Raw genomic sequence first — 115,343 nt, 5'->3', positions numbered from 1 at the left:
AAACCCCCTAAAACACCCTCAGCCCAGATCGCCGGCAGCGGTCAGCTCGGCCAGCCGCACCAACGTACGAACCGCGGTCCCGGTCCCACCCTTGGGGGTGTATCCGAAGGGTCCCCCCTCGTTGAACGCGGGCCCCGCGATGTCCAGGTGCGCCCAGGTGATCCCCTCACCCACGAACTCCCGCAGGAACAGCCCCGCGACCAGCCCGCCGCCGGCCCGCTCACCCATGTTCGCGATGTCGGCCGTGGGCGAGTCCATGCCCTTCTTCAGGTGGTCCGGCAGCGGCATCGGCCACGCCGGCTCCCCGACCTCCTCGGCGGCCTCGTGCACCGCGGAGCGGAACGCGTCGTCGTTCGCCATGATCCCGTACGTCCGGCTGCCCAGCGCCAGCACCATCGCGCCGGTCAGCGTCGCCACGTCGACGATCGCGTCCGGCTTCTCCGCCGAGGCGGCCCACAGGGCGTCCGCGAGGACGAGACGGCCCTCGGCGTCGGTGTTGAGGACCTCGACGGTCTTGCCGCTGTACATGCGCAGCACGTCACCGGGACGGGTGGCGGAGCCTGACGGCATGTTCTCGGCGAGCGCCAGCCAGCCGGTGACGTTGACCTGGAGGCCGAGCCGCGCGGCGGCGACGACCGCGGCGAAGACCGCCGCCGCACCGCTCATGTCGCACTTCATCGTCTCGTTGTGCCCGGCGGGCTTGAGCGAGATGCCGCCCGAGTCGTAGGTGATGCCCTTGCCGACGAAGGCGAGGTGCTTGCTCGCCGCCTCGTGCGTGTACGTCAGCTTCACCAGCCGGGGCCCGGCGGCGGAGCCGATGCCGACGCCGAGGATGCCGCCGTAGCCGCCCTCCTCCAGCGCCTCCTCGTCGAGCACCAGCACCTCGATGCCGTGCTCCTCGGCCGCGGCCTGCGCGACGGCGGCGAAAGCCTCCGGGTTGAGGTCGTTCGGCGGGGTGTTGATCAGGTCGCGGGCCCGGTTGAGCTCCTCGGTCACGGCGGTGGCACGGGCGACGGCCGCCTTGAACGCGGCGTCGCGCGGCTTGCCGCCGAGCAGGGTGACCTCTCCGAGCGGCCCCTTGCCGGTCTTCGCGTCCTTGCCGTCCTTGCCGATCTCCTTGTACGCGTCGAAGGAGTACGCCCCGAGCAGGGCGCCCTCGCCGATCGCGCCGGCGTCGGCCGCGTCCTCGATGGGCAGGGCGAAGGCGGCCTTCTTGGCACCGGCGAGGGTGCGGGCGGCCACACCGGCGGCCCGTCGCAGGGCCTCGGCGCCGAAGGTCTCGTCCTTCTCGGGCAGCTTGCCCAGGCCGACGGCCACGACGATGGGTGCCTTGAAGCCTGCCGGAGCGGGCAGCTTGGTCACCTCGCCCTCGGCGCCGGAGGCACCGAGGGTCCCCAGGACGTCGGCGAGCTTGCCGTCGTACGCCTTGTCCACGGCCTCGGCGCCCGGTGCGACGACCGGGCCCTTGCCGCTCTTGGCGACACCGACGACGATCGCGTCGGCCCGAAGGCCGGGCGCCGCAGCGGTGCTGAGAGTGAGAGCAGTCACGGTGGTGATTTCTCGCTTCCGTCTGAAAAGTCCGTCTGAAGAGACTCTGTGGCCGAGTGGAATGGGTCGACCAGGCCCGACGAGCGACCCTAAATCCGGCCTTGGAGGGCGGTCGGCACCGGGGGTGGTACACCCGGCACGAGCCTACGCTCGGCAGCCGGTTTCGCTCATTCCCGCGAACGTGAGCAGCCTCAGCGCAACGCCAGCACGATCAGTGCGGCCGTCGCGGCCGTCTCCGCGAGGGCGCCGAAGACATCGCCGGTGACCCCACCGAAACGGCGTGTGCAGCGCTGCAGCAGGCGTTCGGCGGCGGCGCAGCCCGCGATGACCGCGAAGGCGGTACGGACGATGTCGAACGCCCCGAAGAACGCGCCGAAGCCGGCCGCCGCGATCGTCACCAGGACCGCCACCAGCAGCGCGGAGCGCACGGGCACCGTTCCCGCCACCGCCGCCCCCAGCCCCTCGGGCCGGGCGGGCGGCACACCGGTACGGGCGGCCAGGGTGAGGGCCAGCCGGGCGGCGGTCGCCGAGACGACGGCCGCGAGGGCGCCCCGGGCCCCGGAGTCGCCGTACGCCTCCGCGAGCGCCGCCACCTGGGCCAGCAGCACGAACACGAGGGCCAGCACACCGAACGGGCCGATGTCCGACTGCTTCATGACGCGCAGCGCGTCCTCGGCGGGCTTGCCGCTGCCGAGACCATCGGCGGTGTCCGCGAGACCGTCGAGATGCAGACCCCGGGTGAGGACGGCGGGCACGGCGGCCGTGGCGACGGCGGCGAGCAGGGCGCCGGCGCCCAGGAACAGCATGACCAGCCCGACCCCGGCGGCACACGCGCCGACGGTCAGGCCCACCACCGGCGCCCACAGCATGCCGCCGCGCGCCGCGTCCCGGTCCCAGCGGATCACCCTCACCGGCAGCACGGTCAGCGTCCCGAAGGCGAACCGGAGCCCGGTGAGAGGGGTGAGCGGGCCGGACGGCGTGGTCTGGGGCGGAGGCGTGGACACCGGCGCAGAGTACCCGGCGGGTTGGGAACTGCCCAGGTCGGCGGCGTACAACCAGTACTTGTCGGGTGATACCTGGATAAAGTGCGCTCATGGGTCATTGGCTGGATCGGAACATCGTCGAACCGGGCAAGCTGCCGCTGCTCCTGGCGCTCGCCGCCTTCGTACTGACGTTCCTCATCACCCGGGTCGTCACCCGGATGATCCGCGCGGGCAAGGGACCGTTCGGGAACGTCAAGGCGGGCGGGATGCACATCCATCACGTCGTGCCCGGGGTCGTGCTGACGGTCGTGGGCGGGTTCGGGGCCGTTACCAGCGGGCAGCACGGGTTCGGCGCGGGTCTGTGCGCGGTGTTGTTCGGGATGGGCGCGGGCCTGGTGCTCGACGAGTTCGCGCTGATCCTGCACCTGGACGACGTCTACTGGAGCGAGGCCGGCCGGCAGAGCGTCGAGGTCGTGGTGCTGACGGCGGCACTGGTCGGGCTGGTCCTCCTGGGCTTCCTGCCGTTCGGGGTGAACGACCTCAGTGACGAGGACGTCCAGAACCGGGGCGAGGCCATGGCCAGCGTCGGCGTCAACTTCCTCTTCTCGCTGATCGCCCTGAGCAAGGGCAAGGCCCGCACGGCGATCTTCGGCGTGATCGTCCCCTTCGTCGCGATCCTCTGCGCGCTCCGCCTGGCCCGCCCGGGCTCCCCCTGGGCCAAGCGCTTCTACGGCCGCCGCCCCCGCGCCCGCTCACGCTCGACCCTGCGCGCCTACCGCCACGACCGCCGCTGGATCGGCCCCCGGCGCCGTGTCCAGGACCTGATCGGCGGCAAACCCGACCCCGAACCGGCCCGCGCTCCCGCCGTGCGCCGGTGACGCAGCGCCGAGACCCCGCACAGGACGAGTACGGCCACGATGGCCGCCAGATGTTCCTTGCCCGCCAGGTTGTCCTTCAGGACCACCTCCACCACCATCGCGACGATCACCGCACCCGCGGTCACATACGCCCGGTAGCGCCACCCCAGGAACACGGCGAGGCCCACCACGGCCGCCGACGGACCCGTGTCCACGACGTGCGCGTCAGTGCCGGGCAGCCCCAGGAAGCCCGCCGGGCCCACGGCGACGCCCACGCGCGCGTAGAGCGTGCCGGCGAGGGTGGCGACGTACGCGATGGTGAGGGTGCGCCACCAGCCGAGGCAGATCTCGGCGAGACCGAAGACGATCAGGATCTGCGCGAGGGCGCCCCAGACCGGCAGGTCGGGGGCGGGCACGAAGAGGGAGAGCGGGGTGCGCAGCAGGGCGAGCCCGAGAGGGTCCTCGGCACGGACGGCACCGACGTCCTGGACGAATCCGTAACCCCAGGACCGGTTCTGCGTGAACTGGACGAGCGCGGTCAGACACACGACACCGAGCGTCATGGGCAGCGCCCGCCACCGCCGCCGGAGCAGGGGCCCACGGACGGTGACGTACAGCCGCCCCCATTCGGCCCGGGCCAGGCGGACGACCGTGCTCATGCCCCGGTCCTCATCCGTGCGTGTTCGTCCACGTGCTCATCTCTTCGACTCCAGGTGCCTGCGGTGCACCCACTTCGGCAGTCCCGGCGCCTCCAGGAAGCCCTCCGCGCGCGCCGCGGCGATGCCGATGCGCGGCAGGTCCGCGCTCTTCTCGAAGAGCAGGAACCGGGGCTCCCAGATGGGCCGGTACTTCGCGTTGGCGCGGTACAGCGACTCGATCTGCCACCAGCGGGAGAAGAAGCTGAGCAGCGAGCGCCACAGCCTCAGCACCGGCCCCGCGCCGATGCGCCCGCCACGTTCGAAGACGGAACGGAACATCGCGAAGTTGAGTGAGACCTGAGTGATCCCGATCTCCTGCGCACGCTGGAGAAGTTCGATCACCATGAACTCCATCAGCCCGTTGTCGGAGTCGCGGTCGCGCCGCATGAGGTCGAGCGACAGCCCACGCGGCCCCCAGGGCACGAAGGAGAGCAGCGCCCTCAACTCACCCGCCTCGCCCGCGCGGCTGTCGATGCATTCGAGCATCACGCACTGCCCGTCGGCCGGATCGCCGAGCCGCCCCAGCGCCATGCTGAACCCGCGTTCGGTGGCGCCGTCCCGCCAGTCGTCGGCGCGCCGGAGGAGGTAGGTCATCTCGGCGGCCGGGATGTCGGCGTGGCGCCGGATGCGCACCGTGTAACCAGCCCGTTTGACCCGGTTGTAGGCCTGCCGGACGGTGCGCATGGCCCGTCCGTCCAAGGTGAACTCGGCGGTCTCCACGAGGGCCTCGTCGCCGAGTTCGAGGGCGTCCAGGCCGTGCCGCGCGTACACCGTGCCGGCCTCCTCGCCGGCCCCCATCACGGCCGGGATCCAGCCGTGTGCGCGGGCCTCGGCGAGCCACGGTTCGATGGCGCCGGGCCAGGCCTCGGGGTCGCCGATCGGATCACCGGCGGCCAGGGAGACCCCGCCCAGGGCGCGGTACGTGACGGCGGCCTTGCCGGTGGGGGACCAGATGACGCTCTTCTCGCGGCGCAGGGCGAAGTAGCCGAGGGAGTCGCGGTCGCCCTGCCGGTCGAGGAGGGCGCGCAGCCGGGCCTCGTCGTCCTCGGTGAGAGGGTCGACGGCACGGCGGGAGCGGAAGGCGGCGTAGAAGACGGCGAGGATCAGCACCGTACTGATGACGTTGATGACGACGTCGACCCAGTTGGGCGTGGAGATCCCGGCGAAGCCCGAGTCGTCGGCGGCGACGGAGATCAGCCGCATCGTGCCGTAGCCCCAGCGCTCCAGGAACGTCGAACGGTGGGTGTCGTGCGCCTCGTTGGCGACCGTGACCAGGAGCGCCGCGAGGAGGGAGCAGACGAGCAGGCCGCCGACCGCGACGGCGGCGGCGAGCCGCGGGTTGGAGCGGTCGCCCTTGGCGTAGAACTCCCTCCGCCCCACGACGAGCGCGGCGACGAAGGCGGCGGTCAGGACGAGCGAGATCCAGTTCTGCGCGTGCTCCCGGATCTCCGCGAAGAACATGGCGAAGCCGAACAGCAGCAGGAACAGCGAGCTGATCACGATGTTCAGGATCCAGGCGGCCCGCTTGCGGCGCCGCATGGTGATCGCGAGGAACATCGTGAACACACCGGAGGCGAAGCCGGCGGTCAGCAGGTACGGCGTGAAGAAGTTCTCCTCGTTGTGCCGCCGTACGTCGTTCCCGAAGGAGACCCACACCGCGCTGAGCAGGTTGACGAAGGTGACGACCCGCAGATACCAGACGGCGAACGCGGCGGCCCGCCGCGAGGCGGTGGTACTGGCACTTCGCTGAACGTTGGGCGTGAGCCGGGTATCTCCCATGGGGAGTGATCATATGGGGCATGTCGCATGACATGCCCCATATGCCCGTCGGTGGCCGGGTGGCCGGGTGGCCGTCCGGTCAGACGGCTTCGGGCTCCTGCGGCTTCTCCGCGTCCTCGGCGTCCTCGGTCTTGGAGGCCTCCGGGCTCTTCGGGGTCTCCAGGGCCTCAGGCTTCTCCGGCAGCTCCGCGGCCAGTGCCGCCGCTGCCTGGACCAGCGGGAGGGCCAGCAGTGCCCCGGCTCCCTCACCCACGGTCACCCCGTGGTCGAGCAGCGGCTCCAGCGCCATCCGGTCCAGGGCCTTCGCCTGGGCCGGCTCACCGCTGCTGTGGCCGGCGAGCCACCAGTCCGGCGCCCGGAAGGCGACCCGCTGCCCGACCAGCGCGCACGCGGCCGACACCACGCCGTCCAGGATCACCGGCATCTTGCGCACCGCGCTCTGCAGCAGGAACCCGGTCATCGCGGCGAGGTCGGCTCCGCCCACCGTCGCCAGCAGCTGCAACTGGTCCCCGAGCACCGGCCGGGCGCGCCGCAGCGCGTCGCGGATCGCGGCGCACTTGCGCATCCACGCCAGGTCGTCGATCGGCAGCCCGCCCCGCCCCGTGACGACGGACGCGTCCGTCCCGCACAGCGCGGCCACCAGCACCGACGCGGCCGTGGTCCCGCCCACGCTCACATCGCCCAGGACCACCAGATCCGTACCGGAGTCGGCTTCCTCGTCGGCCACGGCGACCCCCGCCAGGAAGGCGGCCTCCGCCTCCTCGGGGGTCAACGCGTCCTCGACGTCGATCCGCCCGCTGCCACGCCGTGTCCGGTGCCCCGCGACCTCGGCGGGCAGCGCCTCCGGCTCGCAGTCCAGAGCCATGTCGACGACCCGTACGGGAACCCCGAGCCGCCGCGCGAGCACGGCGACGGGGCTGGAGCCGTCGAGAACCGCCCGCACGGACCGCTCGGCACTGCCGGCGGGGCGCGCCGACACGCCCTGCCCGGCGATCCCGTGATCCCCCGCGAACAGCACCACACGCGGTCGTTCGACGGGCCGCACCGGCACCGAGGACTGTGCCGCCGCCAGCCACTCACCCAGGTCGTCGAGGCGCCCGAGCGACCCGGGCGGCACGATCTGGCGCTCCCGTCGCGCCTCCGCGTCGCGGCGCACACCGCCGTCGGGGCGCTCGATCAGATCGGTGAAGTCGTCGAGATTAAGCGAGCTCATTCGCCGAACAGTACCGGCAGCGATCGAACAGGGCGCCGTCACGTTGGAGCCATGTCATTGCACCCGGGACGGCTATCCCCTACGTAACGTTTTGATGCGTAATGTCGCACGGCGCTTCAGCGCACCGCAGCAGTGCACCGCTTCAGCAGGAGCCGCCCATGTCCCCCGCCTCGAAAGCGACCGTCCCACCGGAGACCGACGGGTTCCACGAGCCGCGCCGCGAGGACTGCCCCTGGTGCGGTTCCAAACGGCTGCGCACCCGCCTGCGCACGCCCGACCCGCGGCAGCGCGGACTGGGAGGCCCGGGCACGTTCGTCGTCGACGAGTGCCGCGACTGCGCCCATGCCTTCCAGAACCCGCGCCTCACGGCGGAGGGCCTCGCCCTTCACCATCAGGACCTGCCCGCGGCCTGCCACCCCGTCGCGCCCGGCAGACACCGCGCGGCGGCCCGGGCGATGCTCGCCTTCCGCGAACCGGAGAGCTGGCTCGACGTCGGGACGGGCGACGGGGCCTTCCCGGCGGCGGCGAAGCGCCATTTCCCGTACACGGCCTTCGACGGCGTGGACACCACGCGCCTCGTCCAGAAGGCCCGTACCGCCGGCCACATCGAGGAGGCCTACCGGGGCCACCTCACCGACCCGGCCATCGTCAACCGACTGAGGGCCCGCTACGACGTCGTCAGCATGTTCCATCACCTGGAACACACCCCGGACCCCCGCGAGGAACTCCGCGCGGCCCTCACGGCCCTGCGCCCCGGCGGCCACCTACTGATCGAGGTCCCGGACCCGCACTGCGCGTTCGGCACCCTGCTGGGCAGGTGGTGGCCCTGGTACGCCCAGCCCGGCCACCTCCACCTCATGCCGCTGGCCAACCTGGTGGCGGAACTGGAGTCCCAGCACTGCGCGATCGTCGCGACGGACCGCCGACAACCCCACATCCCGTACGACCTGACGGGCGCCCTCACCGTGGCCCTCACCCGAGCACTCCCGGCCCGCCGCACACCCCTGCTCCGGGCGGCGACCCCATTCTTGGCCCTGACCACGGCTCTGGACCACGCCCTGGCCCCCTTCCTGCGCCGCACCCGCTTCGCGAACACCTACCGAATCATCGCGAGGAGGGGCGCGACAGCCCCTTAAGGGGCGCGGGGAACTGCGCGATCAGCCCCCACCGGGCCTGCAGCCGAACAGCAGGCTGCTGACGTGCACCTCTCAACCCCGCAGCACAACCGCCTGCCCGGCCACCACCAACAGCACGTGCTCACACTCCGCCCCGAACGCCGAGTTCAGCCGCCCGAGCTCGTCCCGGTACCGCCGCCCGGACGCCGTGGCCGGCACGATCCCCGACCCCACCTCGTTCGACACGGCGACAACGCTTCGCCGCGTGGAACGCACCGCCGCCGTCAACTCCCGCACCCGCCGCCGCAACTCCCGCTCACCGCCCCCGGCCCACTCCGCGTCGTCCCACGCCCCGACCTCGTCCATCGCGTCCGTCAGCCACAGCGACAGACAGTCGATGAGCAGCGGCGCGCCGTCGTCCTTCAGCAGCGGTACGAGGTCACAGGTCTCGGTGGTACGCCACGACCCCGGCCGCCGCTCCCGATGCGCGTGCACCCGCGCCGCCCACTCCCCGTCCCCGTTGCGTGTCCCGCCCGTGGCCACGTACAGCACGTCGGGGAACGCCTCCAGCCGCCGCTCTGCCTCCACCGACTTGCCCGACCGCGCCCCGCCCAGCACCAGCGTCCGCCGGGGCACGTCCGGTACGTCCTCGTAGACGCCGACCGTCAACGTCGTACCGTCCGGCACCGCCCGCGCGCCCGCCGCCGCGAGCCTGCGCCGCAGCTCGGCGCCCGGGGGAACGTCATGGTCCAGGTGGACGGCGACGACATCCGTGGCCGGGCCGAGCGCGCCCGCCGCCCGCAGCCGGGCCAGGGCGTCGGGCCGCCCGACGACGTCCGCGAGGACCATGTCGTACGAGGGACCGTTCGCGTCGAGCCCGGCCGGTGCCGCGCCCGGCGGCAGATACAGCAGCCGCTGTCCGTCCGGGCCGGTCACCGCGTATCCCGTGCCGTGGGAGTCCATCGGGACCGCGCGCACCCGGTGCCCGGTCAGCAGCGCCAACTCCCGCCCGTCCGGCACCCGTCCGGGCTGTGGCAGGCCCGCCGGCACCTCCACGGCGGGCCCGTCGTGCGGATGCGACAGCAGCACCTGCCGTACCCCGCCCAGCGAGTGCCCGGCGCGCGCCGCCGCCAGTACGGCGCCGGGGGTGAGGTCGAGCAGCAGCGTGCCGTCGACGAGCAGCGCGGTGGCCGCCCGCGCGTTCCCGCCGAGCGCGCCGGCGCAGGCCGCGCACGCACAGTCGGGGCGCGGGAGACCCGCGGGGGCACCGGTGCCGAGCAGAGTGAGTTCCACAAACCTGATTTTCGCGTGTCCCCGCTGGTCTTGCGCGTCCGGCCGAGCCTGTCCGGCGGATCAGGCCGGAAGACGCTCGCGGTGCCAAGCCCCGCGTCCCCGGCATGATCCGCCGGACAGGCTCTAGGCTCTAGGCTCTCGGACACAGGAGCCGGATCAAGATCCGGCTCCTGGTCTGCAGCGGTTCATATCTTGGAGGCGTACATGGCGGCATGGACGTGGCGGTTCGAGAACACCGACGGGGCGGAGGTCCAGCCCGCGGTGGAGCCCGAGGAGTTCACGACGCAGGGGGACGCCGAGTCCTGGATCGGTGAGTACTGGAAGGACCTTCTCGCAGGCGGCGCGGAACAGGTGCACCTGTTCGAGGACACCACAAAGATCTACGGCCCGATGAGCCTGCGCGAGGCCCAGGAGGCGTAGCGGCACTTGGTAGGGGCGTCCCGAAGGGCGCCCCTACAGGGGCGCGGGGAACTGCGCGACCAGCCCCCACCGGCCGGCGGCCGACGAACAACCGCTCAACCCCGAACCCCGCACAGGTGCAGCAACGCGGCCACCTGCCGATAGGGATCCGTCCGCCCCGCCCGCTCCTCCACGGCCAGCAGCGCATCGACGTCAGAAGCAGAGGGCATCTCCGCATCGTCGGACGCCGTGTCCGTGAACACCCGCACCCCGTACCACGCGTGCAACGGCGCCCCGATCCCGGCGAGCGTGCCGGTGAGGGTGGACAGCCGGTCGGCGCGCACCTCAAGCCCGAGCCGGTTGACGTACGAGTCCGTGTCGAAGGCACCGAGCGCACCCGCCCAGTCCCCGGCGAGCCCCGACCGCATCGCCAGCGCGTCGCCGTTGCGCACCAGCAGCGACAGCAGCCCGCCCGGCGCCAGCATCCGCGCCAGCCCCGCCAGCAGCGCGTCCGGCAGTTCGACGTACATCAGTACGCCATGACAGAGCACGACGTCGAAGCTGCCCGGCAGGAAGTGCACCCCCGTGTCGCGGCCGTCGCTCTCCAGGAGCCGGACGCGCTCACGGATGCCCTCGGGCTCGGCGGTGAGCGCCTCACGCGCCGCGTCGAGCATCCTCGGGTCCTTCTCGACACCGGTGACGTGATGGCCGGCCCGGGCCAGCCGCAGCGCCTGCGTGCCCTGACCCATACCGACGTCGAGCACCCGCAGCCGCTGCCCGACCGGGAACCGCCCGGCTATCTGCTCGTCGAGCTGCCGGGCCACCAGTTCCTGCCGTACGACATTCCGCAGCCCGCCCAGCCTGTGCAGCCAGGCATCCGCCGCGCCCCCGGAGAACGACGTAGTGCTCAGGGCCGCTCTCCGCGCTTGACCTGAGGCTTGGGCAGCCGGAGGCGACGCATCTGGAGAGAGCGCATCAGCGCGTAGGCGACCGCGCCCTTCGTCCGCTCGTTCGGGTAGCGGGCGGCCAGCTGCTTCTTCATCCGGAACGCGATGAAGACCGAGTCGACGATGATCAGCACGATCACGAAGAGCCACAGCAGCAGCGCGATGCTCTGCAGCGCACCGACCCGCACCATGCTCAGCACGAGGATGATCACGGCCATCGGCAGGAAGAACTCGGCGACACAGAAGCGCGAGTCCACGAAATCGCGCGCGAAACGGCGCACCGGTCCCTTGTCGCGGGCGGGGAGATATCGCTCGTCCCCGCTGGCGAGCGCCTGGCGCTGCCGATCCATCGCGGCACGGCGCTCGTCGCGCTGCCGCTTGGCCCCCTCCTTACGCGTCGTCGGAGTACTGGCCACGCTGCGGCGCTGGGACTGGGCCTGACTCCGCTTGGGAGTGGGCCTGCCCTTCGGGGCCTGCGGGTCACGGGTCTGCTTGGAGTCGGTCACCAGCGCCTTGTCGGCGGGGGCCTTCTCTTCCTTGGCACGGCTACGGAACACAAAACCCAAGGGTACGGGGTATCGGGGCATGGACCCCAGCCGAGTGGGGAACGATCCGGCAACACCGGGCGTCTGTAGAGACAAGCGGTAGGGGGTCACCTACTCCCTACGCCGGAGTGGGACAGATCGCGGTCGTCCTTGGGGATGAGCGCATCGGGCCCGGAACAGTGCGGTAATGGAGGCAGGGCCCGTACTGTTGGTCCTGTTGCAGGTGCTGGAGCTGGAGTCCGTCAGAAGGGGGCGCGCGAAGCCCATGAGCGGTGTCATGAAGCGTATGGGGATGATCTTCCGCGCGAAGGCGAACAAGGCCCTTGACCGGGCCGAGGACCCGCGCGAAACCCTCGATTACTCGTACCAGAAACAGCTGGAGCTGCTCCAGAAGGTGCGCCGCGGAGTCGCCGACGTGGCGACCAGCCGCAAGCGGCTGGAACTGCAGCTCGCCCAGCTGAACAAGCAGTCCTCCACGCTGGAGGACCAGGGCCGCAAGGCGCTCGCGCTGGGCCGTGAGGACCTGGCCCGCGAGGCGCTCTCGCGCCGCGCCGCCCTCCAGCAGCAGGTCACGGACCTGGAGACACAGCACCAGACCCTCCAGGGCGAGGAGGAGAAGCTCACCCTCGCCTCGCAGCGCCTCCAGGCCAAGGTCGACGCCTTCCGCACCAAGAAGGAGACGATCAAGGCGACGTACACCGCCGCCCAGGCCCAGACCCGGATCGGCGAGGCCTTCACCGGCATCTCCGAGGAGATGGGCGACGTGGGCCTGGCGATCCAGCGTGCCGAGGACAAGACGGCACAGCTCCAGGCGCGGGCCGGCGCGATCGACGAGCTGCTCGCCTCGGGCGCCCTCGACGACCCCACGGGCATGGCGAAGGACGACATCCAGGCCGAGCTGGACCGACTGTCCGGTGGCACGGACGTTGAGCTGGAGCTGCAGCGCATGAAGGCGGAGCTGGCCGGAGGTTCGTCGTCGGGGCAGCAGGCCATCGAGGGCGGCGCGGGTCAGCAGCAGTCGCAGCAGCCGAAGGACACCCCGCGTTTCGACAAGCAGTAACCCGCAGCGCGGTGACCCACAGCGGTGACCCGCGTCTGTAGGCCACGCCTGAGGAGGGCGACATGATCGTACGGATCATGGGGGAGGGCCAGGTGAGGCTGGCGGACAGCCACCTCACCGAACTGAACAAGCTGGACGACGTGCTCCTGGCGGAGATGGAGATCGGCGACGGCCCCGGCTTCCGCCGCACCCTCCAGGCGCTTCTGTCCAAGGTCCGCGAACTGGGCGAGCCCTTGCCCGACGACTCGCTGGAACCCTCGGAACTGATCCTCCCGTCGCCGGACGCGACGCTGGAGGAGGTCCGGGAACTGCTGAGCGACGACGGACTGATCCCGGGGTGAACCGCGCAGGTGGGCGCAGCCCCGGCCGTGTTTCCCACCCACTCACCCGTACGCCGTACCGTTGGCGACCGTGAGCACACTCCAGCGCGCCCGATGCCACCTGAAAGCACACCCTCTCGCGCTGGACGTGGCCCTCGCGGCAGCCGTCCTTCTGTGCATGCTGGGCGCCTCGTTCGTCGACCCCCACGGCCCACACCGCGGCGCCTGGACCGCCCGCACCCCCGACGCCCTCAGCCTGATCCTCATGGTGCTCGGCGCCGCGGCACTCGTCCTCCGCCGCCGCGCCCCCATGAAGGTGCTCGCGTTCACCGGTACCGCCTCCCTCGTCGAGTCGGTCACCGCCGATCCCCGCGCCCCCGTCGCGATGTCCGCGGTGATCGCCCTCTACACCGTCGCCTCGACCACCGACCGCACCACCAGCTGGCGCGTCGGCCTCCTCACGATGACCGTCCTCACCGGTTCCGCGATGCTGGCCGGCCCCCTGCCCTGGTACGCGCAGGAAAACCTCGGCATCTTCGCCTGGACCGGCATGGCCGCGACCGCGGGGGACGCCGTACGCAGCCGCCGCGCCTTCATCGTCGCCATCAGGGAGCGCGCCGAGCGTGCCGAACGCACCCGCGAGGAGGAGGCCCGCCGCCGCGTGGCCGAGGAGCGGCTGCGTATCGCCCGTGACCTGCACGACGTGGTCGCCCACCACATCGCCCTCGTCAACGTCCAGGCCGGAGTCGCCGCGCACGTCATGGACAAGCGCCCCGACCAGGCCAAGGAAGCCCTCGCCCACGTACGGGAGGCCAGCCGCTCGGCGTTGAACGAGCTGCGCGCGACCGTCGGCCTGCTGCGCCAGTCCGGTGACCCGGCGGCGCCCACCGAACCCGCTCCCGGTCTGCACCGGCTCGACGAGCTGGTCGGCACCTTCCACAACGCCGGACTCCAGGTCGAGGTGGCCCGCGCCGACCAGGACACCACCCTCCCCGCGGCCATCGACCTGGCCGCCTACCGGGTGATCCAGGAAGCCCTGACGAACGTACAGAAACATGCGGGACCGGAGGCGAAGGCCGAGGTCAGCGTCGTACGGGTGGGGCCGAAGATCGAGATCACCGTGCTGGACAACGGGCCGGGGCGGGGAGCGGGCCAGGAGAGGCAGGAAGGTCCGGAGGGCCCGGAGGAGGGCGGCGGGCACGGGTTGCTCGGGATGCGGGAGCGGGTCACCGCGGTCGGCGGCAACTGTACGACCGGTCCCCGCTACGGAGGCGGCTTCCGCGTACATGCGATCCTGCCGGTGAAGAGCAGCCCGCGTCCCGCGGACGGCGCGGGCAGCCCCGTACAGCGAACCGCCTGACCGCACACCCATACGTAAGGACCGTGTATGACGATCCGTGTCCTGCTCGCCGACGACCAGGCACTGCTGCGCAGCGCCTTCCGCGTGCTCGTGGACTCGGAGGCCGACATGGAGGTGGTCGGGGAGGCGTCCGACGGGGCGGAGGCGGTGCGCCTCGCGCGGGAACAGCGTGCCGACGTCGTACTGATGGACATCCGGATGCCGGGCACCGACGGACTGGCCGCGACCCGGCTGATCAGCGCGGATCCTGGGCTCGCGCATGTACGGGTGGTGATGCTGACGACGTTCGAGGTCGACGAGTACGTGGTGCAGTCCCTGCGCGCGGGCGCGTCCGGGTTCCTCGGCAAGGGCGCCGAACCCGAGGAACTGCTCAGCGCGATCCGGGTCGCCGCCGGGGGCGAGGCGCTGCTGTCGCCGGCTGCCACCAAGGGGCTGATCGCCCAGTTCCTCGCCCAGGGCGAAGTGCTGGACGACGGCAGGGATCCCGCCCGCGCCGACCGGCTGGACGCGCTGACCGGGCGGGAGCGCGAGGTGCTGGTGCAGGTGGCCGGCGGACACTCCAACGACGAGATCGCGGAGCGCCTCGAGGTCAGCCCGCTGACGGTGAAGACGCACGTCAACCGGGCCATGGCCAAGCTGGGCGCCCGGGACCGGGCCCAACTCGTCGTCATCGCCTACGAGTCGGGCCTGGTACGTCCAAGGGTGGAGTGAGTTCCGCGGGGCGTACTGCGGTCGGAGTAGGGACCGGGTAAGGAAACGGGACCTGGGAGCTAGGGACCGGGGGTGTTCCATGGCCCAGGGTGTAGGGGCGGGCGCTCATATGGGTGACACACCCACGCAGACGTGTAGGTGTGTCCCGTGCGTCCTTCCTCCGCTCGGGCCACAGAAGAGAGACGCTCACCCATGTCCTGGCTGTCCAGGTTCAGCCTCGCGCAACGGGCCCTGATAGGCCTGATGTCGATCGTCGCGATCGTCTTCGGAGCGATAGCGATACCGCAGCTCAAGCAACAGCTGCTGCCCACCATCGAACTCCCGGTGGTGTCCGTCCTGGCGCCGTACCAGGGTGCGTCCCCCGATGTGGTCGAGAAGCAGGTCGTCGAGCCGATCGAGGACAACCTCGAAGGCGTCGACGGCATCACCGGAGTCACCTCCACCGCCAGCGAGGGCAACGCCCTCATCACCGCGTCCTTCGACTACGGCAACGACACCAAGCAGCTCGTCGCCGATGTCCAGCAGGCCGTCAACCGGGCCCGTGTGCTCCTCCCGGACGGTGTGGACCCGCAGGTGGTCGCCGGTTCGACGGACGACATCCCGACCGTCGTCCTCGCCGTCACCTCCGACCAGGACCAGCAGGCCCTCGCCGACCGGCTCGACCGCACGGTGGTCCCCGACCTGCGGGCCATCGACGGCGTCGGCCAGGTCACGGTCGACGGCGTACGGGACGTTCAGGTCACGGTCACCCCGGACGAGCGGAAACTGACGGCGGCGGGCCTCAACTCCGCCGCCCTCGCCCAGGCACTCCAGGCGGGCGGCGCGACCGTACCGGCGGGCTCCTTCGACGAGGCCGGCACCAACCGCACGGTCCAGGTCGGCGGCGGCCTCACCTCGGTGAAGCAGATCGCGGACCTGATGGTCGCGGGCGCGCCCGGTTCCAGGACCAAGCCGGTTCGCCTCGCCGACGTGGCGACCGTCAAGCAGGAGTCCGCCAAGGCCGACTCGATCACGCGTACGGACGGCAAGCCCAGCCTCGCCGTCACCGTCACGATGGACAACGACGGCAGCGCGGTGGCGATCTCCGACGCGGTCGGGGACAAGCTCGCCGACATGCGCAAGGACGTGGGCACCGGCGCGACCATCACGGTGGTCAGCGACCAGGGTCCGGCGGTGGCGAAGTCCATCAAGGGCCTGACGACGGAGGGCGGCCTCGGTCTGCTCTTCGCGGTGATCGTCATCCTGGTATTCCTGGCGTCGGTCCGCTCGACCCTGGTCACGGCGGTCTCGATCCCGCTCTCGGTGGTCCTGGCCCTGATAGTCCTCTGGACGCGCGACCTGTCCCTGAACATGCTGACGCTGGGCGCGCTGACGATCGCGATCGGCCGGGTCGTCGACGACTCGATCGTGGTCCTGGAGAACATCAAGCGCCATCTCGGCTACGGCGAGGAGCGCCAGGAGGCCATCCTCAAGGCGGTCCGTGAGGTGGCCGGCGCGGTCACCTCGTCCACGCTCACCACGGTTGCCGTCTTCCTGCCGATCGGCCTGGTCGGCGGCATGGTGGGCCAGCTGTTCGGCGCGTTCAGCCTGACGGTGACGGCGGCTCTGCTGGCGTCGCTCCTGGTCTCCCTCACGGTCGTCCCGGTCCTGTCCTACTGGTTCCTGCGAGCCCCGAAGGACACCCCGGACGACGCGGACGAGGCCCGCAGGCTGGCGGAGGAGAAGGAGGCGAAGAGCAGGCTCCAGCGCGTGTACGTCCCTGTCCTGCGCTTCGCGACCCGTCGCCGTCTGACGAGCGTGGCGATCGCGGCGGTGGTCCTCATCGGCACATTCGGCATGGCCCCGCTCCTGAAGACCAACTTCTTCGACCAGGGCGAGCAGGAAGTCCTCACCGTCAAGCAGCAGTTGAAGCCGGGGACGAGCCTGGCGGCGACGGACGTCCAGGCGAAGAAGGTCGAGCGACTGCTCGCGGACGTGAAGGGCGTCAAGGACTACCAGGTGACGATCGGTTCGTCCGGCTTCCTGGCGGCCTTCGGCGGCGGCACGGACACCAACCAGGCCTCCTACCAGGTCATGCTGGAGGACTCGGCGTCGGCGGACGACGTCCAGGACAGCATCGAGGAAGGGCTGGCGAAACTCTCCGGCATCGGTACGACCACCATCGCGGCCGGTGACGGCTTCGGCAGCCAGGACCTGAAGGTGGTCGTGAAGGCGGCCGACGCGGACACCCTGCGCAAGGCGGCGGACGAGGTACGCGACACGGTGGCGGGCCTGGACGACGTCACCGACGTCACCAGCAACCTGGCGCAGAGCGTGCCGCGCATCTCGGTGCGGGCCAACTCCAGGGCGGCTGCGGCCGGTTACAACCAGCAGACGCTGGGCGCGGCGGTGGCCGAGGCGGTCAAGGGCACGACGGCCGCCAAGGCGACTCTGGACGACACCGAGCGCGACGTCGTCATCAGGTCGGCGAAGCCGGCCGGGACACTGGCCGAGCTGAAGGCGCTGCGCTTGGGCGCGGTGAAGCTGGGTGACATCGCGGACGTACAGCTGGTCGACGGCCCGGTGTCGATGACCCGGATCGACGGCCAGCGGGCCGCGACGATCACGGCCCGCCCGACCGGCGACAACACGGGCGCGGTCAGCGCCGACCTCACCTCGAAGCTGGACGCGTTGAAGCTCCCCGCAGGTGCGACGGCGGAGATCGGCGGCGTGTCGTCGGACCAGGACGACGCGTTCAAGAACCTGGCGCTGGCGATGCTGGCGGCGATCGCGATCGTCTTCATGCTCCTGGTGGCCACGTTCCGCTCATTGATCCAGCCGATGATCCTCCTGGTGTCGATCCCGTTCGCGGCAACGGGCGCGATCGGCCTGCTGGTCGCCACGGGCACCCCGATGGGCGTCCCGGCGATGATCGGCATGCTGATGCTGATCGGCATCGTGGTGACGAACGCGATCGTGCTGATCGACCTGATCAACCAGTACCGCGCCCAGGGCTACGGAGTGGTCGAAGCGGTGGTGGAGGGCGGCCGTCACCGCCTCCGCCCGATCCTGATGACGGCCCTGGCGACGATCTTCGCCCTCCTCCCGATGGCGCTGGGAGTAACAGGCGAGGGAGGCTTCATCGCCCAGCCGCTGGCAGTGGTCGTCATCGGCGGCCTGATCACGTCAACGGCCTTGACCCTGCTGCTCGTTCCGACCCTGTACACACTGGTGGAACTGCGCAAGGAACGCCGGGCGAAGAAGAAGGCGGCGAAGCGGGAGCCGAAGGCGGAGGTACGGGAGCCCGCGGGAGTCTGAACCGCCGGTGAGCCGCCGAGCTGATGGACGAGAGGGCGGCAGGGTGTGCACACACCCTGCCGCCCTCTGTCTGCCTTGTTCTTAGGGATACGTATCTAATAAGTACATCCCCAAGAACGTGAGCGCACCCGAAACGGACACGAGTGGCGCCGCTCACCCGCCCACGCCGCCTACGGCAGCGCCAGCATCCGCTCCAGCGCCAGCTTCGCGAACTTCTCCGTCTCGCGGTCCACCGTGATCCGGTTCACCAGCTTGCCCTCGGCCAGGGACTCCAGGGTCCAGACCAGGTGAGGGAGGTCGATGCGGTTCATCGTCGAGCAGAAGCAGACCGTCTTGTCGAGGAAGACGACCTCCTTGCCCTCGGGAGCGAAACGGTTCGCCAGGCGGCGTACCAGGTTCAGCTCCGTGCCGATGGCCCACTTCGAGCCGGCCGGAGCCGCCTCCAGCGCCTTGATGATGTACTCGGTCGAACCGACGTAGTCCGCAGCTTCGACCACCTCGTGCTTGCACTCGGGGTGTACCAGGACGTTCACACCGGGGATCCGGGCGCGGACGTCGTTCACCGAGTCCACGCTGAACCGGCCGTGCACCGAGCAGTGGCCGCGCCACAGGATCATCTTCGCGGCGCGCAGCTGCTCCGTCGTCAGGCCGCCGTTCGGCTTGTGCGGGTTGTAGAGGACGCAGTCGTCCAGCGACATCCCCATGTCCCGTACCGCCGTGTTGCGGCCGAGGTGCTGGTCCGGCAGGAACAGGACCTTCGTCGAGTCGGGCTCGCCCTGCTCGAACGCCCACTGGAGGGCGCGCTCGGCATTGGACGACGTACAGATCGTGCCGCCGTGCCTGCCCGTGAACGCCTTGATGTCCGCCGAGGAGTTCATGTAGGACACGGGCACGACCTGGTCGGCCACCCCGGCCTCCGTCAGGACGTCCCAGCACTCGGCGACCTGCTCGGCCGTCGCCATGTCCGCCATCGAGCAGCCGGCGGCCAGGTCGGGCAGGACCACCTTCTGGTCGTCGCCGGTCAGGATGTCCGCGGACTCCGCCATGAAGTGGACACCGCAGAACACGATGTACTCCGCCTCCGGACGCGCCGCCGCGTCCCGGGCCAGCTTGAAGGAGTCGCCCGTGACGTCCGCGAACTGGATGACCTCGTCGCGCTGGTAGTGGTGGCCGAGGACGAAGACCTTGTCGCCGAGCTTCTCCTTGGCGGCACGCGCGCGTGCCACCAGGTCCGGGTCGGAGGGGGAGGGCAGGTCCCCGGGGCAGTCCACGCCGCGCTCGCTCCTCGTGTCGGCCTCACGGCCGAGGAGCAGCAGGGCGAGGGGCGTCGGCTGTACGTCGAGGTCCTGCGTCTGGGCGGTGGTCACGACACGCACCCTTTCTGTTCTTCCGGTCACGCCTTTTCGTCGAATTGACGTTATCTATCGTAACCCCTTCACGTCACTTTGACGAGGTTCATAGCGTCGATGTGACATGAATCCCGGAGTACGGATGCGGGCCGTCCACAGGCCGCTGTTCGCGTTTCCGCGCGTGTGCGAGCATGGAGGGGAGAAGAACGGAAAGAACAGACTCTCGGCCCGGAATGAATCCGCGGCCCCGCCGGTTGCACTCGTCGGCAGAAGTCTCCGTACAACCCGGGAGAGATGTAGATGTCCGTATCGGACGAGACCAGCACCGTCACCGACGGCATCATCCTGTCCGACGCCGCCGCGGCGAAGGTCAAGGCCCTGCTCGACCAGGAAGGCCGCGAGGACCTCGCCCTGCGTGTCGCGGTCCAGCCCGGCGGTTGCTCGGGTCTGCGCTACCAGCTGTTCTTCGACGAGCGTTCCCTCGACGGTGACGTTCTCAAGGACTTCGACGGCGTCAAGGTCGTCACCGACCGTATGAGCGCCCCCTACCTCGGCGGCGCCTCCATCGACTTCGTCGACACCATCGAGAAGCAGGGCTTCACGATCGACAACCCGAACGCGACGGGCTCCTGCGCCTGCGGTGACTCCTTCAGCTAAACCCGGACTCATACGCACGTCGTGCGCGTGAAGGCGGCGCCCCCTCCGACGGGGGCGCCGCCTTCACGCGTAAGCGGATGATCGCGAGCCGAACAGGCCTGCGGGTTACCGGGTTACCGGGCCACCGGCCACCGGGCTACCTCTTGGCGAAGTCGCCCTCGGGGATCGTCTGTCCCTCCGGACCCACTACCTTCCGGTCACCCAGCGGCTCGTCCAACCGCACCGTCTCGTACGTCGCCTTGGCGAGCATGATGCAGATCGTGCCCTTCTTCGTCGTCGAGGTCACGGTCACCTTCACCTCGCCGTTCTCCTTCGCCGACGCCGCGTACTTGCTGCACACCCCGCCCCAGAAGCCCACGGTCAGCTCCTTGCCGTCGCCGGAGACCGTGTAGCCCTCGATCTTCATGTCATGTGTCGTCGTCCCGGACGTCGGCTCGTCGCCCGGCGCGGTCGGCGAGGCCGTCGGGGACGGCTCCGCGCTCGACCCGGAACCGGAACCGGCCAGGTAGCGGGGGTCGATCGCCGGGTACGTCACCGTGTAACCCTTCGCGGCACCCTGCGCCCGTACCTCGAACAGCCATGACGGCACGAGCGCCGGCCGCCCCGACACGGTGTGCGAGGCCAGCCCGAACACCGCCTTGTCGACGGTGAGCGACTCCTTCTGTCGCGTCGTCCCCGTGGCCGTACCGCACGGCGCCTCCAGACGGTCCTTCAGCGGTACGGGGCTGGCGCAGCCCCCGATCCCCATACGGTGCTCCGGGGTCGCCACGGCCCCCGGCTCGTTGAGCAGGGCCAGAGTGGCCTTCGCACCGAGCACCGGATACGTGTCGCTCTTCACCGGCGTCGACAACTGGCCGCTGCCGGACACCACTTCGCCCTGCGCGCTGACCTGGAGACCGGTTGTCCAGCCGTAGGTGGGCAGGCCGCCGACCACCGGATCGGCGTTCACCACCCGCTGGGTGCCCAGGACCTGGCTCGCGTCCAGCTTCGCGTCGTCCTGGCCGACCGCCTTCAGAACCGGCGCCGCGGCCTTCTTCGCCGCCGCCTCGCTCACCGGATCGACGGTCGTCCCCTCGGCGCCGGACTTCTGCGCGCACACGGTCGTGCTCCTGCAGTTGTCGGGACCGCCGAGCAGATACCGACTGAAGGACCAGGTTCCCGGGGCGTGCCTGTTCACTCGCAGAAAGGGACCGGTCCCGTCGTGCGCCGTGCCGACCAGCCAGTCCTCGGCCTCCTGTACCGGCTTGCCCGCGACCCCGAGGGCCTTGGCCAGCCGGGTCACCTCGGCGGCCGTGATCTCTCCCTGGGCGTTCTTCGCCATCGTGTACACCGGCGCCGACGAGGGCCCGGCGGGCAGCGTGCCGTCCGCCCGGTAGGTCACGCCGTTCGGGTCGGGCTCGCCGGGCGCGATGCCGTTCGTACCGCCCGTGCCGGTCGTGTCACCCGTACCGCCGCCCCTGGTGTAGCCGTCGAGGGCCAGCGGCGGGGGAGTGGTGCCGTCGCCGCCCGGCGCCGAGGCGCCCGTACGGTCGTCGTCCTTCGAGCCGCCGACCGCGCTGGTGGCGAGGTACGCCCCGCCGCCCCCGACGAGCAGCACCGCGGCGGCGACCGAGGCGACCAGCACCGGGGACCGGCGCCGGGACGGGCGCTCGGCGTCGCTCTCCTCCGGCGTGGGCGCGGTGGCGCCGTCCGTGCCGGCCTCCGTGCCGCCGTCCGTGTCGGCCCCGGTGGCCGCCGTCTCGTCGTCGGCGGCGTCGTCGTGATCGGGTCGCTCGGTGTTCACCGCATCGCTCCTTCGGCTCCCAGCTGTCCCGGCTGTCCCGACCGGCCCGGCCCTGTCACCGACAGGCACCGGCGGGTCGTACGCCGTGTCCTCTTTACGGGGGACAGCGATGGGACGCGGCGGGGGAGCGCACGGTTCCCGTCGAGCGCTGGTCGACCGGGCGGGCGACGAGGTGGTCGACGCCGTGGCCGTCGGAGTACCGGCGCTCCCGGCCCGTCAGCCGCCGTACTCCGGCATCGCCTCCACCAGCCGCGCCGAGGCCGACGGGACGGTCACCCCGTGGATACGGGACGGGGAGACGGGCAGGGCGGTGATCCGGTCCGGGGCGGTCCAGTGCGGCGCCATCCGGGCGCAGTCGCCGCGCAGGGAGGCCAGATCCCCTTCGAGGTCGTGCGGAGCGGCACCCGGTCCCGAGTGCACGTGCTGGACCTGAAGAGCCTGATGGACCTTGAAGTTCGTCATACCGGAACCGTATGCACCGCATACCCGGCCGAGAAAGATCTACTATCGGGTAGTTTTGCCGCTACAGCGAGCGCGGGCCGACCGGGTAGCGTGAACTGTCAATCACCCTTCCCCTCGCAGGAGAGTGTCCTCGCCGTGCGTATCGCAGTCACCGGCTCCATCGCCACCGACCACCTCATGACCTTCCCCGGCCGTTTCGCCGACCAGCTCGTCGCGGACCAGCTGCACACGGTCTCCCTCTCCTTCCTGGTCGACAACCTCGACGTACGCCGAGGTGGCGTGGGCGCGAACATCGCCTTCGGCATGGGTCAGCTCGGCACCAGGCCGATCCTGGTCGGGGCCGCCGGCTCCGACTTCGACGAGTACCGCGCCTGGCTCGACCGTCACGGAGTGGACACCGAATCGGTGCGGATCTCCGAGACGCTGCACACCGCCCGTTTCGTGTGCACCAACGACGCAGACCACAACCAGATCGGCTCCTTCTACACCGGCGCCATGAGCGAGGCCCGGCTGATCGAGCTCAAGACCGTCGCCGACCGCGTCGGCGGACTCGACCTGGTCTCGATCGGCGCGGACGACCCGGAGGCGATGCTCCGCCACACCGAGGAGTGCCGCTCGCGGTCCATCCCGTTCGCCGCCGACTTCTCCCAGCAGATCGCCCGCATGGGCGGCGACGACATCAAGGTCCTGCTGGAGGGTGCCGCGTACCTCTTCTCGAACGAGTACGAGAAGGGCCTCATCGAGTCGAAGACCGGCTGGTCCGACGCGGAGATCTTGGCCAAGGTCGGTACCCGGGTGACCACCCTCGGTTCGAAGGGTGTGCGCATCGAGCGTGCCGGTGAGGAGCCGATCCTGGTCGGCTGCCCGGAGGAGGAGGCGAAGGTCGAGCCCACGGGTGTCGGCGACGCCTTCCGCGCGGGGTTCCTGTCCGGTCTGGCCTGGGGCGTCTCCCTGGAGCGTGCCGCGCAGGTCGGCTGCATGCTGGCGACTCTGGTGATCGAGACTGTCGGAACGCAGGAGTACCAGTTGCGGCGGGTCAATTTCCTTGAGCGGTTCCGTAAGGCTTATGGGGATGAGGCCGCGGTGGAGGTTCAGGGGTATCTGGGCTGAGTTCGTCGGGCGCGGGTGCGTGGGGGCTGGTCGCGCAGTTCCCCGCGCCCCTAAGGACAGGCCCCTCAACTCAACCGGCGGATCAGGTACGCCGTGCCTTGGTCCGCCTGCTCCTCGCCCACGTACTCCTGTTCCCGCATCTCGCACCACGCGGGAATGTCCAGGCGGGCCGCCTCGTCGTCCGAGAGGACTCGGATCGTGGCGCCCACTGGCACATCGCCGATCACCTTCGCCAGCTCGATCACCGGGATCGGGCACCGCTTGCCGAGGGCGTCCACGGTGAGCGCGCCCTCCTGCCGTACCGTCACCGGAGTCGGAGCGCCCAGCTTCTCCCGTACGGTCGCCACCGCGTCCGGCAGCGTGGACAGGAACCGGTCGACCTCCTCGGCCGGGGTCCCGAGCGGCAACGACACCCGCACGTTGCCCTCGCTCAGCACCCCCATCGCCCTCAGCACATGGCTCGGCGTCAACGTGCTGCTCGTACAGGACGAGCCGGAGGAAACGGAGAAACCGGCGCGGTCCAGCTCGTGCAGCAGAGTCTCCCCGTCGACATAGAGACAGGAGAAGGTGACGACACCGGGCAGTCGTCGCACCGGATCGCCGACCACCTCCACGTCCGTCACCAGCTGGGGCACGCGCGCCCGGATCCGCTCTGTCAGTTCCCGCAGCCGCACCGCCTCCTGGGCCGCCTCGGCCCGCATCGCGCGGAGCGAGGCCGCCGCCGCGACGATCGCCGGCAGGTTCTCGAACCCGGCCGCCCGCCCCGACTCCCGCTCGTCCACGGGCCCTTGGACGGCGAACCGCACCCCCTTGCGGACGGCGAGCAGTCCGACCCCTGACGGCCCACCCCACTTATGGGCACTCGCGGTCAGCAGCGACCAGGGCCCCGCGACCGCCGCCCAGCCGAGCGACTGCGCCGCGTCCACCAGCAACGGCACCCCGGCCGCCCGGCACACCTCGGCCACCTCCGCCACCGGCTGCTCCGTCCCCACCTCGTGGTTGGCCGACTGGAGACACGCCAACGCGGTGTCGGGCCGTACGGCGGCCTCGTACGCCCGGGCGGCCACGGCACCGGCGCGATCCACCGCCACGGTCGTCACCTCGCCGCCCGTCGCCTCCCACTCCTCCGCCGAATGGAGGACAGACGAGTGTTCGACCGCCGACACGATCAGGTGACGTCCGACGCGCCGCCGCCCCGCGAGAGCGCCCGCCACACCGGTGTGAACGGCCCGTGTGCCCGACGACGTGAACGTCAGCTCATCGGACCGGCATCCGACCGCCTCCGCCGCGGTCTCCCGAGCGGCGTCCAGCAACATCCGAGCCCGCCGTCCCTCCCTGTACAGACGTGCGGGATCGGCCCACCCCTCGTCCAAGGACGCCAGCAGCGCCTGCCGGGCAACAGGGTGAAGGGGAGCGGAGGACGCGGCATCGAAGTAGGACACACACCAACGCTAAGTCCTCCGCGGGGGGTACGCGGTCCTACCGAAGGGGCGCGGGGAACCGCGCGACCAGCCACACGCGACGCGCACCCGCCAACCAACAGAACCCCCCACCCCATTGGGCGCCCGACCCCCCATCAGACCCCTTCGGGGTGACCCCCGGCGCGTTGGGGACCCTCCCCGCGCGACCCCAAATTGCGTCCAGTAGGGTTTGGTCCGCATAAACATCCAAACCCCTGCCCGACGCAGGGCGGCGACCGACCACCGAGTAGGCAGGCCGCAGCCAATCCGCGCGGGCGAGACTCTCGGGAAGGCGCTACGTGAGTCCCAACGGCTCCGACCTCCCCCACGCCCTGGGGGGCGCGGGCGGTACCCCCACGCCGCGGCGCCCGTTGCGGCGGAAGCTGCTGCAGGCATTGACTGCGGGCCTGGTCCTCGCGACCGCGACCGGTTGCACATACAAGGACTTCCCCCGCCTTGGTATGCCCACCCCGACCACGGAAGAGGCTCCGCGGATCCTCTCCCTGTGGCAGGGATCCTGGGCAGCCGCGCTCGCCACCGGCGTGCTGGTCTGGGGCCTGATCCTGTGGAGCGCCATGTTCCACCGGCGCAGCCGCACCAAGGTCGAAGTACCTCCGCAGACCCGGTACAACATGCCCATCGAGGCGCTGTACACCGTGGTTCCGCTGATCATCGTCTCGGTGCTCTTCTACTTCACGGCACGTGACGAGTCGAAGCTCCTCGACACCTCCAAGAAGCCGGACCTCACGGTCAACGTCGTGGGCTTCCAGTGGAGCTGGGGCTTCAACTACATCGAGCAGGTGCCGGGTTCCACCGGGGACGCGAACACCGACGAGAACCTGGCAGCCATTCCGGACCGGTTCAAGAAGGACTTCCCGGCCAACGCCGGTGGCGTCTACGACGTCGGCACGCCCGGTACGAGGAACCCGCAGACCGGCAACCCCGGCCCGACCCTCTGGCTCCCCAAGGGCAAGACGGTCCGCTTCGTCCTCACCTCGCGTGACGTCATCCACTCCTTCTGGGTGGTGCCGTTCCTGATGAAGCAGGACGTCATCCCGGGCCACACCAACGCCTTCCAGGTGACCCCCAACAAGGAGGGCACCTTCCTGGGCAAGTGCGCGGAGCTCTGCGGCGTCGACCACTCCCGGATGCTGTTCAACGTGAAGGTCGTCTCCCCCGAGCGCTACGAGCAGCACCTCAAGGACCTCGCGAAGAAGGGGCAGACCGGTTACATTCCCGCCGGCATCGCGCAGACGAGCCACGAGAAGAACCGGGAGACGACAAACCTGTGAGCATCACCAACGAACCCCAGGGTGCCGCCGCAGCTGAGGACTCGTACGAGAACGAGCTGCCGGTACGGCGCAAGCAGCCCGGCAACGTGGTCATCAAGTGGCTCACCACCACGGACCACAAGACGATCGGCACGCTGTATCTGGTGACGTCGTTCGCGTTCTTCTGCATCGGTGGCGTGATGGCGCTCTTCATGCGCGCCGAGCTGGCCCGGCCGGGTCTGCAGATCATGTCGAACGAGCAGTTCAACCAGGCGTTCACGATGCACGGCACGATCATGCTGCTGATGTTCGCGACGCCGCTGTTCGCCGGTTTCACCAACTGGATCATGCCGCTGCAGATCGGCGCCCCCGACGTCGCGTTCCCGCGGCTGAACATGTTCGCCTACTGGCTGTACCTGTTCGGCTCGACCATCGCGGTCGGCGGGTTCCTCACCCCCTCCGGGGCGGCCGACTTCGGCTGGTTCGCCTACTCGCCGCTCTCCGACGCCGTGCGCTCCCCGGGCATCGGCGCCGACCTGTGGATCATGGGTCTGGCCTTCTCCGGCTTCGGCACCATCCTCGGCGCGGTCAACTTCATCACCACGATCATCTGCATGCGCGCACCGGGCATGACCATGTTCCGCATGCCGATCTTCGTGTGGAACGTGCTGCTGACCGCGGTCCTCGTCCTGCTGGCCTTCCCCGTCCTCGCCGCCGCGCTCTTCGCGCTGGAGGCGGATCGGAAATTCGGCGCACACATCTTCGATGCCGCCAATGGTGGTGCCCTGTTGTGGCAGCACCTGTTCTGGTTCTTCGGGCATCCAGAGGTGTACATCATCGCGCTGCCGTTCTTCGGCATCATCAGCGAGGTCATCCCGGTCTTCTCCCGTAAGCCGATGTTCGGCTACATGGGCCTGATCGGCGCGACCATCGCCATCGCGGGTCTGTCCGTGACCGTGTGGGCCCACCACATGTACGTCACCGGCGGTGTACTGCTGCCGTTCTTCTCCTTCATGACGTTCCTCATCGCCGTTCCGACGGGCGTGAAGTTCTTCAACTGGATCGGAACGATGTGGAAGGGGTCCTTGTCGTTCGAGACCCCGATGCTCTGGGCCACCGGCTTCCTGATCACCTTCACCTTCGGTGGTCTGACCGGTGTCATCCTGGCGTCGCCCCCGATGGACTTCCACGTCTCGGACTCCTACTTCGTGGTGGCGCACTTCCACTACGTCGTCTTCGGCACCGTCGTCTTCGCGATGTTCTCCGGCTTCCACTTCTGGTGGCCGAAGATGACCGGCAAGATGCTCGACGAGCGCCTCGGCAAGATCACGTTCTGGACCCTGTTCATCGGCTTCCACGGCACCTTCCTCGTCCAGCACTGGCTGGGCGCCGAGGGCATGCCGCGCCGGTACGCGGACTACCTCGCGGCGGACGGCTTCACCGCGCTGAACACGATCTCGACGATCAGCTCGTTCCTGCTCGGTCTGTCCGTGCTCCCGTTCCTCTACAACGTGTGGAAGACCGCGAAGTACGGCAAGAAGGTCGAGGTCGACGACCCCTGGGGTTACGGCCGTTCGCTGGAGTGGGCCACGTCCTGCCCGCCCCCGCGGCACAACTTCCTCACCCTGCCGCGGATCCGCAGCGAATCCCCGGCGTTCGACCTGCACCACCCTGAGATCGCAGCGCTGGACCAGCTGGAGAACGCCGGTCACGGCGAGAAGGCTCTCGCCGGCGGCAAGGAGGCGGGCAAGTGAAGGTCCAGGGCAAGATGTTCATCTGGCTCGCCGTCTTCGTCCTCGCCATGGCGATCGTCTACGGCGTGTGGTCGAAGGAGCCGGCCGGCACCACGGCGCTCTTCCTGGCCTTCGGCCTGTGCATCATGGTCGGCTACTACCTGGCCTTCACGGCCCGGCGGGTCGACGTGGGCGCGCAGGACAACAAGGAGGCCGACGTCGCGGACGACGCCGGTGAGGTCGGGTTCTTCAGCCCGCACAGCTGGCAGCCGCTCGCGTTGGGCATCGGTGGCGCGCTCCTGTTCCTGAGCGTCGCGATCGGCTGGTGGCTGGCGTTCTTCTCGGCCCCCATTCTCCTGATCGGCCTGTGGGGCTGGGTCTTCGAGTACTACCGCGGCGAGAACCGCACCCAGTAACACGCTCAGTGCTCAGGGGAGCCCGGACACTCCGTCAGGAGGGTCCGGGCTCCCTCTTTTGCCACACCCTCGTTCCCTCGCACGGATCACCCGCCGCGCCGAGGACGACGCACGTTCTTACGTTGAGGGCATGAGGCACTCACCGCGAAACCGTACGGTCGTCAGCTGCACCCTCCTGGTGGCCGCCCTGGGCGCGTCCACCACCGCCTGCGGCTCCGACGGCCACCCCCTCTCGGCGGAGCCGTACGACGCCGCTGAACAGATCTCCTTCGGCGGCGCCGTGGGCGACGGCAAGAAGGCCGACCCCGACAAGCCCCTGGAGGTCACCTCCGACGACTCGGACGACCGCATCACCGACGTCACGGCCGTCGACGCCGCCGGACGCTATGTGGCGGGCGAACTCTCCGCCGACGGCAGCAGCTGGCACAGCACCTCCCCGCTGGCCGCAGGTGCCCGCTACACGGTCCGGGTGAGCACGGAGGACGAGGACGGCGCCCCCGGCCGCGGGACGCGCACCTTCGACACCAGCAGGCCGACCACCAAGAAGCGCCTGAACGTCACGTTCGGCCCCAAGACGGGCACCTACGGCGTGGGTCAGCCCGTGACGGCCCAACTCAGCGAGCCCGTACGGGGGAAGGCGCAGCGCGCGATAGTCGAGCGCGCCCTCAAGGTGGACTCGACCCCCACCACCGAGGGCGCGTGGCACTGGGTGGACGACAAGGAACTCCACTACCGGCCCAAGGAGTACTGGCCCGCCAAGGCCACCGTCCAGGTGCGCAGCAACCTTCCCGGCCTCAAGATCACCGACCGGCTCTGGGGCGGCCAGGCCAAGCCCCTGAAGTTCACCACCGGCGACCGGGTCATAGCCGTCACGGACGCGTCGTCCCACGAGATGACCGTCTACAAGAACGACAAGGTGATCAACACCATCCCCGTCACCACGGGCAAGCCGGGCTTCGACACCCGCAACGGCGTCAAGGTCGTACTCGGCAAGGAGTACTTCGTACGCATGCGCGGCACCAGCATCGGCATAGCCGAGGGCAGCGCCGACTCGTACGACCTGCCCGTCTACTACGCCACCAGGGTGACCTGGAGCGGCGAGTACGTCCACGCCGCCCCCTGGTCCGAGGGCTCCCAGGGGTCCGCCAACGTCAGCCACGGCTGCACCGGCATGAGCACCAGCAACGCCGAGTGGTTCTACGACAACGTCCGCGAGGGAGACGTCGTCAAGGTCGTCAACTCCGACGGCAACACCATGGAGACCTTCGGCAACGGCTTCGGCGACTGGAACCTGGACTGGCCGAAGTGGCAGGGCGGAAGCGCCCTCACGACCACTTCTCCGGAGGGCTCACTTCCGGCCAACCAGGTACGCCTGACCCCGGAAAGCATCTGACGAGGGGCGCGGTATCCAGGGGCGCGGGGAACTGCGCGACAAGCCACAGCGCACCCGCACCCGCCCATGAAACCGGGCGCCCCACCCCACTAGGCGCTCAAGGCCTTTTTGACCCGCAACAAAGAAGCCAGCGCCGACGCGAACTCCACCGGATCCACCGGCAGGGTGACCGCCGCGTCGGCCCGACTCCACGTCGCCAGCCACGCGTCCTGCGGCCGCCCGATCAGCAACAGCACCGGCGGACACTGGAAGATCTCGTCCTTGATCTGCCGGCACACCCCCATGCCCCCCATGGGCACGGCCTCTCCGTCCAGCACACAGAGGTCGATCCCGCCCTTGTCCAGCTCCTTCAGGACAGCGGCGGGCGTCGCGCACTCGAGGAACTCGACCAGGGGAACGTCGGGAGCGGGTCGCCGCCCCGTCGCCAACCGCACCTGCTCGCGGGTGTTGGAGTCGTCGCTGTAGACCAGCACCGTGGCGGTCGGCTGCATTGTTCCTCCGAGACATCAGCGTCGTACGGACAGACGGACCGGGTCCGTTGGGCCGGATGCTACTCCTTCGGACCCTCTGTCTGAACACCGCTTCAACGGCCGTCCGATGGGCCATACGGGCTGGACACACCCCACAGACACCCCGAACGGCACCCCCCGGCGTGAGGGCGGGATAAGCGACCGACATAATGTCGGTCGTGGCGACAGCAACGACAGTAGAAACCGGGCACGCGCACCCGTCGGTCAACCGGCCGAACCTCACCAGCGTCGGAACCATCATCTGGCTGAGTTCCGAGCTGATGTTCTTCGCGGCCCTCTTCGCGATGTACTTCACCCTGCGATCGGTGACCGGTCCGGATCACTGGAAGGAGATGGCGTCAAGCCTGAACTTCCCGTTCTCCGCGGCGAACACCACGATCCTGGTGCTCTCCTCCCTCACCTGCCAGCTCGGCGTGTTCGCCGCCGAGCGCGGTGACGTGAAGAAGCTCCGGATGTGGTTCATCGTCACCTTTGTCATGGGTGCGATCTTCATCGGCGGCCAGGTCTTCGAGTACACCGAGCTGGTCAAGAAGGACGGGCTCTCGCTCTCCTCCGACCCGTACGGCTCGGTGTTCTACCTGACCACCGGCTTCCACGGTATGCACGTGACGGGCGGTCTCATCGCTTTCCTGTTCGTCCTCGGCAGGACGTACGCGGCGAAGAGGTTCACCCATGAGCAGGCGACCGCCGCGATCGTCGTGTCCTACTACTGGCACTTCGTCGACGTCGTCTGGATCGGGCTCTTCGCCACGATCTACATGATCAAGTAGCCGGGCCCGCCCGATCCTCACATCGGGTCCGCCCGATACCTCCAGAAGACTCGACGCTGAAGATCCTGACACCGGGGTAATCCGTGAAAAAGCTCTCCGCACGACGACGCCATCCCCTGGCGGCGGTCGTCGTCCTACTCATCGCGCTGGCGGCCGTCGGGGGGCTGTACGGCACGCTCAACCCCACGCGGCAGGCAGTGGCCGATGAGACCGCCCAGTCCCTCACCATCACCGAGGGACAGCGGCTGTACTCCGTGGGCTGCGCAAGCTGCCACGGCACCGGCGGTCAGGGGTCCTCCGACGGTCCGAGCCTGGTGGGTGTCGGCGCCGCGGCGGTCGACTTCCAGGTGGCGACCGGCCGCATGCCGGCCGCGACCTCGCAGGGCGCGCAGATCCCGAAGAAGAAGAACATCTACTCGCAGGCGCAGATCGACCAGCTCGCGACGTACATCGCGTCGCTGGGCAGCGGTCCCTCCGTGCCGACCGAGGAGCAGTACGGGCCCGACGGAGCGGACATCGCCAAGGGTGGCGAGCTCTTCCGCACCAACTGCGCCCAGTGCCACAACTTCACCGGCAAGGGCGGTGCGCTCACGCACGGCAAGTTCGCCCCGGACCTTGAGGGTGTCGCCCCGAAGCACATCTACGAGGCCATGCAGAGCGGCCCGCAGAACATGCCGTCCTTCCCCGACACGACGCTGTCGGAGAAGAACAAGAAGGACATCATCGCGTACCTCGACGCGGTCAACGGCGAGGACACCGTCGAGCCCGGCGGCCTCGGCCTGGGCGGTCTCGGACCGGTCAGTGAAGGCCTGTTCGCCTGGATCTTCGGCCTCGGAGCGCTCATCGCGGTCGCCGTTTGGGTCGCCGCTCGGACCGCAAAGGCCAAGAAGTCATGAGTAGCCAAGACCTTCCAGAAAAGGACCTGCCCGCTGTGCAGGCTGCATCACACAACGAGCACGAGCACGGTGCCGTGGGTGTCGCGGACGAGAAGAACCCGTTCGCGGACCCGGGGCTGCCGCCCCACGAACACCGCGTCCAGGACATCGACGAGCGGGCCGCCAAGCGTTCCGAGCGTGCGATCGCCTTCCTGTTCACGCTGTCGATGCTGGCCACCGTCGCCTTCATCGTCTCGTACGTGGCGATCCCGTCGGACAAGTCGATCTACGTCTTCCCGATCGGGCACATCAGCGCGCTGAACTTCGCGCTGGGCATGTCCCTCGGGATCGCGCTCTTCATGATCGGCGCGGGCGCGGTCCACTGGGCCCGCACCCTGATGTCCGACGAGGAGCTCATCGCCGAGCGCCACGAGATCGCGGCACCGCCCGAGGTCAGGGCGCAGGTCCTGGCCGACTTCAAGCAGGGCGCCAAGGAGTCCGCGATCGGCCGGCGCAAGCTGGTCCGCAACACGATGTTCGGCGCGATGGCCCTGTTCCCGCTCTCCGGCGTCATGCTGCTGCGCGACCTCGGCCCGCTGCCCGGTACGAAGCTTCGCCACACCATCTGGTCCAAGGGCAAGCTGCTCGTCAACATGAACACGAACGAGCCGCTGCGTCCCTCGGACGTCGCGGTCGGTTCGCTCACCTTCGCCAAGCCCGAGGGCCTGGAGGAGCACGACGAGGAGTTCCAGACCGAGATCGCCAAGGCCGCCCTGATGATCGTCCGCATTCAGCCGGACAACATCAAGGACAAGCGCGAGCTCGAGTGGTCCCACGAGGGCATCGTGGCGTACTCGAAGATCTGCACCCACGTCGGTTGCCCGATCTCCCTGTACGAGCAGCAGACGCACCACGTGCTCTGCCCCTGTCACCAGTCCACCTTCGACCTCTCCGACGGCGCCCGGGTGATCTTCGGCCCCGCCGGTCACGCCCTGCCGCAGCTGCGCATCGGTGTGAACGACGACGGCTACCTTGAGGCCCTCGGCGACTTCTCCGAGCCCGTCGGTCCTTCGTTCTGGGAGCGCGGATGAGTACTACGGCAAACTCCGACGCGCGCTCGTCGCGCGAGAAGGCACCGGCCGGTGAACGTGTCGCCGACTGGGCCGACGGCCGGCTGGGGATCTACTCCCTGGCCAAGGCCAACATGCGCAAGATCTTCCCCGACCACTGGTCGTTCATGCTCGGTGAAGTCTGCATGTACAGCTTCATCATCATCATCCTCACGGGTGTGTATCTGACGCTGTTCTTCCACCCGTCGATGAACGAGGTGGAGTACCACGGCAGCTACATCCCGCTGCAGGGCCAGCTGATGTCCGAGGCGTTCAACTCGACCATGCACATCTCGTTCGATGTGCGCGGTGGTCTGCTGATCCGGCAGATCCACCACTGGGCGGCGCTGATCTTCCTCGCCGGCATGTTCGTGCACATGATGCGCGTGTTCTTCACGGGTGCGTTCCGCAAGCCCCGCGAGGTCAACTGGCTGTTCGGGTTCCTGCTGTTCGTCCTGGGCATGTTCACCGGGTTCACCGGCTACTCGCTCCCGGACGACCTGCTCTCCGGCACCGGTGTGCGCTTCATGGAGGGCGCGATCCTGTCCGTGCCGGTCGTGGGCACGTACATGTCGTTCTTCCTCTTCGGCGGCGAGTTCCCGGGCGGCGACTTCGTGGCCCGCTTCTACTCGATCCACATCCTGGTGCTGCCGGGCATCATGCTCGGGCTGATGGTGGCCCACCTGATCCTGGTCTTCTACCACAAGCACACGCAGTTCGCGGGCCCCGGAAAGACCAACAACAACGTCGTCGGTATGCCGTTGCTGCCGGTCTACATGGCGAAGGCCGGAGGCTTCTTCTTCCTGGTCTTCGGTGTCATCGCGGTCATCGCGGCCATCGCCTCGATCAACCCGATCTGGGCCATGGGTCCCTACCGGCCGGACCAGGTGTCGACCGGCGCCCAGCCCGACTGGTACATGGGCTTCTCCGAGGGTCTGATCCGTGTCATGCCGGGCTGGGAGTTCAACATCTGGGGGCACACGTTCGCCCCGGGTGTGTTCATCCCGCTGACGATCGTCTTCCCGATGGTCCTCGTCGTGATCGCGGTCTACCCGTTCATCGAGTCCTGGATCACCGGCGACAAGAGCGAGCACCACATCCTGGACCGCCCGCGCAACGCGCCGACGCGTACGGCGTTCGGTGTCGCGTGGATCACCTGGTACATGGTGCTGCTGATCGGTGGTGGGAACGACCTCTGGGCCACGCACTTCCACCTGTCGCTCAACGCGATCACCTGGTTCGTGCGGATCTCCTTCTTCGTCGGGCCGGTCATCGCGTTCATCGTCACCAAGCGGATCTGCCTCGGCCTCCAGCGCCGCGACAAGGACAAGGTGCTGCACGGCCGCGAGTCGGGCATCATCAAGCGCCTGCCGCACGGTGAGTTCATCGAGGTGCACGAGCCGCTCAGCCAGGAGGCCCTGCACACGCTCACCGCGCACGAGCAGTACGCGCCGGCCCTGATCGGCTCGACCGTCGACGAGAACGGCGTCGAGCGCAAGGTGAAGGGCGTGGAGAAGCTGCGCGCCAAGCTCAGTAAGTCGTACTACGGCGAGGACAACCAGATCGCCAAGCCCACCGTCGAGGAGTACAAGGAGATCACGAGCGGCCACGGCCACCACTGATCACCTCGCTTCGCCACACACGGCAGAAGGGCCCCGTCCGTACCTCGGACGGGGCCCTTCGTCGTGTCGCCGGGCTGGATAGGGTGTCCCCATTCCCTACCAGGAGTCCCGCGGAGAGTCCCGCCGGACCGACCCAGGAGCGGCAGATGAGCGCTGTGAACCCCGCCGGAGGCGACACCGCGGCGGTCCGTTCCTGGCCCCGCGTGCTGAACGGCCTGCTCGACGGCCACGACCTGACCGCCGCCGACACCGCCTGGGCGATGAACCTGATCATGCGGGGCGAGGCGACCGACGCGCAGATCGCCGGGTTCGTGGTCGCGCTGCGGGCCAAGGGCGAGACCGTCCAGGAGATCGCCGGGTTCGTCCAGGCGATGTACGAGCACGCCAACGTCATCGAGGTGCCGGGGCCGACCGTCGACATCGTCGGCACCGGCGGCGACGGCGCCAACACGGTCAACATCTCCACCATGTCGGCGATCGTCATCGCCGGCACGGGCGCCAAGGTCGTCAAGCACGGCAACCGGGCGGCCTCCTCGGCCTCCGGCGCGTCGGATGTGCTGGGGCAGCTCGGGGTCAACCTGGAGCTGACCCCGAAGCGCGTGGCCGAGGTCGCCGAGGAGGCCGGGATCACCTTCTGCTTCGCGGCCAGGTTCCATCCGGCGATGCGTCATGTGGGCGCCGCGCGCGGCCAGTTGGGCATCCGGACGGTCTTCAACATCCTGGGCCCGCTGACCAACCCGGCGAAGGTCAGGGCGCAGGCGGTCGGGGTCGCCGACCCCCGGATGGCACCCATCGTCGCCGGTGTCTTCGCCGAACGCGGCAACTCGTCCCTGGTGTTCCGGGGCGACGACGGACTCGACGAACTGACGATCACCGCCACGTCCCGCGTATGGGTCGTCCGGGACGGCAAGGTGACGGAGGAGACCTTCGACCCGCGCGACGTCGGTATCGAACTGGTCCCGGTGGAGGCCCTGCGCGGCGGTGACGCCTCGTACAACGCGGCGGTCGCCCGGCGGCTCCTCGACGGCGAGACCGGGCCCGTACGGGATGCCGTGCTGCTCAACTCGGCGGCGGCGCTGGTGGCGCTGGACCCCGGCCCGGGATCCCTGGCCGAGCAGATCGGCGCCGGGATGGCGAAGGCCGCCGAGGCCATCGACTCGGGGGCGGCGAAGAAGACGCTGGAGCGGTGGTCGGCGGCCAGCAACGCGTAGCCCTCGCACAGAAGTTCCCTGGCGAGGAGCGTCCCGCGATCCGGACACGGGTTGCGGGACGCCGATCACCTCCGTTACGTTCTGTACCAGGTCATGAGTGACAGTCATGAGGCCCCGGCCGACTGTCCGGCAACCCTCCGTCCGTGGCGGGGTGCCCCGGGATGAAGACCAGGCCGTAGGCAGCAAGGCTTACGGCAAGCGCGGGCCCCTCTCGACACCAGGGGTCCTGGTCGTTCGAGGGAGTCTTCCGTGAGCAAGCGAATGCGATAGGGCTGCCGAGCCCCGCCTCCGCGCACCCCTTTCATCCGTTCCGCATCTTTCCTGTGCTGAGCCATGTCCGCTCGCACAGCGATTCCTCTTGCCTCTCACGGGAGTTCGCCATGTCTGTCTCCACCGTTGCCACCGACCGGGTCGTTTGTGCCCCCCTGTCCGTTCTGGGCAGCGATGTCACCGTCCCGCTCGTCACCGGCGGCGAGGTCACCTACGCCGCGCTCGACTACGCCGCCAGCGCCCCGGCGCTCCAGCGGGTCTGGGACGACGTGGCCGCGTACGCGCCCTACTACGGCAGCGTCCACCGGGGTGCCGGCTACCTCTCCCAGCTGTCGACGGACCTCTTCGAGAACGCCCGCAGGACGGTCACGGAGTTCCTGGACTGCCGCGCCGACGACCAGCTGATCTTCACCCGGTCCACCACCGACTCCCTGAACCTGCTCGCCGCCGCCCTCCCCGACGGCTGCCAGGTCTTCGTCTTCGAGACCGAGCACCACGCCTCGCTGCTGCCCTGGCGGGACGCCCAGGTCACCTACCTCAACGCCCCGCGCACCCCCGAGCAGGCCGTCACCACCCTGCGGGAGGCCCTCGCGGCCCGAGACCCGCAGGGCCCGGCCCTCGTCTGCGTCACCGGCGCCTCGAACGTCACCGGCGAGCTGTGGCCCGTACGGGAGCTGGCCGCCGCCGCCCACGCCCACGGCGCCCGGATCGTCCTGGACGCCGCCCAGCTCGCCCCGCACCACCCGGTCTCCGTCCAGGACCTGGACGTCGACTGGGTCGCCTTCTCCGGCCACAAGCTGTACGCGCCCTTCGGGTCCGGTGTCCTGGCCGGCCGCGCCGACTGGCTGCGCGCCGCCGAGCCGTACCTCGCGGGCGGCGGCGCCAGCCGCAAGGTCACGCGGCGCACGGACGGGGGAGTGGACGTGGAGTGGCACGACACCGCCGCCCGGCACGAGGCCGGCTCGCCGAACGTCATCGGCGCCTACTCGATCGCCGCCGCCTGCAAGGCCCTCACCGCGGCCGGCTTCGACTCGCTGGTGGCCCGGGAGCAGCGGCTGATCGACACCGTGCGGGCGGGACTGGCCGAGGTGCCCGAGGTCAGGGTGCTCTCGCTGTTCGGGGACGACGCCCCGCGCGTCGGCGTCATCTCGTTCGTCGTCGAGGGCTGGAACAGCTCGCACTTCGCCGCGGCGCTCTCCGCGGAGTACGGGATCGGGGTGCGGGACGGGCTGTTCTGCGCGCACCCGCTGGTGCGGACGCTGCTGGGCAGTGACCCGCAGAGCCAGGGAGAGTGCGGCGCCCCTGAGGCCGCCCCCGGGGAGAAGTCACTCAACGCGATCCGGGTCAGCTTCGGGGCGGGGACGCCTGACGAGCATGTGGAGCGGTTCGTGGGTGCGGTGAAGGAGCTTGTGCGGGACGGGGCGCGTTGGCAGTACCGGACCGAGGACGGGCGCTGCGTGCCGGCGGTTTGATCGCCCCCGCCGCCCTTACCCGTCCCATCCTGTCCCTGGGGGCTGCGCCCCCAGACCCCCCTTTCGGCCTGAACGGCCTCGTCCTCAAACGCCGGACGGGCTGGGGGGTGCCGGACGGGCTGGAGAGGTCAGCTGTCGAGGCCGATCGCGAACGCCGCCTCCAGGTCGTGCTGGGAGTACGTCCGGAACGCCACGTGGGTGTCCGTGCCCTCCACGCCCGGGATCTTGCTGATGCTGCCGGGGATGACCTCGGCGAGGTCCTCGTGCCGCTTCACCCGGACCATGGCGATCAGGTCGTACGTGCCCGTCACGGAGAAGACCTCGCTGACGGACTCCAGCGCGGCGATCCGTTCCGCGATCTCGGGGATCCGGTCCACGCTGGTCCTGATGAGCACGATCGCGGTGATCACGGCTGGTTCTCTCCCTCGGTGGCCGTCGCTGGGGCGGGCCTCACTCTAGTCGTACGGCGATATCGCACCCACGCGTAGGCGAAGCCGAGCCCGAACCCCACCACGTGCGCCAGATACGCCACCCCCGGCCCGGAGGAGGCCCGGCCCGCCGCCACCCACTGGAGGGTCGCCCAGAACGGCAGGGTCAGCCAGGCCGGGAAGCGCAGCGGCAGGAAGAAGAGGAACGGCAGGAGGCTCGTGACGCGGGCGCCGGGGAACAGGTACAGGAACGCGCCCAGGATCGCCGAGATCGCGCCGGACGCCCCCACCAGCGTCTGCTGCGAGTCGGCGTTGGCGGCGGCGTAACCCAGCAGGGCGAGACAGCCGCAGCCCACGTAGAAGAGGGCGAACTCCAGGTGGCCGAGGCGTTCCTCGGTCATCGCGCCGAAGACGTAGAGGAAGAGCATGTTGCCCAGCAGGTGGACCCAGCTGCCGTGCACGAACAGTGCCGTGGCGGGGGTCAGTGTGGCTCGCGGGGCGCCGGTGAAGAGGTCGGCGGGGACCACGCCCCAGCGGCGGAAGTAGGCCCGCTGGGCGGCCAGCAGGGCGTCCCCGGTGCCGTAGCCCGGGTTGAGGCCCGAGGCGGGGCCGATGACGAAGAGCAGACAGCAGACGGCGATCAGCCCGTACGTCACCGGCGCCGACCGGGCGCGGACCGAGCTGCGGACCGTCGTACGCCACTTTTCGAACTCGCCGATCATGGACACAGAGCATGACGTAACAGGACTGAACAGCACAGACCGCCTCGCCGCTGTGGACGGACGGGCGGTGGGTACCCGCCAGGCCTTAGGGTTACGAGCCACACGCTCCAGGCAATCTGGCGCAGCACGGATACTAGAAGGAAAGCGAACATATCCACGATGACGGTTCCTCTGCCGACCGACACGACCCGGTGGCGCTGTGCTCTCTGCGGCAACCTCACGCGTTTCGACGTGACCCGCTCCTCGAAGGTCGTGGAGTACGTGCACCTCGACCTCGCGGGAGATCCCAAGGTGGAGGAGCGCGAGGTGGTCAGTGAGACCATCGAGTCGGTGCGCTGCCGTTGGTGCAACGCCGTGGATCAGGTGGAACTCGTGGACAGGCCGGGCGCCGGCTCCTGACAGGAGCCGGCCCCGCACCGGAATCGGTTGGGGTGACGGATGGTGGAGACCACAGGCGGGGAGCCGGGCGACGGCGCCGCCGAGGTGCTCGACCGCCCGCTGCCCGACGGCGTGCGCAGGCGCGTCGTGCAGATCGTCTCCGACGGGTTCGGCGGACTCACCGTCGCCGAACTGCCCGCCCAGCTGCGGCAGTACGCGCGGTTCGCGCCCAACCGGCGGGCCAAGTTCGCCGGCAACGCGATGGCCGCCGCACTGGAGACCGACACGCTGTTCCGGCAGCGCATCGGGGAGAAGCTGAGGGAGGCCCAGCCGGAGCTGGCGGGCGCTCTCGACGCCGGTTCGCCGCCCCCGGCCGCCGATCCGCTGGACGTGGCCGCCGCGGCCTATGTGCTGCGCCCCACGGGCTGGGTGAAGCTCGTCACCGCGGCCGGCGAGGAGGCGCAGCGCGCCGACGCCGAGCGCGCCGACGACGAGAGCCGGGCCGAGCTGGAGCGGCTGCGCGAGGAACTGGCCGTCGCCCGGGGACAGACCCGTACGGAGACCGAGCGGCTGCGCGCGGAGCTGGAGTCGGCCAAGAAGGAAACCGAGTCGCTGCACCGAAAGCTGCGCGCGGCCCTCAGTGACGTCAAGCGCGGCGAGGCGGCCCTGCGCAAGGTGCACGCCGAGATGGAGACCGTACGCACCGACGGGCACACACAGGTCTCCGCGGCGGAGAGTGAGGCACGGCGGCTCAAGGGGCGGCTGACCGAGGTCGAGGCCGCGCTGGAGGCCAGCAGACGGGCCGCCCGGGAAGGGCGCAGCGTCGAGGACATGCGCGTACGGCTGCTGCTGGACACCGTGCTCGACGCGGCGCAGGGGCTGCGGCGGGAGCTGGCGCTGCCGCCGGTGTCGGTGCGTCCCGCCGAGACCGTGGACGCGGTCGAGCCGGGGCGGATGACGCCGAAGGACATCGCCGCCAGGGCGCTGTCCGAGAACGATCCGGCGATTCTCGACCAGTTGCTGGCGCTGCCGCAGGCGCATCTGGTCGTCGACGGCTACAACGTGACGAAGACCGGCTATCCGCAGATGCCGTTGGAGAAGCAGCGGCTCCGGCTGCTGGGGCAGCTGTCGCAGCTCGCCGCGCAGACCGGGGCCGAGATGACCTGTGTCTTCGACGGGGCCGAACTGGCGGCTCCGGTGCTGCTGGCGCCGCCGCGCGGGGTGCGCGTCCTGTTTTCCAAGGCCGGTGTCACCGCCGACGAGTTGATCCGTCAGCTGGTGCGCGCGGAGCCGCCCGGCAGACCGGTCATCGTCGTGTCCACGGACCGCGAGGTGGCCGACGGGATCGCCAAGGCCGGGGCCCGTCCGGTGGCTTCGGTGGTGCTGCTGAAGCGGTTCTCGGGCGGCTGACAACATAAGCGCCGAATGCCCGAATTGGTGGAACTGTCACGCAACGTAGTGTCAATCGGGCATTACCGCACGTGAGTTGTACGTAAAGAATGCACGGTGTGACAAACATTTTTCACCTCAGGATTTGAAGTGATCACAAGAAGGTCACTAGGGTCAGGCCTCGAACCTCCGCTCGGGTGATCACTCAAAGGGAGTGACGGCGGGAGAAGAAGGAGTTCGCCTCCGTGGCGTCCCATCGTCGACCGAAGCAGCCGAGCCGCACCCGCGTGACCGTGCTCACCACCGCCGCGGCAGCCGCCGTGGCCCTCAGCGCCAACGCCGCCAACGCCGCGCCGAGTGAGAAGCCGAGCAAGGACGAGGTCAAGGCAAAGGTCGACAAGCTCTACGAGCAGGCCGAGCAGGCCACCGAGAAGCTCAACGGGGCCGAGGAGAAGCAGAACCGGCTGGAGAAGGAGATCTCCGCCCTCCAGGACAACGTCGCCCGCGGGCAGGCGGACCTCAACGAGCTGCGCGACGGCCTCGGACTCGCCGCCGCCGCCCAGTACCGCTCCGGTGGCATCGACCCCTCCGTGCAGCTCTTCCTCTCCGCCGACCCGGACGACTACCTCGACAAGGCGTCCACGATGGACCAGCTGAGCGCTCAGCAGGTCGAGTCGCTCAAGAAGGTCCAGGAGAAGCAGCGCGCGCTCGCCCAGCAGCGCTCCGAGGCCAGCGAGAAGCTCGAGGACCTCGCGGACACCCGCACCGAGCTGGCCAAGAAGAAGAAGGAAGTCCAGGGCAGGCTCGCCGAGGCGCAGAAGCTCCTCAACTCCATGACGGCCGCGGAGAAGGCGGCCCTCGCCGCCGCCGACGCCCGCGCCAGCCGCGCCAGCGCGCGCTCCGCCCTCGACGACTCGGGCGGCGGCGCCGTCACGGGCCGCGCCGGGTCCGCGTACGCCGCCGCCCAGAGCGTGATCGGCTCGCCGTACGTCTACGGCGCCTCGGGCCCCGGCTCCTTCGACTGCTCGGGCCTCACCTCGTGGGCGTTCGCCCAGGCCGGCATCCAGATCCCCCGCACCTCGCAGGAACAGGCCAACGCCGGTACGCGCATCTACTCGCAGAGCGATCTGCAGGTCGGTGACCTGGTCATCTTCTACAGCGACCACCACCACGTCGGCTTCTACGCCGGCAACGGCCAGGTCCTGCACGCGCCGCGCAGCGGCACGGTCGTGCGGTACGAGTCGATCGACAACATGCCGTTCCAGTTCGGCGTACGGATCTGATCCTCTCTTCGACGGATCGGATCGTCGTACTCCTTCCGGGTCTGTTCAAGATCAGGACACGTTGACGCCCGAACGGGCGAATCCCGACACGGTCCGCTGACCCCACGCCCCGCCCATGACCTGCGTCATAGGCGGGGCGTCACCGTGTGTGGCCGTCGAGGTCGTTGGTCCGCGTGTGGTGGCCCGGTTACTGTCTGCCGCGCCCCCCGACACCGGGGGAACACATGCGTCCGCCAGCGGAAGGAGTGCGGCTTCTCGTGGGGTTCCATCGCCGCCTTGCACCGTCCGGGTTCGACCGGGGAGCCAGCGCCGCGCTCTGCGTGCTGTCCGTCGCAGCCGCCGCTCTCGGCGCGGCCGTGCCCTCGGCCACCGCCGCGCCGACCGACCACACCCGGGCCGAGGTGGACCGGCTGTACACGGAGGCCGAGAAGGCCACCGAGTCCTACAACCGGGCCGACGAGCGCGCCGACGCGCTGCGCGAGCAGGTGACCCGGGCCCAGGACCGGATCGCCCGGCAGCAACTGCGTATCAACACCATGCGGGAGACGCTCGGTTCGCTCGCGGGCGCCCAGTACCGGGCCGGCGGCCTCGACCCCTCGCTCGCGCTGCTGTTCTCCGACGACCCGGACGAGTACCTCGCGAAGGCCGCCGCGCTCGACCGGATCAACGTCCACCAGGCCGCCGAGCTGAGGGAACTCCAGGCAGCCATGCGGGAGCTCGCCCAGGAGCGCGCGGAGGCCACCGGCAAGCTCACCGAGCTCGACCGGAGCCGCAAGGCCGTCGCCACCCACAAGCGGACCGTCGAGCAGAAGCTCGCGAAGGCGCGGGAGCTGCTCAACTCGCTGCCGTCCGCCGACCGGGCCGCCTACGACCGGGCCTCGCGTTCCGACCGCGCCGACCTGCCCGACCCCGGCAACGCCGCCGCGCCGAGCGCCCGTGCGGCGACCGCCGTCGCCGCGGCCCGTGCCGCGCTGGGCAGTCCGTACGTCTGGGGCTCCAACGGGCCCTCCGGCTTCGACTGTTCGGGCCTGATGCAGTGGTCGTACGCGAAGGCCGGGGTCTCCCTGCCGCGCACCTCGCAGGCCCAGCGGTACGCCGGGCAGCAGGTCCCGCTCTCCCAGGCCCAGCCCGGCGACCTCGTCACCTACCGGTCAGACGCCAGTCATGTCGGCATGTACGTGGGCAACGGCCAGGTCATCCACGCCCCCTATCCGGGAGCGCCGGTGCGGTACGACCCGGTGGGCATGATGCCGGTGTCGTCGGTCACCAGGGTCTGAGCCGCCGGGACGTCAGCGCTCCCCGGACCTCCCGGTCGTCCAGGTCGTCTCGGCTTCCAGACAGTCGGGCCGTACGATCGTCGGCGTGGCTGGTCGAAGGCGTGCGTGGGGTGCGTGGCGGGTCAGGGGCGCGATTCTCTGGCTGCTGGTCGGCTCGCTGACCGCCCTCGTGGCGTGCGGCGGCCGGCCGGGGACCGACACCGCGTCCGCCGACGTCCGACGGCTGCTGGACCGGCGCTCGGCGGCCGTCCTCGCCGGCGACGGGACGGCGTACGCGCGCACCGGTGCGGCTGCGCAGTTCACGCGGCTGCGCGCGCTCCCGCTGGCGGCCTGGTCGTACCGCCTGACCGCCCTGCACCGCACCGCCGACGGGGCCACCGCCGACGTTGAGCTGAGCTACCGCGTCCAGGGCATCGACAAGGCCCCTGTGAAGGCCGGGCGCACGCTGCGCCTCACCCGGCGGGACGACGGCCGGTGGTACGTCGACGACGACGAGCCCGCGCGCGGGACGGCCCGGCAGCTGTGGGATGAGGGGACCGTCGAGGCCGTACGAGGGGCGCACAGCCTCGTGCTGGGGGTCGGGCAGCCACCGGACCTGCTGCGCCGGTACGCGGGCCTCGCCGACCGTGCCGTGCCCGCGGTGACGGACGCGTGGGGCGGGGCGTGGACGAAGCGGGTCGTGATCCTCGTACCGAAGTCGCTGGAGGGGATGGCGGGGCTGCTCGGGGCGCCGTCCTCCGCGTACCGGGGGATCGCGGCGGTCACGACCGGGGAGGCCGGCGGGTCGCCGACGGCGCCAGCGGACCGGATCATCGTCAACCCCGAGGCGTACGGCGTGCTCGGCGGTTTCGGCAAGCAGGTCGTGCTCACCCACGAGACCACGCATGTCGCGACCCGTACCGCCACCTCGGCGGCCACACCTCTGTGGCTCTCCGAGGGGTACGCGGACTGGGTCGGCTACCGGTCCACGGGCCGTACGGCCGTCCAGGCGGCGCCCGAACTGGCCCGCGCCGTCGTCGCGGGCCAGGTGCCGGACGCGCTTCCCGTGGACGCGGACTTCGGCTTCGGCGGGGACGCGGCGAAGCTGGCCCAGGCGTACGAGGGCGGCTGGCTGGCGTGCCGGCTGATCGCCGACCGGTGGGGCGAGGTGCGGCTCGGCGAGTTCTACCGGGCCGTGGGGGCGCACGGGAAGCGGGCGGGGGCCGTCCGGGGGGCGCTGGCGAAGGTGCTGGGGACGACGCCGGCGGAGTTCACGGGCCTGTGGCGGGAGTACCTCCGCGCTCAGCTCGGTTGAGTCTCCCGGGCGCGGCCGGTCCGGTCCGGCAGCGGCGGGAGCTGCGCCCGGCGCGGGACCGTCGTGCGCCACAGCCGCAGCGCCGCCGTGAGGGTGGCGGCGATCAGCAGGCCGTTGCGGGTGAACAGAAGGGTCGTGCCGTAGGTGTCGCTCGCGACCACGTGCCCGAAGCCGACGGGGAACTCCAGGACCGTCACCAGACAGGCGACGACGACCAGGCCGGCGGGCAGGGTCATGCCGGTGGCGCGGAAGCAGAGGCAGACGGCGGCCAGGCCGACCAGCCACACCATGTACTGCGGGCTGATCACCCGGCTGGTCACCGTGAACAGCAGCACCGCCACGAAGGCCGCGTCCGCGAGGGTGTGCGGAAGGAAGCGGGTGGCGCGCAGCCGCCACAGCAGCAGCCAGCCGAAGGCGACGACGGTCAGCAGCAGCGCCACCGTGCTCACCGTGCCCACGAACGGGCCGAGGAACTCGATGGAGCCGTAGTTCAGCGCCACCCGGCCCTCCCAGCCGAACCGCCGCCAGACATGGAAGACGAGGGCGCCCACCGACTCCACCTCGGTGCCCCGGTCGCCCTGGAAGGTCAGGAAGGCGAAGGCGCCGGGCATGGTCACCGCGAACACGGACGTCAGAGCGGCCGCGGTGAGGGCCGCCCAGGCCCATGCCCGGCGCCCTGCGGCCCCCACGAGCAGCAGCGCGGGCCAGACCTTCAGCAGCGCCCCGAAGCCCGCCAGGGCGCCCATGAGGCGCGGATGCCGGGCGCCCGCGAGCAGCGCGGCCACGGCCACGGCGGTCACCATGACGTCGTACCGGGCGTAGACGGTCGGGCCCAGCAGGGGAACGCCCACCACCCACACCCAGGCGCCGCGCGACGATCGGCCGGGGCGTCCGCCCGCGTACAGGAGCAGGGACAGGACGACGAGGTCGGCGAGAGCGGCCAGGACGAAGAACGCCGACGCGTAGTCCAGGAAGGGCAGGACGCCGGGCGAGAGGATCGCCAGGGCGGCGGCGGGCGGGTACTGCCAGGTGACGTCGGCCAGCGGGAAGGTGCCGCGGCTCAGCACCTCGTACCAGCCGTGGTAGATCACCGAGACGTCGCTGGTGACGTCCGGGCCGGGGAAGACGACCACCTTGAACACGAACAGCAGCAGGAGCAGCCGGGTCAGGCCCCAGGTGCCCAGCGGTGCCACGGGGAGCCGCGGTCGTCTTCTGCGCGCGATGTCCACCTGAACCCCTGTCCGTCCCTCGTGGCTGGTTCTTCTCGACCAGATATTCGGGTGTCGACCGATGAGCGGCCATGGTCTCCCGAGCGGCTGTGCGATCGCCATCAAACGGGGCTGGACTCCTGTGAGGGTTCTGGGAGGGTGCCGGGGACGGTTCGGTAGGGTCGGCGGCGTGCACAAGACCCTGATCGTGACGAACGACTTCCCGCCCCGGCCGGGCGGTATCCAGGCCTTCCTGCACAACATGGCGCTACGGCTCGACCCCGACCGCCTCGTCGTCTACGCCTCCACCTGGAAGCGCGGCCCCGAGGGTGCCCGCGCCACGGCCGCCTTCGACGCCGAGCAGCCCTTCACCGTCGTACGCGACCGGACGACGATGCTGCTGCCGACGCCCGCGGTCACCGGGCGGGCCGTGGGACTGCTGCGTGAACACGGGTGCGCGTCGGTGTGGTTCGGGGCGGCGGCGCCGCTCGGGCTGATGGCGCCGGCCCTGCGGAAGGCGGGCGCCGAGCGGCTGGTGGCGACGACCCACGGTCACGAGGCCGGGTGGGCGCAGCTGCCGGCGGCACGTCAACTGCTGCGCAGGATCGGCGAGTCGACGGACACGATCACCTACCTGGGCGAGTACACGCGGTCGCGGATCGCCACCGCGCTGACCCCGGGGGCGGCCCGGCGGATGGTCCAGCTGCCGCCCGGGGTCGACGAGAAGACCTTCCACCCGGGGTCGGGGGGCGAGGCGGTCCGTGCCCGGCTCGGGCTCACCGACCGGCCCGTGGTCGTGTGCGTCTCGCGGCTGGTCCCGCGCAAGGGGCAGGACACGCTGATCCTGGCGATGCCCCGCATCCTCGCGGTCGAGCCGGAGACGGTGCTGCTGATCGTCGGAGGCGGACCCTACGCGCGGGAACTGCGCAAGCTCGCGCACGAGACCGGCGTCGCCGACTCGGTCCGCTTCACCGGTCCGGTGCCCTGGGCCGAGCTGCCCGCCCACTACGGCGCCGGTGACGTGTTCGCGATGCCGTGCCGGACGCGCCGGGGCGGTCTCGATGTCGAGGGCCTCGGGATCGTCTACCTGGAGGCGTCCGCGACGGGGCTGCCGGTGGTCGCCGGTGACTCGGGGGGCGCGCCGGACGCGGTCCTGGACGGCGAGACCGGCTGGGTGGTGCGCGGCACCTCGGTGGAGGAGGCCGCCGACCGGATCACCGTGCTGCTCGGCGACGCCGAACTGCGCGCCCGGATGGGGGAGCGGGGGCGGGCCTGGGTCGAGGAGAAGTGGCGCTGGGATCTGCTCGCGGAGGAGCTGAAGGAGCTGCTGTGACGGCTGGGGTCAGGGCCGTCGGCAAAGGTGAATACATATAGGTACGCACCTACTAGGCGGAAGTCGAAATTCCGCCGATGCTGCGCTCATGACAGAAAAGCTGATACACCGTCAGTTGATGCAGCATCAGCTGACGAGACGTCAAATACTGGGCATGGCCGCCTTCCAGACGGCCGCCGCCCTCGGATTCACCCGTGTCGGCCTCCAGTCCGCCCAGGCCGTCGAACCCGCCGCCGTCGAGTCCGCTCCCGCGATCGTCATCGGTTCCGGATACGGCGGAGCGGTCGCCGCGCTCCGCCTCGGCCAGGCAGGCATCCGCACTCTCGTGATCGAGATGGGCCGCCTCTGGAACACCACGGGCGCCGACGGCAAGATCTTCTGCTCCACCGCCGCCCCCGACAAGCGCTCCATGTGGTTCAAGACCCGCACGGAGGCGCCGCTGGCCAGCTTCCTGTGGCTGGACGTCGTCAACAAGGACATCCCCCTCTATCCCGGCGCCCTGGACCGTGTGCACTACGACGACATGTCCGTGTTCCTCGGCCGCGGGGTCGGCGGCGGTTCGCTGGTCAACGGGAGCATGGCCGTCACCCCGCTCCAGTCCTACTTCGCCGAGCAGTTCCCCGGCGTCAACTCCGCCGAGATGTACGGGACCTACTTCCCGAGGGCCCGCGCGATGCTCGGCGTCAACAGCGTCGACCCCGCCTGGTTCGAGTCCACGGAGTGGTACCGCTTCACCCGGGTCTCCCGCAAGCACGCGGAGAAGACCGGCCTGAAGACCACCTTCGTACCCAGCGTCTACGACTTCGACTACATGCAGCGCGAGGCGGCCGGCACGGCGACCAAGTCGGCGCTCGGGCAGGAGGTCATCTACGGCAACAACTACGGCAAGCGCAGCCTCGACAAGACGTACCTCGCCTCGGCGCTGGGCACCGGCAACGTCACCATCACCACCATGGAACGGGTCAGGGCGATCACCAGGGCCGCCGACGGGACGTACGTCCTGACCGCCGACCGGATCGACGACACCGGCGCGGTCGTCCAGACCAAGCAGTACGGGTGCACCTATCTGTTCCTCGGCGGCGGCAGCATCGGGACCACCGAACTCCTCGTCCGGGCCCGGGAGACGGGCACGCTGCCCGCGCTCAACTCCAGCGTGGGGACCGGCTGGGGGACCAACGGCAACGTGATGCTCGGGCGGGCCAACCATCTGTGGGACACGGTCGGGGCGAACCAGTCGACGATGCCGGTGATGGGCATCGACGACTGGGCCAACGCCGACAACCCCGTCTTCGCCGAGATCGCCCCGCTGCCAACGGGGTTGGAGCACTGGGTGAGTCTCTATCTGGCGCTCACCAAGAATCCGGAGCGGGCGTCGTTCACCTACGACGCGGCGACCGACTCGGCACGGCTCGGCTGGAGCGCCGCCCAGAGCGCGGTGTCCGTCGCCATGGCGAAGAAGCTGTTCGACCGGATCAACGCGGCCAACTCCACCATCTACCGGTACGACCTGTTCGGCTCCGGCAACAAGGTGTTCGCCGACGACTTCACCTACCACCCGCTGGGCGGCTGCGTGTTGGGCAAGGCGACCGACAACTACGGGCGGGTGAAGGGGTATTCGAAGCTGTACATCACCGACGGATCGCTGGTGCCCGGCTCGATCGGGGTGAACCCGTTCGTGACGATCACCGCGCTCGCGGAACGCACGATGGCGCGGGTCCTCGCCGAGGACACCGCGCCATGAGCCAGGTCCGGCACCGGCTCGCGTACCGGCGCCCGCATCAACTCCTGTACTAACTCTGGTAGATCGCCTCGATCTCGTCCGCGTAGTCCTTCGCCACCACATTGCGCTTGAGCTTCAGGGACGGCGTCAGGTGGCCCGACTCCTCGGTGAACTGGGAGGCCAGAATGCGGAACTTCCGCACCGATTCCGCTTTCGACACCGCGGCGTTGCCGTCGTCGACCGCGCCCTGGATCACCGCGAGGAGATCCGGGTCATGGGCGAGCGACGCCGCGGTGGACCCGGCCGGTTTGCCGTGCTCGGCGGCCCAACGCCCCAGGAACTCCTCGTCGATGGTGACCAGCGCGCCCACGAACGGCCGCCCGTCACCCACCACCATGCACTCCCCGACCAGCGCGTGCGCGCGGATACGGTCCTCGATCACGGCCGGGGCGACGTTCTTGCCGCCCGCGGTGACGATGATCTCCTTCTTGCGGCCGGTGATGCTCAGGAAGCCGTCCTCGTCGAGGGTGCCGATGTCGCCGGTGTGGAACCAGCCGTCGGCCAGCGCCTCCTCGGTCGCACCGGGGTTGTTCCAGTACTCCTTGAAGAGGTGCTCGCCGTGCAGGAGCACCTCGCCGTCGTCGGCGATGCGCACGACCGAGCCGGGCAGCGGCTGGCCGACCGAGCCGATCTTCTGCCGGTCCCACGGGTTGAACGCGGTCGCCGCACAGGACTCGGTGAGGCCGTAGCCCTCAAGGACCGTGAAGCCGATCCCGCGGAAGAAGTGCCCGAGCCGCTCACCGAGCGGGGCGCCGCCGGAGATGGCGTACTCGCCCTTGCCGCCGAGGACCGCGCGCAGCTTGCTGTAGACGAGCTTGTCGAACGTCCTGTACTTGATCTTCAGCCCGAGGGACGGACCGGAGGGGGTGTCCAGCGCCCGGCTGTACAGGATCGCCGTGTCGGCGGCCTTGTCGAAGATCTTGCCCTTGCCGTCCGCCTGCGCCTTGGCCCGCGCCGAGTTGTAGACCTTCTCGAAGACACGCGGCACACCGAGGATCAACGTCGGCCGGAACGAGGCCAGTTCGTCGGTGAGGTTCTTGATGTCCGGGACCATGCCCAGCTTGATCGGCGCCATCATGGGCGCGATCTGCACCAGCCGGCCGAAGACGTGCGCGAGCGGCAGGAAGAGGAGGACCGAGCACTCGCCGGTCCGGAAGAGAGGCCGCAGCCGCTCGACGACGTTGCCGCACTCGGCGAAGAAGCTGCGGTGCGTCAGCACACAGCCCTTGGGCCGGCCGGTCGTACCGCTCGTGTACACGATGGTCGCCGGGTCGTCGGCCTTCGTCCGCGCACCGCGTTCCTCGACGGCCGCGTCGCTGACGTCCTGGCCCGCCCGCCCCAGCTCCTCCACCGCGCCCGCGTCGATCTGCCAGACGTGCTTCAGGTCGGGCAGTCGGTCGCGCACCGACTCGACGGAGGCGGCGTGGGCGTCCAACTCCACGATGACCGCGGTGGCCCCGGAGTCGCTGAGGATCCACTGCACCTGCTCGGCGGAGCTGGTCTCGTACACGGGTACCGTCACCGCGCCCGCGCACCAGATCGCGAAGTCGAACAGGGTCCACTCGTACCGCGTCCGGGACATCAGGGCGACCCGGTCGCCCTGCGCGATCCCGGAGGCGATGAGGCCCTTCGCGGCGGTGAGCACCTCGGCGAGGAAGGTCGTGGCCGTCACGTCCTGCCAGGCGCCGTCCACCTTGCGGGCGATGACGGCGACATCCGGATGCTGCGCGGCGTTTCGGCGGACGATGTCGGTCAGATTTCCGTCCGCGGGGACCTCGTACAAAGCCGGAAGGCTGAACTCGCGCAAGACTGCTGCTCCTCATAGGGCGCCGGCGCCACGACGTTGTGCGATGCGACGGTGCGGTCCATGGCTCGGGCAAGTACTCGCGGATCTCGTAGTTGAAATCCTGAGTACGACTGGACTGCCCGGACGTTACCCGCCGGTATGGCCTCTACGACAGGGGGACCGCCGAGATGTTCGCGGCATCACACGGGTTGGTGTCTTTTAACGCACAGTAGTGCACGGTTTTCTTGACTGACCAGTAAGCGTGAGCGACCCCCCTCTTCTGTTCACCCGCACCGCACACGCCTACCCTTGATCGCCATGGCACCCACACCGCGGGGCAACCCCCATGCGAAGAGGACGCGCGTTCACGTGGTCAGCGACGTGCACGGCAACGTGCGCGACCTGGCCGTGGCCGGTGTGGGCGCGGACGCCCTGATCTGTCTGGGGGACCTGGTCCTCTTCCTCGACTACGCCGACCACTCGCGCGGCATCTTCCCCGACCTCTTCGGCGCCGAGAACGCGAGCCGCCTCGTGTCGCTGCGCACCGCCCGCCGCTTCGAGGAGGCGCGCGAACTCGGGGCCCGGCTGTGGGCCGGCGTCGGCGCGGACCGGGCGACGGTGATCGAGAAGGCGGTGCGCAAGCAGTACGCCGAACTGTTCGCCGCGCTCCCGACCCCGACGTACGCCACCTACGGCAACGTCGACATGCCGACACTGTGGCCGGAGTACGCCGGACCGGGCACCCGTGTACTGGACGGGGAGCGGGTGGAGATCGGGGGCCGGACCTTCGGCTTCGTCGGCGGCGGCCTCCGGACGCAGATGCGCACGCCGTACGAGATCAGCGACGAGGAGTACGCGGCGAAGATCGAGGCGGTCGGCGAGGTCGACGTGCTGTGCACGCACATTCCGCCGGAGGTCCCGGAGCTGGTGTACGACACGGTCGCGCGCCGTTTCGAACGCGGCAGCCGCGCCCTGCTCGACGCGATCCGGCGTACGCGCCCCCGGTACGCCCTGTTCGGCCACGTCCACCAGCCGCTGGCCCGGCGGATGCGGATCGGCGGCACGGAGTGCGTGAACGTGGGGCACTTCGCGGGGAGCGGGCAGCCGTGGGTGCTCGAATGGTGACCGGGTCCGGGTGACAACGGCCCGCCCCGGGCGGGGTAGCCTTCACGCTGCACGTACGTGCGCACCGACCCTCCCTCACCGGACCGCATCTGGAGGAGCCACTTCGATGGCGGAATTCACCAGTTCGAGCATCACGATCGAGGCGGCACCCGACGAGGTGATGGCGGTGATCGCCGACTTCGCCCGTTACCCGGACTGGACCGGCGAGGTGAAGGAGGCCGAGGTCCTGAAGACCGACGCCCAGGGCCGCGCCGAGCAGGTCCGCCTGGTCATGGACGCCGGCGCGATCAAGGACGACCAGACCCTCGGCTACACCTGGACCGGCGACAACGAGGTCTCCTGGACCCTGGTCAAGTCGCAGATGCTGCGTGCGCTGGACGGCTCGTACATCCTGAAGCCGGCGGGCGCCGGGGCGACCGAGGTCACCTACCAGTTGACGGTGGACGTCAAGATCCCGATGCTCGGCATGATCAAGCGCAAGGCGGAGAAGGTCATCATCGACCGCGCGCTGGCAGGCCTGAAGAAGCGGGTGGAGGAACCCAAGTAGTTTTCCCACCCATCCACCCGTTTCCAGCCCGTTTGCCAGACATCCTCGAGACGCGCTGCCGTCCGCTCCTCCAGCGCCGGCTCCGCAACCTCCAGCGCCGGCCGGTACCAACCAGCCCGTCCGGCGATTGAGGACAAGGCCCGTTCAGGGCCGGAGCGGGGGTCTGGGGGCGCAGCCCCCAGGGGCGGGCGGCAACACCGGTACCGTTCACCCACATGCGCACAATCCTGCTCACCGGCCCCGGCGGCTCGGGCCGCACCACCCTCGCCGCGGCCACCGCACTGACCGCGGCGCGCGACGGCACCCCCACCCTCGTCCTCAGCACCGACCGCACCGACACCCTCGGCGCCGCCCTCGGCACCCCCACGGGCCCCACCCCCGTATCCGTACCGGGGACGCCCCATCTCACCGCCTGGCGACCCGACGCGGCGGAACGCTTCCGCGCCGACCTCACCGCCTTCCAGGACCGCGGCGCCAACGTCCTCGACTTCCTGGGCGCCTCCCGGCTCGACCCCGAGGAACTCACCCCCCTCCCCGGCGCCGAGGAACTCGCCCTGCTGCGCGCCCTGCGCGACGCCGCGCTCTCCGAGGCGTACGACCTCCTCGTCGTCGACCTCCCGCCCACCCCGCAGGCGCTCGCCCTCCTCGCCCTGCCCGACGAACTCCGCCGCTACCTGCGCCGCCTCCTCCCGGCCGAACGCCAGGCCGCCCGCGCCCTGCGCCCCGTACTGGGCCGCCTCGCCGGCGTCCCGATGCCCGCGGAGTGGCTGTACGAGGCCGCCGCCCGCTGGGACGTGGAACTGGCCGCCGTCACCGCGGTCGTCGAGGACCGGGACACCGTCGTACGACTGGTCGCCGAACCCGGCCCGGCCGGCGCCGACGCCGTACGCGCCGCGACCGTGGGACTCGCCCTGCGCGGCCTGCGCGCGGACGCCCTGATCGCCAACCGCGTCCTGCCGGAACCCTCGACCGATCCCTGGCTCGCCTCCGTCACCGCCCAGCAGCGCAAGACCCTGGAGGAGTGGCAGGAGACGCACGCCCTCCACCAGGTACCGCACCTCGGACACGACCCGCGAGGCACCGGCGATCTGGCCGCACTGCACGCCCCCGTCGTCAACCGGACCCCCGCCACCGTCGAGTGGCCCGTGACCGACCTGTCCGAGTCCCGACCGCCCTCGTCGAGCGGGGAGACCCCCACCGCCGACGACCGCGTGCTCGTCTGGCACATCCCGCTGCCCGGAGCGATACGCGACGAGCTCGACCTGGTCCGGCGCGGCGACGAACTCGTCCTCACCGTGGGCCCGTTCCGCCGTATCGTGCCGCTGCCCTCGGCCCTGCGCCGCTGCTCGGTGGCCGGCGCCGCCCTGCGCGACGGAGAGCTGAGGATCCGTTTCGCGCCGGACCCGGATCTCTGGCCGCAGGGACGATGAACCGCGTACGTCCATTCGGGTACCGTCGGAGAGACGAACCGTAGTCAGGAGTCCGCCATGAGCGAAGAGCGCCCCACATTCGACGCCGCTCGGGGAGAGGCGGCCGACGAAGCACCGTACGAGAGGCCCGACACCGACGCCGACGCGTGGGCGAAGGCCTGCGCCGAGGACCTCGCGGCGGAGAAGGCGCGCCGCCGGGCCCAGTACGGCCCGCCGCCCGGCTCCGCCGCCGAGGAACTGCGCAAACTCGTCGACGCGGTCTCGGACAAGCTGTCGTCCCTCCAGTCACCGCTGCTCGGCGCGGTCGCCCAGGGCACCGCCCAGCAGGTGGTGCGGCAGGTGGTCCAGCAGGCCAAGGCCGCCGTCGAACCGGTGATCGAACGGAACCCGGACGTCTTCGACCACCTGGCAGCCGCGGGCAACGAACTGCTCGCCGCCTACCGCTCGGCCGCCCAGTCCCAGGAACGCCGTTGGACGACCCGGCAGGCCGAGCGAGCGAGGACCCGCGACGAGGACGGCGGCGAGGGCACCGGTTCCGGCTCCGCCGAACGCATCGACCTGGACTGACCGCCACCGAAACCGCCACCGCCACCCGCACCGACACCGCCACTGAGACCCCTCAGTCATGTCCCGCCGGGCCGCCCACCGTACGGACGACGGGAACCCGGAGACAGTGCCTCGGGTACCGTTGCCCGTAGCGGGGCTCGACCGAAACTGAGGGATTCATGGGACTCACCATCGGCGTCGACATCGGCGGCACGAAGATCGCGGCCGGCGTGGTCGACGAGGAAGGCAACATCCTCTCGACCCACAAGGTGCCGACCCCGGGCACGCCCGAGGGCATCGTGGACGCCATCGCCGCCGCCGTCGAGGGCGCGCGCGCCGGGCACGAGATCGTGGGCGTCGGCATCGGCGCCGCCGGATACGTGAACCGCCAGCGATCCACGGTCTACTTCGCTCCCAACATCGACTGGCGCGAGGAACCGCTGAAGGACAAGGTCGAGGCACGCGTGGGCCTGCCGGTCGTCGTCGAGAACGACGCGAACGCGGCGGCCTGGGGCGAGTACAAGTTCGGCGCGGGCAAGGGCCACCGCAACGTCATCTGCATCACCCTCGGCACCGGTCTCGGCGGCGGCATCATCATCGGCAACAAGCTGCGCCGCGGCCACTTCGGCGTGGCCGCCGAGTTCGGGCACATCCGCGTGGTCCCGGACGGGCTGCTGTGCGGCTGCGGCAGCCAGGGCTGCTGGGAGCAGTACGCGTCGGGACGCGCCCTGGTGCGCTACGCCAAGCAGCGCGCCAACGCGACCCCGGAGAACGCCGAACTGCTGCTGTCCCTCGGCGACGGCACCCCCGAGGGCATCGAGGGCAAGCACATCTCGATGGCCGCGAGACAGGGCGACGCCGTCGCCGTCGACTCCTACCGCGAACTGGCCCGCTGGGCCGGCTCCGGCCTCGCCGACCTGGCCTCCCTCTTCGACCCCTCCGCCTTCATCGTCGGCGGCGGACTCTCGGACGAGGGCGAACTGGTCCTCGACCCCATCCGCAGGTCCTACAAGCGCTGGCTGGTGGGCGGCAACTGGCGCCCCGTCGCCGAGGTCATCGCCGCCCAACTGGGCAACAAGGCAGGCATGGTGGGCGCGGCGGACCTGGCAAGAGAACCCGACCCGATCATGTAGAACCCCGGTACCTGTGGCTGCTCGCCGTCCCCTCCGAAGAAGGGGACGGCGAGCAGCTTTGCTTTTAGGGGCGCGGGGAACTGCGCGACAAGCCACAGTGAGCCCGTCGGACGGCCAACCACCGCACCCCCCACGGCGAGTTCCCGCCATCCCTTACCCCACCTCCGTATCTTGACCCCCATGGCGACGAACTCCCCGCTCCCCAACTCCCACACGAACCCCGACGGTTCCGCCGTCATCCGAGTCCTCAGCTACAACATCCGCTCCATGCGAGACGACACCACCGCCCTCGCAAGAGTCATCACCGCCTGCGCCCCCGACCTCGTCCTCATCCAGGAAGCCCCCCGTTTCTTCCGCTGGCGCAAGAAACTCGCCCGCCTCGCAGCCGCCTCCGGCCAGGTACTCCTCACCGGCGGCGCCACCGCGGCCGGCCCCGCCGTGCTCTGCTCCCTGCGCGCGACCGTCGAACACACCGAGGACGTCCTTCTCCCCCTCACCCCCGGCCACCACCGGCGCGGCTTCGCGACGGCGGTCGTCCGCTTCGGGGACGCCCGGCTCGGCGTACTGAGCTGCCACCTCAGCCTGCAGAAGGACGAGCGGTACGAGCAGTCGGGCCTGCTCCTCGACCGCCTCGCCGCGCTGGACGTACCGCACGCCGTCGCGGGCGGCGACCTCAACGAACGCCCCACCGGCCGCAGCTTCCGGCGCCTGGCCGCCGGCCTCCAGGACTGCTGGGCCACCGCCCCCTGGGGTACGGAGCTCACCTCGACGCCCGCCGACCCCCACCAGCGGATCGACGCCATCCTGGCCACGTCCGGCATCGAGGTCCTCGGCTGCGGGGTGCCGACGGGGCTTCCCGGCGTGACGGAGACAGACCTGAGGGCGGCCACGGACCATCTGCCGGTCCTGGCCGCCCTCAGAATCCCCGTGTCCCGGACTCCTGGATCGTCCTCCGAGTAGGACGGTGAGCCGGACGGTGGTCGTCAGACCACCGCGCCCCGCCCCGGATCCTGCTCGTCGTCCTCGTCGCCCTTCATCCGCATCACCAGCGTCGCGAAACCGCCGAGGAACCCGCCGATGGCCAGCGTCGTCAGCCACCAGGTCATGTCCCAGCCCAGGAGCACGGCGAGCAACAGCAGCACCGGACCGCCGAGCACCGCCAGCCAGGCGAACCGGGCGGTCGTGTCGGAGGCCGGCAGCGCAGGCGGCTCCGGCGGCACGAAGTGGCCCTCGTCGTCATCGTCGAAGTCGTCCTCCGACGCGTCCGGCGTCGAGTAGTCGCGCGGGCCGCCGACGCCCGGCGCGAAGGCGACGGAGCTGCCCAGCGGCTTCACGGGCTGGCCGTCGCCCTTGGCCACCTTGTCGGCGTTGCCCTTCGGGTCGGGGTCGACCGGGTCCCCCGTGTCGTCGTTGGTGTCCGGTTCGAGCAGCGCCAGATCCTCGACGGACTTGAACGGCTTGGCGCCCGGCGGGTCCGGCGGCTCGTCGCCGTACGCCTCCACGATCGCGGCCCACGCGGCCGCCTCGTCGAAGGGCACACCCTTCTCCTCCGGCTCGCGGTCGGAGTCGTGCTCAGCCACCCGTGGCCGTCCCTTCCTGCTGCCCCACTTGGTCTCCCTGCCGGCTCTGGCGCGGCACCCGCGCATCGCCGGCACCAGGCCCAACCGAGCCCTCACTGTCCTCTGTGTCCCTGGACTCCTTGCCGGCCGCGGGTGCGAGCCGGAGGACGAACGCGTGGCTCTCCTCGAAGATCCTGTCCGCATCATGGTCCAACGTCGCGACGTGGTAGCTCTGTTCCAGCACGATCTCCGCCACGTCCGTGGACGACACCCGGCTCAGCACCCGGGCGGAGTCCGCCGCCGGCACCACATGGTCCGCCCGGCTGCGCAGCAGCAGCATCGGCTGGGTGACCTGCGGCAGTTCGCCGTCGACCAGGCGGTAGAACGTCCGCATCGAGTGCGCCGCGTGCAGCGGAACCCTGGGGTAGCCGACCTCGGCGACGCCCTCCTTCTTGATGTCGCTCACGATGCCGGGCACCGAGGGCACGAGATGACGCACCACCGGAAGGGCGTACCCGGCAAGACCGTGCACCTTGTTCGCCGGGTTGACGACCACGATGCCGCTGATCCGGTCGCCGTACCGCGCGGCGAGCCGCAGGGTCAGCGCGCCGCCCATCGACAGGCCGAAGACGAACACCTGGGTGCAGCGCTCCAGCAGCGCGCGCAGCTCGCGGTCCACCTCCGCGTACCAGTCCTGCCAGCCGGTGAGCTGCATGTCCTCCCAGCGCGTGCCGTGCCCGGGCAGCAGCGGCAGCGAGACGGTCAGTCCACGCTCGGCGAGGTACTCCGCCCAGGGGCGCAGCGACTGCGGGGAACCGGTGAAACCGTGGCAGAGCAGGACTCCGACCTCCCCGCCCTCATGGCGGTACGGCTCGGCTCCAGGAAGGACCGGCACCATCGGTCTCCTGTTCATGGGGTGGGTGACTGGGGTGGGTGATCACGCGGGGAAGCCACGAGGCTTCGAGGCGTACTTCACCGTACGCGACCGCACTGACACCGACCAGGGCCGTCGGGTTGTTTGACAGTGCCGCGGGTTAAGGTCTGATCCACAGACACAGGAGGCAGTCGGTTGCTGTACGGCGCGATGAAGGTTTCCGTCGGGGTCCCACTGAAGGTCGCCTTCAGGCCCTGGGTGGAGGGCCTGGAGAACGTTCCGGCCGACGGCCCGGCGATCCTGGCGAGCAACCATCTGTCCTTCTCCGACTCGTTCTTCCTCCCCGCGGTCCTCGACCGCAAGGTCACCTTCATCGCGAAGGCCGAGTACTTCACGACCCCGGGGCTCAAGGGCCGGCTGACCGCCGCCTTCTTCAAGGGCGTCGGCCAGCTCCCCGTGGACCGCTCCGGGGCGCGCGGCGCGGGCGAGGCCGCCATCAAGAGCGGGGTCGACGTCATCGAGCGCGGTGAGCTGTTCGGCATCTACCCGGAGGGCACACGCTCACCGGACGGCCGCCTGTACCGGGGCAAGCCCGGCGGCCTCGCGCGCGTGGCACTGGCCACCGGGGCGCCGGTCATCCCGGTGGCGATGATCGACACCGAGAAGATCCAGCCGCCGGGCAAGGTGATGCCCAAGCTGATGCGCCCCGGCATCCGTATCGGCAAGCCCCTCGACTTCAGCCGGTACAACGGCATGGAACACGACCGCTTCGTGCTCCGGGCCGTGACCGACGAGGTCATGTACGAGATCATGAAGCTCTCCGGCCAGGAGTACGTCGACATCTACGCGTCGGCCGCCAAGCGCCGGATCTCGGAGGCGGCGAAGGCGGAGAAGCAGGCGCAGAAAGCCCTGGAGAAGGAACGGTCGGGCAACAAATAGCGGTACCAGGGGGCGGGTTCGGGGATGGGCGGGGACATGGCCGTACGCGAGAGAGCCGTACGTGAGAAAGCCGGACGTCCGAAAGTCATGCGGATGTCGGTCGAGCAGCCGCTGTGGCGCGCGCTGGCCGGCTACCGGGTGCTCACCATGCTGTACGCGGTGGGGTTCTTCGCCACCGCCTACGACGGGTTCCGGCGTCCCTGGGTCGCCGTCGCCTACTACTGCGTCCTGTTCCTCTGGACCCTGCTCACCCTGCCCTGGGTCGCGAACGCGGCCAGCTGCACCAAGCGCTTCCTCGCCGCCGACCTCACGATCGCCCTCACAGGCATCCTCCTCACGCCCATCGCCGACACCCACGAACGCGTCCAGTCGGGCGGCCCGACCCTGCCGTCGATATGGACCGCGGGCGCCGTCCTGGCCTTCGCGATCAAGGGCGGCTGGCGCTGGGCGGCCTTCGCCTCGACGCTGGTCGCCGTCGTGAACCTGATCGAGCGCGGCACCCCGGCCCGTGACACCGTCCACAACGTGATCCTGGTGTGGGTCGCCTCCATAGCCATCGGGTACGTCGTCGAGGTCGCCCGCGCCTCCGAGCGCACCCTCGCCCGCGCCCTGGAGATCGAGGCGGCGACCCGTGAACGGGAGCGGCTCGCCCGGGACATCCACGACAGCGTCCTGCAGGTACTGGCGATGGTGCAGCGGCGTGGCGCGGTGCTCGGCGGCGAGGCGGGCGAACTGGGCCGGATGGCCGGCGAGCAGGAGGTCGCGCTGCGCGCTCTCGTCTCCGGCGGCCTCGTACCGGAGTCGGGGGCCCCGGCGTCCGGGGCGGCCGTGCACGCCGCGGGAGAGCCGGACTCGCCGGACCCGGTGGACCTGCGCACCCTGCTCGTGCCGTACGCCACCTCGACGATCACGCTCTCCGAGCCCGGCGCCCCCGTCCCGCTCGCCCGGGCCGCCGCGAAGGAGCTGGCCGCCGCGGTCGGCGCCGCCCTGGACAACGTACGGAAGCATGCCGGGGAGGGTGCCCGGGCCTGGATCCTCGTCGAGGACGAGCCGGACTCGGTCGTCGTGACCGTGCGCGACGACGGGCCGGGCATCCCGGACGGGCGGCTCGCGCAGGCCGAGGGCGAGGGGCGGCTCGGCGTGGCCCAGTCGATCCGCGGCCGGCTGCGCGACCTCGGAGGCGACGCCGAACTGATCTCGGTGCCGGGGCAGGGCACCGAGGTCGAACTGACGGTACCGAAGGACATGGGAACGGCACGGGGGAAGGCGGAGCGGCGATGACGGACACCGCGAACGAGAACGGCAACGAGAACGGCAACGAGAACGAGGCCATGAGCGGGAACGGGACGGGGATCGGGGGAGGCGGCCGAGGCCCCCTGCGGGTCATGGTCGTGGACGACCACCCCATGTGGCGCGACGCGGTCGCCCGCGACCTGGCCGAGTCCGGGTTCGACGTGGTCGCCACGGCGGGCGACGGCGAGCAGGCCGTACGCCGGGCCCGCGCCGTCTCACCGGACGTGCTCGTGCTTGACCTGAACCTGCCCGCCAAGCCAGGCGTCCAGGTCTGCAAGGAGCTCGTCGGTTTCAACCCCGCCCTGCGTGTCCTGGTCCTCTCGGCGAGCGGCGAGCACGCGGACGTCCTGGAGGCGGTGAAGTCGGGCGCGACCGGCTATCTGCTGAAGTCGGCCTCGACGGAGGAACTCGTCGACGCGGTGCGCCGTACGGCGGTCGGTGACCCGGTGTTCACGCCGGGGCTGGCCGGTCTGGTCCTCGGCGAGTACCGCCGGCTGGCCTCCGACCCGGATCCGGCCGTGGGTCCCGACGAGCCCAGGGCCCCGCAGCTCACCGACCGGGAGACGGAGGTGCTGCGGCTGGTGGCCAAGGGGCTGAGCTACAAGCAGATCGCCGAGCGCCTGGTCATCTCCCACCGCACGGTCCAGAACCACGTCCAGAACACCCTGGGCAAGCTGCAGTTGCACAACAGGGTGGAACTGGTGCGGTACGCCATACAGCGCGGCCTGGACGACGACGAATAGGCCGCGCCCGCATCCCGTACGCCGGTCCGGCCGAGATCAACTACCGCACAATTCACCGGAATTGACCTTCCCGCCCATCCCAAAGTGACCTGCATCACCATTAGCGTGAGCTTGGCAGGCATCCGCGGCGAAGGGACATTTCCATGCGCGTCGGAGTACTCACCGGAGGCGGCGACTGCCCCGGGCTCAACGCCGTCATCCGGGCCGTCGTCCGCAAGGGCGTACAGGAGTACGAGTACGAGTTCGTCGGCTTCCGGGACGGCTGGCGAGGTCCGCTGGAGGGCGCCGGTGTGCGCCTCGACATCCCCGCCGTACGCGGCATCCTCCCGCGCGGCGGCACCATCCTCGGCTCCTCGCGGACCAATCCCCTCAAGCAGGAGAACGGCATAGCCCGGATCCGGGAGAACCTCGCCTCGATGGGGGTCGACGCGCTCATCGCCATCGGTGGCGAGGACACCCTCGGCGTCGCGGCCCGCCTCAACGACGAGTACGGGGTGCCGGTCGTCGCCGTACCGAAGACGATCGACAACGACCTGTCCGCCACCGACTACACCTTCGGCTTCGACACCGCGGTCGGTATCGCGACGGAGGCGATCGACCGTCTGCACACCACCGCCGAGTCGCACATGCGCGTTCTGGTCTGCGAGGTGATGGGCCGCCACGCCGGCTGGATCGCCCTCCACTCGGGCCTCGCCGGCGGGGCCAACGTCATCCTCATCCCCGAACAGCGCTTCGACACCGAGCAGGTGTGCGCCTGGGTGACCTCGCGCTTCAGGTCGTCGTACGCCCCGATCGTGGTCGTCGCGGAGGGAGCCATGCCCAAGGACGGCGACATGGTGCTGAAGGACCAGACCCTCGACTCCTTCGGGCATGTGCGCCTGTCCGGCGTCGGCGAATGGCTGGCCAAGGAGATCGAGAAACGGACGGGCAAGGAGGCGCGCACCACGGTGCTGGGCCACATCCAGCGCGGTGGCACCCCCAGCGCCTTCGACCGCTGGCTCGCCACCCGCTTCGGCCTGCACGCCATCGAGGCGGTCCGCGACGGCGACTTCGGCAAGATGGTCGCCCTGCGCGGCACGGACATCGTCCGTGTCCCGATCGCGGAGGCCACGGCGAGACTCAAGACGGTCGACCCGAAGCTGTACGAGGAGGCCGGCGTGTTCTTCGGCTGAGAGCGGTGTGTGGCCGTGCGCGCGGTTCCCCGCGCCCCTGCTTTTCAGGGGTGCGGGGAACCGCGCGACAAGCCCCCACCGGACCCGCGGGCGAGAACTACCGCGCTCGCAGGGACTGCACCTCCGCCACCAACTCCCGTACGACACTCGCCCCGTTCAGCGTCAGCACCGACTCCGGATGGAACTGCACACCCGCGAACCCGGGCCCCCGCAGCGCGTGCACCTCCCCGCTCGCGCTCCGGCTGACCTCGACCTCGCGCGCCGCCAGCCCGCCGGCGGCCTCGTCGTCGCAGTACGCCACGAAGCTGTTGTAGAAGCCGACGGTCTCCGCCCGACCGAACAGATCGATCTCCGTCTGCGCGCCCTGGTAGGGGACCTCCTTGCGTACGATCCCCAGCCCCAGCTCCGCCGCGATCAGCTCGTGCCCGAGACAGACCCCGAGGACACCGTGCCGATGGTCCCGCACGACCTCGGTGGTCAGTTCACGCAGGAACCGCATCTTCGGGTCGGCCAGGTCACCCGGATCACCGGGGCCGGGCCCGAGAACCAGCGGCCCCTCATGCCGTACGACGGCGTCCCGCAGTCCCGGTTCGTCGTAGCGCCGCACGGTCACATCGAGGCCCGACGAGCGCAGGACGTGCGCGAGCATCGCCGTGAAGGTGTCCTCGGCGTCGACGACCAGGGCGTGCCCGGTCAGCTCCCGCGTCCGCTCCTGCATCCGCAGCCAGAACGGCGCCAGTGAGGCCCGCCGTCCGTCCAGCGCGGCCCGCACCCGGGCGTCGTCCATGAGCCGCGGCCGTACGCCCTCCTCCCGGGCCCTCCCCGGTACGACACCGAGCGCGGCCAGCACCCCGGCCGCCTTCGCGTGGGTCTCGGCGACCTCGCCCGCCGGGTCCGAGCCACGGACGAGCGTGGCACCGACCGGCACCCGCAGCCGTCCGTCCGCGGAGATGTCGGCGGTCCGGATGAGGATCGGCGAGTCGAGGGTCTGTGCCCCGACAGCTCCTTCCCGCCCGCCCCCCGAATCCCGCCCGACCAGCGCCAACGCCCCCGCGTAGTACCCACGCCCGCCGACCTCGTGCCGCTCGATCACCCGGCAGGCGTTCTGCACGGGGGACCCGGTCACGGTCGCCGCGAACATGGTCTCCTTCAGGACCTCCCGCACATCCAGCGAGGACCGCCCCCGCAACTCGTACTCCGTGTGCGCGAGATGGGCCATCTCCTTCAGCCGTGGCCCCACCACGACCCCGCCCATGTCGCCGACGGTGCACATCATCTTGAGCTCCTCGTCGACGACCATCGACAGCTCCTCGATCTCCTTGCCGTCGGCGAGGAAGGAGAGCAGATGCTCGGGGGTCGGCCCCTCGGCCGGATAGCGGTACGTCCCGCTGATCGGGTTCATCACCACGGTCCCGCCGGACATCCGCACATGCACCTCGGGGCTCGCCCCGACCAGCGTGCGCTCCCCGTCGTGCACGACGAACGTCCAGTACGCACCCCGCTCCCCGACCAGCAGCCGCCGGAACAGCGCGAGGGCGTCGGCGCGTCCGAACCCCGGGATCTCACCCTCGTACGTCCGCCGGATGACGAAGTTGGCCCCCTCGCCGCGCCCGATCTCCTCCCGCAGCACCCGCCCGACGATCTCCGCGTACTCCTCGTCACCGACGTCGAAGCCACCGCCCTCGACCCGCACGTCATGGGCGGGAAGCTGGGAGAGCGCCTCCGCCAGCGGGATCTCGTACCTCTCCTCGGGCGTGAGCACCGAGAGCGGGGTGCCGTCGTCGCGGACGTCGAAGCCGCGCTCGCGGATCTGGCGGAAGGGGATGAGGGCGAGTCCCTCGTCGGGGATGTCGGCGAGCCGGTCGTACGTGGTCACCGGGCCGAGCAGCAGTTCGACCACATCGTGATCGTGGCCGGGTGTGCGGCGGCGGAGCAGGGCGAACGGGCGGTCGTCGTGCGGGAGCCGGTCAAGGCGCATGGTTCCTCGTTCCTCATCCATCGTCGGTCGAGTGGGAGGAACGGCCCGGTGCGGAAGTCCGCGGAAACACCGAAGGCCGCCCCTCGGGCGGCCTTCGCGAAGTCCTGTGTACGCGCGATTCAGTGGGCCGCCGAGTGAGCGGGCCACCACCAGTTCTGGTTCTGGGTCGAGTGCGCGAACATGCGACGGACCATACACCAGCGGACGCGGGCGGATCGTGAACCGGCGCGCGGACCGGCCGTTCCGCTCACCGGACCCGAACGAGCGAACCGCGTCTCACTTGATGAGCAGGCGGATGGACGCCCGACACGACCCCGTAATGTTGGGGCCGTGACCGTGAACGCTAAGACCAGCGCGAGCGCTGGCAACACCTGGCGAGACCTGCCCGCGGCGCAGCAGCCCGAGTACCCCGACACCGAGGCTCTGCGCGCAGTCGTTGCGGAGCTCGAGTCGTATCCGCCGCTCGTCTTCGCGGGCGAGTGCGACCAGCTGCGCGCCCGGATGGCGGCCGTCGCCAAGGGAGAGGCGTTCCTCCTCCAGGGTGGCGACTGCGCCGAGTCCTTCGACGCCGTCGGGGCCGACCACATCCGCGCGAAGCTGAAGACCCTCCTCCAGATGGGCGCCGTCCTCACGTACGCGGCCTCCGTGCCGGTGGTGAAGGTCGGCCGGATCGCGGGTCAGTACTCGAAGCCGCGCTCCAAGGGCACCGAGACCCGTGGCGGCGTGACCCTGCCGACGTACCGCGGTGACTCGGTCAACGGCTTCGACTTCGACGAGAAGTCCCGGATCCCGGACCCCGAGCGGCTGAAGCGGATGTACAACGCGTCCGCCTCCACGCTCAACCTGGTCCGCGCCTTCACCACCGGCGGCTACGCCGACCTGCGCCAGGTGCACGCCTGGAACCAGGACTTCGTGAAGTCGTCCCCGTCCGGACAGCGGTACGAGCAGCTGGCCCGCGAGATCGACAACGCGCTGAACTTCATGCGTGCCTGCGGGACGGACCCGGCCGAGTTCCAGACGGTCGAGTTCTACTCCTCGCACGAGGCGCTGCTGCTGGACTACGAGTCGGCGCTCACCCGCGTCGACTCCCGCACCGGACGGCTCTACGACGTCTCGGCGCACATGGTGTGGATCGGTGAGCGCACCCGGCAGCTGGACCACGCGCACATCGAGTTCGCCTCGCAGATCCGCAACCCCATCGGCATCAAGCTCGGCCCGACGACGACGGCCGAGGAGGCGCTGCAGTACATCGAGCTTCTCGACCCGGACCGTGAGCCGGGCCGGCTGACCTTCATCGTCCGTATGGGCGCCGACAAGGTCCGCGACAAGCTGCCCGAGCTGGTCGAGAAGGTCACCGCCTCGGGCGCGACCGTCGCCTGGATCACCGACCCGATGCACGGCAACACCTACGAGGCGGCCTCCGGTCACAAGACCCGCCGCTTCGACGACGTGCTCGACGAGGTCAAGGGCTTCTTCGAGGTCCACAAGGAGCTGGGTACGCACCCCGGCGGTATCCATGTGGAGCTGACGGGCGACGACGTCACCGAGTGCGTGGGCGGCGGCGACGAGATCTTCGTCGACGACCTGCACCACCGTTACGAGACGGCCTGTGACCCCCGGCTGAACCGCAGCCAGTCGCTCGACCTGGCGTTCCTCGTCGCGGAGATGTACCGGGACCAGTAGGGGACCAGCGGTAGCAGATCACCAGTTGTAGCGCCTGTTACCGGCGCGTGCCGTGGGGCGCGGATCACATACGATCCGCGCCCCACACCACTTTTCGGGCACCCGCGATCCGGGTAAGGTTAGGTTTGCCTCACCGATCAAGCGGGGGTCTGCGGACATCCTTGGCCTCGGTACGGCACGGCCTTTGTACCCCGTCGGGAGGTGACCCGCGTGTTCGTCTGCAACTGCTTCGGAGTGACCGAGGCCCAGGTGAAGAAGCATGCGGCGGACGGCGCCTGTACTCCCCGGCAGATAGCGTCGGCCTGCAAGGCGGGCACGGACTGCGGCTCGTGCGTACGACGTATCCAGGCGCTGCTGGGCAGGGGGGCCTACCCGACCCGTGGGCTCGTGGACGAGGGCGCGCCGGTCCTGGCCGAACAGCTGGACGAGGCGGCCTGACCCGGCCGGACAGGGTTCTCAGCTCTCCGGCTGCTCGATCAGCTGCGCGATGTAGAGCGCCTCGCCGAGCTTCTCCACCAGTTCCAGCTGGGTGTCCAGGTAGTCGATGTGGTGCTCCTCGTCCGCGAGGATCGACTCGAAGATGTTCGCGGACGTGATGTCGCCCTTGCCGCGCATGACCTCGACACCGCGCTTGAGGCGGTCGATCGCCTCGACCTCGACCTGCCGGTCCGCCTGGAACATCTCCGTGAGCGTCTGTCCCACCCGCACATGGAAGAGCCGCTGGTAGTTCGGCAGGCCCTCCAGGAACAGGATGCGGTCGGTGAGGATCTCCGCGTGCTTCATCTCGTCGATCGACTCGTGCCGCGTGTACTTCGCGAGCTTCGTCCAGCCGAAGTTCTCCTGCATTTTCGCGTGCAGGAAGTACTGGTTGATCGCCGTGAGTTCGGCGGTCAGCTGCTCGTTGAGGAATTCGATGACCTCGGGGTCGCCCTGCATCGCAGAGGCTCCTTCCAAGCGGGGGACTGGGGGAGGTTGCCGCCGAATGATTGCATCGCCAAGGAAGATCGTCCAGTAAGTGCGTACTTAGTAAGTAAGGGCATGCTTAGTCCAAGTTATCCGGACTTGATGGACTCTGGACGGCCTGGTCATGCGCGGTCTTCGTGGTCTGTCAGGATGGAGTCATGGGTCAGCCGGTGGAAAATGAATCGGGAGAGCGCGATTCAGGAGGTGCGGCACAGCCCGAATTGCCGCCGGGGCAGCGCATGCAGCGCGGCTGGCCGGTCACCCATTACGGGCCGGTGCCCAAATTCCGCCCCGAGCGCTGGGAGTTCAGGGTTTTCGGCGCCACGGCCGACGGCGAGAAGCACTGCTGGAACCACGCGGAGTTCACGGCCCTTCCGTACGCGTCCGTCATGGCCGACCTGCACTGCGTCACGAAGTTCAGCATGCTCGGCGCCGAGTGGGGTGGAATTCCGGCACGGACGATCATCGAGGCCGCTCCGCCGGCGGCCGAGGCCACGCATGTCATGGTCTGGGCGGAATACGGCTTCAGCTCGAATCTCCGACTGGCCGACTTCGTCTCCGACCGCACGATCTTCGCCACCCACAAGGACGGCGAACTCCTCACCGCGGAACACGGCTTCCCCCTCCGGCTGGTGGTGCCCCACCTGTACGCCTGGAAGGGCCCCAAGTGGGTGCGCGGGGTCGAGTACATGACCGCCGACCGGCGCGGCTTCTGGGAGGAACGCGGCTACCACAACGTCGGCGACCCCTGGCGCGAGCAGCGCTACTCGTACCAGGAGGAGCCGGGCGACGGCCCCGAGCTCTGAGCCTCCGGGGCGCCGGGGTCAGTGGTGGTACTGGTGCACGACCGCGTGGCCCTTGCCGCGGCCGATCGTCCACTTGTTGACCGGCGTGGTGACGACGAAGGCGATGGCCAGTGAGATCGCCAGCGCGCCCCAGAACAGCAGGTCGTCGAGTTGGGCGTCCATCGCGCCCGGCCACAGCACGATCACGCCGTTGTCGACCAGCTCCATCACGGCGATCGACAGCGTGTCCGCGGCCAACGCCACCCGGACGGCCGTACGGAGGCCGACGCCGGCCCTCAGAACGCCGCGCAGGGTGAGCGAGTAGCCGAAGACGAAGGCCAGCACGATCGCCAGCACGGTGGTGGGCAGATTCCCCCAGCCGAACGCGGTGCCGACGACCATGCCGAGCACCTCGCCGATGGCGCAGCCGGTGAGGCAGTGAAGGGTGGCCTGGACGGCCACGGTCCAGGACGCGGCCGGCGTGTGCTGGTGTGCGTGTGTCTCGTGTTCCATGGGTACCCCCGGTGTCACGTGGTCACGGTTGCCTGCACTCGCCAGCAATATACCCCCCTGGGGTATTCCCGCATTCGCTATCCGTCCCGGAGTTTCTTCAGCCGCTCCACGTCCGCCGCATGCCCCTCCTTCCCGCCGGGCGTCTCGATGATCAGAGGTACGCCCTCGGTCGCGGGGTGCGTCATCAGCGCGCGGAACGGATCCTCGCCGATATGGCCCGCGCCGATGTTCTCGTGCCGGTCCTTGTGCGCGCCGACCACGTCCTTGGAGTCGTTGGCGTGGATCAGCTTCAGCCGCCCCTCGCCGACCGTGTCGACGAGCAGATCGAGGGTCTGGTGCATTCCGGTGGGCCCGGTCAGGTCGTGCCCGGCGGCGAAGATGTGGCAGGTGTCGAGACAGACGCCGAGCTTCGGATGGGCGTCGAGCGCCTCGAAGTACGGCCCGAAGTCCCAGGTGCGCGAGCAGAGGGAGGAGCCCTGCCCGGCGGTCGACTCCAGAAGCAGATACGGGTCGTCGTCATGGGTGAGCTCGTCGAGCAGCGGCAGCAGATGTTCCCGTACCTGTTTGAGCGCCACGGACCGCTCCCGCCCGCCGGTCGCGCTCCCGGTGTGCACCACCACGCCCAGCGCGCCGATCTCCCGCCCGCGTCGCAGCGAGTGCCGCAACGATTCCACGGACCGCTCGACGGTCGCCTCGGTGTGCGAGCCGAAGTTGATCAGATACGGGGCATGGACGTACGCCGGGATCGCGCCCTCGGCGCAGGCCGCCCGGAACTGTTCGTCCTGCCGGGGACTGCCGACGGGTGTCGCCCAGCCGCGCGGGTTGGCGACGAAGACCTGCACGGTCTCGGCCTGGAGGTCACGGGCGTAGGACAGGCCGACGGAGTGGAGACCGCCGGCCACGGGAACATGGCCGCCGACGGGGTTGCGGAGCTGCTTGCTGGTCACCCGTTCAGGGTGTCACGCGACGCTCCGCCTCCCGTCAGCGGATCGTGATGGTGATCTTCGACCCCTTGGGGGCGGTGTCCCCGCCGTCCACGGACTGCTTCTTCACCGTGTCGCCGAAGAGCCCGAGGATCCCGCGGTCCTCGTCGACCGTGAACCCGGCACCCTCCAGGGCCGTCCTCGCGTCGTCGACGCTGTCACCCACGACGTCCGGGACCTCGATCATCTCGGGGCCCTTGGAGACCGTCAGCGTGACCGTGTCGCCCTCGGCCGCCTCGCTGCCGCCCACCGGAGACTGGACGGCGACCTGACCCTTCTCGAACTCGTCCGAGGTGACGGTCCTGGTGGCGACCTCGACCTTGAGCCCCGCCTGCTCCAGCTCGGCCTGGGCGTCGGCGAGGCTCGCGCCGGTCACGTCGGAGACCTCCACCGGGCTGCCCTTGCTGACGACGAGGGCGACCGCGGAACCCGCGCGCCGCTCGGTGCCGGGATCCGGGCTCGTGCTGATCACGGAACCCCGGGGCACCTCCTCGCTGAACTCCCGGGTGACCATGCCCGGCTCCAGACCGTTCCGCTTCAGCAGTGCTCTGGCCTTGTCGAGGCGGAGGCCCGTGACCTGGGGCACGGGCACCGTCTCCGGCCCCATGGAGATGGTCAGCGTCACGGTGTCGTTGACCCGGATGCGCGCATTGACGTCGGGGTCCGTACGGATGACAGCTCCGCGAGCCACCGTGTCGCTGTAGGCCTCCTCCTTGGTGGCCTCGAGCCCGGCTTTCTTCAGCCGCTCCCTCGCCTGTGCCTCAGACTGCGTCAGCACCGCCGGGACATGCGTGAACTGCCCGGAGTTGATGTACCAGACGCCCGCACCCACACCGAGGACCAGCAGTACGGCGGCGACGAGGATGGCGATCGGCGCACGTCGTCTCGGACTCCGCGCGGCCCGCCGGGAGGGCGGGGCGGGCGCCGGGGGAGCGCCGACAGCACCCAGCACACTGGTCCGGTTCAACCGCCGCTCGTCGACCGGGGGTTCGTCCTCGTTGACGGGCAGGGGCCGCGGCACGGACAGCGCGCGCGGGATCACACTCGTCAGGTTCTCCGCGTTGCCGTGCCCCGAGGTGATGGCCTGCGGCGGTACGGCGTCCAACTGGTCGGTGTCGAGCGAGCCGCGCGTCTCCAGGACCTGCGAGAGCAGCGCCACCGCGTCGTACGGGCGGATGTCCGCGTTGCGCGCGGTGGCCGAGGCGACCAGCGCGTCCAGCTCGAAGGCCAGCCCCGGTACGAGGGACGAGGGCGGCGGCACGTCCTCGTGCAGGTGCTTGTAGAGCACCAGCGCGGGGGAGTCGCCGTAGTGCGGCTGGTCGCCGGTCAGCATCTCGTAGAGGACGATGCCGCAGGCGTACACGTCGACCCGGGGATCGGTGGTGCCGCTCTCGATCTGCTCGGGCGCGAGGTAGGAGACGGTGCCGAGGACGGAGCCCGTCGTGTTGGTGACCGTGTCCACGGCCCGCACGAGCCCGAAGTCGGCGACCTTGACCCGACCGTCGTCCCCTATCAGCACGTTCTCGGGCTTCATGTCGCGGTGCACGAACCCGGCCCGGTGCGCGGCACCGAGGGCGGCGAGCACGGGCTCCAGGATGTCGAGCGCGGCCCTCGGCTGGAGCGCTCCGCGCTCGCGCAGCACGTCACGCAGGGTGCAGCCGGCGATGTACTCCATGGCCAGATAGACGTACGACCCGTCCGCGCCCTGGTCGAAGACCTGTACGACGTTGGGGTGCGCGAGCCGGGCCACGGACTTCGCTTCACGGATGAACCGTTCGACGAAGGACACGTCGGCGGCGAGTGTCGGATGCATCACCTTGAGTGCGAGCACACGGTCGAGGCGGGTGTCCACGGCCCGGTAGACCGTGGCCATCCCACCGACCGCGATCCGCGCGTCGACGCGATAGCGGCTGTCGAGCACCTGCCCGACGAGAGGGTCCTGAAGGGTCGTGTCCACGCAGGTGAGTGTACGAGCCGCCGCTGACAAGGCCGTAGTTTCGGCCAGGAACGCACAGGAAAGCAGCGGGACTGAAGCCGACCTGTGACGCGGATCGCACGGGAAGGCCGCCGATGGCGCGGAGCCCCCACAGGAGAACTGGACCTGTGAACGGGCTCGAAGCGGGTGGCGCACGGGTGGGAGATCAAACGGGAGGGGAGCGCCGGGTGTCTAGAAAGCAGGTCGCTCGGGATCCAACGCCGCCAGCCCGGCAACAGGCGACGACGCCGTGGCAAAGTGACGCCGGGGAATCCGACCCGCCCGGTAGGCCAACCTCCCCGCCGAAACCCCGTACCGCATCCCCTCCGCCATCAACACCGGCTCCCGCGCCCGGGTCACGGCGGACGCCAGCATCACCCCCGCACACCCCAACTCCATGGCCAACGCCACATCCGACGCGGTCCCGGCCCCGGCGTCCAGAATCACCGGCACACGCGCGTGCTCCACGATCAGCTGGAAGTTGTGCGGGTTGCGGATCCCCAGCCCCGACCCGATGGGCGACCCCAGCGGCATGACCGCGGCGCACCCCACGTCCTCCAGCTTCCGTGCCAGTACCGGGTCGTCGTTCGTGTACGGCAACACCGTGAAGCCGTCCTCCACCAGCACCTCCGCCGCGTCCAGCAGTTCGACCGGATCCGGCAGCAGCGTCCGCTCGTCGGCGATGACCTCCAGTTTCACCACGTCCGTACCGAGCGCCTCCCGGGCCAGCCGAGCCGTCAGCACGGCCTCGCCGGCGGTGAAGCATCCCGCGGTGTTGGGCAGCACCTGGATGCCGAGGCGCTCCAGCACCGACAGCACCGACCCGTGCACCGACGGGTCGACGCGCCGCATCGCGACCGTCGTCAGCTCCGTGCCGGAGGCCACCAGCGCCCGCTCCAGCACGTCGAGGCTGGGCGCACCCCCCGTACCCATGATCAGCCGGGACGTGAAGGTCGTACCACCGAGGACGAAGGGATCGTCGGCCATGGCTCAGCCTCCCTGGACGGCGGTGAGGACTTCGACGCGGTCCCCCTCGGAGAGGGGGGTCGCCGACCACCGCGCGCGCGGGACGACGGTTTCGTTGAGCGCGGCGGCCACCCCGGAGGGCGCCGGGGTCAGGGTCCGCACCAGAGCGTCGAGGGCGGTGTCGGGGGAGACCTCGCGCCGTAGGCCGTTCACCAGGATGTTCATACGAGCTGCTCCATGCGTACGGTGTCGAACCGGCGGGGCGTGAAGGCCCGGGCCTCGTCGGGCAGTTCACCGGTGGCCAGGACGGTGGCCATGGCGTCTCCCGTGACCGGCGTCAGCAGCACGCCGTTCCGGTAGTGGCCCGTGGCCACCAGAAGTCCCTCCAGCGCGGTCGGGCCGAGCAGTGGCGCGTTGTCCGGGGAGCAGGGGCGCAGTCCGGCCCGCGTCTCCGTCAGGGGCAGCTCGGTGATCCCGGGGACGAGTTCATGGGCGTCGCGCAACAGCTCGTACACGCCGCCCGCCGTGACGGTCGTGTCCCAGCCCAGCTCCTCGCTCGTCGCCCCGACGACCAGCTCCCCGTTCTCACGCGGCACCAGATAGACCTGGCTCCCGCGCACCACGGCCCGGACGGTCCGGCTCAGGAACGGCGCGTACCGCTCCGGCACGGTCACCCGGACCACCTGCCCCTTCACGGGCCGTACGGGCGGCAGAACGGCCTCCGGAACCCCCGCGAGGCGTCCGCTGAGGCTGCCTCCGGCCAGCACGATCGATCCGGCGGCCAGTTCGTCGCCGGCGGAGTCGGTGACCGCGGCGGCCCGTCCCCGCCGTACGTCGAGCCGTTCGGCCCACGTCCGGCGCAGCACCACGCCGGTCCGCTCGCAGACGTCCACCAGCGCCGCGGCCAGCCGCCGCGGGTCGATCTGGTGGTCGCCGTCCACCCGGAGACCCCCTCGCACGCCCGGCGCGAGCATCGGCTCCAGGCGTCGGCACTCACGCCCCGAGAGCCACTCCGACTCCAGGCCCGACCGCTGCTGCAGGGCGTGCAGTTCGCGCAGTTCGGCGCGGTCGTCGGCGTCGAGCGCGACGGCGAGTGTGCCGCAACGGCGGTAGCCGAGGTCGCGGCCGGTCAGCTCGGTGAGCTCGGCCACGAAGTCCGGATAGCGGCGGGCCGACTCCAGGTTCAGCCCCAGCAGGGTCTGCTCGCCGTGGTGCAGTTCCGTGACTGCGGCCAGCATGCCGGCCGCCACCTGTGCGGCCCCACCGCCCGGCACGGGATCCACGACGGTCGTGGCGAGCCCGCGCTGAGCGGCCCGCCAGGCCGTCACCAGCCCGATGATCCCGCCGCCGACGACAACGACGTCCGAGGTGTGCGTACGCGACATGGGCGTCCAGCCCCTCCCTTCGCCGGCATGACCCGGATCAGGTTCGTACGGTCGGAGGCCGCCCAGCCTCCCTCTCAGCCCGGTGCGTCCGGGCTCCCGCGAGTGCTTACGCTGATCAGCCTAGCCCGCAGAGCAACTCACATGTAAGGGAGCCTCCGACCATGCCCCGCTCGCTCGACGGTCTCGTCCTCGCCCCGGTCACGGACCAGGCGCCGGGTCAGGTGGGTACGCGCACCCGGTTCACCTACCACGAGCGGGACGGTGAGATCTGGGCCGAGTACACGGGCGGAGATGTCGTACGCGGCCGTCTCGTGGGTACGCGGGAGGGTGACCGTCTCGACTTCCGGTACGTGCAGCTGAAGCACGACGGGACGACCTCCTCCGGCCACTGTGTCTCCGAGGTGACCGAACTGCCCGACGGGCGGGTGCGGTTGGCGGAGACCTGGGAGTGGGAGTCGCAGCCGGGCAGCGGGACGAGCGTGGTGGAACAGGTCGAACGAGCCGAGGACGCGGGTGTGCAGTAGGTCACTTCCCGCGCCCCCTGACTGACAATTTGTCAGTTGTCTATGGTGATCGAGTGAGTGAGCAGACGCAGGCACAGGGCACAGAAGGCGGGTCGCGGCCCCGACATGTGGTCGTCGTGGGCGCGGGCATGGCCGGGGTGCAGACCGCGGTCGCGCTGCGGGAGCAGGGGTTCACCGGCACCGTCACACTCCTCGGCGCCGAACCCCATCAACCGTACGACCGGCCGCCGTTGTCCAAGGCCGTCCTGCTCGGCAAGGCGGAGGGCTCCGCCTTCGACGTCGACTTCGAGGCCCTCGACATCGAACTGCTGCTCGGGCGCGAGGTGCTGGGCGTCCGCGCCGGCGAACACGAACTGGACACCGCGGAGGGACCGGTCCCGTACGACGTCCTGGTGCTCGCGACCGGCGCCGAACCGATCCGGCTGCCGGGCACCGAGGGCGTACCCGGTGTACATCTGCTGCGTACCCTCGACGACGCCGAGCGGCTGCGGCCCGTCCTCGCGCGCCAGCACGACATCGTGGTCGTCGGGGCCGGCTGGATCGGCGCCGAGTTCGCCACCGCCGCGCGCGAGGCGGGCTGCGCCGTCACCGTCGTCGAGGCCGCCGACCGGCCGCTCGCGGGCGCCCTGCCCGCCGAGGTGGCCGCGCCGATGGCCGCCTGGTACGCCGACAGCGGCGCCTCGTTGCGCACCCACGCGCGCGTGGCACGCGTCGAGCCCGGCGCGGTGGTGCTCGACGACGGCTCTCGGCTGCCCGCGGGCGCCGTCGTCGTCGGCATCGGCGCCCGCCCGGCCACCGCCTGGCTCGTCGGCTCGGGAATCGCCCTGGGCGACCACCGGGAGGTCGTCGCCGACGACCACCTGCGCACCTCCGTGGCGGACGTCTACGCGGTCGGCGACTGCGCATCCTTCCCTTCGGGAAGGTATGGCCGGCGCCTTCTGGTCCACCACTGGGACAACGCCCTCCAGGGACCCCGAACCGTCGCCGCGAACATCATCGGGGAGTCCCCGGCGGCCTACGACCCGGTCCCGTACTTCTGGTCGGAGCAGTTCGGCCGTTTCGTCCAGTACGTCGGCCACCACCAGTCCGCCGACACCACCCTGTGGCGTGGTGACCCGTCCGGCCCCGCCTGGACGGTCTGCTGGCTGCGGGAGGGCCGCCTGGTCGCCCTGCTGGCCGTGGGCCGCCCCCGGGACCTGGCCCAGGGGCGCCGGCTGGTCGAGGCGGGTTCCCTGATGGACGCCGAGGCGCTGACCGACCCGTCCAGGCCGCTGAAGGCGGCCACGGCGTAGTCCGACGGGGCTCGACACGGCCTCGGCGCCACCGTAACGGCCCAGGTCGCAGGGGCCCCGCTTCCGACTGTCAGTGCGGGATGGCAGGCTTGTCCCGTGACCGAGATTGACGCAAAGACCGATGCTCTCGTCCCTGCCTGGCTCACGCTGCCCGACATCGCGGAAATCCTCGACATCGAGGTGACGCGCGTCCGGCAGCTGGTCAAGGATGGCCAAGTGATCGCCGTACGCCGTGGTGAGAACCGTGCGCTGCACGTGCCCGCCGCATTTATCGACGGGGTCGAGCAGAAGGTCGTCAAGGGCCTCACCGGCACCCTGACGCTCCTGCGGGACGACGGCTTCTCCGACGAGGAGATGCTGGAGTGGCTCTTCACTCCCGACCCGAGCCTGCCCGGCACCCCCGCGCAGGCCCTCAGTGAGAATCGCGGCACGGAGGTGAAGCGCCGCGCCCAGGCGCTCGCCGTCTGAGCCGACCAGCCGTTCGGTGTGCGGACGGTTGTCCGCACACCGCCACACCACGCAGGGGCGCGCCCGGGAGAACACCCCGTGGGCGCGCCCACGGGGGGACACACGTATGCCCGAGACGACCGACACCGTGCCCGGGGCGACCGCCGACACCCGCACCGCCCGTGCCCGGCTCGCCGACGCCAGGGTGTACCTCTGCACGGACGCCCGCAGACGGCAGGGCGATCTCGCCGAGTTCCTGGACGCCGTGCTGGCCGGTGGTGTCGACATCGTGCAGCTGCGTGACAAGGGCATGGAGGCGGCCGAGGAACTGGACCACCTCCATGTCTTCGCCGACGCCTGTGCCCGGCACGGCAGACTCCTCGCGGTCAACGACCGCGCCGATGTCGCCCACGCGGCCCGCGCGGACGTCCTGCACCTGGGCCAGGGCGACCTGCCCGTCCCGGCGGCCCGCGCGATCCTCGGCCCCGACGTGCTCGTCGGCCGTTCCACGCACGCCGAGTCCGAGGCGGCGGCAGCCGCCGTCCAGGAGGGCGTCGACTACTTCTGCACGGGCCCCTGCTGGCCGACCCCCACCAAGCCGGGCCGCCACGCGCCCGGCCTCGACCTGGTCCGGTACACGGCAGGGCTCGCCACCGAGCGCCCCTGGTTCGCCATCGGCGGTGTCGACCTGGGCAACCTGGACGAGGTGCTCGCGGCGGGCGCCCGCCGGGTCGTCGTCGTACGGGCGATAACCGAGGCCGACGACCCGGGCGCGGCGGCGGCGGAGTTCGCCGAGCGGCTGCGATCCCGGTAGTCGGACGGCGGGAGGCCGCCGAGGCCCGGCTGTCCGAGGCGTGGACAACAAGTCGACATTCCAGGGCAAATTTCCGCCATCCGGTTGGGAGACCGCCACCCCCTGGCTAACCTGCGGGTATGGCCCTCGGAACCGCGTCCACCCGAACCGACCACGCGCGCACTGTGCGTGACATGCTCGCGACCGGCAAAACCACGTACTCCTTCGAGTTCTCGGCGCCGAAGACCCCCAAGGGCGAGCGGAACCTGTGGAACGCGCTCAGAAGGGTCGAGGCGGTCGCGCCGGACTTCGTGTCCGTGACGTACGGCGCCGGCGGGTCGACGCGCGCGGGCACGGTCAAGGAGACCCAGCAGATCGTCTCCGACACGACCCTCACCCCGGTCGCCCACCTCACCGCGGTCAACCACTCCATCGCCGAACTGCGCAACATCATCGGCCAGTACGCCGACGCGGGCATCCGTAACATCCTGGCCGTCCGCGGCGACCCGCCCGGCGATCCGATGGCCGAGTGGGTACCGCACCCGAGCGGGCTGACGTACGCCGCCGAACTCGTGCGTCTCATCAAGGAGTCGGGCGACTTCTGCGTAGGCGTCGCGGCCTTCCCCGAGACCCACCCGCGCTCGCCGGACCGGGACACGGATGTCACGCACTTCGTCGACAAGTGCCGGGCCGGCGCGGACTACGCGATCACGCAGATGTTCTTCCACCCGGAGTCGTATCTGCGGCTGCGTGACGCGGTCGCGGCGGCGGGCTGCCCCACCCCGGTCATCCCCGAGGTCATGCCCGTGACCAGCGTGCGGATGCTGGAACGACTGCCGCAGCTCAGCAACGCGGCCATCCCGTCTACCCTGAAAGAGCGGATCCTCACAGCCAAAGACGACGCGGCGGCTGTACGCTCCATTGGCATCGAGTTCGCCACGGAGTTCTGCGCGCGACTGCTGGCCGAGGGAATCCCCGGACTGCACTTCATCACGCTGAACAACTCCACGGCCTCGCTGGAAATCTACGAGAACCTGGGTCTGCACCACCCACAGCGGGCCTAGACCGGCCGCACGGGCGTACGACACACTGCGTAGCGGCCACTGGGAGAGGGGCGTACATGGGCTGGACGGTCCTCTACATCGCGTTCGGCATTGTCGCGTTGTGGCTACTCGGAGAAGTTCTGCTCCAGTACAAGGCGAGGCTGCGCTGGCGGTTGCTGGCCTTCGCCGGGTTCCTCGGTGTGGTTTTCGGCGTGCTCATCCCGTCGGTGGTGGTCATCGGCCTGGGCGCCGCCGCCTTCGCGGTCGGGCAGACCTACGTCACCCTGTCGTTCCGCAGCGGCTTCTCGGCCGGCTGGGCCGTCGCGGGCCGCCCGGGCTTCCTCTCGCGGTTCGGCAAGGGCCGCGGCGACGGAGAGTACAAGGACCCGACCCTGGAGGTCTCCGACCTGGAGGCGTCCGAGGCCGCGTACGCGGCGGGCAACGGCGCCGGCGCGGGCTTCGGCGACAACTCCGCCGACGGCGCGGGCCACGACGCGTTCGACACCGGTGCCGGAACGTACCAGCAGGGCAACGACTTCGACCGTGACTACGACCGGGACGACGTCTTCACCCCGGCCCGCTCCGTCCGGCCCACGGGGGCCGAGAACTCGGCCGTCTACGAACCGCAGCCCCTCCCCGACGACACCGGCTCCTACGGCATATACAGCGACGCCGCGTACGCCGCGGCGACCGGCCAGGACCAGTCCTACGCGGGCGCGGGCCAGGACCAGTCGTACGCGGGTGCCACCCAGGGCGCGGACCAGAACTACGGCTACGACGGCTACACCGGCTACGACCAGCAGCAGTACGGCTACGACGCCTCGGGCCAGCAGCAGTACGCCGCCTACTCCGACCCGTACATCGGCCAGGGCTACGGCGGCACCTCGTACGACTCCGGCTACGACCAGCAGCAGTACGGTCAGCAGGGCTACGGCCAGGAGCAGTACGGCAACGGCGGCTACAACGAGACCCCGGCGAGCGGTGTCTGGGTCCCGCAGCAGCGCAACACCGACGACCCTTTGTTCGGCGGGGAGCTCCCGCCGGAGCAGCAGTATCCCTACCAGGACAACGGCCAGGGCAACGGCAACGGCAACGGCAACGGTCAGGCGCCCGGGAACGGGTACGACGAGCAGTACCGCTTCTAGCCGCGCCGCTTCTGAGGACCGCCGCTCCGCCCGGGCACTCCGGGGTTCACCGCGAACCCCGGAAGTCCGGTCCCTCCACGATCAGTCCGGCGACCAGCGCGCCCGACATGCCCGCGTGCGCCAGTCCGCCGCCGGGGTGCGACCAGCCGCCCACGCGGTACAGCCCCGGCAGCCGGGTGCTGTTGGCAGGACGCAGGAAGTCCCCGTTGCCGCCCGCCAGCGAGGGTGCCGAGATGCCGCCGCAGAAGGCGCCGGTCTCGTCCCCGTTGTGACCGGGGGTCCGTATCTCCTGCCACAGGACCCGCTCACGCAGCCCGGGGACGGCTGTCTCGGCCGCGCCGACCATCAGATCCGCGAGCTCCACCGAGTGCCGCGCCGCCCAGTCGCCCGTGGGGCGTGCCACCGCCGTCAGGACCACGGACTCGTGCTCCTCGTCGGGCCGCAGCTCGGGGTCGTCCGGCCGCAGCACCGTCACCGTGGGCCGTGCGGGACCGGGTCCTTCATTGGTCATCCAGTTCAACTCGGCCTCGCGGTCGGGCGCGTGCACGACCGTGCGATGCGCGGCACCCGCCTCACGGGCCCCGCGCAGGGCCAGCAGTACGGTGAACAGGCCCGGCGAGGGCGCCGACGCGTCGGGGAGCACATCACCGTCCTGGTCGAGCGCGTGCCCCGTCAGCCCCTTCAGCCGTCTGGGATCCACGCCCGCCACGACATGGTCCGCCTCCGTCACCGTCCCGTCGGCCAGCTCCAGCCCCGCCGCCCGGCCGTCCTTCTCGACGATCGCCGTGACCTCGGCGCCGAAGACGAACTCGACCCGCCGGGCCACGCACCTCTCGTACACCGCGCGCGCCAACTCCCGGACGCCGCCCCGGACGTACCAGGTGCCGAAGGCATGCTCCATGTACGGCAGCACGGCCGCACCCGCCGGGGTGTCCCGGGGGTCGAGGCCGTACGCCAGGGCGTGGCTGTCGAGCAGGGCGGTCAGACGCGGGTCGCGCAGTTCCCAGGCGGCGACCTCGGCCAGCGTGCCGGCCCGACGGGTGCGCAGCAGCCGTTTGTGGGGGACCGCCGGATAGGGCTCACGCTCCGCCAGTACCTGCCAGTCGGTCCACAGGGGCTCCTCAAGAAGCGGTCTGCGGGTGCGGTCCCAGGCCTCGCGGGCCCTGACCAGGAAGTCGCCCCAGCGGTCGCCCACCCCGGCCCCGAGAGCCGCCTCCAGAGCCTGGACGACGCCCGCGCGGGACGCGTTCGGCAGGGCGACCTCCGTGCCGTCCGCGAAGACGTGCCGCGAGGACGGGTCGACCTGGACCAGCTCGACGCACTCCTCCAGGGGCTGCTTACCGGTCTTGACGAACAGATCGCGGTAGACCGCGGGCAGGGTGAGCAGGCCGGGGCCCGTGTCGAACGCGAAGCCGTCGCGCTCGAAGCGGCGCACCGCTCCGCCGTACGTCTCCCCACGCTCGTACACCGCCACCCGGTGGCCCGCGACGGCCAGCCGGGCAGCGGCCGCCATCGCGCCCATGCCGGCGCCGATCACCGCAATCCGTGCCATGGCAGGGACTTTATCGGCCCCCGCTGACAGTCGGGTCACGCGCCTGTGACCAGGGAGTTCACGGGAACATGCCCGGCCCGGCTCAGTCCGGCGGCCACCCTGTCCGGGTCGCGAGCCGTTTCTCCTCGCGGCGCTGGGCCCGGCGCCGCAGGAACCGTCTGATCCGGGAGACCAGGAAGTACAGCACGATCAGGCCGGCGAGCAGCAGCGTGCCCGCGATGATCGCCGCCGCCTGCGGGTGGAACATCGCGAACGTCACGATGCCGCCGACCCCGAGATCCTCGGCGAGGCTCAGGACCACGTTGCTGAACGGCTCCGGCGAGGTGTTGACCGCCATCCGTGTCCCGGCCTTGACCACATGGCTGGCCAGCGCCGTGGAGCCGCCGATCGCGCCTGCCGCGAGATCGGGAAGCGAACCGCTCTGCCCGGCCAGCAGCGCCCCGACGACGGCCCCGGAGACCGGTCGGATCACCGTGTGCACCGCGTCCCACGCGGAGTCCACGTACGGGATCTTGTCGGCGACCGCCTCGCAGAGGAACAGCACGCCGGACACGACGAGTACCTCGGGACGCTGCAAGGACTCGGGCACCTCGTCGCTCAGCCCGGTCGCGCCGAAGACGCCGAGGAGCAGCACCACCGCGTAGGCGTTGATGCCGCTGGCCCAGCCGCTTGTGAACACCAGAGGGAGTACCGACACGGACGCGATCGTAACCAGTCGGCAACGGCGCGTCCTGGGGGTGAGTGCGCAGGGCTGAGTACGCGTACTTAGGACGAGAGATGAGTAGGCGCACGGATGAGCGGCGACCTGCGGGAACGAGAGAGTGGAGACACGGAAAAGGGCACGGCTCCGGTACCGCCGACACGGGGCGGCGGAACGGTGCCGGTGCCCTGGACCGCTCCTTCCGCCGATCCGTCGGCGGGAGCGAGGCACGGGGGACCCGGGGGAACGACCGCACGGGGGAACGGGGAAAACGGGGGAACGGGGAAAACGGGGGAGGGGAACGGGGGGAGCAGGAAGGAAGCGCCGGTTCGAGATGGCCCGCGGGGGACGCGGCCACATCGGACCGGCGCTTTCCTGTGCGCCCTGCCCCGCCGGCCCTACCCGTTGCCGCCGACCCGGCCCTGGAGCAGCCGGGACAGTGCCGAGTGGACGTCGTCCAGGGAGCGTTCGGGCTGGAAGGACTGCCAGTCCAGGGCGGCGACCAGGACCATGCCGACCAGGGCCGCGGCGGTCAGCGGGACGTCGATCTCGTCACTGAGTTCGCCGCCCGCCACCGCCTCGCGCAGGACGTCCTCGATGACCGCCACCGCCTGCTGCCTGACCACCATCAGGGTGGACTGCCAGGTCCGGTTGGTGCGCCACAGTTCTGCCACGTAGAGCTGGGTGAAGGCCGGGTAGCGGCTGATGAAGACGAGCCCGGCCCGGACCATCGCGTCCAGGGCGTCGACCTTCGTACCGCCGTCCCGGTCGGTCCGCTCTGCCGCCTCCCGAAGGGAGGCGGTGAGGAGTTCCACACCGTGTCGCAGCAACTCCTCGAAGAGGACGGACTTGCTCGCGAAGTTGTAGTAGACCGTGCCCTTGGCGACTCCGGCCCGCTCGGCGATCTCGTCCACCGTGGTGGCGGAGAAGCCCTGTTCCGCGATGAGGGTGACGGCGGCCTCGTAGAGCTTCTGCCGGGTGGCCTCGCGGCGGGGACTGCCGACCGGCGGGGTGCTGCTGCGTTCCATGGCCCTGATTCTCACAGGAACACCGGGCCCATGCTGACGAGACGTCACAGGCTCAACTCCGGGTGCAGCCGGTCCAGGGTCCACACCTGGCCGCGGCGGGCCGCCACGGCGGTCAGCGCCAGAGCGCCGGCCGTGAACGCCGCCAGCACGGCACACGCCTGCCACACCGGGCCGAGCCCACCGCCGGTGATGAGCCTGCGCAGAGCCTCGACGACGTAGCTCATCGGCATGAAGGGGTGGATCGCGTTGAAGAAACCGGGACTCGTCTGCACGGGATAGGTGCCGCCCGCGGACGTCAACTGGAGCATCAGAAGGGCGAGTACGAGAATCCGGCCCGCCGCCCCGAAGCGCGCGTTCAACCATTGGACGATCGCCGCGAAGCACGCCGTGACCAGGAACAGGAAGCCCACCGTCCCGGCCGCCCTGACCATTTCCAGGCCGATCGCCCAGTGCAGTACGGACATCAGGGCCGTCGTCTGGAGCACTCCCAGGGCGGCCACGGGCAGCCAGCCCGCCAGCGTGACGCGCCACGCGGGGGCGCCGGCGGCGAGCGCCCGCCGGTTGAGCGGCGGGATCAGCATGTAGGTGACCATCGCGCCCACCCACAGGGACAGCGGAATGAAGTACGGGGCGAATCCGGTGCCGTAGTTGGGCGCCTTGTGCAGGTCCCTGGAGGCGAGTTGGACCGGGTCGGACATCACCTCGGTGCGCGCGTCGCGGTCCTGCCGGTCGTAGTCGGGGATCCGTCCCGCGCCGTCGTGCAGTCCGCCGGCGAGTTTCCCGGAGCCGTCGGCGAGCTTGAACATGCCTCCGGAGAGGTCGTCCGCGCCCGTCCTGAGGTCGCCGACGCCCGTGTCCAGGGTGGTCGCGCCGGCCTTGGCGGTGGAGAGCCCGGTGTGCAGCTTCCGCGCTCCCGCGGCGACCTGTGCGGCCCCGGCGTTGAGCCTGTCGACCTGCCGGACGGCGTCGTCGAGGTCCTCGGAGAGGCGCGGGGCGCGGTCGGCGAGCGCCCGGGCCTGCTTCTGGAGTGCGGCGAGGTGCCGGTCGAGCCGGTCCAGGTCGCCGTTCTGGTCGGCGATCAGAGTGTTGACGTCGTCGGCGACCGTCGCCACGTCCGCCGCCGCGTCCCTGGCCTTCTTCAGGTCGGCGCACGCGGCGTCGGGCAGTACCGCGGTCTCGCAGCGCGCCCTGTAGACCCCGTTCAGGGTGTCGGAGGCCGCGTGGGCGCCCTTGGCGGCGGCCGGGGCGGTCTTCACCAGGGTGCCGAGGTTGCGCCGGACCGTACCCGCCGAGTCGGCGACGAGTCGGGCGGCGTCCCCGATGGTCTTCTCGTTGTCCCTGAGGAAGGGCCCCAGCCGGTCCGAGACGCCGTCCACCCGGTCGGCGAGCGTCTGCGTGCCCGCCGCGACCTGGCGGGAACCGTCCGCCAGGTCACCCGCGCCCGTGTCGAGCCTCTTCAGCCCGCCGACCAGCTTGCCGCTGCCCGCCTTGGCGTCCTTCAGCCCGTCTGCGAGGTCCCTGGAGCCCTGTTCGGCCTTGTCGATGCCGCCCGAGAGCGTGTCGGCGCCCTTGGCGGCCTTCACGGTCTGCCCGTGGATGTCGGAGAACGAGACGAAGATCCGGTCCAGGAAGGACCGCGACGCCTTGGTGGACGCGGCGGTGCGCACCTCACCGAACACCGTCCGGGAGATCTGCCCGACGATGTAGTTGTTGGCGTCGTTGGTCCGCACCTGGAGCGCGCCCGTCTCCGGGGAGTCGCCCGAACTGGACGCGATCCGCGTGCTGAAGTCGGCCGGCATGGTCAGCGACAGGTAGTACGTGCCGTCCTCGACGCCCTCCCGGGCCTCGGCGGCACTCACCTCGTGCCACTCGAAGGTGTCGCTGTCGCGCAGCCCCTTGACGATGTCGGCACCGGCGGCGAGCCGCTTGCCCGCGACGCTCGCCCCCTTGTCGTCGTTCACGAGCGCCACGGGGATGCGGTCGAGCCTGCCGTACGGGTCCCAGAAGGACCACAGGTACAGGGCGCCGTACAGCAGCGGCAGCAGCAGAAGGGCGGCAAGTGCGGCCCTCGGGAGCCTGCCCCGGCCGAAACGCCTGAGCTCAAGCGAGGCCAGTCTCGGGGAGCGCATCCACCGTCTCCTTCTCGTGAGTCCCTACCTCGTCCGCCTCTGCCCGGGCCGGCTCCACCTCGTCCGCCTCTGTCTCCGCCTCGGCCGTCTCCTTCTCACGCGGTGACGTCGACACGGTGACGGCCCCTTCCGGAGCCTCGCTGCACACCGCGACCACGGTCGTCCCGGCAGTGGCGAGGGACCGCAACAGCGCCCACATCTCGGCCCGTTCGGCGTCCGACAGCTTCAGGTCGGTGTCGTCCACGCCCAGCAGTCGCGGCCCGCCGATCAGGGCCAGCGCGACGGACAGCCGCAGCGCCTCAAGCCGCTCCAGATCGCGTACGGCGGTCCGGGAGCCCTTGGGCAGCGCCTCGCGGTCGAGACCGGCGGCCGTCAGCGCGGCGTCGACGCGCAGCTCGGTCTCGGCCGCCCGCTCCGCCCGTGGCCGCAGCAGCGCGCGCAGGGAACCGCCGAACCGGCGCTCCAGCAGCGCCCGCTCCCGCAGGTGCTCCCCGACGGTCAGGGCGGGGTCGAGGTCGGTGACACCGGGCACGTGGGCGAGCGCGCTCACGCGGCGCACCGCCGCCGCCTGCTCGGGCAGGCGCCACTCGCCGACCGTGGCCGACCCCGTGGTGGCCCTCATCCGGCCCGTGAGCGAGAGCAGCAGGCAGGTGCGTCCCGATCCGGACGGCCCCTCCACCGCGATCAGCGAGCCGGGCTCCGCGTCGAAGGACACCTCATGGAATGCCCAGCCGCGAGGCCCCTTGAGCCCGTAGTCCCGGGTGGTCACCCCGAGCCCGTGCGGACCGTCCACAGTTCCCGTCCCCTCGAAATGCTTTTGAACTGACTGGTCAGTGCAAAATCTAACTCGAACCTTCGATCGAAGCAAAAGACCAGGTCAGAACGGATTGTCAGTGGCATACCGCACGATGGGCACATACGGCACCTCCCGTCGGGCGGGCCGTCACACAGACGACAGGAGGTTCGTCATGGCCAGTTCGAACGCAGCCGCCGCCCGTCGGCGCCGCGCCCCCGGCCCTGCCCCCTCACTGAACGGTCCCGCGGGCGACGTGCACCCCGTGCTCCGCCGGGCCACGGCCCCGCCCGCCGCCCTCGATCTGCTCGCCCAGGCCCGCGCCGGACTCGACGAGGCGTCGGTCCTGGAAACCGCGAACGAGCGGTATGCCACCGCCCACCTCGCCGCCCTGCGCACCGCCGCGGCCGTGCTCGCCGCCCGGGGCCGCCCCGAACCCACCCCGAGGCGCCGGGCGCGTATCCGCAGCGCCTGGGAGGTGCTCCCCGAGATAGCGCCCGAACTCGCCGAGTGGAGCGTGCTGTTCGCCTCCGGCGCCCGCCGCCGCGCCCGCGCCGAGGCCGGTATCCAGGGCGCGGCCAGCAGCCGCGACGCCGACGACCTGATACGCGACGTGGCGATGTTCCTGCGCCTCGTCGAGAGGATGCTCGTCCTCCAGCCGGTGCTGCCCCAACCGCGCCAGGACCAGGACACGCCTTCGGACGCGCTCCGGGAGAGCGGCCGGGGCGTCCCGGACGCGGGCTGAGACGGATGACCGGGTACGTCACCGGAGGCCATAGGGTGGTGGAGAAGTCGCAGCCTTTCCCCAGCCCACCGCGGCCGGGAAGGCACCCCGTTCACCCCGCCGTACAAGAGGCGGCGCCGCGCCGAGGAGTCACCTGCCGTGTCGAACCCGACTCGCCCCCGCGCCTCTCTCCGGACCGCAGTGGTCTGGGAGGTCCTGCAGGACGCCCTGGAGCGCCGGGTCAAAGCCACCGGGCGCGAGTCGCTGGACGTCCTCGACACCGGCGGCGGCAGCGGCAACTTCGCCGTGCCCGTCGCCCGCCTCGGTCACCGCGTCACCGTCGTCGACCCGAGCCCCAACGCGCTGTTCGCGCTGGAGCGCCGGGCCGCCGAGGCCGGCGTCGCCGACCGCGTCCGGGGCGTCCAGGGTGACGCGCACGGCCTCTTCGACGTCGTCGATCGCGGCGGCTACGACGCGGTGCTCTGCCACGGCGTCCTGGAGTACGTGGACGACCCCGCCGAGGGCGTCCGCAACGTGGTGGCCGCCCTGCGCCCCGAGGGCGTCCTCAGCCTCCTCGCCGCCGGACTCGGCGGCGCCGTGCTGGCGCGAGCCCTCGCCGGGCACTTCAAGGAGGCCAAGCGGGCGCTCGACGACCCGAACGGCCGCTGGGGCGAGAGTGACCCCGTACCCCACCGGTTCACGGCGGAACAGCTCACCGCGCTGGTCGAGGGCGCCGGCCTGCGCGTGGGCGCCGTGCACGGCGTACGGATCTTCGCCGACCTGGTGCCGGGCGTCCTCGTGGACACCGAGCCCGGCGCCCTGGACGCGCTGCTGAAACTGGAGGCCGCGGCGGCCGAGCAGGCCGCGTTCCACTCCGTGGCCACCCAGCTCCATGTGCTCGGCGAGACGTCAGGTGCCGCCGAGGTCTGAGTCACCTCCTGCGGCGGACCGCTGATCAGGGGCTCGGCCGCAGATGGAGTACGCCACAGGCCGCCCGATCGGCGGCCCGGAGCCGTATGATCGAGGGAGACCGCCCGGCATGACCGCCCGGTTGCTGGGGAATGAACGCCTCAGTGAACCGGACGGCCATGGCGGATTCCGGTTGCCAATTGGCGTAGAGGGGCGGGTTTCACGGGGGCGATTCCCTGCCTATCCTGAAGGGGACCCCCGGTCGCCCCGGCGACTGCACGAATGAGGAGGACTCCGTGCCGCTCTCGGAGCACGAGCAGCGAATGCTCGAGCAGATGGAGCGAGCGCTGTACGCCGAAGATCCCAAGTTCGCGACAGCGCTTGAAGGAAGCGGGCTGCGCACGTACACCCGGCGACGGGTCTACCAGGCGGTCGCGGGCTTCCTCGTAGGTATCGCGCTCCTCATGGCCGGAATGGTCGCAGTGCAGATCTGGCTGAGCGTGGTGGGTTTCCTCGTCATGCTGGGCTGCGCGGTACTGGCCGTGACAGGTTGGCGCAAGGCTCCCAAACCGGGCGAACAGCCCGCCGCGGGTGCCGCCCCCGGAGCTCCGCACGGTCGCGGACAGGGTCGGCAGCGGCGCTCCATGATGGACCGCATCGAGGAGCGCTGGCAGCGCCGCCGCGACGAACAGCAGGGTGGCCAGTAGCGTCCGGCCGCAGTCCCCGTGTTGTGACCGCGAGACATGAAACGCCGGTGGCCCGGACCCCCCAGGGGTTCCGGGCCACCGGCATGCCCGGCTGTCGGGCCGTCAGCTCTGCTGACCCCATGGCTTGCGCAGGACCGGCCTGGCCGCCGACGCCCGCTCGCTGAGCGCCGTCCACCGAGCCGACAGTGCCCACACCACACGGACGGTCGAACGCGGGGCGAACATCGCGCGCAGCCGCGTGCCCCGGCCCACCGTGGCGCGCAGCGCCTCGGTCACCCGCCGCACGTCCTGCGCGAGCCCCGCCGTCGGACGGGGACTGGGCGCGTACAGCACCTGTTCCACGGCGTCCGCCACCCGGTGCACGGCGCTCGCCGCCGACGGATCGAGAAGGCCGAGCCGTACGATCCTGGCCGCCGCCTTGCGGGGTGTCTGGGACTCCTCCGGACTGATGCCGAAGTCCCAGGCGCTGTCGGTCAGTTCCTGCCACGCCGACAGTGCGTGGACCGTCGCGTCGGCATCACCGCGGCCGTGCGCCCCGAGCCGTACGGCCCGGATCCGCAGCCGCCACAGCATCGGCAGCAGCAGAAGCGCCAGCACGGCCAGCGCGGCCAGCGTCCACCCCAGTTCGGGGGACCACCAGCCGCCGTCGCCGTTCTGCCCGGTCGCGGCCTGCGCGGACTCGCTCGCGCACCCACCGTCCAGCCGCCGCTGCGCCGCCGTGCAGGTCTGGCTCGCCGAAGCGGAGTCCGAGGGCGCCACGGAGGCGTTCTGGGACGGCACATCCGGGTTGGGGATGTCGCTGTTCGGCGCCTGGGACTGCGTGTACTCGGGCACCGAACCACGGGTGGGGGTCGGCTCGAAGCGGGTCCAGCCGACGCCCTCGAAGTACAGCTCGGGCCACGCGTGCGCATCGCGCAGACCCACCGAGATCGTGCCGTCCGGCTGCGGGGTACCCGGCGCGAAGCCCACCGCGACCCGGGCCGGAATGCCCAGTGTCCGGGCCATCGAGGCCATCGCGAAGGAGAAGTGGACGCAGAAGCCCTCCTTGTCCCGCAGGAACCGCGCGATGGCGTTGGAGCCGCTGCCGACCTGCACCTGGGTGTCGTACCGGAAGCCGCCGCTCACCGAGAACCAGTCCTGGAGCTTGACCGCCTGCTCGTAGGCGTTGGCCGAACCGGCGGTCACCTCGCGCGCGGTGCGCGACACGATCGCCGGCAGCGACTCCGGGACCTGGGTGAACTCACGCACCAGCGCGGGGTCCGGCTCCGGTGCCTCGGCGAGCTGCTGCGCGGTCGGCTGCACGTCCAGGCTCGTCACCGTGTACCGCGCACCGCGCGTGTTCTGGCCGTGGTCACCGACGAGAGTGCGGCCCACCGGCTCGAAGCGCCAGCTGCCGTCGATCTTCACCCCGGTCGCGGGGTACGGCATCGGCAGCCAGTCCTGGGCGTACCAGTTCGCCGCCGAGATGCTCGTGGTGATCTCGGTGCGCCGCACGTCCGCCCGGAGGCCGAGCGGTGTCGGGAACTTGTTCGGCACATCCTGGATGTGCCGCTGGGACGGCTTCCACGCCGTGCCGTCGAAGGAGTCGAGCGAGACGATCCGCAGATACAGGTCCTGGGTGTCGTCCGTGCTGTTGCGCACGGACATGACCTGGCGGTCCTCGTCCACGTTCAGGCTGTCGCGCAGCGACACCAGGGGGTTGACGGCGGAGATCGTGCCGCCGCCTCCATCGCCGGAGCCGACCCCGCCGCCCGCGGCGCTCAGCAGTCCGCCGTCGAGCGACGGAAGCGCCAGAGGCACCACCAGGGCCACGCCCAGCGCGACCGCACCGATCCGCCGTCCCGTGCGAACGGGGGCGAGCGCACTGCCGGTCGGCAGGTCGCCCGGTGCACGTGGGGCGCCACCGAAGACCCGCCCCCACTGGGAGAGCCGGTCGCGGCCCTCGGCCAGGAGCAGCATCAGATAGCCCACCGCGGCCAGCAGGAACCACACCCAGCCGCCGGCCCCGTCGGCCAGCCCGGCCGCGACCGAGTACAGCGCGAGCAGCGGCAGGCCGGCCGGCGCCGCGCTGCGGAACGTCACCGCGAGGGTGTCCACGGCGAGCCCGATCAGCAGAGCGCCGCCGACCACCATCAGCCGGATGCCGTCGGACAGCGGCGCGGGGATCGCGTACCGGCCGATGTCGTCCGCGCCGTCCTGCAGCAGCGTGCCGAACTGCTGGAAGGTGTCGGGTCCGGGGATCAGGCCGAAGAACGCCTGCTCCCGGGCGAAGACCACGGTCAGCAGGACGAGTGTGACGAGGAGCTGCGCCGCCACCGTCAGCGGCCAGGCCAGCGGCACCCGCCTGGCCCCCGCGCCGACGATCGTCTGTATGCCCAGCAGGATGGCCACCTGGAGCAGCCAGCTCACGTCCTCGACCAGCGGCAGCAGAGCGCACGCCGTCAGCATCGTGGCCACCCAGGCGCACAGCGCCAGTCGTGCGCGCCCGCTCATGAACGTCCCTCCCCGCCGCTGAGGGCACCGAGACCGGAACGTTCCCGGTCCGCCTGGCGCCACAGATCACCCATCGCGGCCCCGCGCGGCACCCGCACCGCCGTCCAGCCCGCCTCGCGCAGCATCCGCAGCGACTCCTCGCCCGGGTCCTCGGGACCCGGCACATCGTTGGGTTCCCGCACCCAGGTCTCACTGTCCAGAACGAACGCGACCGCTCCGCCGCTGCGCTGCCGCATCTTGGCGGCCACCGCGGCCTGCTCCTCGTCGAGGTCGCCGAAGAACGCCATCAGCATGCCCTCACCGCCGCCGCGCAGTACGTCGTAGGCGCGGGAGATGTCCGTGCCGTCCGAGTGGTCGATCACCGCGAGGGTGTCCATCATCAGTCCGGCCGCGTCCGCCGACCCCTGGCTGGCGCCCGCGAAACCCTCGGCGCCCTCCCCGGGTACGGAGTTGCCCGTGTCCGTCAGCAGCCGTACGGAGAAGCCCCGTTCGAGCATGTGGACCAGAACGGACGCAGCGCCCGACACCGCCCACTCGAAGGCCGAGTCCGGGCCGGCGCCCAGGTAGGCGATGCCCCGAGTGTCTAGGAGCACCGTGCAGCGGGCGCGCTGCGGCTGTTCCTCGCGGCGCACCATCAGCTCGCCGTAGCGGGCGGTGGAGCGCCAGTGCACGCGGCGCAGATCGTCGCCGTAGCGGTACCCGCGCGGGATGACGTCGTCCTCGCCGGCCAGCGCCAGCGAGCGCTGCCGCCCGTCGCCGTACCCCTTGGCCTCGCCGGTCAGCCGCGCCGGCGGGAGCGCGTCCACGCGCGGGATGACCGTCAGGGTGTCGTACGTCGAGAACGAGCGGGTCAGCTCGCACATGCCGAACGGGTCGGTCAGCCGCAGCTGCAGCGGGCCCAGCGGATAGCGGCCCCGCAGGTCGGAGCGGACGCGGTACGACACCTCGCGGCGCCCGCCGGCCTCCACCCGGTCCAGGACGAAACGGGGGCGCGGACCGAGCACGTAAGGCACCCGGTCCTGGAGCATCAGCAGGCCCGTGGGCAGCCGTGAGACGTTGTCCATCCGCAGATGGACGCGGGCCTCGGAGGCTGCGGGCACGCGCGCGGGGGAGAGCCGGCGGCTGCCGGCCACCCGGTAGCGCGTGCGGTACAGGACGGTCGCGCAGACCAGCGGCAGTACGGAGAGCAGCAGGCCCACCCGGAGCAGATCGCTCTGCCCCAGGACGTACGCGCAGATGGCGGCGGCGACCCCGGCGGCCAGGAAGGAACGCCCACGGGTGGTGAGACCGGCCAGCGCGGTGCGCACCCCGCCCTTGTCATCCCTGTCGCCCTGGTCGTCCTCCGGGTGCCCGGGCGCCGCCGCGCTCATCCAAGCCTCCGCGGCGGCTGCTGACCGAAGTCGGGCGCGGAGCGGCCCATCCCGAAGCCGCTCTGCTGCTGGGGCGCCGCGGGCACCGCGGTGCGCTGGAGGATCTCCTGCACGACCTGCTCGGTGGTGCGGCGGTTCAGCTGGGCCTGGGCGGTGGGCAGCAGACGGTGTGCGAGGACGGACACGGCGAGGGCCTGGATGTCGTCCGGCAGCGCGTACTCCCGGCCGCTGAGGGCGGCGGACGCCTTCGCGGCGCGCAACAGATGGAGCGTGGCGCGCGGCGAGGCGCCGAGTCTGAGGTCGGGGTGGGTGCGCGTGGCGGCGACCAGGTCCACCGCGTACCTCCGGACCGAATCCGCGACGTGAACGTTGCGGACGGCCTCGACGAGCTTCACGATGTCGTGCGCGTGGGCCACCGGCTGCAGGTCGTCCAGCGGTGAGACGCCGCCGTGCACGTCGAGCATCTGCAGTTCGGCCTCCGCACTCGGATAGCCGATGGAGACGCGGGCCATGAAGCGGTCGCGCTGTGCCTCCGGGAGCGGGTAGGTGCCCTCCATCTCGACCGGGTTCTGGGTGGCCACCACCATGAAGGGGCTGGGCAGTTCGTAGGTCTGCCCGTCGATGGTGACCTGGCGCTCCTCCATGGACTCCAGGAGCGCGGACTGGGTCTTCGGCGACGCGCGGTTGATCTCGTCGCCGATCACGATCTGCGCGAAGATCGCCCCCGGTTTGAACTCGAAGTCGCGGCGCTGCTGGTCCCAGATGGACACACCGGTGATGTCCGAGGGCAGCAGGTCCGGCGTGAACTGAATGCGCCGCACGGAACAGTCGATGGACTTGGCCAGCGTCTTCGCCAGCATGGTCTTGCCGACGCCGGGAACATCCTCGATCAGAAGATGCCCCTCGGCGAGCAGCACGGTCAGCGAAAGCCGTACGACCTCAGGCTTGCCCTCGATCACTCCCTCCACCGAACTGCGGACTCGCTCCACAGTGGCGGTCAGATCAGTGAGGCTCGCTCGATCGTCATAGGTCGTCACACGGCCCTCCTAGGCCCGTTCTTTCTCCAGGCCGACGCGCTGCGATGCGGACCGGCCCACCCCGAAACACGGACACCACGCGGGGACAGTTCCGCGTGACGTCACACCCGCATTCTTGTTGCCGTTACCGGTTCGTGTCACTCGCCTGTGGACAACTGGCAGGGCTATGTCTTGTTTCAGGGCTTTTCGGCCCTGAAGTGCAGGGTAAATTTCGTAGAGACATACGTACGGATACGCGGTCCGGTTCGGTTACGAGGGGTCGATCTCGCGAAGCAGGCCCGACTTCACGTCGAAGACGAAGCCGCGGACGTCGTCGGTGTGCAGCAGGAACGGGTTGGTGCGCACGCGCTGCATCGACTGGCGTACGTCCTGGTCGACGTCCCGGAAGGCCTCCACCGCCCAGGCGGGACGCTGGCCGACCTCGGCCTCCAGCTCCTGCCGGAAGTCCTCCGTGAGGGACTCCAGGCCGCAGCCGGTGTGGTGGATGAGGATCACGCTGCGCGTGCCCAGTGCCCGCTGGCTGATGGTCAGGGAGCGGATCACGTCGTCGGTGACGGCACCTCCCGCGTTGCGGATGGTGTGACAGTCGCCGAGCTCCAGGCCGAGGGCGGCGTGCAGGTCGAGGCGGGCGTCCATGCAGGCCACGACCGCCACCCGGAGCACGGGGCGGGCGTCCATCCCCGGGTCGGTGAAGGCCGCGGCGTACTGTCCGTTCGCCTCCACGAGACGGTCCGTGACCGTGCCGTCGGTGGATATGGCGCCTTCGGGTCCGGTGGGAACTGATGCGGAAGTCGTCATAAGCATGACGGTACTGGTCACGCCCCTCGCGGGCCCGCTGTGAGAGGGGACAAAGAACATCAATGAGCGTTGTTGTGAGGTAACCCACAGGGGTGGTGTGAGTATACCCGTTCGGGTGAAAGTGGTTGATTTGCGGCTTGTCGGGGTGGGGTGCCGCGACGCGCGGGCCGTTGATTGACCGCGCGACACCGTGGACTAAAGTGACGCGAAGCGGGAGGCGAGACTCCCCGCTGGATCGATTGATCCCCCGCGTGCGCGGCGCGTACGTACGGCTCGGCCTCCTCCCGCTCCCGGTCGGCTGACGCTTTCGGCGCCGGCAGGCCTCCCCTTCTCCGAGCGGGCGGGGACCCGGCGGTGCGTGACGGCCGTGCCGGACCTGAGAGGGCCCCTTGAGTAACAGTCGACACGTCCCGGTGATGCTCCAGCGGTGCCTGGACATGTTGGCCCCCGCGCTGGAGCGGCCCGGAGCGGTCGTCGTCGACTGCACCCTCGGCCTCGGCGGCCACAGCGAGGCACTGCTCGCCCGTTTCCCCGAGACCCGGCTGATCGCCCTCGACCGCGACAAGGAGGCACTGCGCCTCTCCGGGGAGCGGCTCGCCCCCTTCGGTGACCGGGCCGACCTGGTGCACGCGGTGTACGACGAACTCCCCGACGTACTCGACCGGCTGAGCCTGCCGAAGGTCGACGGGGTCCTGTTCGACCTCGGGGTCTCCTCCATGCAACTCGACGAGGCCGACCGGGGGTTCGCCTACGCCCAGGACGCGCCGCTCGACATGCGCATGGACCAGACGACCGGCATCAGCGCCGCCGAGGTCCTCAACACCTACCCGGCCGGTGAACTCGTCCGGATCCTCAGGGCGTACGGCGAGGAGAAGCAGGCCAAGCGGATCGTCTCCGCGGTCGTGCGAGAGCGGGACAAGGAGCCCTTCAGCAACAGCGCCCGGCTCGTCGAACTGATCCGCGACTCGCTGCCCCAGGCGGCCAAGCGCACCGGCGGCAACCCTGCCAAACGGACCTTCCAGGCGCTGCGCATCGAGGTCAACGGCGAACTGACCGTCCTGGAGAGGGCGATCCCGGCCGCGGTGAAGGCCCTCGCCGTCGGCGGCCGGATCGCTGTCCTGTCGTACCACTCGCTCGAAGACCGGCTGGTCAAGCAGGTGTTCGCGGCCGGCGCGGCCAACACGGCGCCCCCCGGACTGCCCGTCGTGCCCGAGCGTTACCAGCCCCGGCTCAAGCTGCTCACCCGTGGTGCCGAACTTCCCACCGAGGAAGAGATCGCCGAGAACCGGCGAGCCGCCCCGGCGCGACTGCGCGGGGCTCAGCGCATCAGGGAGGACGCCGAGTGAGGCGTACGGAGGGGACGACGGGTGAGTAGGCAACCCGGAGCTGCCGGGCGGACGAGCGGGCAGCCGCATGGGAAGACCCGACTCGCGGGGAGGGTGAGTGAATAGCAACCCCGAACTGAGGGGCCGGGCCGCCCGGCTCACCAGGCTCCTGCCCACGGGGCCGGGACAGGCCGCCCGTACCCCCTTCGTCCTGCTCGTCGTGTTCCTGCTGGGCGGCGGCCTCATCGGGCTCCTCGTGCTGAACTCCGCGCTCAGTGAGGGCGGGTTCCGCCTGGACGACCTGCAGCGGGACACCAAGAGCCTCACCGACGAGGAACAGGCGCTCCAGCGGGACGTCGACGCCTACGCCGCGCCCGACGCACTCCAGCGCCGGGCCAGGGAACTCGGCATGGTGCCCGGCGGCGACCCGGCCTTCCTCGACCCCGACGGCACCGTCAAGGGTGTCCCGGAGGCCGCGGAACAGGCGGCCCTGCGGATCCCGGAGATGGTCCCGCCCGAGATGAACCTGCCGGCGCCGGTGCCCACCGTCACGCCCACCGCAACCCCCGCACCCACTCCTGAGCCGACGCCCACGAGCACGCCGGCCCCGTCCGCGCCGGCGTCCCCGGAGCAGGCACCCGCTCCCGTCCCCACCCCCACACCCACCCTCCCCTCCACGACCCCCGGCAGGTGACGGAAGTGTCCGACAGGGAACCGCCCCGCCGTCGCGTACCCGCCCCGGCCAGGTCCGGCCGCCCCGGCGCCCCCCGGCGTCCGGGACCCGGCCCCCGCCCCGGCCGCCGCCCCGCTCCCGGCCGCCCCGCCGGGCCCAAGGTCATCCGGCTCGGCAGCCCCCGGCCCCGCCTGCGCATGGTCAGCCTCGCACTGGCCCTGGTGATGATCGCCTTCGTCGTCCGGCTGCTCCAGGTGCAGGCCGTCGACGCGAGCGTGTACGCCGCCAAGGCCGAGCAGAACCGGTACGTCGGCCGCACCCTGGCCGCCGAACGCGGCGAGATCACCGACCGCAACGGCGTCGAACTGGCGACCAGCGTGGACGCGTACGACATCACCGCCGACCCGACGATGTTCACGCCGAAGACCACGAAACTGGGCGACGCCCCCGAACAGGCCGCCGCCCTCCTCGCGCCGATCCTCGGACAGGACGCGGACGACGTCGCCAGGAAACTGAAGACGCCGAACACGCGCTACACCCTGCTCGCGCACCGTCAGACCCCCCAGGTGTGGACGCAGATCAAGGACCTGAAGTCCACCCTGGCCGCCAAGGCCGGAACCGACCCGACCGCCTTCAACGTCCTCGCCGGTGTGCTGGCCGTGCCCGCGAGCAAGCGCGTCTATCCGAACGGTGGACTCGCCGCCGGACTGCTGGGCTGGGTCAGCGCCGACGGCAAGGGCGGCGGCGGCCTCGAACAGCAGCTGAACGGGGAACTGGCCGGACAGGACGGCAAGATCCGGTACGCACAGTCAGGGGGACGGCAGGTGCCCACCGCCGACTCCACCGAGACGCCCGCCGTGCCCGGTGCCGACGTCGAACTGACCATCGACCGGGACATCCAGTGGGCCGCCCAGAGCGCCATCACCGAGCAGGTGAAGAAGTCGAAGGCGGACCGCGGGTACGTGATAGTGCAGGACACCCGGACCGGTCAGATCCTGGCCATGGCCAACTCGCCCGGCTTCGACCCCAACGACCTCACCAGGGCGAACCCGGCCGCGCTCGGCAACGCGGCCCTCCAGGACGCCTACGAGCCCGGCTCCACCGCCAAGGTCATGTCGATGGCCGCCGTACTGGAGGAGAACGCCGCTACGCCCGCGACACATGTCGTCGTGCCCAACCGGCTGCACCGGGGCGACCGGCTCTTCAAGGACGACATCGACCACCCGACCTGGTACCTCACCCTCAACGGTGTGCTCGCCAAGTCCAGCAACATCGGCACCATCCTGGCCACCGGGCAGCTCGGCAAGACACAGGCCCGGTCCAACCAGGTCCTCTACTCCTATCTGCGCAAGTTCGGCCTCGGGAGCTACACCGGGCTGGACTTCCCCGGTGAGACCAAGGGCATCCTCGCGCCGCCCGACCAGTGGTCGACCTCCCAGCAGTTCACGATCCCCTTCGGCCAGGGCGTCTCCCTCAACGCGCTGCAGGCGGCCTCCGTCTACTCGACGATCGCCAACGGCGGCGTCCGCGTGGAACCCAGCCTGATCCGGGGCACGAAGGGAGCCGACGGCCGGTTCGCCCCCGCCGCGGCGCCCAAGAAGACCCGGGTCGTCAGTGCGAAGACGGCGAAGACCCTCGCCAAGATGCTGGAGTCCGTCGTGGACGACGAGGAGGGCACCGGCGCCAAGGCGCGCATCCCCGGCTACCGGGTGGCGGGCAAGACGGGTACGGCCAACCGCGTGGATCCGGCCACCGGCCGCTACCACGGCTACACCTCCTCGTTCGCCGGCTTCGCCCCTGCCGACAGCCCCCGCATCACCGTCTACTGCGCCATCCAGAACGCCACCAAGGGCAGCTACTTCGGAGGTCAGATCTGTGGCCCCATCTACAAGGAGGTCATGGAGTTCGCCCTGAAGACCCTTCAGGTACCGCCCACCGGGGCCAAGGCCGCGAATCTCCCCGTGTCCTTCACACCCTGATCAGTACGGAAACCAGCCAGGAATCAGCTCGTGAACCCGATCTCTCCCGACTCTCCCGCCCCGGGGTCCGACGCCCCGCCGCACGCCCCGGCCGCGCCCTCACTTCGCCCGTCCGGGGGTGCGCCCGGTACGCTCACCGCCGTGCCACACGCCGATCAGTACCAAACCACCCAGAAGGGCGTTCCTGTGACATATCCGGGACCGCCAAGGCCGGTTCACGTGTCCGCCACACCCCTCGCGGAACTGGCCGGCCAGCTGGGCGCCCCACAGCCCCCGGCAACACCGGAAGGCATCGTCGCGGTCACGGGCATCACCCACGACTCGCGTGCGGTCCGCCCGGGCGACGTGTACGCCGCCCTCCCCGGGGCCCGGCTGCACGGCGCCGACTTCGTGACGCAGGCCGCCGGCCTCGGCGCCGCCGCCGTGCTGACCGACCCCGGTGGCGCCGAACGGGCCGCCGCCACCGGCCTCCCGGTGCTGGTGGTCGACGACCCGCGCGCGCGGATGGGCGAACTGGCGGCCACGATCTATGGCCGTCCGGGGCGCGATCTGCTCCAGATCGGCATCACGGGCACCTCCGGCAAGACCACCACCGCGTACCTCGTCGAAGGCGGCCTCAGGACCGACCGGGTCACAGGGATGATCGGCACGGTCGAGACGCGCATCGGCGACGAGCGCATCAAGTCCGAGCGCACCACCCCCGAAGCCACCGACCTCCAGGCCCTGTTCGCGGTGATGCGCGAGCGCGGGGTCGAGGCGGTCGCCATGGAGGTCTCCAGCCACGCGCTGGTCCTCGGCCGGGTCGACGGCTGCGTCTTCGACATCGCCGTGTTCACCAACCTCAGCCCGGAACACATGGAGTTCCACTCCGGCATGGAGGACTACTTCCAGGCCAAGGCGCGGCTGTTCACTCCCGAACGCAGCAAACTCGGCGTCGTCAACCACGACGACACCTACGGCCGGCGGCTCGCCCAGGAGGCCACCGTCCCGGTCGTCACCTTCTCCGCCGAGGGCCACCCGGACGCCGACTGGCGCGCCGAGAACGTCCAGGTCGGGCCGATGGACTCGACGTTCACGGTGGTCGGCCCCAAGGAGCAGCGGATCCGCGCGCGGGCACCCCTCGCGGGCACCTTCAACGTCGCCAACACCCTCGCCGCGATCGTCGCCCTCGCCGAGGCCGGGCTCGACCCGCAGGCCGCCGCCGACGGCATCGCCGACGTGCCGGGTGTCCCGGGGCGGCTCGAGCGGGTGGACGCGGGGCAGCCGTATCTCGCGGTCGTCGACTACGCGCACAAGACGGACGCCGTCGAGTCGGTGCTGCGCGCGCTGCGCAAGGTCACCGAGGGCAGCCTGCACGTGGTGCTCGGCTGTGGCGGGGACCGGGACACCACCAAGCGCGCCCCCATGGGCGCCGCCGCGGCCCGGCTCGCCGACACCGCCGTACTGACCTCCGACAACCCCCGCACCGAGGACCCCCTCGCGATCCTCGCGACCATGCTCGAAGGCGCGGCCTCCGTGCCGGCCCACGAGCGCGGTGAGGTCCAGGTGTTCGAGGACCGTGGCGCGGCCATCGCCGCCGCCGTGGCCCGCGCGCGGCCCGGGGACACCGTGCTGGTCGCGGGCAAGGGCCATGAGCAGGGCCAGGACATCGCCGGGGTGGTCCGTCCGTTCGACGACCGCCAGGTGCTTCGCGAAGCTATCCAGCAGACCCAGGGATGAACTTGTGATCGCCCTCTCTCTCGCCGAGATCGCAGCAGTCGTCGGCGGGCAGACCCACGACATACCGGATCCGTCGGTCCAGATCACCGGACGGGTCGTCAGGGACTCCCGTGAGGTGGAGCCCGGCAGCCTCTTCGTCGCCTTCGCCGGCGAGCGCGTCGACGGCCACGACTTCGCGGCCGCGGTCGTCGAGGCCGGCGCGGTCGCCGTCCTCGCCTCCCGGCCCGTCGGCGTGCCCGCGGTCGTCGTGGACGACGTCCAGCGGGCGCTGGGCGCCCTCGCACGGCATGTGGTCCAGAAGCTCGGCGCGACCCTCGTGGCCCTCACCGGCTCCGCGGGCAAGACCAGCACCAAGGACCTGATCGCCCAGGTGCTCCAGCACAAGGCGCCGACGGTCTTCACCCCCGGCTCGCTCAACAACGAGATCGGGCTGCCGCTGACCGCGCTGAGCGCCACCGAGGAGACCAGGTTCCTGGTCCTGGAGATGGGCGCCCGCGGAATCGGTCACATCCGCTACCTCACGGAGCTGACGCCCCCGCGCATCGGCCTCGTCATCAACGTCGGCACCGCCCACATCGGCGAGTTCGGCGGACGCGAGCAGATCGCACAAGCGAAGGGCGAACTCGTCGAGGCGCTGCCCTCCGAGGCCGACGGCGGTACCGCGATCCTGAACGCCGACGATCCCCTGGTACGGGCCATGGCAGTTCGAACAAAGGCGAAGGTGGTCTTCTTCGGCGAGTCCGGCGAAGCGGACGTACGCGCCGAGAACGTGCGACTCACGGACAAGGGACAGCCCGCCTTCAGGCTCCACACACCCTCCGGTGCAAGCGACGTGACCATGCGCCTGTACGGTGAGCACCACGTGTCGAACGCGCTCGCCGCCGCCGCCGTCGCCCATGAGCTGGGCATGTCCGCAGACGAGATCGCCACCGCGCTCTCCGAGGCGGACTCCCTCTCCCGTTGGCGGATGGAGGTCACCGAGCGCCCGGACGGCGTGACGATCGTCAACGACGCCTACAACGCGAACCCCGAGTCCATGCGAGCGGCTTTGCGCGCGCTCGCGGCCATGGGCAGGGCCTCACAGGCACAAGGGGGGCGTACGTGGGCGGTGCTCGGCAAGATGGCCGAGCTCGGGGACGAGGCGCTCGCCGAGCACGACGCGGTCGGACGGCTGGCCGTCCGGCTCAATGTCGGCAAGCTCGTCGCGGTCGGGGGCAGGGAAGCGTCCTGGCTCCAACTGGGCGCATATAACGAGGGTTCGTGGGGTGAGGAGTCGGTGCACGTGTCCGACGCACAGGCGGCTGTCGACCTGTTGCGCAGCGAGCTGCGCCCGGGGGATGTCGTGCTCGTGAAGGCGTCCCGGTCGGTCGGGCTGGAGAGCGTTGCTCAGGCGCTTCTGGCGACCGGTGCCGAGGGTGAGGTTTCCGCCCGATGATGAACCAGATCCTGTTCTCGGGCGTCATCGGTATGTTCCTGACGCTGGTCGGCACCCCGCTGCTGATCAAGCTGCTGGCGCGCAAGGGCTACGGCCAGTACATCCGTGACGACGGCCCGCGCGAGCACCACGCCAAGCGCGGTACGCCGACCATGGGCGGTATCGCCTTCATCCTGGCGACGATCGTGGCGTACTTCCTGTCCAAGGTGATCACCGGCAAGCCGCCGACCTTCTCCGGGCTGCTGGTGCTCGGTCTGATGGGCGGCATGGGCCTGGTCGGCTTCCTGGACGACTACATCAAGATCGTCAAGCGGCGCTCGCTCGGTCTGCGGGCCAAGGCCAAGATGGCCGGCCAGCTGACCGTGGGTATCGCCTTCGCGGTGCTCTCGCTCCAGTTCGCGGACGGCCGCAACAACACGCCGGCCTCCACGAAGCTCTCCTTCGTCCAGGACTTCGGCTGGACGATCGGCCCGGTGCTGTTCGTCGTCTGGGCGCTCTTCATGATCCTGGCGATGTCCAACGGCGTGAACCTGACGGACGGTCTGGACGGCCTCGCCACCGGCGCCTCCGTCCTCGTCTTCGGCGCCTACACGTTCATCGGTGTCTGGCAGTTCCAGGAGTCCTGCGCCAACGCGATCACCCTGACCAACCCGGCGGCCTGCTACGAGGTGCGAGATCCACTGGACCTCGCCGTCGTCTCCTCGGCGCTGATGGGTTCCTGCCTCGGCTTCCTGTGGTGGAACACGTCACCCGCCAAGATCTTCATGGGCGACACCGGTTCCCTGGCCCTGGGCGGCGCGCTGGCCGGCCTCGCGATCTGCTCCCGTACGGAACTGCTGCTGGCGCTCCTCGGCGGCCTGTTCGTACTGATCACCATGTCGGTGGTCATCCAGGTCGGCTCGTTCAAGACGACCGGCAAGCGCGTGTTCCGAATGGCGCCACTCCAGCACCACTTCGAACTCAAGGGGTGGTCCGAAGTCCTCATCGTGGTCCGCTTCTGGATCATCCAGGGCATCTGCGTGATCGTCGGACTGGGCATCTTCTACGCGGGATGGGCGGCCGACAAGTGACCTCCGGTCAGGACAGCGACTGGGAGGGCACGCACGTCACCGTCGCCGGCCTGGGCGTGAGTGGCATCAGCGCCGCCCGCGCCCTGGCCGCCCTCGGCGCCTCCGTCACCGTCGTGGACGGCGGGGACTCCGAGGCCCACCGGGAACGCGCGGCTGACCTGGAGGGCATCGAGGTACGCCTCGGGGACGCGGAGACCCTGCCCGAGGGCACCGCACTCGTCGTCACCTCGCCCGGCTGGAAGCCGAGTTCACCGCTCTTCGCGGCGGCGGCCGAGGCCGGCGTGGACGTGGTCGGCGACGTGGAGATCGCCTGGCGGCTGCGCGGGCGGGACGGTCGAGAACCAGCCCCCTGGCTGGCGATCACCGGCACCAACGGCAAGACGACCACCACCCAGATGCTCGCGTCGATCCTGCGCGCGGCCGGCCTGCGTACGGCCGCCGTCGGCAACATCGGCACGCCGATCATCGACGTGGTCCTCGGCGAGGAGACGTATGACGTCCTCGCCGTCGAACTCTCCAGCTACCAGCTCCACTGGGCGCCCTCCCTGCGCGCCCACTCCGCCGCCGTCCTCAACCTCGCCCCCGACCACCTCGACTGGCACGGCTCCATGGAGGCGTACGCCGCCGACAAGGGCCGTATCTACGAGGGCAATCGGGTCGCCTGCGTCTACAACGTGGACGCCACCGACAAACCGTCCACCGAGGACCTCGTGCGCGGCGCGGACGTCGAGGAGGGCTGCCGGGCCGTCGGGTTCACCCTCGGTGCGCCCGGGCCGTCCCAACTCGGCGTCGTGGAGGGCATCCTGGTCGACCGCGCCTTCGTCGAGAACCGGCAGCAGAATGCCCAGGAACTGGCGGAGGTCACGGACGTCAACCCGCCCGCCCCGCACAACATCGGCAACGCCCTTGCCGCGGCGGCCCTCGCCCGGGCCTACGGGGTGCCCGCGAAGGCGGTCCGGGACGGCCTGCGGGCCTTCACACCGGACGCCCACCGCATCTCTCACGTCGCCGACGTGGACGGGGTCGCCTACATCGACGACTCCAAGGCGACCAACACCCACGCGGCCGAGGCATCCTTGGCGGCGTACGAGTCGATCGTGTGGATCGCCGGAGGGCTCGCCAAGGGCGCGACCTTCGACGAACTGGTCGCCAAGTCGGCAAAGCGACTTCGCGGAGCGGTGCTGATCGGTGCCGACCGTGCGCTGATCGGCGAAGCCCTCGCGCGACACGCCCCGGAAGTACCCGTCGTCGACCTCGACCGGACCGACACTGGGGCGATGCTCGCGGCGGTCCGCTCGGCGCGGGACCTGGCCGGTGCCGGGGACACGGTGCTGTTGGCGCCCGCCTGTGCGTCGATGGACATGTTCGCCAACTACAACAAACGTGGTGACGCGTTCGCGCAGGCGGTTCGCGAACTCGGGGCGGGGACCTGACGGTCGGTCTTCGGCCGCGGAGGGTGTCTTCGGGGGCCTTGGAGGGACACGTGAGGTCGGTTGTGGCTCGGGAACTTTCGGTGGGTCGTCTGGTGCCGGCCCGGTGGGGTGCTGGTCGCGCAGTTCCCCGCGCCCCTGAAGGGGGCGCTGCGCGCGCCCTTCAGCAGTCGCGCGGGAGGCTCTGATGCCCAGTAGCCGTACCGGTCGGGCGCCCGTGCAGGGAGCTGTGCGGGTTCGTAGGCCCGTCGCGCCCCGCCCTCCCAGGGACAATCCCGTGCGGCGGTTCCGGCGGCGGGTGGAGCGGGCCTGGGACCGGCCGTTGACCGCGTACTACGTGATCCTCGGCGGCTCGTTGCTGATCACGGTGCTCGGGCTGGTGATGGTCTACTCGGCCTCCCAGATCACCGCGCTGCAACTGTCCAAGCCCGGAACGTTCTTCTTCCGCAAACAACTCCTGGCCGCCACGATCGGCGGCGTGCTGCTGTTCTCGGCCTCGCGCATGCCGGTGAAGCTGCACCGCGCGCTCGCCTACCCGATCCTCGCCGGCTCCGTCTTCCTGATGGCCCTCGTCCAGGTGCCCGGGATAGGGATGTCCATCAACGGCAACCAGAACTGGATCTCGCTGGGCGGCTCCTTCCAGATCCAGCCGAGCGAGTTCGGCAAGCTGGCCCTGGTGCTGTGGGGCGCCGACCTGATCGCGCGCAAGGAGGACAAGCGGCTGCTCACGCAGTGGAAGCACATGCTGGTGCCGCTGGTCCCGGTCACGTTCATGCTGCTCGGCCTGATCATGCTCGGCGGCGACATGGGCACGGCGATCATCCTCACCGCCATCCTGTTCGGGCTGCTCTGGCTGGCCGGGGCGCCCACGCGACTGTTCGTGGGTGTGCTGTCCGTGGCCGCGTTCATCGGCCTCGTACTCATCAAGACCAGCCCCAACCGGATGGCCCGCTTCCAGTGCATCGGAGCCACCGAGCCCGGCACCGGGGCCACGTCCTGCTGGCAGGCCGTGCACGGGATCTACGCGCTCGCCTCGGGTGGCCTGTTCGGTTCGGGCCTCGGTGCGAGTGTGGAAAAATGGGGGCAACTCCCCGAAGCGCACACCGACTTCATCTTCGCCGTCACCGGTGAGGAACTGGGCCTGGCGGGGACGCTGTCGGTGCTCGCCCTCTTCGCGGCTCTAGGCTATGCGGGTATCCGCGTGGCCGGACGCACGGAGGACCCCTTCGTGAGGTACGCCGCGGGAGGTGTGACCACCTGGATCACCGCTCAGGCAGTGATCAACATCGGTGCGGTGCTCGGCCTGCTGCCGATCGCCGGTGTCCCACTCCCGCTGTTCTCCTACGGGGGTTCCGCCCTGTTGCCGACCATGTTCGCCATCGGACTGCTGATCGCCTTCGCACGCGACGAACCAGGTGCGCGGGCGGCGCTTTCGTTGCGGCAACCCCGCTTTGGTAGAAAGCGGGGGACCAGGGGCCCCGTGTCCGATCGGAGCCCCCGGAGATGGAACACGATGAGACGGCGTGCCTCGGCGGCGCGTTCGTCCGGAGAGCGGTGAATTTCGGTGCATGTCGTACTCGCCGGTGGGGGGACCGCCGGCCACATCGAGCCCGCGCTCGCCCTCGCGGACGCCCTGCGCAGGGCTGACCCCACCATGGGGATCACGGCCCTGGGCACGGAACGCGGTCTGGAGACCCGGCTCGTCCCCGAGCGGGGCTATGACCTGGCGCTGATCCCAGCGGTCCCGCTGCCGCGCAAGCCCACCCCCGAGCTGATCACCGTCCCTGGGCGGCTGCGCGGCACGATCAAGGCGGCCGAGCAGATCCTGGAACGCACCAAGGCCGACGCCGTCGTCGGCTTCGGCGGCTACGTGGCCCTGCCCGGCTACCTCGCCGCCAAGCGCCTGGGGGTGCCGATCGTCGTCCACGAGGCCAACGCCCGCCCCGGCCTCGCCAACAAGATCGGCTCGCGGTACGCCGCCCAGGTCGCCGTCTCCACCCCGGACAGCAAGCTCCGCGACGCCCGCTACATCGGCATCCCGTTGCGCCGCTCCATCGCCACCCTGGACCGGGCAGCGGTACGTCCCGAGGCGCGGGCCGCGTTCGGGCTCGACCCGAGTCTGCCGACGCTGCTGGTCTCCGGCGGCTCGCAGGGCGCCAGGCACCTCAACGAGGTGGTCGAGCGGGTCGCGCCTTACCTCCAGCAGGCCGGTATCCAGGTGCTGCACGCGGTCGGCCCGAAGAACGAACTGCCGCAGGTCCACCAGATGCCGGGGATGCCCCCCTACATCCCGGTACCGTACGTGGACCGGATGGACCTCGCGTACGCCGCGGCCGACATGATGCTCTGCCGCGCGGGCGCGATGACCGTCGCCGAACTCTCCGCCGTCGGACTCCCGGCCGCCTACGTCCCGCTGCCCATCGGCAACGGCGAACAGCGGCTGAACGCCCAGCCGGTGGTCAAGGCCGGTGGCGGACTCCTGGTCGACGACGCGGAACTGACGCCCGAATGGGTCCAGCGCCACGTCCTGCCCGTGCTCGCCGACCCGCACCGGCTGTACGAGATGTCCCGCGCAGCCAGCGAGTTCGGCCGCCGGGACGCCGACGACCTGCTCGTCGGCATGGTGTACGAGGCGATCGCCTCGCGCCACCGCTAGGCGACGACGAGGGAAGGCAGGGCAGGCGTGGCCGGAGGAGCGACGACCGCCGAACGCGGCGAACGGCAGCACGACACCTCCGGCCCGCCCCGTCGGCCGGGCCTCCTCGGCCGGTTGGGGCCGCGCAGGCTTCGTGCGATCGTCATCACGGCCATCGCCCTGCTCTTCCTCGGCGGAAGCGCCCTGTGGGTGCTCTACGGGTCCCGGTGGACGCATGTGGAGCGCGTATCGGTGTCGGGGACCGGTGTTCTGACACAGGCACAGGTGCGGGAAGCCGCCGACGTGCCGCTCGGGGAACCGCTCGTTTCCGTCGACACCGGCGCCATCGAGTCCCGGTTGCTTCGGAAATTGCCCCGAATTGACTCGGTTGAGGTCACTCGGTCCTGGCCGCATGGAATCGTGCTGAAAGTGGTCGAACGTACCCCTGTCCTGATTGTCGAAAGCGTCGGGAAACCGGCCAAGTATGTCGAAGTGGACGCGAAAGGCGTGCGATTCGCGACGGTTTCAGATGCGCCCGAAGGTGTACCCGCATTGGAATTGACGATGTCCCGGACAGGTTCGCAGGCGGCGAGTCTGCGCCGCTTCGGCGGCGACCGGCTGGTACGCGAGGCGGTGCGGGTGGCGGGCGACCTGCCGGGCGCCGTCGCGCGCGCCGTCAGGACGGTCAAGGTCCGCTCGTACGACTCCATCTCGCTGGAGTTGGGCGACGGCCGGACCGTCGTGTGGGGGAGCGCCGAGAAGGGCGCCGCGAAGGCCCGTGCGCTCACCGCTCTCATGAAAGCGGCTCCCGGGGCGCGGTACTTCGACGTGAGCGTCCCCACCGCCCCCGCGTCATCAGGGAGTTGACGCCTGTCCGCGCAGGCCAGCACCCTGGTTGGGCATCGCTATGGCTGATCACATAGGGTGAAAAGAAAAACGGGAGGTTCGGCGTGTTCGTTGAACGTGCGCCACTTGTCGACTTAGTGTCCTGTTCGGAAGAGTCCAAGGAACAGACACACTGGTAACCCTAAACTTCAACGTTAGGGTTCGGGTCGGCGTTCGGACCGTCCCACTTCGGCATGAGTTGTCCGTTCGCCGCAATCGCGAACGGCGACACGTAACTCGAGGCGAGAGGCCTTCGACGTGGCAGCACCGCAGAACTACCTCGCAGTCATCAAAGTCATCGGTGTCGGCGGCGGTGGTGTCAACGCCATCAACCGGATGATCGAGGTCGGTCTGAAGGGCGTCGAGTTCATCGCCATCAACACCGATGCTCAGGCGCTGTTGATGAGCGACGCCGACGTCAAGCTCGACGTCGGCCGCGAACTCACCCGCGGACTCGGCGCCGGCGCCAACCCGGCCGTCGGCCGCAAGGCCGCAGAGGACCACCGCGAGGAGATCGAGGAGGTCCTCAAGGGGGCCGACATGGTCTTCGTGACGGCAGGCGAGGGCGGCGGCACCGGCACCGGTGGCGCGCCCGTCGTGGCCAACATCGCCCGCAACCTCGGCGCCCTCACCATCGGCGTGGTCACCCGCCCCTTCACCTTCGAAGGGCGGCGCCGCGCCAACCAGGCCGAGGACGGCATCGCGGAACTCCGCGAAGAGGTTGACACCCTCATCGTCATCCCCAACGACCGCCTGCTGTCCATCTCGGACCGCCAGGTCTCGGTCCTCGACGCCTTCAAGTCGGCGGACCAGGTCCTGCTCTCCGGTGTCCAGGGCATCACCGACCTGATCACCACCCCCGGTCTGATCAACCTCGACTTCGCCGACGTCAAGTCCGTGATGTCCGAGGCCGGTTCGGCCCTCATGGGCATCGGCTCGGCCCGTGGCGACGACCGTGCGGTGGCGGCGGCCGAGATGGCGATCTCCTCGCCGCTCCTGGAGGCCTCCATCGACGGCGCCCGGGGCGTCCTGCTCTCCATCTCCGGCGGCTCCGACCTCGGCCTGTTCGAGATCAACGAGGCCGCCCAGCTGGTCAGCGAGGCGGCGCACCCCGAGGCCAACATCATCTTCGGCGCGGTCATCGACGACGCCCTCGGTGACGAGGTCCGGGTCACGGTCATCGCGGCCGGCTTCGACGGGGGGCAGCCCCCGCCCAAGCGGGACAACATCCTCGGCTCGGCCGGCGCCAAGCGCGACGAACCGACGCCGGTACGGTCCTCCGACAGCCGTCCGTCCTTCGGCTCGCTCGGCAGCGTCACGCCGAGGGAGACCCCGGCACCCGCCCCGGAGCCGGCCAACGAGCTCCCGATCTCCCCGCCGGTCCCGCCGTCCCGGTCCTACTCGGACAGCGCGGCGGAGGAGCTGGACGTGCCGGACTTCCTGAAGTGATAGGGCAGCGCTCCGAAACGAGCGATGCGAGCGGCGCGCACTTCGCCTTCACCGACCGGTGGGGCGGGGTGAGCGCCGTTCCGTACGAGGAGCTGAACCTCGGCGGAGCGGTCGGTGACGACCGGGCCGCCGTCGTCACGAATCGTGAACTGGCCGCCAAGTCCCTGGGTCTCGACCAGGACCGGGTGGTCTGGATGAACCAGGTGCACGGAAACGACGTCGTCGAGGTCGACGGGCCGTGGACCACCGGGTCCGCCCCGCCCGTCGACGGCCTGGTGACCGCCACCAAGGGCCTCGCCCTCGCCGTCCTCACGGCCGACTGCGTCCCGGTCCTGCTGGCCGACCCGGTCGCCGGAGTGGTCGCCGCGGCCCACGCGGGCCGGCCCGGCCTGGTCGCCGGGATCGTCCCCGCCGCCGTGGACGCCATGAAGTCCCTCGGCGCCGACCCCGCCCGGATCGTCGCCCGCACCGGCCCCGCCGTCTGCGGCCGGTGCTACGAAGTGCCGCGGGAGATGCGCGCCGACGTCGCCGACGTCGAACCGGCGGCGTACGCCGAGACCAGCTGGGGCACACCCGCGGTCGACGTCGTCGCCGGGGTGCACGCCCAGCTGGAGCGGCTCGGGGTGCGCGACCGGCAGTGGTCGCCGGTGTGCACGCGGGAGTCCGCCGACCATTTCTCGTACCGCCGCGACCGCACGACCGGGCGGCTCGCAGGCTATGTCTGGCTGGACTGATGGACATGACGGACCGTAAGGGCGAACTCGCCGCGAATCTGGCGGCAGTCGAGGAGCGGATCGCGACGGCCTGTTCGGCGGCGGGCCGCAAGCGGGAGGAGGTGACGCTGATCGTCGTCACCAAGACCTACCCCGCGAGCGATGTGCGGATCCTGTGGGAGCTCGGTGTGCGTCATGTGGCCGAGAACCGCGACCAGGACGCGGCGCCCAAGGCCCAGGAGTGCGCGGATCTGGCTCTCACCTGGCATTTCGTGGGCCAGTTGCAGACCAACAAGGTGCGTTCCGTGGTCGGTTACGCCGGTGTCGTGCAGTCCGTCGACCGTGACCGGCTGGTCTCCGGGCTGTCCAGGGAGGCGGTGCGCGCGGGGCGCGAGGTGGGCTGTCTGATCCAGGTCGCGCTGGACGCGGAGGAGAGCGCGCGCGGGGAGCGTGGAGGCGTGGGGCCGGGCGGAATCGGGGAGTTGGCCGACCTGGTGGCCGGGGCCGAGGGGCTCAGGCTGGACGGGTTGATGACCGTCGCACCGCTGACCGGACCGTACGCCGGACGTGAACCGGCGGCGTTCGAGCGGCTGATGGATTTGTCGACTGCTATGCGCCGCACCCATCCGGCTGCGAACATGGTGTCCGCAGGGATGAGTGCGGACCTCGAGAAGGCCGTGATGGCCGGGGCGACACATGTGCGCGTCGGCAGTGCGGTACTCGGAGTCCGTCCCAGGCTCGGGTAACGTCGCCAGGAAGTCGGACCACAGCAGAAAATATGGTCATTACCGCTGAGAGGCGGTTGTAACGACCTCGTGGATCACGGGCACTTGGCATACGTCAGTCGATCCACCACAGAGCGGAGGACTCAGAGCAATGGCCGGCGCGATGCGCAAGATGGCGGTCTACCTCGGCCTCGTGGAGGACGATGGGTACGACGGCCGGGGATTCGACCCCGATGACGACTTCGAGCCCGAACTCGACCCTGAACCCGAGCGCGACCTGCGGCGGCGTGAGCCCTCGCATCAGCCGCACGGTTCGCACCAGTCCCACCAGTCACATCAGTCCCAAAGGGACGAATCGGTACGAGTGGTGCAGCCGCCCGCCCCGCGCGATCCGGTGTCGCATTCCGCTTCGCTGGGCGCGGAATCCGGACGTCCGGCGCGGATCGCGCCCGTGGCGTCCATCACACAAGAACGCTCAGGCCTGGAGAAGAACGCACCGGTGATCATGCCCAAGGTCGTGTCGGAACGAGAGCCTTACCGGATCACCACGCTCCACCCCCGGACCTACAACGAGGCCCGTACCATCGGGGAACACTTCCGTGAGGGCACTCCTGTGATCATGAATCTCACTGAGATGGATGACACAGACGCGAAGCGACTTGTCGACTTTGCGGCCGGTTTGGTGTTTGGTCTTCACGGCAGCATCGAGCGGGTGACGCAGAAGGTGTTCCTGTTGTCGCCTGCTAACGTCGATGTCACGGCGGAGGACAAGGCCCGCATCGCAGAGGGCGGGTTCTTCAACCAGAGCTGAGACGCAGGACCGGAAAAGCAGTAAGCAGGCAGTACCAACAGTGGTACCAGCAGCATGGAAACAGGGGAGAGGTAAGCGCGGATCATGAGCGTGGTTGGACAGGTTCTCTACATCGCGCTGATGTGCTTCCTCATCGTGCTGATCTTCCGGTTGGTCATGGACTACGTCTTCCAGTTCGCCCGCTCATGGCAGCCCGGCAAGGCGATGGTGGTCATTCTGGAGGCCACCTACACTGTCACTGATCCACCGCTCAAGCTTCTGCGGCGGGTCATCCCGCCGTTGCGTCTCGGGGGCGTGGCGCTCGACCTGTCCTTCTTCGTACTGATGATCATCGTGTACATCCTGATCACCGTCGTCAGGGCGGTTTTGGTGTGAACGATACGGTCTTGCCGAATGCCGACGACTACGTTGAGGTGAAGAGATGCCGTTGACCCCCGAGGATGTGCGGAACAAGCAGTTCACGACCGTCCGCCTCCGAGAAGGCTATGACGAGGACGAGGTCGATGCCTTCCTCGACGAGGTTGAAGCCGAACTGACCCGACTGCTCCGCGAGAACGAGGACCTGCGCGCCAAGCTGGCCGCCGCCACGCGTGCCGCTGCCCAGAACCAGCAGCAGGGCATGCGCAAGCCTCCGGAACAGGACCAGCAGCAGGGCATGCAGCAACAGGGGATGCCCCAGCAAGGCATGCCCCAACAGGGGATGCAGCAGGGGATGCCGCAGCAGGGCATGCGAGGCCCCGGCGGCCCGGTGCCCGCCGGCATATCGGGCCCGCCGCAGCAGCAGATGGGTGGCCCCATGGGCGGCCCGCCCCAGCTGCCCAGCGGCGCACCGCAGTTGCCCCCCGGCCAGGGCGGTCCTCAGGGACCCGGCCCGATGGGCCAGGGCCCCATGGGCCAGAACCCGATGCAGGGTCAGATGGGTCAGGGCCCCATGGGCCAGGGTCCGATGCAGGGTCAGATGGGCCAGGGCGGCATGCCCGGCCAGATGCAGCAGATGCCCGGTCAGCAGATGCAGGGTCAGATGCAGCAGATGGGCGGCCCGATGGGCGGACCCATGGGTGGCCCGATGGGCGGTCCCGGCCAGGGTCCTGGTGGAGACAGCGCCGCGCGTGTTCTCTCGCTGGCCCAGCAGACCGCCGACCAGGCGATCGCCGAGGCTCGTTCCGAGGCCAACAAGATCGTCGGCGAGGCTCGCAGCCGCGCCGAGGGCCTGGAGCGCGACGCCCGCGCCAAGGCCGACGCTCTTGAGCGGGACGCGCAGGAAAAGCACCGCGTCGCGATGGGCTCCCTGGAGTCCGCCCGCGCCACGCTGGAGCGCAAGGTCGAGGATCTGCGTGGCTTCGAGCGCGAGTACCGCACCCGCCTGAAGTCGTACCTGGAGTCGCAGCTGCGTCAGCTGGAGACCCAGGCCGACGACTCGCTGGCCCCGCCGCGTACTCCGGCCACGGCCTCCCTGCCGCCGTCCCCGGCGCCCTCGATGGCTCCGGCCGGCGCCGGTGCCCCGTCGTACGGCGGCAACCAGGGCATGGGTGGCCCCGGTCCGGCCGGCCCGTCCTACGGTGGCCAGCAGCAGATGTCCCCGGCCATGACCCAGCCCATGGCTCCGGTCCGGCCGCAGGGCCCGTCTCCGATGGGTCAGGCACCTTCACCGATGCGCGGCTTCCTGATCGACGAGGACGACAACTGACGGCCTCTAGTACGCCTTAGGCGTCGGCGGCGTTCAGGGCGGGGCCCCGGATTTTCTTCCGGGGCCCCGCCCTTTTGCGTGTGCCGGTGACGGCGAGGGCCCGCTCCCGCCGACTGGGTCGGCGGGAGCGGGCCCTCGTAGGCGCTGTGCCTGTCGCTGTTACGCCTTGCGCAGGCGGAACGTCAGGGACAGGCCCTCGTCCGTGAACGGGTCCCCGTAGGTGTCGTCCGCCGCACCCTGGCCGAAGTCCGTGGCCAGGACCTCGTCGGAGATCAGGCCGGAGTGCTCGGCCAGGGCCGTGGTGACCGCGGGGTCCGTGGACGTCCACCGCAGCGCGATGCGGTCGGCCACGTCGAGGCCGCTGTTCTTGCGGGCCTCCTGGATCAGCCGGATCGCGTCACGGGCGAGGCCCGCCTGCCGCAGCTCCGCCGTGATCTCCAGGTCGAGGGCGACCGTCGCGCCGGAGTCGGACGCCACCGACCAGCCCTCGCGAGGGGTCTCCGTGATGATGACCTCGTCCGGGGCCAGCGTGACCGTCTCGCCGTCGACCTCCACCGACGCCTTGCCCGCGCGCAGGGCGAGGGACAGCTCGGCCGCGTCGGCGTTCGCGACGGCCTTCGCGACATCCTGGACGCGCTTGCCGAACCGCTTGCCCAGGGCGCGGAAGTTGGCCTTCGCGGTGGTGTCGACCAGCGAGCCGCCGACTTCCGAGAGGGACGCGAGGGAGCTGACGTTGAGCTCCTCCGTGATCTGCGCGTGCAGTTCGCGGTCCAGGGTGTCGAAGCCGGCCGCCGCGACCAGCGCGCGGGACAGTGGCTGCCGCGTCTTCACACCCGACTCCGCGCGCGTGGCACGGCCGAGCTCGACCAGCCGCCGTACGAGCACCATCTGCTTGGACAGCTCCGGGTCGATGGCGGACAGGTCCGCCTCGGGCCAGGTGGTCAGATGGACGGATTCGGGGCTGCCCGGGGTCACCGGCACCACCAGGTCCTGCCAGACCCGCTCCGTGATGAAGGGGGTCAGCGGGGCCATCAGCTTCGTGACCGTCTCGACGACCTCGTGCAGGGTGCGCAGCGCGGCCTTGTCGCCCTGCCAGAAGCGGCGCCGGGACCGGCGGACGTACCAGTTGGACAGGTCGTCGACGAACGCCGACAGGAGCTTGCCGGCGCGCTGGGTGTCGTACGCCTCCAGGGACTGCGTCACCTGGTCGGTGAGCGCGTGGAGCTCGGACAGGAGCCAGCGGTCCAGGACCGGGCGGTCGGCCGGGGCCGGGTCCGCCGCGGAGGGGGCCCAGTTCGACGTACGCGCGTACAGGGCCTGGAAGGCGACGGTGTTCCAGTAGGTGAGGAGCGTCTTGCGGACGACCTCCTGGATCGTTCCGTGGCCGACGCGGCGGGCCGCCCACGGGGAGCCGCCGGCCGCCATGAACCAGCGCACCGCGTCCGCGCCGTGCCGGTCCATCAGCGGGATGGGGTCCAGGGTGTTGCCCAGGTGCTTGGACATCTTGCGGCCGTCCTCGGCGAGGATGTGGCCGAGGCAGACCACGTTCTCGTAGGACGACTTGTCGAAGACGAGCGTGCCGACCGCCATCAGCGTGTAGAACCAGCCGCGGGTCTGGTCGATGGCCTCGCTGATGAACTGCGCCGGGTACCGGGACTCGAACAGTTCCTTGTTCTTGTACGGGTAGCCCCACTGTGCGAACGGCATCGAACCCGAGTCGTACCAGGCGTCGATGACCTCCGGCACGCGCGTGGCCGTCTGTCCGCAGTCGTCCTGGGGGCAGGCGAAGGTGACCGCGTCGATGAACGGGCGGTGCGGGTCCAGGTTCGACTGGTCGGTGCCCGTGAGCCCGGTCAGTTCCGCGCGGGAGCCGACGACCGTGAGGTGGTCCTCCTCGCAGCGCCAGATCGGGAGCGGGGTGCCCCAGTAACGGCTGCGGGAGAGCGCCCAGTCGATGTTGTTGTTCAGCCAGTCGCCGAAGCGGCCGTTCTTGACCGTCTCCGGGTACCAGTTGGTCTTCTCGTTCTCCTGGAGGAGACGGTCCTTGACGGCGGTCGTGCGGATGTACCAGGACGGCTGCGCGTAGTAGAGGAGCGCGGTGTGGCAGCGCCAGCAGTGCGGGTAGCTGTGCTCGTACGGGATGTGCTTGAAGAGGAGGCCGCGCTGCTGGAGGTCCTCGGTGAGCTGTTCGTCCGCCTTCTTGAAGAAGACGCCGCCTACCAGGGGGACGTCCTCCTCGAACGTGCCGTCCGGGCGGACCGGGTTCACGACCGGCAGGCCGTACGCGCGGCACACCTTGAGGTCTTCCTCACCGAAGGCGGGGGACTGGTGGACCAGACCCGTACCGTCCTCGGTCGTCACGTAGTCCGCGTTCACCACGTAGTGGGTGGGCACGTCGTCCGGGAACTCGACGAGCTCGAACGGACGTTGATAGGACCAGCGCTCCATCTCGGCGCCGGTGAAGGTCTGACCGGTGGACTGCCACTCCTCGCCGAGCGCCTTGGTGAGCAGCGGTTCGGCGACGACGAGCTTCTCGCTGCCGGAGGGGCCCTTCGTCGCCACCACGTAGGTGACGTCGGGGTGGGCGGCGACCGCGGTGTTGGAGACCAGCGTCCAGGGCGTCGTCGTCCAGACGACGAGGGCGGCCTCGCCGGCCAGTGGACCGGAGGTGAGCGGGAAACGGACGTACACGGACGGGTCGACGACCGTCTCGTAGCCCTGGGCCAACTCGTGGTCGGACAGGCCCGTGCCGCAGCGCGGGCACCAGGGGGCGACGCGGTGGTCCTGGGTCAGCAGGCCCTTGTCGAAGATCGTCTTCAGCGACCACCAGACCGACTCGATGTACTCGGGGTCCATCGTGCGGTAGGGGTCGTGCAGGTCGGTCCAGTACCCCATGCGGGTCGTGAGCGCCTCGAAGGCGTCCGTGTGCCGGGTCACCGACTCGCGGCACTTGTCGTTGAACGCGGCGATGCCGTACGCCTCGATGTCCTGCTTGCCGGAGAAGCCGAGTTCCTTCTCGACCGCCAGCTCGACCGGGAGGCCGTGGCAGTCCCAGCCGGCCTTGCGGGCCACGTGGTAGCCGCGCATGGTGCGGAAGCGCGGGAACACGTCCTTGAAGACGCGGGCCTCGATGTGGTGGGCGCCCGGCATGCCGTTGGCGGTGGGCGGGCCTTCGTAGAACACCCATTCGGGGCGCCCCTCGGACTGCTCAAGGCTCTTGGCGAAGATCTTCTGCTCGCGCCAGAAGTCGAGCACGGCGTGCTCAAGGGCGGGCAGGTCGACCTGGGCGGGCACCTGGCGGTACGTCGGCGTTGTCATCAGCGAGCTTCCTCCGGCGGACTTTCTGCCTTCCGTCGGAGGGACGAGAGCCGGAATTCTCCGGACGCCGTTCACGGCGTACTCCCGCGGTACCACCCTCCTTGGCCCTCCGGTGCGTCGTGCCCACCGATGAGCCCCCTCATTGGGGTCGCGATACCGGGTCTACCGGCCGCGGCTGTCCTGCTCGCCTCGCTGCGGCTTTCTTCCGGCGGCTCCGGGGTGATCTTCGCGTCGCGCTCACCCCCGGGCTTCCACCGTCCCCGGGTCGCTCTGGGCTGCGTACGCCGCTACTCGTCCCCATCCACGCTTCTCGCTCCGCCAGTGTACGGCGCCCCACGGACAGCGGCCGACCGGTTTTCCGAGCCACCCGAATGGCCAGGGTCGGGTGTCCGGATTCCGGGACGCGCGGCTGGGCGGATTACCCGGCGGAGAGCTGGGCACAACGCTTGCAGGCTCGCCCCGCGGGAGTGGCGGGGTGGGCGAATCGGGTGGTGTGCCCCGTTGCCGCGGGTCTCAAGTCGATTTATCGTCCCAGCACGATTCGCGAGCAAGATCACAATATGTGAAGGGGCCGCGGCCATGGTGGCGAAAAAGACCGCCGTACAGCAGTCGGCGTCCGGCAGATCCACGGGATCCACGGCTGCGGGGGCCTCCGGCGGTGGCAAGGGCACGGACGCGAAGAAGACCGCCCTCAAGAAGGGCGCCGCGAAGAAGACGGTGGTCAGGAAGGCCGTCGCGAAAACAGCTGCCGAAAAGGTCGAGAAGGCAGAAAAGGTCGAGAAAGCCGAGAAGAAGGCCGCCGCTCCTGAAAGCACCGCGGCTCACGGCAGTGCCGGTAAACGCACGTCCCCAAAGACCACGGCCAAGAAGAGCACGGCCAACAAGGCGGGTGCGGCCGAGGCCGCGAAGACGACGGG

103 protein-coding genes and 2 riboswitches (1 of these 105 only partly in view) are annotated in these 115,343 nt (G+C 70.4%); of the genes, 66 read left to right on the top strand and 37 right to left on the bottom strand.

Going from position 1 to position 115,343, the window contains the following annotated elements; all coding sequences use genetic code 11:
• Positions 1-18 precede the first annotated feature (18 nt).
• Both PV734_RS33655 and PV734_RS33650 read right to left on the bottom strand, forming a co-directional pair.
• The gene (locus PV734_RS33655) at positions 19-1,548 is read right to left on the bottom strand and encodes a leucyl aminopeptidase (protein ID WP_319293373.1); all 1,530 of its coding nucleotides are present in this window, start codon (positions 1,546-1,548) and stop codon (positions 19-21) included.
• A 191-nt stretch (positions 1,549-1,739) separates the two neighbouring features.
• Entirely contained in the window at positions 1,740-2,552 is an 813-nt protein-coding gene (locus tag PV734_RS33650; RefSeq protein ID WP_319093488.1) for an adenosylcobinamide-GDP ribazoletransferase, read from the bottom strand.
• A gap of 89 nt (positions 2,553-2,641) precedes the next feature.
• Here PV734_RS33650 and PV734_RS33645 point away from each other — a divergent pair, with 89 nt between their 5' ends.
• Positions 2,642-3,409: a hypothetical protein gene (locus PV734_RS33645; protein ID WP_319293372.1), complete on the top strand. Its 768-nt coding sequence runs from the start codon at positions 2,642-2,644 to the stop codon at positions 3,407-3,409.
• Here PV734_RS33645 and PV734_RS33640 read toward each other — a convergent pair.
• From PV734_RS33640 to cobT, 3 genes are all read right to left on the bottom strand, one after another.
• Positions 3,304-4,047: a hypothetical protein gene (locus PV734_RS33640; protein ID WP_319093490.1), complete on the bottom strand. Its 744-nt coding sequence runs from the start codon at positions 4,045-4,047 to the stop codon at positions 3,304-3,306. The genes PV734_RS33645 and PV734_RS33640 overlap by 106 nt on opposite strands.
• 36 nt (positions 4,048-4,083) lie before the next feature.
• On the bottom strand, positions 4,084-5,865 hold the full coding sequence (locus PV734_RS33635) for a phosphatidylglycerol lysyltransferase domain-containing protein (RefSeq protein ID WP_319293371.1): 1,782 nt from the start codon (positions 5,863-5,865) through the stop codon (positions 4,084-4,086).
• A gap of 79 nt (positions 5,866-5,944) precedes the next feature.
• Positions 5,945-7,078, bottom strand: a complete 1,134-nt coding sequence (gene cobT / locus PV734_RS33630) for a nicotinate-nucleotide--dimethylbenzimidazole phosphoribosyltransferase (protein ID WP_319293370.1) — start codon at positions 7,076-7,078, stop codon at positions 5,945-5,947.
• A 158-nt stretch (positions 7,079-7,236) separates the two neighbouring features.
• On the opposite strand from cobT, the gene PV734_RS33625 reads away from it, so the two are divergent.
• Positions 7,237-8,214 (top strand): class I SAM-dependent methyltransferase, encoded by a 978-nt coding sequence (locus tag PV734_RS33625; protein ID WP_319293369.1) that lies wholly within the window; start codon positions 7,237-7,239, stop codon positions 8,212-8,214.
• Positions 8,215-8,286: 72 nt separating this feature from the next.
• On the opposite strand, the gene PV734_RS33620 is transcribed toward PV734_RS33625, so the two are convergent.
• Positions 8,287-9,486, bottom strand: coding sequence for a bifunctional adenosylcobinamide kinase/adenosylcobinamide-phosphate guanylyltransferase (locus tag PV734_RS33620; RefSeq protein ID WP_319093494.1), 1,200 nt, complete (start codon positions 9,484-9,486; stop codon positions 8,287-8,289).
• 204 nt (positions 9,487-9,690) lie between these two features.
• Here PV734_RS33620 and PV734_RS33615 point away from each other — a divergent pair, with 204 nt between their 5' ends.
• Complete coding sequence (locus PV734_RS33615) at positions 9,691-9,906, top strand: hypothetical protein (RefSeq protein ID WP_319093495.1); 216 nt, start codon at positions 9,691-9,693, stop codon at positions 9,904-9,906.
• Between the two features lie 95 nt (positions 9,907-10,001).
• Here PV734_RS33615 and PV734_RS33610 read toward each other — a convergent pair whose 3' ends face one another.
• A complete protein-coding gene (locus PV734_RS33610; RefSeq protein ID WP_319293368.1) occupies positions 10,002-10,709 on the bottom strand; it encodes a class I SAM-dependent methyltransferase in 708 nt (235 codons plus the stop codon).
• Positions 10,710-10,792: 83 nt separating this feature from the next.
• Entirely contained in the window at positions 10,793-11,419 is a 627-nt protein-coding gene (locus tag PV734_RS33605; RefSeq protein ID WP_319093497.1) for a DUF3043 domain-containing protein, read from the bottom strand.
• A gap of 223 nt (positions 11,420-11,642) precedes the next feature.
• Here PV734_RS33605 and PV734_RS33600 point away from each other — a divergent pair, with 223 nt between their 5' ends.
• The 5 genes from PV734_RS33600 to PV734_RS33580 all read left to right on the top strand — a co-directional run bounded on the left by PV734_RS33600 (position 11,643) and on the right by PV734_RS33580 (position 18,125).
• Positions 11,643-12,437 (top strand): PspA/IM30 family protein, encoded by a 795-nt coding sequence (locus PV734_RS33600; protein WP_319093887.1) that lies wholly within the window; start codon positions 11,643-11,645, stop codon positions 12,435-12,437.
• 62 nt (positions 12,438-12,499) lie between these two features.
• On the top strand, positions 12,500-12,778 hold the full coding sequence (gene pspAA, locus PV734_RS33595; protein ID WP_319093498.1) for a PspA-associated protein PspAA: 279 nt from the start codon (positions 12,500-12,502) through the stop codon (positions 12,776-12,778).
• Positions 12,779-12,848: 70 nt separating this feature from the next.
• Positions 12,849-14,117, top strand: a complete 1,269-nt coding sequence (locus PV734_RS33590) for a sensor histidine kinase (RefSeq protein ID WP_319293367.1) — start codon at positions 12,849-12,851, stop codon at positions 14,115-14,117.
• A 27-nt stretch (positions 14,118-14,144) separates the two neighbouring features.
• Positions 14,145-14,828, top strand: coding sequence for a response regulator transcription factor (locus PV734_RS33585; RefSeq protein ID WP_319093500.1), 684 nt, complete (start codon positions 14,145-14,147; stop codon positions 14,826-14,828).
• A gap of 192 nt (positions 14,829-15,020) precedes the next feature.
• Positions 15,021-18,125 (top strand): efflux RND transporter permease subunit, encoded by a 3,105-nt coding sequence (locus tag PV734_RS33580; RefSeq protein ID WP_319293366.1) that lies wholly within the window; start codon positions 15,021-15,023, stop codon positions 18,123-18,125.
• 170 nt (positions 18,126-18,295) lie between these two features.
• Here PV734_RS33580 and nadA read toward each other — a convergent pair whose 3' ends face one another.
• The gene (nadA, locus tag PV734_RS33575; protein ID WP_319093503.1) at positions 18,296-19,492 is read right to left on the bottom strand and encodes a quinolinate synthase NadA; all 1,197 of its coding nucleotides are present in this window, start codon (positions 19,490-19,492) and stop codon (positions 18,296-18,298) included.
• 282 nt (positions 19,493-19,774) lie between these two features.
• Between nadA and PV734_RS33570 the strand changes: the two genes are divergently transcribed.
• Positions 19,775-20,131 (top strand): iron-sulfur cluster assembly accessory protein, encoded by a 357-nt coding sequence (locus tag PV734_RS33570; protein ID WP_006380335.1) that lies wholly within the window; start codon positions 19,775-19,777, stop codon positions 20,129-20,131.
• Positions 20,132-20,267: 136 nt separating this feature from the next.
• Here the strand turns inward: PV734_RS33570 and PV734_RS33565 are convergent, their stop codons facing one another.
• Both PV734_RS33565 and PV734_RS33560 read right to left on the bottom strand, forming a co-directional pair.
• Positions 20,268-21,914, bottom strand: coding sequence for a hypothetical protein (locus tag PV734_RS33565; protein ID WP_319293365.1), 1,647 nt, complete (start codon positions 21,912-21,914; stop codon positions 20,268-20,270).
• Between the two features lie 216 nt (positions 21,915-22,130).
• Positions 22,131-22,376, bottom strand: a complete 246-nt coding sequence (locus PV734_RS33560) for a hypothetical protein (RefSeq protein ID WP_319093505.1) — start codon at positions 22,374-22,376, stop codon at positions 22,131-22,133.
• 135 nt (positions 22,377-22,511) lie between these two features.
• On the opposite strand from PV734_RS33560, the gene PV734_RS33555 reads away from it, so the two are divergent.
• Positions 22,512-23,486, top strand: a complete 975-nt coding sequence (locus PV734_RS33555; protein ID WP_319093506.1) for a carbohydrate kinase family protein — start codon at positions 22,512-22,514, stop codon at positions 23,484-23,486.
• Positions 23,487-23,551: 65 nt separating this feature from the next.
• Here PV734_RS33555 and PV734_RS33550 read toward each other — a convergent pair whose 3' ends face one another.
• Positions 23,552-24,928, bottom strand: a complete 1,377-nt coding sequence (locus tag PV734_RS33550; protein ID WP_319093507.1) for a cysteine desulfurase/sulfurtransferase TusA family protein — start codon at positions 24,926-24,928, stop codon at positions 23,552-23,554.
• Between the two features lie 317 nt (positions 24,929-25,245).
• Here PV734_RS33550 and coxB point away from each other — a divergent pair, with 317 nt between their 5' ends.
• From coxB to PV734_RS33530, 4 genes are all read left to right on the top strand, one after another.
• Entirely contained in the window at positions 25,246-26,238 is a 993-nt protein-coding gene (coxB, locus tag PV734_RS33545) for a cytochrome c oxidase subunit II (RefSeq protein WP_319093508.1), read from the top strand.
• Positions 26,235-27,971 (top strand): cytochrome c oxidase subunit I, encoded by a 1,737-nt coding sequence (ctaD, locus tag PV734_RS33540; RefSeq protein ID WP_006373820.1) that lies wholly within the window; start codon positions 26,235-26,237, stop codon positions 27,969-27,971. Before coxB ends, ctaD begins: the two co-directional genes overlap by 4 nt.
• On the top strand, positions 27,968-28,366 hold the full coding sequence (locus PV734_RS33535; protein ID WP_319093509.1) for a cytochrome c oxidase subunit 4: 399 nt from the start codon (positions 27,968-27,970) through the stop codon (positions 28,364-28,366). Before ctaD ends, PV734_RS33535 begins: the two co-directional genes overlap by 4 nt.
• Before the next feature lie 130 nt (positions 28,367-28,496).
• The gene (locus PV734_RS33530; protein ID WP_319093510.1) at positions 28,497-29,759 is read left to right on the top strand and encodes a L,D-transpeptidase; all 1,263 of its coding nucleotides are present in this window, start codon (positions 28,497-28,499) and stop codon (positions 29,757-29,759) included.
• Between the two features lie 89 nt (positions 29,760-29,848).
• Here PV734_RS33530 and PV734_RS33525 read toward each other — a convergent pair whose 3' ends face one another.
• A complete protein-coding gene (locus tag PV734_RS33525) occupies positions 29,849-30,250 on the bottom strand; it encodes a hypothetical protein (protein WP_319093511.1) in 402 nt (133 codons plus the stop codon).
• A gap of 188 nt (positions 30,251-30,438) precedes the next feature.
• Here PV734_RS33525 and PV734_RS33520 point away from each other — a divergent pair, with 188 nt between their 5' ends.
• The 6 genes from PV734_RS33520 to PV734_RS33495 all read left to right on the top strand — a co-directional run bounded on the left by PV734_RS33520 (position 30,439) and on the right by PV734_RS33495 (position 37,618).
• Positions 30,439-31,059 carry a heme-copper oxidase subunit III gene (locus tag PV734_RS33520; protein WP_044472511.1) on the top strand — a complete coding sequence of 207 codons (621 nt, stop codon included), beginning with the start codon at positions 30,439-30,441 and terminating at the stop codon, positions 31,057-31,059.
• A gap of 83 nt (positions 31,060-31,142) precedes the next feature.
• Positions 31,143-31,955 carry a c-type cytochrome gene (locus PV734_RS33515; protein ID WP_319093512.1) on the top strand — a complete coding sequence of 271 codons (813 nt, stop codon included), beginning with the start codon at positions 31,143-31,145 and terminating at the stop codon, positions 31,953-31,955.
• On the top strand, positions 31,952-33,025 hold the full coding sequence (locus PV734_RS33510) for a ubiquinol-cytochrome c reductase iron-sulfur subunit (RefSeq protein ID WP_319093513.1): 1,074 nt from the start codon (positions 31,952-31,954) through the stop codon (positions 33,023-33,025). Before PV734_RS33515 ends, PV734_RS33510 begins: the two co-directional genes overlap by 4 nt.
• Entirely contained in the window at positions 33,022-34,665 is a 1,644-nt protein-coding gene (locus PV734_RS33505) for a cytochrome bc complex cytochrome b subunit (protein WP_319093514.1), read from the top strand. Before PV734_RS33510 ends, PV734_RS33505 begins: the two co-directional genes overlap by 4 nt.
• A gap of 146 nt (positions 34,666-34,811) precedes the next feature.
• Positions 34,812-35,876, top strand: coding sequence for an anthranilate phosphoribosyltransferase (trpD, locus tag PV734_RS33500; RefSeq protein WP_319093515.1), 1,065 nt, complete (start codon positions 34,812-34,814; stop codon positions 35,874-35,876).
• Between the two features lie 89 nt (positions 35,877-35,965).
• Positions 35,966-36,083: riboswitch (SAM riboswitch) on the top strand.
• Positions 36,084-36,256: 173 nt separating this feature from the next.
• Complete coding sequence (locus PV734_RS33495; RefSeq protein ID WP_319093516.1) at positions 36,257-37,618, top strand: aminotransferase class V-fold PLP-dependent enzyme; 1,362 nt, start codon at positions 36,257-36,259, stop codon at positions 37,616-37,618.
• 128 nt (positions 37,619-37,746) lie between these two features.
• Here PV734_RS33495 and PV734_RS33490 read toward each other — a convergent pair whose 3' ends face one another.
• The gene (locus PV734_RS33490) at positions 37,747-38,028 is read right to left on the bottom strand and encodes an Lrp/AsnC ligand binding domain-containing protein (protein ID WP_319093517.1); all 282 of its coding nucleotides are present in this window, start codon (positions 38,026-38,028) and stop codon (positions 37,747-37,749) included.
• Positions 38,025-38,768: a rhomboid family intramembrane serine protease gene (locus tag PV734_RS33485; protein WP_319093518.1), complete on the bottom strand. Its 744-nt coding sequence runs from the start codon at positions 38,766-38,768 to the stop codon at positions 38,025-38,027. Before PV734_RS33485 ends, PV734_RS33490 begins: the two co-directional genes overlap by 4 nt.
• A gap of 159 nt (positions 38,769-38,927) precedes the next feature.
• Here PV734_RS33485 and PV734_RS33480 point away from each other — a divergent pair, with 159 nt between their 5' ends.
• The 5 genes from PV734_RS33480 (at position 38,928) to PV734_RS33460 (ending at position 44,389) form a co-directional block, all read left to right on the top strand.
• Positions 38,928-39,167, top strand: a complete 240-nt coding sequence (locus PV734_RS33480; RefSeq protein ID WP_006377658.1) for a hypothetical protein — start codon at positions 38,928-38,930, stop codon at positions 39,165-39,167.
• A gap of 39 nt (positions 39,168-39,206) precedes the next feature.
• Positions 39,207-40,556, top strand: coding sequence for an NYN domain-containing protein (locus tag PV734_RS33475; protein ID WP_319093519.1), 1,350 nt, complete (start codon positions 39,207-39,209; stop codon positions 40,554-40,556).
• 224 nt (positions 40,557-40,780) lie between these two features.
• Positions 40,781-41,818 carry an NlpC/P60 family protein gene (locus PV734_RS33470; RefSeq protein WP_319093520.1) on the top strand — a complete coding sequence of 346 codons (1,038 nt, stop codon included), beginning with the start codon at positions 40,781-40,783 and terminating at the stop codon, positions 41,816-41,818.
• Positions 41,819-42,075: 257 nt separating this feature from the next.
• Positions 42,076-43,095 carry an NlpC/P60 family protein gene (locus tag PV734_RS33465; RefSeq protein ID WP_319093521.1) on the top strand — a complete coding sequence of 340 codons (1,020 nt, stop codon included), beginning with the start codon at positions 42,076-42,078 and terminating at the stop codon, positions 43,093-43,095.
• 85 nt (positions 43,096-43,180) lie between these two features.
• A complete protein-coding gene (locus PV734_RS33460) occupies positions 43,181-44,389 on the top strand; it encodes a hypothetical protein (RefSeq protein ID WP_415924307.1) in 1,209 nt (402 codons plus the stop codon).
• On the opposite strand, the gene PV734_RS33455 is transcribed toward PV734_RS33460, so the two are convergent.
• Complete coding sequence (locus PV734_RS33455) at positions 44,377-45,618, bottom strand: glycosyltransferase family 87 protein (RefSeq protein ID WP_319293364.1); 1,242 nt, start codon at positions 45,616-45,618, stop codon at positions 44,377-44,379. The two genes, PV734_RS33460 and PV734_RS33455, sit on opposite strands and share 13 nt — an antisense overlap.
• Positions 45,619-45,787: 169 nt before the next feature.
• Between PV734_RS33455 and PV734_RS33450 the strand changes: the two genes are divergently transcribed.
• Together PV734_RS33450 and PV734_RS33445 are read left to right on the top strand one after the other, a co-directional pair.
• Complete coding sequence (locus PV734_RS33450; protein WP_319093523.1) at positions 45,788-46,930, top strand: glycosyltransferase family 4 protein; 1,143 nt, start codon at positions 45,788-45,790, stop codon at positions 46,928-46,930.
• A gap of 154 nt (positions 46,931-47,084) precedes the next feature.
• The gene (locus PV734_RS33445; RefSeq protein WP_319293379.1) at positions 47,085-48,671 is read left to right on the top strand and encodes a GMC oxidoreductase; all 1,587 of its coding nucleotides are present in this window, start codon (positions 47,085-47,087) and stop codon (positions 48,669-48,671) included.
• A gap of 49 nt (positions 48,672-48,720) precedes the next feature.
• On the opposite strand, the gene PV734_RS33440 is transcribed toward PV734_RS33445, so the two are convergent.
• Positions 48,721-50,517, bottom strand: coding sequence for an AMP-dependent synthetase/ligase (locus tag PV734_RS33440; protein ID WP_319093524.1), 1,797 nt, complete (start codon positions 50,515-50,517; stop codon positions 48,721-48,723).
• A 348-nt stretch (positions 50,518-50,865) separates the two neighbouring features.
• On the opposite strand from PV734_RS33440, the gene PV734_RS33435 reads away from it, so the two are divergent.
• The 6 genes from PV734_RS33435 to PV734_RS33410 all read left to right on the top strand — a co-directional run bounded on the left by PV734_RS33435 (position 50,866) and on the right by PV734_RS33410 (position 56,237).
• A complete protein-coding gene (locus PV734_RS33435; RefSeq protein ID WP_319093890.1) occupies positions 50,866-51,621 on the top strand; it encodes a metallophosphoesterase family protein in 756 nt (251 codons plus the stop codon).
• A gap of 106 nt (positions 51,622-51,727) precedes the next feature.
• Positions 51,728-52,168, top strand: coding sequence for an SRPBCC family protein (locus tag PV734_RS33430; RefSeq protein ID WP_319093525.1), 441 nt, complete (start codon positions 51,728-51,730; stop codon positions 52,166-52,168).
• A 215-nt stretch (positions 52,169-52,383) separates the two neighbouring features.
• Positions 52,384-53,598 carry an ArsA family ATPase gene (locus tag PV734_RS33425; protein ID WP_319093526.1) on the top strand — a complete coding sequence of 405 codons (1,215 nt, stop codon included), beginning with the start codon at positions 52,384-52,386 and terminating at the stop codon, positions 53,596-53,598.
• Between the two features lie 57 nt (positions 53,599-53,655).
• Entirely contained in the window at positions 53,656-54,165 is a 510-nt protein-coding gene (locus PV734_RS33420) for a DUF5304 domain-containing protein (RefSeq protein WP_319293363.1), read from the top strand.
• Between the two features lie 158 nt (positions 54,166-54,323).
• A complete protein-coding gene (locus PV734_RS33415; RefSeq protein ID WP_319093528.1) occupies positions 54,324-55,277 on the top strand; it encodes an ROK family glucokinase in 954 nt (317 codons plus the stop codon).
• Positions 55,278-55,457: 180 nt separating this feature from the next.
• On the top strand, positions 55,458-56,237 hold the full coding sequence (locus PV734_RS33410; RefSeq protein ID WP_319093529.1) for an endonuclease/exonuclease/phosphatase family protein: 780 nt from the start codon (positions 55,458-55,460) through the stop codon (positions 56,235-56,237).
• 23 nt (positions 56,238-56,260) lie between these two features.
• Here the strand turns inward: PV734_RS33410 and PV734_RS33405 are convergent, their stop codons facing one another.
• Both PV734_RS33405 and PV734_RS33400 read right to left on the bottom strand, forming a co-directional pair.
• The gene (locus PV734_RS33405) at positions 56,261-56,857 is read right to left on the bottom strand and encodes a hypothetical protein (RefSeq protein ID WP_319093530.1); all 597 of its coding nucleotides are present in this window, start codon (positions 56,855-56,857) and stop codon (positions 56,261-56,263) included.
• Positions 56,850-57,731 (bottom strand): alpha/beta hydrolase, encoded by an 882-nt coding sequence (locus PV734_RS33400; RefSeq protein WP_319093891.1) that lies wholly within the window; start codon positions 57,729-57,731, stop codon positions 56,850-56,852. Before PV734_RS33400 ends, PV734_RS33405 begins: the two co-directional genes overlap by 8 nt.
• Before the next feature lie 174 nt (positions 57,732-57,905).
• On the opposite strand from PV734_RS33400, the gene PV734_RS33395 reads away from it, so the two are divergent.
• From PV734_RS33395 to PV734_RS33380, 4 genes are all read left to right on the top strand, one after another.
• Positions 57,906-58,649 (top strand): lysophospholipid acyltransferase family protein, encoded by a 744-nt coding sequence (locus PV734_RS33395; RefSeq protein WP_319093532.1) that lies wholly within the window; start codon positions 57,906-57,908, stop codon positions 58,647-58,649.
• A gap of 93 nt (positions 58,650-58,742) precedes the next feature.
• Positions 58,743-59,930 carry a MacS family sensor histidine kinase gene (gene macS / locus PV734_RS33390; RefSeq protein ID WP_319093533.1) on the top strand — a complete coding sequence of 396 codons (1,188 nt, stop codon included), beginning with the start codon at positions 58,743-58,745 and terminating at the stop codon, positions 59,928-59,930.
• 104 nt (positions 59,931-60,034) lie between these two features.
• Positions 60,035-60,685: a response regulator gene (locus PV734_RS33385; RefSeq protein ID WP_415924308.1), complete on the top strand. Its 651-nt coding sequence runs from the start codon at positions 60,035-60,037 to the stop codon at positions 60,683-60,685.
• Positions 60,686-60,828: 143 nt separating this feature from the next.
• On the top strand, positions 60,829-61,857 hold the full coding sequence (locus PV734_RS33380) for a 6-phosphofructokinase (protein WP_319293361.1): 1,029 nt from the start codon (positions 60,829-60,831) through the stop codon (positions 61,855-61,857).
• Between the two features lie 97 nt (positions 61,858-61,954).
• On the opposite strand, the gene PV734_RS33375 is transcribed toward PV734_RS33380, so the two are convergent.
• Positions 61,955-63,835, bottom strand: a complete 1,881-nt coding sequence (locus tag PV734_RS33375) for an anthranilate synthase family protein (protein WP_319093535.1) — start codon at positions 63,833-63,835, stop codon at positions 61,955-61,957.
• A 330-nt stretch (positions 63,836-64,165) separates the two neighbouring features.
• Here PV734_RS33375 and PV734_RS33370 point away from each other — a divergent pair, with 330 nt between their 5' ends.
• Together PV734_RS33370 and PV734_RS33365 are read left to right on the top strand one after the other, a co-directional pair.
• Positions 64,166-65,518, top strand: coding sequence for a class II 3-deoxy-7-phosphoheptulonate synthase (locus PV734_RS33370; RefSeq protein WP_319293359.1), 1,353 nt, complete (start codon positions 64,166-64,168; stop codon positions 65,516-65,518).
• Between the two features lie 210 nt (positions 65,519-65,728).
• Entirely contained in the window at positions 65,729-65,956 is a 228-nt protein-coding gene (locus PV734_RS33365; RefSeq protein ID WP_319093537.1) for a (2Fe-2S)-binding protein, read from the top strand.
• A gap of 18 nt (positions 65,957-65,974) precedes the next feature.
• Here PV734_RS33365 and bfr read toward each other — a convergent pair whose 3' ends face one another.
• Positions 65,975-66,454, bottom strand: coding sequence for a bacterioferritin (gene bfr / locus PV734_RS33360; protein ID WP_319093538.1), 480 nt, complete (start codon positions 66,452-66,454; stop codon positions 65,975-65,977).
• A 185-nt stretch (positions 66,455-66,639) separates the two neighbouring features.
• Between bfr and PV734_RS33355 the strand changes: the two genes are divergently transcribed.
• On the top strand, positions 66,640-67,287 hold the full coding sequence (locus tag PV734_RS33355) for a molybdopterin-dependent oxidoreductase (RefSeq protein ID WP_319293358.1): 648 nt from the start codon (positions 66,640-66,642) through the stop codon (positions 67,285-67,287).
• Between the two features lie 18 nt (positions 67,288-67,305).
• Here PV734_RS33355 and PV734_RS33350 read toward each other — a convergent pair whose 3' ends face one another.
• The 6 genes from PV734_RS33350 to thiO form a co-directional block, all read right to left on the bottom strand.
• A complete protein-coding gene (locus tag PV734_RS33350; RefSeq protein WP_319093540.1) occupies positions 67,306-67,779 on the bottom strand; it encodes a DUF4396 domain-containing protein in 474 nt (157 codons plus the stop codon).
• A gap of 77 nt (positions 67,780-67,856) precedes the next feature.
• On the bottom strand, positions 67,857-68,726 hold the full coding sequence (locus PV734_RS33345; protein WP_319093541.1) for a deoxyribonuclease IV: 870 nt from the start codon (positions 68,724-68,726) through the stop codon (positions 67,857-67,859).
• A gap of 34 nt (positions 68,727-68,760) precedes the next feature.
• Positions 68,761-70,719 (bottom strand): Stk1 family PASTA domain-containing Ser/Thr kinase, encoded by a 1,959-nt coding sequence (gene pknB, locus PV734_RS33340; protein ID WP_319293356.1) that lies wholly within the window; start codon positions 70,717-70,719, stop codon positions 68,761-68,763.
• Between the two features lie 210 nt (positions 70,720-70,929).
• Positions 70,930-71,724 (bottom strand): thiazole synthase, encoded by a 795-nt coding sequence (locus PV734_RS33335; protein WP_319093543.1) that lies wholly within the window; start codon positions 71,722-71,724, stop codon positions 70,930-70,932.
• 3 nt (positions 71,725-71,727) lie between these two features.
• Positions 71,728-71,928, bottom strand: a complete 201-nt coding sequence (gene thiS, locus PV734_RS33330; protein ID WP_319093544.1) for a sulfur carrier protein ThiS — start codon at positions 71,926-71,928, stop codon at positions 71,728-71,730.
• A complete protein-coding gene (gene thiO, locus PV734_RS33325; RefSeq protein ID WP_319093545.1) occupies positions 71,925-73,088 on the bottom strand; it encodes a glycine oxidase ThiO in 1,164 nt (387 codons plus the stop codon). Before thiO ends, thiS begins: the two co-directional genes overlap by 4 nt.
• Positions 73,086-73,198, bottom strand: a riboswitch (TPP riboswitch). Its footprint overlaps the gene before it by 3 nt.
• A 51-nt stretch (positions 73,199-73,249) precedes the next feature.
• Here thiO and PV734_RS33320 point away from each other — a divergent pair.
• The 6 genes from PV734_RS33320 to PV734_RS33295 all read left to right on the top strand — a co-directional run bounded on the left by PV734_RS33320 (position 73,250) and on the right by PV734_RS33295 (position 78,332).
• Positions 73,250-73,612: a hypothetical protein gene (locus tag PV734_RS33320; RefSeq protein WP_319093546.1), complete on the top strand. Its 363-nt coding sequence runs from the start codon at positions 73,250-73,252 to the stop codon at positions 73,610-73,612.
• Positions 73,613-73,665: 53 nt separating this feature from the next.
• Positions 73,666-74,904, top strand: coding sequence for an FAD-dependent oxidoreductase (locus PV734_RS33315; RefSeq protein WP_319093548.1), 1,239 nt, complete (start codon positions 73,666-73,668; stop codon positions 74,902-74,904).
• A gap of 96 nt (positions 74,905-75,000) precedes the next feature.
• Positions 75,001-75,372, top strand: coding sequence for an Rv2175c family DNA-binding protein (locus tag PV734_RS33310; RefSeq protein WP_319093549.1), 372 nt, complete (start codon positions 75,001-75,003; stop codon positions 75,370-75,372).
• A gap of 106 nt (positions 75,373-75,478) precedes the next feature.
• Positions 75,479-76,165, top strand: coding sequence for a thiamine phosphate synthase (gene thiE / locus PV734_RS33305; protein ID WP_319293353.1), 687 nt, complete (start codon positions 75,479-75,481; stop codon positions 76,163-76,165).
• Positions 76,166-76,284: 119 nt separating this feature from the next.
• Positions 76,285-77,208, top strand: coding sequence for a methylenetetrahydrofolate reductase [NAD(P)H] (gene metF, locus PV734_RS33300; protein ID WP_006383020.1), 924 nt, complete (start codon positions 76,285-76,287; stop codon positions 77,206-77,208).
• Positions 77,209-77,264: 56 nt separating this feature from the next.
• The gene (locus PV734_RS33295) at positions 77,265-78,332 is read left to right on the top strand and encodes a hypothetical protein (protein ID WP_319293351.1); all 1,068 of its coding nucleotides are present in this window, start codon (positions 77,265-77,267) and stop codon (positions 78,330-78,332) included.
• A gap of 46 nt (positions 78,333-78,378) precedes the next feature.
• Here the strand turns inward: PV734_RS33295 and PV734_RS33290 are convergent, their stop codons facing one another.
• The 5 genes from PV734_RS33290 to PV734_RS33270 form a co-directional block, all read right to left on the bottom strand.
• The gene (locus PV734_RS33290) at positions 78,379-79,884 is read right to left on the bottom strand and encodes an NAD(P)/FAD-dependent oxidoreductase (RefSeq protein ID WP_319293349.1); all 1,506 of its coding nucleotides are present in this window, start codon (positions 79,882-79,884) and stop codon (positions 78,379-78,381) included.
• Positions 79,885-79,966: 82 nt separating this feature from the next.
• Complete coding sequence (locus tag PV734_RS33285) at positions 79,967-80,581, bottom strand: DUF4126 domain-containing protein (protein WP_319093553.1); 615 nt, start codon at positions 80,579-80,581, stop codon at positions 79,967-79,969.
• 401 nt (positions 80,582-80,982) lie between these two features.
• Positions 80,983-81,612 (bottom strand): TetR/AcrR family transcriptional regulator, encoded by a 630-nt coding sequence (locus PV734_RS33280; protein ID WP_319093554.1) that lies wholly within the window; start codon positions 81,610-81,612, stop codon positions 80,983-80,985.
• A gap of 44 nt (positions 81,613-81,656) precedes the next feature.
• Positions 81,657-83,741 (bottom strand): YhgE/Pip domain-containing protein, encoded by a 2,085-nt coding sequence (locus PV734_RS33275; protein ID WP_319293347.1) that lies wholly within the window; start codon positions 83,739-83,741, stop codon positions 81,657-81,659.
• The gene (locus PV734_RS33270; protein ID WP_319293345.1) at positions 83,713-84,534 is read right to left on the bottom strand and encodes an ATP-binding cassette domain-containing protein; all 822 of its coding nucleotides are present in this window, start codon (positions 84,532-84,534) and stop codon (positions 83,713-83,715) included. Before PV734_RS33270 ends, PV734_RS33275 begins: the two co-directional genes overlap by 29 nt.
• A gap of 175 nt (positions 84,535-84,709) precedes the next feature.
• Here PV734_RS33270 and PV734_RS33265 point away from each other — a divergent pair, with 175 nt between their 5' ends.
• The 3 genes from PV734_RS33265 (at position 84,710) to PV734_RS33255 (ending at position 86,874) form a co-directional block, all read left to right on the top strand.
• On the top strand, positions 84,710-85,279 hold the full coding sequence (locus PV734_RS33265; protein ID WP_319093557.1) for an SAV_6107 family HEPN domain-containing protein: 570 nt from the start codon (positions 84,710-84,712) through the stop codon (positions 85,277-85,279).
• A gap of 138 nt (positions 85,280-85,417) precedes the next feature.
• Positions 85,418-86,188 (top strand): methyltransferase, encoded by a 771-nt coding sequence (locus PV734_RS33260; RefSeq protein WP_319093558.1) that lies wholly within the window; start codon positions 85,418-85,420, stop codon positions 86,186-86,188.
• Positions 86,189-86,463: 275 nt separating this feature from the next.
• Complete coding sequence (locus tag PV734_RS33255) at positions 86,464-86,874, top strand: DUF3040 domain-containing protein (protein WP_319093559.1); 411 nt, start codon at positions 86,464-86,466, stop codon at positions 86,872-86,874.
• 102 nt (positions 86,875-86,976) lie between these two features.
• On the opposite strand, the gene PV734_RS33250 is transcribed toward PV734_RS33255, so the two are convergent.
• The 4 genes from PV734_RS33250 to PV734_RS33235 all read right to left on the bottom strand — a co-directional run bounded on the left by PV734_RS33250 (position 86,977) and on the right by PV734_RS33235 (position 92,572).
• Positions 86,977-89,367, bottom strand: coding sequence for a DUF3488 and transglutaminase-like domain-containing protein (locus PV734_RS33250; RefSeq protein WP_319093560.1), 2,391 nt, complete (start codon positions 89,365-89,367; stop codon positions 86,977-86,979).
• Positions 89,364-90,737: a DUF58 domain-containing protein gene (locus PV734_RS33245; RefSeq protein WP_319093561.1), complete on the bottom strand. Its 1,374-nt coding sequence runs from the start codon at positions 90,735-90,737 to the stop codon at positions 89,364-89,366. Before PV734_RS33245 ends, PV734_RS33250 begins: the two co-directional genes overlap by 4 nt.
• Positions 90,734-91,774, bottom strand: a complete 1,041-nt coding sequence (locus PV734_RS33240; protein WP_319093562.1) for a MoxR family ATPase — start codon at positions 91,772-91,774, stop codon at positions 90,734-90,736. Before PV734_RS33240 ends, PV734_RS33245 begins: the two co-directional genes overlap by 4 nt.
• 249 nt (positions 91,775-92,023) lie before the next feature.
• A complete protein-coding gene (locus PV734_RS33235) occupies positions 92,024-92,572 on the bottom strand; it encodes a carbonic anhydrase (RefSeq protein WP_319093563.1) in 549 nt (182 codons plus the stop codon).
• 389 nt (positions 92,573-92,961) lie between these two features.
• Between PV734_RS33235 and rsmH the strand changes: the two genes are divergently transcribed.
• From rsmH to PV734_RS33155, 16 genes are all read left to right on the top strand, one after another.
• On the top strand, positions 92,962-93,918 hold the full coding sequence (rsmH, locus tag PV734_RS33230; RefSeq protein WP_319093564.1) for a 16S rRNA (cytosine(1402)-N(4))-methyltransferase RsmH: 957 nt from the start codon (positions 92,962-92,964) through the stop codon (positions 93,916-93,918).
• Between the two features lie 97 nt (positions 93,919-94,015).
• Positions 94,016-94,591 (top strand): hypothetical protein, encoded by a 576-nt coding sequence (locus tag PV734_RS33225; RefSeq protein ID WP_319093565.1) that lies wholly within the window; start codon positions 94,016-94,018, stop codon positions 94,589-94,591.
• Between the two features lie 5 nt (positions 94,592-94,596).
• A complete protein-coding gene (locus PV734_RS33220) occupies positions 94,597-96,549 on the top strand; it encodes a penicillin-binding protein 2 (RefSeq protein ID WP_319093566.1) in 1,953 nt (650 codons plus the stop codon).
• Between the two features lie 186 nt (positions 96,550-96,735).
• On the top strand, positions 96,736-98,268 hold the full coding sequence (locus PV734_RS33215) for a UDP-N-acetylmuramoyl-L-alanyl-D-glutamate--2,6-diaminopimelate ligase (RefSeq protein ID WP_319093893.1): 1,533 nt from the start codon (positions 96,736-96,738) through the stop codon (positions 98,266-98,268).
• Positions 98,269-98,272: 4 nt separating this feature from the next.
• Positions 98,273-99,703 carry a UDP-N-acetylmuramoyl-tripeptide--D-alanyl-D-alanine ligase gene (locus PV734_RS33210; RefSeq protein ID WP_319093567.1) on the top strand — a complete coding sequence of 477 codons (1,431 nt, stop codon included), beginning with the start codon at positions 98,273-98,275 and terminating at the stop codon, positions 99,701-99,703.
• Positions 99,700-100,773 (top strand): phospho-N-acetylmuramoyl-pentapeptide-transferase, encoded by a 1,074-nt coding sequence (gene mraY / locus PV734_RS33205; protein WP_006374389.1) that lies wholly within the window; start codon positions 99,700-99,702, stop codon positions 100,771-100,773. Before PV734_RS33210 ends, mraY begins: the two co-directional genes overlap by 4 nt.
• Entirely contained in the window at positions 100,755-102,206 is a 1,452-nt protein-coding gene (murD, locus tag PV734_RS33200; protein WP_415924306.1) for a UDP-N-acetylmuramoyl-L-alanine--D-glutamate ligase, read from the top strand. The genes mraY and murD overlap by 19 nt, the downstream gene beginning before the upstream one ends.
• A gap of 184 nt (positions 102,207-102,390) precedes the next feature.
• Positions 102,391-103,761, top strand: coding sequence for a putative lipid II flippase FtsW (gene ftsW / locus PV734_RS33195; protein WP_319293343.1), 1,371 nt, complete (start codon positions 102,391-102,393; stop codon positions 103,759-103,761).
• 6 nt (positions 103,762-103,767) lie between these two features.
• Complete coding sequence (gene murG / locus PV734_RS33190; protein ID WP_319093569.1) at positions 103,768-104,859, top strand: undecaprenyldiphospho-muramoylpentapeptide beta-N-acetylglucosaminyltransferase; 1,092 nt, start codon at positions 103,768-103,770, stop codon at positions 104,857-104,859.
• A gap of 27 nt (positions 104,860-104,886) precedes the next feature.
• The gene (locus PV734_RS33185) at positions 104,887-105,705 is read left to right on the top strand and encodes a cell division protein FtsQ/DivIB (protein WP_319093570.1); all 819 of its coding nucleotides are present in this window, start codon (positions 104,887-104,889) and stop codon (positions 105,703-105,705) included.
• A 276-nt stretch (positions 105,706-105,981) separates the two neighbouring features.
• Positions 105,982-107,172 carry a cell division protein FtsZ gene (gene ftsZ / locus PV734_RS33180; RefSeq protein WP_006374377.1) on the top strand — a complete coding sequence of 397 codons (1,191 nt, stop codon included), beginning with the start codon at positions 105,982-105,984 and terminating at the stop codon, positions 107,170-107,172.
• Positions 107,169-107,906 carry a peptidoglycan editing factor PgeF gene (pgeF, locus tag PV734_RS33175; protein WP_319093571.1) on the top strand — a complete coding sequence of 246 codons (738 nt, stop codon included), beginning with the start codon at positions 107,169-107,171 and terminating at the stop codon, positions 107,904-107,906. The genes ftsZ and pgeF overlap by 4 nt, the downstream gene beginning before the upstream one ends.
• 5 nt (positions 107,907-107,911) lie before the next feature.
• The gene (locus tag PV734_RS33170) at positions 107,912-108,631 is read left to right on the top strand and encodes a YggS family pyridoxal phosphate-dependent enzyme (RefSeq protein WP_319093572.1); all 720 of its coding nucleotides are present in this window, start codon (positions 107,912-107,914) and stop codon (positions 108,629-108,631) included.
• Positions 108,632-108,761: 130 nt separating this feature from the next.
• Positions 108,762-109,421: a cell division protein SepF gene (locus PV734_RS33165; protein WP_319093573.1), complete on the top strand. Its 660-nt coding sequence runs from the start codon at positions 108,762-108,764 to the stop codon at positions 109,419-109,421.
• 84 nt (positions 109,422-109,505) lie between these two features.
• Positions 109,506-109,796, top strand: coding sequence for a YggT family protein (locus PV734_RS33160; RefSeq protein ID WP_164412776.1), 291 nt, complete (start codon positions 109,506-109,508; stop codon positions 109,794-109,796).
• Between the two features lie 46 nt (positions 109,797-109,842).
• Positions 109,843-111,108 carry a DivIVA domain-containing protein gene (locus PV734_RS33155; RefSeq protein ID WP_319093574.1) on the top strand — a complete coding sequence of 422 codons (1,266 nt, stop codon included), beginning with the start codon at positions 109,843-109,845 and terminating at the stop codon, positions 111,106-111,108.
• A gap of 159 nt (positions 111,109-111,267) precedes the next feature.
• On the opposite strand, the gene ileS is transcribed toward PV734_RS33155, so the two are convergent.
• Positions 111,268-114,426 (bottom strand): isoleucine--tRNA ligase, encoded by a 3,159-nt coding sequence (gene ileS / locus PV734_RS33150; protein ID WP_319293341.1) that lies wholly within the window; start codon positions 114,424-114,426, stop codon positions 111,268-111,270.
• A gap of 579 nt (positions 114,427-115,005) precedes the next feature.
• Here ileS and PV734_RS33145 point away from each other — a divergent pair.
• Positions 115,006-115,343, top strand: the beginning of a protein-coding gene (locus tag PV734_RS33145; protein WP_319293339.1) for a TraR/DksA C4-type zinc finger protein. 496 nt of this gene lie beyond the right edge of the window; 338 of the gene's 834 nt are visible here — the first part of the coding sequence; it begins with the start codon at positions 115,006-115,008; its stop codon lies beyond the right edge, outside the window.

The organism is Streptomyces sp. AK08-02 (genome assembly GCF_033795085.1).
GTDB classification, from domain to species: domain Bacteria; phylum Actinomycetota; class Actinomycetes; order Streptomycetales; family Streptomycetaceae; genus Streptomyces; species Streptomyces echiniscabiei.
Note: the sequence above shows the minus strand (reverse complement) of the source record. Positions and strands in the feature narration are given on the sequence as shown.

Bases quoted from the DNA above. Each gene is read 5' to 3' on its own strand.
- PV734_RS33375 (WP_319093535.1), bottom strand. From the start codon at position 63,835: ATGCGCCTTGACCGGCTCCCGCACGACGACCGCCCGTTCGCCCTGCTC.
- PV734_RS33385 (WP_415924308.1), top strand. From the start codon at position 60,035: ATGGTCGTGGACGACCACCCCATGTGGCGCGACGCGGTCGCCCGCGAC.
- PV734_RS33165 (WP_319093573.1), top strand. From the start codon at position 108,762: ATGGCCGGCGCGATGCGCAAGATGGCGGTCTACCTCGGCCTCGTGGAG.
- cobT (WP_319293370.1), bottom strand. From the start codon at position 7,078: ATGAGCTCGCTTAATCTCGACGACTTCACCGATCTGATCGAGCGCCCC.
- PV734_RS33275 (WP_319293347.1), bottom strand. From the start codon at position 83,741: ATGCGCTCCCCGAGACTGGCCTCGCTTGAGCTCAGGCGTTTCGGCCGG.
- PV734_RS33280 (WP_319093554.1), bottom strand. From the start codon at position 81,612: ATGGAACGCAGCAGCACCCCGCCGGTCGGCAGTCCCCGCCGCGAGGCC.
- PV734_RS33290 (WP_319293349.1), bottom strand. From the start codon at position 79,884: ATGGCACGGATTGCGGTGATCGGCGCCGGCATGGGCGCGATGGCGGCC.
- trpD (WP_319093515.1), top strand. From the start codon at position 34,812: ATGAGCGCTGTGAACCCCGCCGGAGGCGACACCGCGGCGGTCCGTTCC.
- PV734_RS33420 (WP_319293363.1), top strand. From the start codon at position 53,656: ATGAGCGAAGAGCGCCCCACATTCGACGCCGCTCGGGGAGAGGCGGCC.
- thiE (WP_319293353.1), top strand. From the start codon at position 75,479: ATGCCCGAGACGACCGACACCGTGCCCGGGGCGACCGCCGACACCCGC.
- PV734_RS33625 (WP_319293369.1), top strand. From the start codon at position 7,237: ATGTCCCCCGCCTCGAAAGCGACCGTCCCACCGGAGACCGACGGGTTC.
- PV734_RS33265 (WP_319093557.1), top strand. From the start codon at position 84,710: ATGGCCAGTTCGAACGCAGCCGCCGCCCGTCGGCGCCGCGCCCCCGGC.
- PV734_RS33235 (WP_319093563.1), bottom strand. From the start codon at position 92,572: ATGACGACTTCCGCATCAGTTCCCACCGGACCCGAAGGCGCCATATCC.
- PV734_RS33355 (WP_319293358.1), top strand. From the start codon at position 66,640: ATGGGTCAGCCGGTGGAAAATGAATCGGGAGAGCGCGATTCAGGAGGT.
- PV734_RS33640 (WP_319093490.1), bottom strand. From the start codon at position 4,047: ATGAGCACGGTCGTCCGCCTGGCCCGGGCCGAATGGGGGCGGCTGTAC.
- PV734_RS33170 (WP_319093572.1), top strand. From the start codon at position 107,912: ATGACGGACCGTAAGGGCGAACTCGCCGCGAATCTGGCGGCAGTCGAG.
- PV734_RS33560 (WP_319093505.1), bottom strand. From the start codon at position 22,376: ATGACGAACTTCAAGGTCCATCAGGCTCTTCAGGTCCAGCACGTGCAC.
- PV734_RS33410 (WP_319093529.1), top strand. From the start codon at position 55,458: ATGGCGACGAACTCCCCGCTCCCCAACTCCCACACGAACCCCGACGGT.
- PV734_RS33600 (WP_319093887.1), top strand. From the start codon at position 11,643: ATGAGCGGTGTCATGAAGCGTATGGGGATGATCTTCCGCGCGAAGGCG.
- PV734_RS33615 (WP_319093495.1), top strand. From the start codon at position 9,691: ATGGCGGCATGGACGTGGCGGTTCGAGAACACCGACGGGGCGGAGGTC.
- metF (WP_006383020.1), top strand. From the start codon at position 76,285: ATGGCCCTCGGAACCGCGTCCACCCGAACCGACCACGCGCGCACTGTG.
- PV734_RS33245 (WP_319093561.1), bottom strand. From the start codon at position 90,737: ATGAGCGCGGCGGCGCCCGGGCACCCGGAGGACGACCAGGGCGACAGG.
- PV734_RS33250 (WP_319093560.1), bottom strand. From the start codon at position 89,367: ATGAGCGGGCGCGCACGACTGGCGCTGTGCGCCTGGGTGGCCACGATG.
- bfr (WP_319093538.1), bottom strand. From the start codon at position 66,454: ATGCAGGGCGACCCCGAGGTCATCGAATTCCTCAACGAGCAGCTGACC.
- PV734_RS33155 (WP_319093574.1), top strand. From the start codon at position 109,843: ATGCCGTTGACCCCCGAGGATGTGCGGAACAAGCAGTTCACGACCGTC.
- PV734_RS33380 (WP_319293361.1), top strand. From the start codon at position 60,829: ATGCGCGTCGGAGTACTCACCGGAGGCGGCGACTGCCCCGGGCTCAAC.
- PV734_RS33320 (WP_319093546.1), top strand. From the start codon at position 73,250: ATGCCCCGCTCGCTCGACGGTCTCGTCCTCGCCCCGGTCACGGACCAG.
- PV734_RS33635 (WP_319293371.1), bottom strand. From the start codon at position 5,865: ATGGGAGATACCCGGCTCACGCCCAACGTTCAGCGAAGTGCCAGTACC.
- PV734_RS33430 (WP_319093525.1), top strand. From the start codon at position 51,728: ATGGCGGAATTCACCAGTTCGAGCATCACGATCGAGGCGGCACCCGAC.
- PV734_RS33335 (WP_319093543.1), bottom strand. From the start codon at position 71,724: ATGGCCGACGATCCCTTCGTCCTCGGTGGTACGACCTTCACGTCCCGG.
- PV734_RS33480 (WP_006377658.1), top strand. From the start codon at position 38,928: ATGACGGTTCCTCTGCCGACCGACACGACCCGGTGGCGCTGTGCTCTC.
- thiO (WP_319093545.1), bottom strand. From the start codon at position 73,088: ATGTCGCGTACGCACACCTCGGACGTCGTTGTCGTCGGCGGCGGGATC.
- pspAA (WP_319093498.1), top strand. From the start codon at position 12,500: ATGATCGTACGGATCATGGGGGAGGGCCAGGTGAGGCTGGCGGACAGC.
- thiS (WP_319093544.1), bottom strand. From the start codon at position 71,928: ATGAACATCCTGGTGAACGGCCTACGGCGCGAGGTCTCCCCCGACACC.
- PV734_RS33295 (WP_319293351.1), top strand. From the start codon at position 77,265: ATGGGCTGGACGGTCCTCTACATCGCGTTCGGCATTGTCGCGTTGTGG.
- PV734_RS33530 (WP_319093510.1), top strand. From the start codon at position 28,497: ATGAGGCACTCACCGCGAAACCGTACGGTCGTCAGCTGCACCCTCCTG.
- murD (WP_415924306.1), top strand. From the start codon at position 100,755: ATGGGCGGCCGACAAGTGACCTCCGGTCAGGACAGCGACTGGGAGGGC.
- PV734_RS33510 (WP_319093513.1), top strand. From the start codon at position 31,952: ATGAGTAGCCAAGACCTTCCAGAAAAGGACCTGCCCGCTGTGCAGGCT.
- ftsW (WP_319293343.1), top strand. From the start codon at position 102,391: ATGCCCAGTAGCCGTACCGGTCGGGCGCCCGTGCAGGGAGCTGTGCGG.
- PV734_RS33485 (WP_319093518.1), bottom strand. From the start codon at position 38,768: ATGATCGGCGAGTTCGAAAAGTGGCGTACGACGGTCCGCAGCTCGGTC.
- PV734_RS33585 (WP_319093500.1), top strand. From the start codon at position 14,145: ATGACGATCCGTGTCCTGCTCGCCGACGACCAGGCACTGCTGCGCAGC.
- PV734_RS33425 (WP_319093526.1), top strand. From the start codon at position 52,384: ATGCGCACAATCCTGCTCACCGGCCCCGGCGGCTCGGGCCGCACCACC.
- PV734_RS33520 (WP_044472511.1), top strand. From the start codon at position 30,439: ATGTCGGTCGTGGCGACAGCAACGACAGTAGAAACCGGGCACGCGCAC.
- PV734_RS33475 (WP_319093519.1), top strand. From the start codon at position 39,207: ATGGTGGAGACCACAGGCGGGGAGCCGGGCGACGGCGCCGCCGAGGTG.
- PV734_RS33580 (WP_319293366.1), top strand. From the start codon at position 15,021: ATGTCCTGGCTGTCCAGGTTCAGCCTCGCGCAACGGGCCCTGATAGGC.
- PV734_RS33525 (WP_319093511.1), bottom strand. From the start codon at position 30,250: ATGCAGCCGACCGCCACGGTGCTGGTCTACAGCGACGACTCCAACACC.
- PV734_RS33505 (WP_319093514.1), top strand. From the start codon at position 33,022: ATGAGTACTACGGCAAACTCCGACGCGCGCTCGTCGCGCGAGAAGGCA.
- PV734_RS33495 (WP_319093516.1), top strand. From the start codon at position 36,257: ATGTCTGTCTCCACCGTTGCCACCGACCGGGTCGTTTGTGCCCCCCTG.
- PV734_RS33415 (WP_319093528.1), top strand. From the start codon at position 54,324: ATGGGACTCACCATCGGCGTCGACATCGGCGGCACGAAGATCGCGGCC.
- PV734_RS33350 (WP_319093540.1), bottom strand. From the start codon at position 67,779: ATGGAACACGAGACACACGCACACCAGCACACGCCGGCCGCGTCCTGG.
- PV734_RS33645 (WP_319293372.1), top strand. From the start codon at position 2,642: ATGGGTCATTGGCTGGATCGGAACATCGTCGAACCGGGCAAGCTGCCG.
- PV734_RS33160 (WP_164412776.1), top strand. From the start codon at position 109,506: ATGAGCGTGGTTGGACAGGTTCTCTACATCGCGCTGATGTGCTTCCTC.
- ileS (WP_319293341.1), bottom strand. From the start codon at position 114,426: ATGACAACGCCGACGTACCGCCAGGTGCCCGCCCAGGTCGACCTGCCC.
- PV734_RS33605 (WP_319093497.1), bottom strand. From the start codon at position 11,419: ATGCCCCGATACCCCGTACCCTTGGGTTTTGTGTTCCGTAGCCGTGCC.
- PV734_RS33445 (WP_319293379.1), top strand. From the start codon at position 47,085: ATGGCCGCCTTCCAGACGGCCGCCGCCCTCGGATTCACCCGTGTCGGC.
- PV734_RS33570 (WP_006380335.1), top strand. From the start codon at position 19,775: ATGTCCGTATCGGACGAGACCAGCACCGTCACCGACGGCATCATCCTG.
- mraY (WP_006374389.1), top strand. From the start codon at position 99,700: ATGATGAACCAGATCCTGTTCTCGGGCGTCATCGGTATGTTCCTGACG.
- macS (WP_319093533.1), top strand. From the start codon at position 58,743: ATGTCGGTCGAGCAGCCGCTGTGGCGCGCGCTGGCCGGCTACCGGGTG.